We start from the raw sequence: 115,343 nt of genomic DNA on the forward strand, positions 1-115,343 counted from the left end.
TGGGCAGTCCTCCCGACCCCATCACACAGCCGGCTCGAACTCGGGCCTCGCTCCCTCAACCAGGGTGCGCGTCAACAATTTCAGCCCGTCCACTCGGCTCCAGAGAGAACGATACGTGATGGATGCATCAGGCATCCTGTTCAGGAAGGAGCTGAGACTTGATGAACTGAAGGTACTTCTCGTCGTCTCCCTCAAAAACCTCTTCCCCGCCGCCCATGTATGCCCGTGCGAGCTCATCTGCAGCCCGCTTCTTGTCACCCAGTTCGAACTCGCTCTGCCCAAGCCGCAAATGGACGAAAGGATTACCCAATCCATCAGGGCTCCGAACGGCATCCCGCATTGCCTTTCGTGCCTCCGCGAAATCCCCCAAGTGGAAATACATGTCACCGATTGCGGTGAACACCCAGGTCGCGGCGGCGTACTGGTGCACGGGAGCGGGGATGAGCGCCAGTGCCTGGCGGTATTTCTGCAACGCCGCCTCATACTTCTCCGCTTCCGCAAGATCATCCCCTTGAGCACAGAGCTGCGAAATCTTCTCGTGCTGCTCGTCAGAAAGTTCAGACACGTTCATCCTCTCTTCAAATCTCCGGATCCATGTACTCATCATCCAACCGCGCGCCGTTCGACCGGTTCACGTGCGCTGGCTGGAGCTCATAATTGTTCGGATCCAGCATGAAGTCGCGCACTCTCTTCGAGCGTGCCCCATGGAAGCGCCCGATTGCGTTCCACCATTTGACTGCGTCGATCCGGTGCGCCATATCGGTCGTTTCGATCGGGACCCACATTTCCCGATACTTGACGTCGGTTCCCCCAGTCGGGTTCGTCCGGATCTTGCCCTCCTTGGTCATCCTCTCGATGACCACGCGGCCTGTCGGAGAGTCCTTGGTGGGGGTCGCCCCCATGTAGCGGAGGCGCCGTGCCTTGTTCGCCGCCCCGCGCGTAATCACTCCGGGCACCTCCTTGTTCTCCAGTTCCTGGGCCTTCGCGCCGTTCCTGCGCACGAAGTTCTTCCGGCTGCTCTTCAGCGGATCACTGCCACCACCATCACCGCTTCCTGCCATGAAGGAGACGAGCCGGCGCCAGCCGGAGCGTCCATCGGCTCCGGGCATGCCGCCTGGCGGGAACCGCCCTCCTCCCGCGAGCGCCCACGCAGGCCCTGGTCCGACCCCATCCCAGTCTGGCAACTTGAGCTTGTCGAGGGCGGGACGCACTCCGTGCGCGACTCCCGCCATCCCGGAGACGCCGGCCGATATTCCGGCAGCCACCATCCAGTAGTCCCCGCTGGCAATGCCCGCCTGGGTGTACCTGGCGCCCTCGTACATCCCGTAGGTACCCAATGCAGCCCCGGACGCTCGCAGCACCGCCGGGCCATACCTGAGGGCGGTGACCCCCTTTACCGCGACGCCCACGCCGGCATCGAGCCCTCCTCCGAGATACGCGTCGAAGTAGTCGACGTCGGCGAAGCTCTTGGGTCCCTGCTGTGCCGCCATCTGGCCCAACACGTTGCCCGCCATGCCTCCACCCGCGACGAAGAACGCGGGCGTGCAGCCCATGGCGACACAGCCGATAGCAATGCCCGCGGTGCCCCCCACCACCTTCGCTACCTTCGGGCCATGTTCCTCCACCGCCGTGACGACTTCATTGATGTCGTCGATGGGCTGCCGGTTGCGCTCGTAGAAGAGGCTGCCGAGCCGTGCCCATTGGACATACTCGGGCGTGTATCCCTCTTCCCTTTCCACTTCAGAAAGCCAGCCGAGCAGCTCGCCAGCCTCGCCCGTCGGGTCCACGAAGCGCAGCGGGTTTACGTTCCCGTAGGCGAACGCGCCCAGGCTCATCGGGTTGTACAGGTTCCCCATGAGGGGATCCTCGGAGAGGAAGCGCCCCCATCGCGGGAGGTACCAGCGCTGCTGCGCGTATACGAGTCCGGCATCCTTGTCGAAGCTGTGGCCCGTATATCCCAGGCTTGACTCATTCGGGCCCGGGCTATTTCCATCCTGATAACCACCCCAGGCATCGTACCGGTAGGTCACCGGGTCGCCGCTCGTCATCCGGCGCACCACGCTGCCCAGCCCGTCGTGCAGCAGGCGCTCGCCACCGGCCGCCACGGTCAGGCCCGCCACCTGCTCATGCAGCAGTCGCGTCCCGGTACCAGCGGTCTCCTCCACCAGCTGGCCGCCAGCCCACAAGAAGGCCTGGTTCCGGCTCCCCACCGCGGATGAACGCCGCAGCCCGGCGTAGTCATACTGGTGGTTCACTTCGAGGGAACTGCCTCCTCCCGAGGCCCCCACCAGCACCTGCGTCAGCCGGCCCGCCACGTCCCACCCGTAGTTCCTCACCCCCCGCTCCACTGATGACTCCTGGAGCAACCGGCCCGCCGCATCTGTCGTGAAGCTCGCTACTCGCCGCTCGGTTCCAAGCGGCCCATCAGGTAGCGACAGGTCGTCAATCGACAGCAACCCTCCGTTCGCGTCGTAGGCATAACGAAGATCCTTCTCCGGCCCGACGACCGCTCCGAAACCGAAGGCGTCCAGCGGGCCGTTCGCCGGGTAGCTCGCCGCATGTCGCTCTCCCCTCCGCGTGCCATCCGCCTCCAGCTGGTACAGCACCGCCGCTCCGCTCGCATAGCGAACTCCCGTCAGCCGGTTTGCACGGTCATACCCATACGTCGTCACCTGCTCCGTGGGCGTGGTCGCCGCCCGGAAGCGCTCCACGGTCCGGTTGCCACGCTTGTCGTACTCCATCTCGAAGTACGTCAGAGGCGACGCAGGTGACTGGCTGCATGCGACGTCGCTCGAGGTCGCCCGTACCGACACGAGCCACCCGCGCCCGTCATAGCAGTGCCGCTCCACCACGTTGCCATCCGACACCCGGCTCAGGCGCTCCCCACCAGGCTCGAACTCGATGCTCCGGGTCGTCTGCGTGGCGCCCTGAGTCGAGCTCAGCGTGCTCAAACGTCCCAGAGCGTCGTAAGCGTGCGTCAGCTTGTAGATGGAGCCGTTGGCCCCCTGCTTGGACAGCCGTTCATGGAGCAGGTCCGAGCCCGGCAGATACGTATACGAAACCGAGTCGTTTCCTCGCGCCACCTGGGTAATCCGGTCCCGCAGGTCGTACGTGAAGGAGTTGAGCAGGAGCTGTCCGCTCTTGCGTTCCTCCGACACCTGCACCGCCGCGTCGGTTCCGTCGTAGGCGAAGCCCACCCGTGTCAGGTCCGAATACCGGCCCGTCGTCGCCTCGCTACCCGCCGTATACGTCTGCCACACCGAGCGCCCACGGCCATCCACCACGGAGGCCACGGTGTCGCGCGCGGAGCCACTCGTCGTGGCATCGAGATCGGGTCCCACAACCGTGCTCGCCCCGTGGACGTAGCTCGCCGTCCAGTCCGCTCCGGTCCCTCGCGTTCGCTTCTTCAAGCGGCCCAGGTAGTCCTGCTCGAAAGTCTCCCCGGGCATTCCTCCCGCCGGCGGAGTGATGCTCCGCAACTGCCGGAGCGCGTCATAGCCGTAGGAGGTCGTGGCCAGCCCGGGAGGAGTGACCGCGCGCAGCTCACCCAACGGGCCATGGCTGTACTGCCACTTGTCGGACGGAACGCTGGGATCGTCCCAGACCGTGCTCACGTTTCCGCCGCTGTCGTACGCGTACTTCTTCTCCGTCGTCTGCGTGTCCTTGCCGAATTTCTCCCGGACCAGCAGCCCCCGAGGCCCATAGAAGCGCTCATGAACCCGCATGGACGGGTCCGTCACCTTCGTCACGCGCCCGTCCAGCCGGTACTCGATTCCGGTCTGCTCGCTGGCTCCGTACATCACGTTGACGAGCAGGCCCTGGTCATACGTGTAGGTCGTCTCGGGACGTCCCGATGGCGACTCCTTCGTCAGCACGCCAACCGCGTCGTACGTCCAGGAATCCGTCAGGCCCCCCTGCGTCCGGGACGACACCTGGCCCAAGCTGTTGACAGCGAGGTTGAACTGGCGCGTCGGCAGCGTCACCCCGGGCGTGGCCGTCACCGTTCCGGTCTGCGTCACCGACACCGTGCGCCCGTTCCACGGAGACTGGGTGCTGTACTCATACGAGTCCGTTCCCCGCTGCCAGTGCTCGCGCTCCTCCAGCACCCTGCCGCGGTCGTCGAACTTCTTTCGCTCACGCGTCAGCACCCACGGACCACCCGACTGGCCCTCCGTCTTCTCCGTCGTCACCTGCTTCTGCACCCAGGGCCCCGCGTAGGCGTAGGTGCTGACAAGCGAGTTGCCGTCCGTGCGAGTCCCACCACCCGCCAGCTCGAGCTTGTCCTCCCGGACTTCCTTCAAGAGCTGGTAGCGCGCATTGAAGTAGCGGTAGGTCTTGTAACCCAGCGGATCCGTCTCCTCGACGGCGCTGTTCGGCACCGAGCCGTCCGAGCCTGGCTTGTTCGTCTGGTTGTACGCGTAGCTCCAGACAGCGCCCACCGTGTTTCCACCGGTGGCAACCAGCTCCTTCGATTTGAGCTGGCCGAAGGCGTCGTAGGTGAACGTCCATTCCTCTTCAGCATGCGGGCCCTTCTGCCGCGTGACCCGTCCCTCGCCGTCCACGAAGATCTCGGTGATGGCAGCGGGATTCTCCACATCACCGGGCTCGTCCTTCCTGTAGAGGTTCCCCGCCAGGTCGTAATGGAACGTCGTGGTCTCGGTGGCGGTCCCCTCGGTCGGCACGACGAGGGTCTTCAGTTGGCCGCGCGTGTCGTAGGTGTACTTGTACGTGGCCTGCTTGTCCCCGACGAACCGCACCTCCTCCCTCAGCCGTCCCGCGACGTCGTAGTACTCCTCCACCACCTCGGTGCGAGTGCTGCTGCCCCCCGTCCCGATGGTCCGGGAGATCTCCACCAGCCTGCGCCCCGTCTGGCCATGAGTCGCGTCCAGATAACGGCGCTTCTCCTCCAGTTCGATTCGCCCGCCACCGGACTCCATGGAGCGCGTGTACCGGGTCTGGCGGCCGAGCGCGTCGTGGTACTCGTACCGCTCATCCGTTCCCATGATGTGGTCCTGCCTGCGCGCCACGCGGCCGAGCGTGTCGTACTCGACCGTGGTGTTGACGCTGGAGACCACCGCCCCGGACAGGTTGGTCTTCGTGGAGCGGATGCGCCCCATCGCGTCCGGCTCCAGGTCCAGCACGTGACTGGAGGCACTGTTGCCAAACGCCGTGTACATCACGTCGCCGCGGAAGTTGCGCTGTACCTCTGACGTATAGCGCTCCCCGGTCATCGACTCCGCCCCCGTGTAATCCCAGTACACGGGTCTGCCGAAGAGGTCGTAGCCGATCCTCGTCGACAACCCATTGTGATCCACGGTCAGGCGGGCATTTCCGTTGGAGTCGAAGTCCTGGTAGCTGACCTCGTAGACGCCGGTCGGCCCCTGGCTTTCACCTGCGTTGGTGATTTTGATCCCCGTCAGGCGGCCAGACGTGTCGTACTCGTACGTGCGCTCCACGCCTACCGCATCCGTCGTCCTTGCCAGGCGGCCATTCTGTGAGAGGCGCTTCCGGACTGCCGTCTTCGGCTGACCGGGGGGGCCATAGGGCGTGCGCTCCTCGACGTAGAGGCCCTTGATGCTCTCGTCCCCCTCCGTCACCTCCCAGGTCTCCACCGTCCTCAAGGGCTCCGAGCCATTGAGGCGCTCCTCGACGGTCACCCGCCGATTCGCAGGCGTATAGGTGTACGTCCACTCCTGCGAAGGCTCTCCCTTGATGAAGTGGTAGGTCAGGCGGCCCACGCTGTCGTACTTCCACTGCTCCTCGGCCCCCGTCTCATCTTCCTTGACGCTCACCACATGGCCGAACGTGTCGTAGGCCACATGGCGGGTCAGCGTGCCAAGTCCCAGCTCCGCCGCCTTCGTGTTCTGGATGATGATGAGCTGCGGCAGGCCCAGTGCATTGGGATCACCGTAAGTGATTTGCTGACTGAGCCCGTCCACTTCCGAGGTCACGACACCGGACCCGTCCGTCTTGAAGGTACGGTTGCCCGTATCCAGCGCTGTCGTGCCATCACTGTTCGTAATGGTGACGCCCTGGAGCTCACCTTCGGAAGTCAGTCGCGAGGTGATGGACTGGGTTCCATTGTGTGTGGGGATGACCCTCGTGTCGGGAACACCGAACCGTTTGTTCGCATCCTGCGTGAAGGTCTGCTGAACGAGCACCGTATCCTTGGCGACTCCGGACGTCGCCTTGAATCCCTCCGTCGCGGGCGGCAGCGCCTTCAGCGTCAACGTCTTCAGGCGGTGCGACGCATCGAAGTCGTAGCCGAGCTCCGCCTTGTTCGACAGCGTCACCAGGTCCGGAGAGATCTGGCCATCCTCACGCCAATGCGTCTTCTGCTCGGGCAGCTCACCGACCTGGAGCCGCTCGACGCTGCCGTAGTTGGTCAGATCGAAGGCCATCTCCACGCCGTCCGGACGCTTCACCTTGCGCTTGTTTGCATCCAGATAGGTGTACAGGAACGACTTGGGCCCCAGTCCGGAGATCAGCGCCGAGTCGATGACCTCGCGCGGCTGCACGTGCTCGTACGTCTTCGATGCGCCGGTGCTGCCGTAACTGGCGACCCACTGGTCGAAGTAATCGCCATCCCCGAAGATGGGCGGAGCTTCATCCGGCGACAGCTGGAGCCGGGCCGCCCTCAGCTCATTGACGAGCCGCCACCGCGAATACCCCGACACATCCGTGGGGAGCGCCGCGTACTCATACTTCCAGGCCTGGCGCGGACGCCCCGTGCGGCGCACGGCGCGCAGCAGGTTGCCGGTGGAGTCATGCTCGAACTCCACGCGGTGGATCGCATCATCCGTGTCGGGGTTCTTCGTCGAATCCGCCGGCAGGTCGCTGTTCAGATAGAGCCCCACCGCGGACAGCCGCCTCAGGTTCTCCGTGCGGGCCAGCAGCTGCAGCTTCGCGGAGGCCTTCTTCTCGTTGCTGGAGATGTCCTCGTACTCGAAGACCAGGGTGGCAAGGCCTGGAGCCCGGCTGACGCGGGCCACGCGGTCGGAGTCGGCCTCGTAGGAGATGGTCGTCCAGCCCTGCTTCGTCGGACTGTCCTTCCCCTGGCCATCGGAGAACTCGGTCAGCACCCAGCGGCGCGGGCCATAGGTCTTGCCCAGGACCGAGTCCTGCCTGAACCGGTAGACCCAGCCCTGCTCCGTCGTGAACTCGGCGCCCGACGCGTCAACCTTGAGACTGCCGCCATGAGACTTGTCCGTATGGCAGTCGCGCGCCGAATGGAACGTCGGGTCGAGCGTGTCGCACAACGGGAAGTCGTACGACTGTCCACCGAGCACCACGATGTAGCGCCCGAGCTCCTCCTCCAGAACAAAACCCTCGTAGTTGTGCGACCAGCCCGTGCCCAGAGCCGTCACGACGTTGTTCTGGTTGTTGAAGGTGCGCGAGAACTGAATCATCTCGCCGAGGTGCGGAATGGAGAAGTCCTCGTGCGTCAAGCTGAGGTGACCACCCGCGAGGTTGACGCCCTGCACCACCGTCTGCCCGGCAGCCCGCGCATTGACGAAGGTGTAGCGCCCCATGGGCTCTCCGAGCTCGATGACGATCTCGTCGCGAGGGAAGCCAAACAGGCCTGCATCGGGCTTGATCTTGAGGAAGAGCACCTTGCCGCGCTGGGCGGAATCCTGCATCGACCCCAGGTCGCTGAGCAGAGGCAGCGCGAAGCGCCGGGCTCGGTTGGCCCCCGGCTTGTCGAACTGGATGAGCGGATCATCCTTCGTGAGCTTCTTGAACTCCTGGAAACGGGACTGTTCCTTGTCGGTTTCGATGTAGCTCTCGATCTCGTAGCGCTCATCGCCCGCGTATGGCCCGTCCTTGTACGAGAGCTTCGCCGCGAGGAGCAGCGTCTCCTTCGTATTGCAGTCCCGTCCCACGCATACCCGGATTTCGCCTGACGTCATCTGGTCCGGCTCGATGGCGAAGTACGCCATCGCCTTCTCCGAGATGGACCTACCGGGCGCCGGTACCACCGTGGGTGTCAGCGACGCCGGGCCAGCGAGCTTGAGCGTGGATGGCGCAGGCAACGGCTTCGCCAGGGACTTCTCCACCGTGTCCTTGCTGCCCGCCGTCACGAAGTCCGTGCGTGGGGAGATGCCGTGGAAGTTGAAGCGGTACAGGACGTTGTCCGCGTTCCCGCTCAGGTACAGCTCGAAGTACAGGATGTCCGCCGCGGACAGCACCTCGGGCAGGTACTCGCCCGCGCAGGTGCCGCTCACTCGCCGCGTCGCCGCGTCGATGGTCACCGGGCACTCGATGCCGAAGTCATCGGTGCCCAGCCGCAGCCGGTACTCACCACTCAGCGTGCCCGCACGGCCCGCCTCGTCCGGCTCCTGCAGGCTGGCCATGAGGAACTCGAAGGCCACGTCGTCCTCGCTGGCCTCGGGCTGATTTCCAGCGAGCACGCGCCCGGCATCGAGCGTCTCACCCACGCCTCCATCCAGCCCTGCCCCGTGCTCACCTGTCCGAGCGGTGATGGTGACGGCGCCCGGCTCCAGCACGCGGAACTCGTGCTCGCGCGCGCGGTCGTACCGCTCCAGGGCCGTGCCGTCGGCTTCGCGGTGCCGGTAGACGTTCTTCAGCCCCACCGCCCACCGGGGCATCCCGGCCAGGCCTCCGTCGGGCTCGTCGTTCGGCTCCACGCTGCCGTCGTCACCCACGCACTTGCCCGGCTCGCAGAAGTCCGGGGGCGGCGCGTTCTGCTCGCTCGGCTGCAGGAAGCCGTCGTCGTTCCTGTCCCGCTCGTACATCGGGTGGCCGACGACGTGCAGGTAGTAGTTCGCCTTCGGCAGCGAGCTGAGCGTCACCCGCTCGCCCGATGTGTTCTGGTACGTCATCGAGGCCTGCACGGACGCCGTGTGACGGCCCGGCCGCACCGGGAACGTCACCACCGCCGGCTCCTCCACCGCCGACCCCGTCACCCGAACCACGCGGCCCGCCAGCGGCGGCACCCCCGGCGGCACGTCCACCACCCGCGCCGTCCCCGTGTCGCACCGGTTCAGCAGCCGCTGCGGCGAATTCGGCGGCAGCTCGGAGCAGAAGAGTTCCAGCTCCTCGCCCGCCAGCCCGTAGTCGCGAATCATCCCCGGCTCGCAGATGCCGCCGTCCGGCAGCAGCCCCGCGTCCTGGCACCACGCCCGGGTGTCGAAGCCACCGTCGCCCGCATCCGCCGCCCCGCCGTCACCCGCATCCGGCGATCCGGCGTCAAGGCCCGCATCCGGTGCTCCGGCGTCAATGCCTCCGTCCGTGCCCGCATCGGGGTCCGGCTCGGGCAGCTGGCGCACGCGCCAGTGCGTGGCCACCTGGAGGAAGTCATCCTTCGTCGTCGCCGCGCCACCGTGACGGATGAGGCTGGGCTTCGCGGGTACCTGGACTCCCTCGGGGGTGATGCGCCGTGCCACGCGGATGTCCAGCTCCGGCGGGAACAGCTGCAGGTCCGCCGGGATGCCCAGCTCGGCCTGCGTGCACCGCGACAGCGTCATCGTCTGTCCGTACTCCGTCACCTGCAGCGGGCCGCCGGCCTCGTCATCCGCCTCGCACGTCCCCGCATCGGAGCGCCCGACGCGGTTGATGGCCGGCACGGTGACGCTGGCCGTTCCGGCGTAGCCCGTCTCGTGGTTCACCGCGAACACCACGAGCCGCTCGCCCGGGTTCAGCCGCAGGTAGTTCGTGCGGTTGTCCCGGCAGTTCCCGTCGTAATAGCCCTGGTCCGCCGGGCTCAGGCTGCCGCCGTCGGAGCCCGACATCTGCTGCTCCAGCTCGAGGCACCGCTGCCGCGCCATCTGCCGGATGCGCGTGGCCGGCCCCGTGCGCACCCGCGCGTAGTAGCCGTGCGGGTCGCCCGGCTTGTACGTGCCGCTGGTGCACACCGGCTCGTTCGGCTTGCCCGCCGCGAACGTGGCAATCGGGTGCTCCAGGTCGTCCTCGCGGAAGAAGTGCACCTCCGTCGACTTCACGTCCCGCAGCGCGATCTTGCTGTACTCGCCCGGAGTCCCGGCCCGCTCGCTGTGCGCGTCCGGGGTGCAGTCCAGTTCCAGCGGCTTGCCGTAGCGGTCCACGAACGTCAGCGAGCCGTGGAGCATCCGCACGTCCACCAGGATGTCGGCGCGCGTGGTGCGGCCCGGGTACAGCCAGAAGGTCTGCGAGCAGACGGGGAACTGGTTGAGCGTGGGCGTGTAGTGCACCACCCCGTCGTCCCCCAGGCGCTCCACCAGCCGCGGGCCGGTGGGCACCTCGGTGCAGGAGATGCCCATCTCCCCGCCCATCAGTCCCGCCACCGGGATTCCATAGCCGCCCGTGGGCCCCGTGGCGCCCGCGCTGCCTCCGCCCGGCCCCGTCAGCGTCACCCGCAGGTTCTGGAAGCGGATGGGGCTGTGGACGGCCTCGTCGTCGTTCTCGTTGAAGGTGTCCTGCAGCGTGCGCAGCTTCAGCTTCGCGCGTGGCGTGCCCGCGTCCTCCTCGAGCGGCTCCAGCACCGCCTCCAGCCTCACCGCGCGCTGGGTGGACTTCGACAACCCGGACAGCGTCAGCACCGTGGTGCCCGGCGGCAGCGCCACGTTTGGCGTCAGCGTGGCCTCACCCTCGCCCTGCGCCAGCCACGTTCCCTCCTCCCCCGCGGGCGGCGACAGCGGTCCTCCGGCCGCCTCCGCGGACAACTCCACGCGCACCGTCTCCGGGTTCTCCACGTCGTACGGGTCCGCTGACTCGAAGCGCGAACGGAAGTTCAGCGCCAGCGTGTACGGCAGGTTGACCGTCGTCTCCAGAGCGGGCTTGCCCACCGCGGGCACCACCGGCTCGCGCACCTCCAGCACGAGCTGCCGCTCCAGCGGCGCACGCACCGAGCCCGTCACCGCGCCCGGGATGGCCAGGTTCATCACCGTGTCGAATGCGCTGTAGGCCGAGTACTCCATGCCGCCGCCGAACTGCGCGTGCGCTTCGCTCATCACGAAGGCCGACATGAACTTCTTCCACGCCGGCATGGAAGGGTGAGGCGGACGAACCCGCTGCCTGAGCCCTTGCAGCCCCGCCCCGCCATCCAACGGAGAGCCCCCGTCGGGGCTCAGGCCCAGCGCCGCGGCGACGACCTGGTGCTGCTCGTCGTTGAGCGGGACGTAGCCCAGGAACTCCAGCGAGGTGAGCGCCACCGAGTCCAGGGGCCGGAGCGCCTTGCCATCCGGTGCCACCTGGGCGAAGCCGGCGCGCTTGAGCACGTGCCGCCGCGGGTCATGTCCCAGCACCATGGCCAGGCGCCCGGCCGGCAGCCCCGTACGGTTCGGCATGGACAGGGACACCGCCTTCTGCAGCCGCATCCCCGCGGGGCCAATCTGCCACAGCGTTCCAGGCGAGACGCGGCCCTCGATGGGCAGCGGCAACGCATAGGGCGGCACCTCGGTCGCGGTGACCAGCCCGCGTGTCGTCCCGTCCTCGAAGAAGAGTCCGCCCTCGGGCACGTCCACCTGCAGGTCCGGCTGGCGGCCCGCGAAGTCCAGGTGCAGCTCATTCAGCGCGTCCACCACCTGGGCGGAAGCCGTGTCCACCGGGGTGAGCGTCAGCGGTGCATCCAGCGTGTCGCCCTCCTCGTTGAAGAACAGCCGGCGACGCACCGTGGGGAAGGACAGCCCGTCGGACGTGAGGCCGCCCTCGTAGCGCAGCACCTGCTCGCCGCCGCGCGGGGAGAACAGCGTCCAGTTACCGTCCGGCCCGGTGACGGTGGAGACGCCCAGGTCCTCGACCACCACCTTCACGCCCGGCAGCGGCCGGTAGTCCGCATCCGTCACGTACCCGCGGACGCGCGTCAGCGGCCGGCGCACCGTGAAGTCACTGGTGAAGGTCTTGCCTTCCATGTCCGGCAACTTCTCCGGCTGGATGCCGGCAACCTGCACCGTCAGCCGCGCACCCTCCGGCAGCGGGTCCCTCGCGATGAAGGAGACCGTCTGCGCCCCCGGCGCCACGGAGTAGCCCCCCGCCAGCGGGCTGGACTGGCCTTCCACGAAGACCTTGAACCGGTCCTTCAGCCCGACGGGGTTGATGGGCTTGTTGAAGGCCACACTGATGAGCGTGTCCGGCTCGACGTTCACCGCGGCCGGCCGTGGCAACACGCCGGTGACGGCCAGCACCTCCTCGTCCACGTTCCGGTAGCGCACCGTCACGCTGGCGGAGGCCTTCATGCGCTCTGGCGTCTGGTTGTCCTCGGCGGTGACGTTGATGAGGTTGTCCCCCAGCGCCAGCGGCACCATGGCCTCGTAGACGTCGGACTCCGAGCTCACCGGCGCTCCGGCGATGCGCACCTCGTGCAGCGGCACGCCGCTGACGACGCGTGCGCGCACCTTCACCAGGGCAGTCGGTGCCTCGGCCCCATCGAGGGGCTCGAGAATGGTGACCACGGGCGCGAAGCTCCGCAGCGACAGCGTCACCTTCTTCTGCGAGCGGTTGCCCGCCACGTCCAGGGCGCTGACGATGACGTCCCTGGGCGTGCCGAGCGTCAGCGGGATGGAGGCACTGAACGCGCCCGCGACGACGCGTACCGGATAGCTGTCGGCGCCGCTGTCGACCCGCACTTCCACCAGGTTCTGCTCACCCACCGTGCCCTGAAGCAGGAATGGCGTCTCCGACACCAGGGCAGGCTCAGCCGGATCGGCCGGAGGCACGGGCCGCGTGAAGCTGAGCTGAGGCGGCGTGCGGTCCACCACCATCACCCGCGTCGCGGTATCGGTGCGGCCCTTCGCGTCCGTCACCCGGAACAGGAGCGAGTGCTCGCCGTCCAGGAGCGACAGCGCTCCACTGAACTCGTGGCCATTCACGGCCAGGCTCGTTCCCTGCACGGTGACACGCAGCGGCGGCGTGCCGCCCTCGATGCGGCCGCGCACCGCGAACTGGGTGCCACCGTAGACACCGCCCTCCACGGGCGACTCCACCACGAGCACCGGATCCGGCTCGCCGATGTCCGTCCCCGCATCCGTGCTCGTCCCGGAGCCCGCATCCGTGCCACTGGAGGAGCCGGCGTCAGCCGGCGAGGGCCCCGCGTCCGAGCCGCCGCTCCCCGCATCCGGCCCGCCGCTCCCCGCGTCCGGTGTTCCCGAGTCAGGCACCGAGGTCCGGGTAACGGTCCGGGAGACCTCCTCCGTCAGCCCGTAGCCGTCCTTGGCGACCACGGAGACGGACGTCGTCCCCAGGTCCAGCGTCAGCACGTGAGAGAAGTTGCCCGCCGCGTCCACGGAGACGTCCGCGCCACCGACCTGCACCGTGACGGTGTCCTGGTCGTCCGCGGCCTTCGCGTTGCCGCTCACCGTCACCGTGGTATCCGTCGTGCTCAAGCCATCCGCGGGCGCGCTCACCGCCAGCGTGGGCTTCGTCGCGTTGGCCCGCACCGTGCGCGTCACCGTCTCGGTGTTCCCCACCGCGTCCTGCGCGCTCACGACGACGGTGTTGTCCCCCTTCGACAGCGTCACGTCGTGGGAGAAGCTTCCGTCCGGCTGCACCGCCACCGCCTGGCCGCCCACCGTCACCGTCACCGTCGAGGCGTCCGTCACGGTGCCCGTGACGGCCACCGTCAGCGCGGGAACGCGCGCGTTCTGCGCCGGCGCAGCCACGTGCAGCACCGGCTTCTCCGAGTCACGCACCAGCGTCACCGAGTGCGGCGTGACGTTGCCCGCCGCGTCCGTCGCGGTCAGCTCGAAGGTGTTGGTGCCCTCCTGCAACGCCAGCGTCGTGCTGTAGCGCCCGTTCTCGCCCCGGCTCAGCTCCGTCGCGCCCAGGCGCACCGTGACCTGCGACAGAGTGTCCTCCACCAGCAGCACCAGCTCCTGCGTGCTGCTCGCGGTGCGGTGGCCGTCCGGCGGGCTCACCCGCGTCACCACCGGCGCCGTCCGGTCCACCGTGAACGACCGCTCCAGCCGCCGCTCGTTGGTGGCCCGGTCCCGGGCGGTGATGACCAGCGTGTAGTTTCCCTCGTCCGAGACGGTGGTGCCGCTGGTGATTGTCTGGGTCCCCAGCATCGCCACGGGCGAGCCGGCCTCGAGGTGGTCATCGCTGGCGCTGAACGTCAGCGTGAAGGACGTCTTCCGCGCCTCATCCGGGTCGACGCCCGACAGGGCGATATCCGGCGGTGTGCGGTCGATGGCGAAGTGGACCTGCTGGGTGGCCACGTTGTCCGCATCGTCCGTGGCGGTGATGACCAGCGTGTACTCGCCCTCGGCCGTGATCGAGGTTCCACTCGTGAAGCCCGCCTGCCCGTTCAGCGTGGCCACCACCTCGACGCCGTGGGTGTCCGTCGCGTTGAAGACCGGAATCACCTCGGACGCCTTCGTCAATTCGTCATCGGCCACACCCGCCAGGCTGATGACCGGCAGGGTCCGATCGATGGCGAAGCGCACCTCCCGGCTCGTGGTGTTCCCCACCCCATCCGTGGCGGTGATGACCAGCAGGTAGTCACCTTCCGCGGTGATGTCGGTGCCACTGTCATGCGGCTGGCCGTTGAGCGTCGCCGTGACGGTGACGCCCTGCGGGTCGGTCGCTCCGAACACCGGGGTGACGGTGGCGGCCTTCGTCACGTCCCCATCCGCCACGTAGTACAGGTAGATGATGGGCGGGGTCCGGTCGATCATGAAGAGCACCTCGCGGGTCGAGGTGTTGCCCACGTCGTCCGCCGCCGTGATGACGAGCGTGTAGCCCATGCTCGAATCATCGGAACCCGTCACGGAGGTCCCACTGGTGAACGGCTCGCCATTGAGCGTGGCCGTCACCGTGACCGGGCCCGGCCCATCGTCCGTGGCGCTGAAGACTGGGACCACCTGGGCACGGGTAACCCCGCCCTCCGGCACGCCCGACACTGTGATGACCGGCGCTGCCCGGTCGATGGTGAAGGACTGCTCGAAATCGGTCTGATTGCCCGCCCGGTCCTCCGCCACCAGCCGGAAGACATGGGTGCCCGGATCGGAAATCATCGCCCCGGCCAGATACGGCTGGCCGTCCAGGGTCGCCTGCACCGAGGCCGGATCCAGGTGCGGGTCCTGCGCGGAATACTCGATGGTGAAGAAGGTGCGGCGCCGCTCTCCAGGAGCGAAGCCCGTCACCACCAGGTTTGGACCCAGGCGGTCGATGACGAACGAAAGACTCACGGTCTCGCTGTGGCCGAGCTGGTCGGTGGCCTGGATGCTCAGGACGTAGTCGTTCGGAGCCGTCACCGGGGTGCCGCTGGTGAAGGCACTGCCGTTCAGCGTCGCCGTGACGCTGACCTCCGTCACGTCCGAGACGGTGAAGACGGGTACCACCTGGGGCTCGCGCGAGTACTCCCCGTTGGTCACTCCGGACACGAGGATGACGGGCGCCGCCCGGTCCAGCGTGAAGCGCACCTGCCGGGTCGCCACATTGCCCGCGGCATCCGTGGCGGTGACGATGAGCGTGTGCACGCCCTCGGCCGTCACCGGCGTCCCACTGGAGAAGGGCACCGCGTCAAGCGTGGCCACCACCGTCAGCGCCGTGGCATCCGTCACCTCGAAGGCCGGCACCAGCTGCGGCGCGCTGCTCTTCTCCCCGTCCGTGACCCCTGACACGTTGATGACCGGCAGCGTCCGGTCCAGCGTGAACGTGAGCTGCCGCGTCGCCGTGTTGCCCACGTCATCCGTGGCGGTGACGATGAGCGTGTGCACGCCCTCGGCCGTCACCGGCGTGCCGCTGGCAAAGGCCGCTCCGTCCAGCGTCGCCACCACCGTCACCGGCCCCTCGTCCGTGGCACTGAACGTGGGCACCAACTGCGCCGCGTTGCTGTGCTGACCGTCCACCACCCCCGAGAGGGTGAGGACCGGTACGTCCACGTCGATGTTGAAGGTGCGCCGCACCTCGGTCCGGTTCCCCGCCCGGTCGGTGACTTCCGCCACGAAGACATGCTGCCCCGCGGTCGTGATGTACGTGCCGCCCACGTAGGGCTGCCCGTCCAGCGTCCCCACCACCGACTGCAGGTTCGCGTCCTGGCCGTTGTAGTGGATGGCGACGGGGGGGCTCCGCCGGCTGCCGTCCTCCACGCCCGTCACGGTCACCACCGGCGGTGTCCTGTCCAGGGTGAAGGTGAGCTGGCGCTCCGTCACGTTGTTCGCCGCGTCCCGCGCGGTGACCTTGAGCGTGTAGGCGCCTTCCGTCTGCACCGGCGTGCCGCTGGTGAAGGGCGCGCCATTGAGCGTGGCAGTCACGGTCAGCGGCGTCGCATCCGTCGCACTGAACGTCGGCACCACCTCGGCCACGTTCACCACCTGGCCATCGGGTACGCCCTGCACCGTCAACACCGGCGGCGTCCAGTCCAGCGTGAAGCTCACCTGGCGTGTCGCCGTGTGCCCCACGATGTCCCTGGCCGTGACGACCAGGGTGTGCGGACCCTCCGTGTTGATGGGCGTGCCGCTCGTGTAGGGCGCTCCGTCCAGCGTGGCCGAGACGAACAGCTCGCCCGGGTAGTTGTCAGTGGCGCTGAACGTCGCCACGAGCGGCTTCGCGTTCAACACGGAGCCATCAGCGGGGCCGTCCAACTGGATATCTGGCGGCGACAGGTCGATGAAGAAGGTGCGCCGCTCCTCGACCCGGTGGCCCGCGTGGTCGGTCGCCACGAGCACGAAGACGTGGTCCCCCTCGCCCGTGGCGGGCGTACCGCTCGTGTGCGGCGCTCCGTCCAGCGTGCTGGTGACGGAAGCCAGGTTGGCATCGTGCGCGGCGTAATTGATGTACACGGGCCCGCCGTATCGCGCGCCGGTCGTCACGCCCGTCAAGACCAGCTGAGGTGGGGTCCGGTCGATGGTGAAGGAGATCTCCCGCTGCGTCTGGTTGCCCGCTCCATCCGTGGCCGTGATGACCAGGACGTGAAGTCCCTCGTCCGTAACGGCCGTGCCTTTGAGGAAGAAGAACCCATTCAGCGTGGCACTCACCATCACCTGCCCGGGACCGTTGTCCGTGGCGCTGTAGGTCGGAACCACCTGCTCCGTGTCCGACACCTGGCCGTCCGTCACTCCCGCGACGGTCAGCACCGGCGGCGTGACGTCGATGGTGAAGCTGCCGTGGATGGTGCGGGTGTTGCCGGCCTGGTCCGTCGCGGTGAGGGCCAGGGCGTAGGGGCCCTCGGCGTAGACGGTCTGCATCGGAGCAATCGTCTCGCCGTTGAGCGTCGCGACCACCTCCAGCGGAGCGGGAGTCCCATCCGGCAGCGTGGCGTCCGCCCAGTAGTTGATGACGATGGGGACATCGTTCGTCGTGAGCCCGTTCACGAAGCCCGACCAGTTGAGGTCCGGTGCTGTCCGGTCGATGGTGAAGGTGACGTCCAGGGTCGCGGTGTTCCCGGCCTCGTCCGTAGCCGTCACGCTCAGCTGATACCGGTTCTCCGCCACGATCGGCGTGTTCAGCGTGTATGCCGCGCCGTTGAGGGTGGCGGTCAGCGTCACCGGGCCTTCATCCGTCGTGACGGCGTCCGGCACCACCTGCGCGGCATTCGTGTACTGCCCGTCCGTGACGCCGGAGAGCTGGAGCGTCGGTGGCGTCGTGTCGATCCTGAAGGTTCGCGTGGCCGTCGAGGACAGGCCCCGGGTGTCCGTTGCCCGGACCACCAGCGCGTGCCAACCGGGCGCGGAGACCTGCACCTCGCCGGTCACCGGCACGCCGTCCAGCTCCGCCTCCACCGTGGTGGCGCTATGGTCGGTGACGTACCACCCCAGCGTCGCCGACGTATTCAGCGCCGCGCCCTGCGCCACACCGTTGATCTGGATCGCCGGCGGCGTCACATCTCCCGGCATGGCCTGAGCCGCCTGGCCCAGCTCGGGCGAGGCGGCGGCGGACTGCGTCTGCTGCGTCTCCGGGCGGCCACATCCCAACAGCGCGCCGAGGAGCACTCCCACCCACGCAACGTGGCGAATCATGGACGCTGGCCTCCGTCCGTCCCCCCGGGCCCGCTGGAGCCCGCGGGGGCCTCCAGCCGCTCAGGGTAGGTCTTGATGCTGATCTGCTGGCGAAGCTGCTCCACCAGCCGCTCCTGCGCTTCACGGCGCGCATCGGCTTCCAGCTTCCCGCGCGCCTCCTCGAAGGCAGGCACCACCGTCCTCATGCCCTCCACCGCCTCCAGCAGGTGCAACCCGTACGCGGTGGCGAACGGCTTGGAACGCTCGCCCTGCTTGAGCCGCGCGGCCTCGGCGAAGAAGAGCGGATCCACCTGCCCCTCCAGCACCGGCCCCAGATCTCCTCCGCGTGCCGCGCTCACGGTCTCCTCGGAGGCCTCGCGCGCCACCTTCTCGAAGGGCTCTCCGCCCACCAGCCGCGCGAAGATGCCGTTCATTCGCGACTGCGCTCGCGCCCGTGCCTCCTCGTCCACCCCCGGAGCCACACGCACCATGATCTGCCGCACATGCACCTGGCGCTGCGCCAGCGCATCCCGGGAGGACTCGTAGCGCTTGCGCAGCTCCGCGTCCGTGGTGGCCTCCGCCATGCGCTTGTCCAGCAGCGCCTGGGCCAGCAGCTCGCGCTCGGCCGTCCTCAGCCGGGCCTGCAGCAATGGGTCCTCGGCCAGCCCGGAGCGGCGGGCCTCTTCGGCCAGCAGCGAGCGCTCCACCAGGAAGTCCAGGGCCTCGGGAGGTGACGGGCGCTCGCGCGAGCTGCGCGAGGCGATGAAGGCAGACACGTCCGGCTTCGTCACCTCGCGCTTGCCGACTTCCGCCACCACGTTGGCATCGCCGCACGCGGCGAGCGCCAGCCCCGCCAGGGCCAGCACGGACACCCACCGCGCGGACACGCGCTGGCGGAACATGTTCGATGGATGCGCCGCGCGCAAAAGGCACACGACTGCCTTTACGGCACGGAGACCGTTCGAGCTGAAGCGATGCACAGCCCCTCCCGCCTGCGAGCCCCTACGGGCGTGCAGGAATGTCGACTTCCACCGCCCCCGCGCTTCGCAGCCGGGCGATCAGTGCTTCGAAAGCCTTCTTCTTGAATTGCGGCAGCGCGCGCCCTTCCACTTCCGCCTTCACCTCCTCGAAAGGAGGCACCCGCGCCTCGCGCCGCTCCAGCAACTGCACCACCGAGTACCCCCGGCCCTCCGCGACCACCCCACTCACCTGTCCCACCGTCTTCAGGCCGAACGCCGCGTCCTCCAGCTGCCGGTCCGGCAGGTCCGCTCGCGCCACCCACCCCAGCTCCCCGCCCTGGGTCTTCTCGGTCCCATCCCCCTCGGCCGCCACCTTCGCGAGCGCCTCGCCCGCCTTCAGCCGCTGTGCGAAGCGCTCCGCCTTCTGTTTCGCCTGCGCGCGCTGCGCCGCCGTCGCCTCGGCCGGAAACGCCACCAGCACCCGCCCCAGCCTCAGCCGCTCCGGCTGCGCGAACTCGTCCCGGTGCTGTGTGTAGTAGGCGCGCAGCTGCTCCTCGCCCGGCCTGCCCGCGGCCTTCTCCTCGGCCGCCAGCAACGCCTGGATGATCAGCCGCTCCTCCAGCTCCCTCACCTGCTTCTGGATGTCCTGCTCCAGATGGAGGCCGCGCGTCCGGGCCTCCTGGGCCAGCAGCCGCTTGTCGATCATGGAGCGCACGAATTCGCGCTGTCCGGCCGGCCGCTCGAATTGCTCGCGCAGGGGCGAGGGCAGGCGGGAGGACTCGGCGATCAGCTCCGCCTCGGTGATGACGCCACCGTCATAGCGGCCCACCACCCGGCTCGTCTCCCCGGCTCCGGGCGCCGCCTGGGGGGCGGTACCGGGAGAAGGACGCGTGCACGCGAGTGATAGCGCCAGCGCGACCAGCGCAAGGCCTCTGCCACGTATGTTCATTGTGGGGACTGCCCCCCTCTGCATGCCGATCCCGACATGCCGGTTTTCGGGGTTCGCACCATGCGTCATGCTGGATATATGGTTCAAGGACAGTTTCCTGGTCGTTGCTCCGCTTCCTTTTCCCTTCTTTCCTGCCCCAGACCTCCTGGCTCCCCACACGTGCGTCGCGGATCCGCTCGTTCCGTGGATGGCCGGGGGTTGATCCTTCACATGCGAACGTTCTTTGCCTGGCTCCGGCCCGCGGTTCTTGTCACACTTGCACTTACAGGTTGCGGTGGCGGTCCTTCTCGCTCTTCCGATCAATCCGCAAAGGCAGCCGGCCCCGTCGTGGCGGTCGTGAATGACCGCACGCTGTCATCCCAGGATGTGAAGGCCAGGCTGGAGGAGCAGCCGCCCTTCATCCGCAGCCGGTACGCCACCCTGGAGAAGAAGAAGGAGTTCCTGGACAACCTCATCCGTTTCGAGCTGCTGGTGCAGGAGGCGCGGCGGCAGGAATTGGACAAGGATCCGGAGATCCAGGCCACGCTCGAGAAGGTCATGGTGCAGAAGCTGCTCCGGAAGCAGCAGGAAGCTTCCGCCGCTACACCAGGAGACGCCGAGCTGCGCAAATATTACGACGAGCACCTCTCCGAGTTCGTCCGTCCCGAGCGCGTCCGGCTGAGCCACATCTTCCTGGAGGCCCCGCAGGGCGACGCGGGCAAGCGCGCCCAGGCGCGTGCGGCGGCGGTGAAGCTGCTCTCCGAGGTGAAGGCCCAGGAGGTGGGGGCCTCCAAGAGCGCCTTCGAGATGACGGCCACCCAGCAGTCCCAGGACAACGCCACGAAGGCCGCCGGGGGCGACCTGGGCTTCCGCACCCGTGACGAGCTGACGCAGAGCTGGGGCGCGGCGCTGGCGGACGCCGCCTTCGGACTGAAGACGGTGTCGGAGATCGGCCAGGTGGTGGAGACGGAGAAGGGCTTCCACCTGGTGAAGCTGCTGGGGCGGCAGCTCGGCGTGGATCTGCCGTTCGACCAGGCCCGGGCGCGCATCGAGAGCCGGCTGCTCTCCGAGCGCCGCGCCAGGTCCATGGAGGAGTTCGTCGGCGGCCTGAAGGCCAAGGCGAAGATCGAGGTGAAGGAGGACGTCCTCGAGCAGCTCAAGATCGAGGGGGCGGAGACCTCCCCCGCCCTGCCGGCCGGGGCGGCGGCGCAGCCGTAGTGGCAGGCAACCCGGTCAGGGAGGGCCTCCGTTCCTGAAAGGCACGGCGGCCCCGAGGGGGCCCGGGCCGTCTGGCGGCACCGGGCTCCTCGCGTCCCCGTCAGCCCCGCGCCGCCAGCACCCGGCCCAGCCGGGCCACGGCCTCTTCGATGCGCGCCGGCTCGCAGTTGGAGAAGTTCAGCCGCATGCAGTGCGCGGCGGACCGCCCGCCCTGCACGGAGAACGCCTGCCCGGGCAGGTACGCCACCTTCTCCGTCTCCAGCGCGCGCGCCAGCAGGGCCGTGGTGTCGGTGCCCTCGGGCAGCTCCGCCCAGACGAACATGCCGCTCGTGGGCTTCGTCCACGTGGCTCCCTTGGGCATGTGCTTCTCCAGCGCGCCCAGCAGCGCGTCGCGGCGCAGGCGGTACTCGTTCCGCAGCCGCTCCAGGTGCGCCTCCAGCCGCCCCGAGTCCAGGAACGACAGGATGATGCGCTGGGTGAACGTCGCGGTGTCGATGTCGCTCGACTCCTTCACCGTGGCCAGCCGGAACACCATGGGCTCCGGCACCACCACCCAGCCCACGCGCAGGGCCGGCGCGAGAATCTTCGAGAACGAGCCCACGTAGTACACCCACTGGTCGTCCAGCGCGCGCAGCGGCGGCAGCACCTGCGCCTCGTAGTGGAGGAAGCCGTACGCGTCGTCCTCGATGATGGGCATGCGGTAGTCGCGCGCCAGCTTCACCAGCCGCTCGCGCGCCTCCGCCGCCAGGCTCGTGCCCAGCGGGTTGTGCCCGTCGCTCATCGTGTAGAGGAACGCCGGCCGCTCACCCGCGGCCAGCAGCGACTCCACCGCGTCCAGGTCCAGCCCCGTGCGCGCGTCCCGGCGCACCGCCAGCCGCTTCGCCTGGTACGGCTCCAGCACCTGCTGGAAGCCCGAATACACGCGGTCCTCCAGCATCACCGGCTGGCCGGGCTCCAGCATCAGCCGCACCAGGAGGTTCATGCCCTGCTGGGCACCCGTGGTGAGGAACACCTGCTTCGGCGTACAGCGCACGCCGCGCTTCGCCATCATCGCCACGATGTGCTCGCGCAGCGGCTCCAGCGTTGCCGAGTACTGGAGCGCCCCTCCCTGCTCCGCCAGCACGCGCGCCGCGGCTTCCCCGATGCCCTCGGTGGGGAACAGCTCGGCGGCCGGCAGGCCCAGCGCCAGGGAGAAGACGCCGGGCTTCGTGATGTTCTGCAGCATGTCCTGCATGGCGGACGGCGCCAGCCGCCGCGCCCAGGACGCCAAAGGAAGCTCGGGTGTGGTCATCGTGGCCAGGATGTTACTTCAGTGGAAGCCGAGCATTCCAGGGAGGCCGGACGGTCACACCCTTCCCCCCACCCGTGCTTGCGGACAGAATTCCGTGTATCAACCAGACTTCGCCGCTCGCGAGCGCCGCGGAAAGTTCAAGCCTCACCCGGAGACCGCAATGCTGGACCGTCCGATGTACCTCAAGCCGAATGTCGCCATCGAGCCGCTCTACAACCAGTGGTACGTCTGGTGGTACCTGCTGTCCCCGGCGACGGCGCCGATGTTCGTGACGAACCTGCACCTGAAGCTGATGCAGTCCTTCGTGGCGAACCCGGACGTCCACGTGGCGGCGCTGAAGAATCCGCTGCTGATGGGCGGTCCCTTCATCAACCACCCGGCGTCGCGGGTGCCGCAGGTGAAGGAGCTGCTGGAGCGCACCCAGCGCGAGCAGGCGCACATGCTGGCCTACACCAAGGCCATGGCCGAGCTCGAGCAGCTCATGGCGCCCAACAACGGTGCCTCGATAGAGCCGCTCTACCCCAAGGTCCCGGACCTGCTGCGCGGCTACGTGGAGCTGACGTATGACCTGATGAACCGCGCCAGCGCCCGCGTCATCGAGCCGCTGCTCTACAAGAGCCGCTTCTACCAGGAGTCCTCGCAGAGCGTGACGCTGAACATGGTGGACGGCGACTGGCGCCCCTACATCTTCAGCACGCCGCGCCTGGAGGAGGACTCGCCGCTGTGGCTGCGCGTGCCCTACCGCCACGAGGGCATCGACGAGCTGTTCCGCATGCGCCACACCCCCGGCTCGCCGGGCCGCGTGGCGGAGATGCTCGGCGTTCCCGCCTCCGCGGCCTCGCACTTCGCCAACCTCTTCACGGAGACCGCGCCCCGCAAGACGGAGCGCTACACCGGTGAGGGCGTGCGCGTGCGCTACTTCGGCCACGCCTGCGTGCTGATGGAGACGAAGGAGGTCAGCATCCTGACCGACCCCGTCATCAGCTACGAGTTCCCCACGGACCTGCCGCGCTTCACCCACTCGGACCTGCCCGAGCACATCGACTACGTGCTCATCACCCACGGGCACGCCGACCACCTGATGATGGAGACGCTCCTCCAGCTCCGCCACCGCGTGGGCACCATCATCGTCCCGCGCAACAACGGCAACTGCATCGCGGACCCGTCGCTGCGGCTGATGCTCCAGGCCACCGGCTTCAAGAACGTGGTGGAGATTGACGACCTGCAGGAGATTCCCGTCCCCGGCGGCTCCATCACCGGCCTGCCCTTCATTGGCGAGCACAGCGACCTGGCCATCCAGGCCAAGACGGCGCACCTGGTGCGGCTGGGCGGCAAGTCCATGCTGATGGCGGCGGACTCCAACGCCCTCGAGCCGCGGATGTACCAGCACCTGCGCGACATCATCGGCACCATCGACGTGCTCTTCCTCGGCATGGAGTGCGAGGGCGGCCCCATGAGCTGGATGTACGGCCCGCTCCTGAGCAACCCGCTGCCCCGGAAGATGGACCAGGCGCGCCGCCTCAATGGCTCCGACTGCGCCCGCGCCAGTGAGATCTTCAACTACCTGTCGCCGAAGGAGGTCTACGTCTACGCCATGGGCCAGGAGCCGTGGCTGCGCCACGTCATGGTGCTGGTGTACGACGACAAGACCCCGCAGATCGTCGAGTCGAACAAGTTCATGGAGTACTGCAAGTCGAAGGGCGTCCCGGCGGAGCGCCCCTACGTGCGGATGGAGCGCATCCTCAAGTAGCCTCCAGCGGAGAAGTCCTGCTGGCGGGCCCGTCAGGGCTCGCCGGCGCCAGCAGCGGGCGCGGCGTGCAATGCGCCGCCGCCCGCGGGTCGGTCCCCGTCGTGGAGCAACATGTCCGGTCGTCTGTCCTGGAAGCAGCGTGCCGCCTACGCGGCCATCCGTCTCGGCCTGCGGACCCTGAAGTGGATCATCGGCCCGTCCATCGCCGCCGCCCAGGCGTTGCAGTGGATCCGGCTGCGGTACCTGCGGCTCAAGCCCCGGCCCGGCGACATCTACGTGGCCACCGCGGCGAAGGCCGGCACCACGTGGATGCAGCAGATCGTCCACCAGCTCGTCACGGGCGGCCGGGGTGAGTTCGAGCACATCTACCAGGTGTCCCCCTTCCTGGAGGACCTCCTGGCGGCCACCTGGGCGGAGCGCCTGCTGGACGCGCTCCCCTCCCCGCGCATCCTGAAGTCGCACATGAACTGGGAGCACCTGCGGCCTCCCGCGGACAGCCGCATCATCTACGTCACGCGCAACGCGGCGGACGCGCTGGTGTCGCTCCACAACCACCGCGTCCTCTGTGACGGCTACCGGCTCGACTTCGACACGGCCTTCTTCCACGGGGACCCGCTCGTCGCGCAGTGGTTCGCCCACCTGGAGTCCTGGTGGCCGCACCGCGCGGACCCGAACGTCCTCCACGTCCGCTACGAGGACCTGGTGGGCGACCTGGAGGGCAGCATCCGGCGGGTGGCGCGCTTCCTGGACCTCCCCATCGAGGAGGACCGCATGGGCGCCATCCTGGAGAAGTGCAGCTTCGCCTACATGAAGCAGCACGACGCCCGCTTCGACGTGCGGACGGGCTTCTTCGACGCCCGCAACCCCCGGCCGACCTTCATCCGCAAGGGGGCCGTGGGAGACGGCCGCACGGGGCTGACGCCCGAGCTCCAGTCCGCGCTCGACGGCCGGCTGGGCCCGCTGCGCAGGAAGCTCGGCATCAGCCAGGCCGAGCTGTGAGGGGCCCGCTCAGGCCGCGACGGCCCCGGGCAGCAGCCCCCGCGCGCGCAGCGTCTCCAGGGTGCGCTCCAGCCCGGCCTCCACCGGCTCCGCGTCCGAGCGGACGGTGACCTCGGGCGACTCCGGGGCCTCGTACGGGTCCGACACGCCGGTGAAGTGCGGAATCTCCCCGGCCAGGGCCTTCTTGTAGAGGCCCTTCACGTCGCGGGCGATGAGCGCGTCCAGGCTGGCCTGGATGTAGACCTCCAGGAAGGGGATGCCCTTCGCGGCGGCCATGCGGCGCACCTCGTCGCGCGAGCTCCGGTAGGGAGAGATGGCGGCGACGATGACGCCCACGCCGTGCCGGGCCAGCAGCAGCGCCACGTTGCCGATGCGCCGCACGTTCTCCTCGCGGTCCTCCCGCGAGAAGCCCAGCCCGCGCGACAGCCAGGTGCGCACCTCGTCACCGTCCAGCAACTCCACCGGCCGCACCGGGCCCATTCGCTCGATCAGCGCGCGCGACAGCGTGCTCTTGCCCGCGCCGGACATACCCGTCAGCCAGAGAATGAAACCCGCGGTCTGCCGCATCGTCGTCCACCTCAAACCGCGGAGCCGTTGATCATCCCGGCACCCACCGTGGCGTTCGTCGCCTCGTCGATGAGGATGAAGCTGCCGGTGTGGCGGTTGCGCCGGTACTCGTCGAAGAACAGGGGGACCGTGGTGCGCAACGTCACCCGGCCAATCTCGTTGAGCTTGAGCTGCGCGCTCTGCTCGTCCCGGTGGAGCGTGTTCACATCCAGCCGGTAGTGCAGCTGCTTGATCATCGCCCGCGCCGAGCGCGTGGTGTGCTTGATGGCCAGCCGCGCGCCGGGCTGCAGCGCGGTGGACTCCGACAGCCAGCACACCATGGCGTCCAGGTCCTGGCCCACCAGGGGCGGGTTGCCCGGCCGGCAGATCATGTCGCCGCGGCTGATGTCCAGCTCCTCGGCCAGCGACACGTTGACGGACATGGGCGGGAAGGCCTCCGTGAGGCGCTTGCCCGCCAGCTCCAGGTCCCGGATGCGGGTGGTGAAGCCGGAGGGCAGCACCATCACCTCGTCGTCCGGGCGCAGCACGCCGCCCAGCACCTGCCCCGCGTAGGCCCGGTAGTCATGGTACTTCGCGGACATGGGGCGGATGACGCTCTGGACCGGGAAGCGCACGTGGATGAGGTTCCGGTCGGACGCGATGTGCACGTTCTCCAGGTGGTGCAGGAGCGTGGGGCCCTCGTACCAGGGCATCTTGTCCGAGCGCGACACCACGTTGTCCCCGCCCAGCGCGGAGATGGGGATGAACGTGAGGTCCGCCACGTCCAGCTTCATGGAGAACTTGCGGAACTCCTCGCGGATGCCGTCGAACACGGCCTGGTCGAAGTTCACCAGGTCCATCTTGTTGATGCACAGCACCAGGTGCGGCACGCGCAGCAGCGACGCGATGAAGGCATGGCGGCGCGTCTGCTCCAGCACGCCCTTGCGCGCGTCCACCAGGATGAGCGCCAGGTCCGCCGTGGACGCGCCCGTCACCATGTTGCGCGTGTACTGCAGGTGCCCCGGCGTGTCCGCGATGATGAACTTGCGCTTCGCCGTGGCGAAGTAGCGGTACGCCACGTCGATGGTGATGCCCTGCTCGCGCTCGGCCTTCAGGCCGTCCAGCAGCAGCGCCAGGTTGACGTACTCGTCCCCCCGCGCCTTGCTGGTGCGCTCCACCGCCGCGAGCTGGTCCTCGAGGATGGACTTGGTGTCGTACAGCAGCCGGCCAATCAGGGTGCTCTTGCCGTCATCGACGGAGCCCGCGGTCGCGAAACGAAGCAGTTCCACTAGAAGTAACCCTCACGCTTGCGGTCTTCCATCGCCGTCTCGCTGAACTTGTCGTCCGCGCGGCTGGCGCCGCGCTCGGTGACACGCGACGCGCGAATCTCGGTGATGACCTGCTCCACGGTGGTGGCCGTGGACTCGACGCACGCGGTGCAGGTCATGTCGCCCACGGTGCGGAAGCGCACCTCGGCGGTGGTGACTTCCTCGCCGGGCAGCATCTGGAGGAAGGGCGACCAGGCCATCAGCATGCCGTCGCGGCGGAACACCTCGCGCCGGTGGCTGAAGTAGATGGACGGCAGCGCCACGCGCTCCTGGTCGATGTATTGCCAGATGTCCAGCTCGGTCCAGTTGGACAGGGGGAAGACGCGCAGGTGCTCGCCCCGGCGGTGGCGCGCGTTGTAGAGGCTCCACAACTCCGGGCGCTGGTTCTTCGGGTCCCACTGCCCGAACTCGTCGCGGAACGAGAAGACGCGCTCCTTGGCGCGGGCCTTCTCCTCGTCGCGCCGGGCGCCGCCGAAGACGGCGTTGAACTGGTGCTTCTCGATGGCCTCCAGCAGCGGCACCGTCTGCGCGCGGTTGCGCGAGGCGCGCGGGCCCTTCTCCTCCGCCACCCTGCCGGCGTCGATGGCCTCCTGCACCGAGGCGACGATGAGCCGCGCGCCCAGCTCCGCCACGCGCGCGTCCCGGTACTGGATGACCTCCGGGAAGTTGTGCCCGGTGTCCACGTGCATCAGCGGGAAGGGCAGCGGCGCGGGGGCGAAGGCCTTCACCGCCAGGTGCAGCATCACCGCCGAGTCCTTGCCGCCGGAGAACAGGAGCACCGGCCTGTCGAGCTCCGCCACCACTTCGCGGATGATGAAGATCGACTCGGCTTCCAGCGCCTCGAGATGTGACAGCTCGTAGCTCACGGAGCGGTACGCTAACACAGCTTCCCGGCAGCCCCGCCAGCCCTCCTCTCCCGTGACACCCGGCACATCCAGCGGGTGAGACATGTATCGCCACCCGCCAGGTTGCTCGAGCGCGAGCGGTGTGGACGGGGGCTCACGGCCAGTGCGGGTTTCGTTGCAGACTGCGCGCGAGGAGGCCCATGGACGCCAGGTCGTTGCCGCATCCGGAGCCGCGCCTGCTGGCGTGGCGAATCGAGCAGGCGCAGGCGGAGCAGGTGGACCAGACGCCCCTGCCCGGGCGCGCCGGGCACCCCTCGCTGCACGTGGCGGGTGGGCGCGCCATCTACACGGGGCCCCGGGCCCTCTTCTCCGTCGCGCTGGGGGTGGGACTGGGCGGCCCGGTGAGCGCGGAGGACGTGGACCGCATCGAGTCCCTGCTGAGCCAGGACGGAGGCGCCGTCCGCATCGAGCTGAACCCGTTCTGCGACCCCTCACTGTCCCAGGAGCTGGCGCGGCGGAGGTATGGCGTGGAGCACTTCCAGCTCGTCTGGTGGCGGCCCCCCGGGCCGGCGCCGGCGCCGCCGCCCGGCGTGACGGTGCGCCCCCTGCGAGCGGGCGAGGAGCGCACCTGGGCGGGGCTCTTCTTCCATGCCTACACGGGACGGCGCGCGGGGGCGGAGGTGGAGCTGACGGGCGGGCTGAACCTCACGCGGACGCCGTGCAACACCTGCTTCCTGGCGTGCGTGGACGGGGAGCCCCGGGGCGTGGGCGTGGTGTCCGCGACGGGGGGCGTGGCACTGCTGTCGGGTGACGGAGTCGCCCCTCCCTACCGGGGCCAGGGCCTCCAGCTCGCGCTCATCCACGCACGGGTGGCCTGGGCGGCCGAGCGCGGGTGCGATGTGGCCACCGCGGCGACCGAACCCTCCACGGCCTCCCAGCGGAGCTACGAGAAGGCGGGCTTCCGCTGCGCGTACCCGAAGCTCGTCATGGTGCGTCCCCCCCTGGGGACTTGACCCGTTTTCCGTGCCCGTGCGACAGAGCCTTACTGCCATGCGAAGCGCGAACACCCCGAGTCCGAATCCCCCTGATCGCTGGTTCCCCACGCGGAAGCCGCTGCCGGAGCCGCGCATGCGGCTGTTCTGCTTCCCCTTCGCTGGCGGCAGCGCGGCCATCTACAACACCTGGGCGGCCGGCGTGCCCGCCGGTGTCGAGCTGTGCGCCGTGCAGCTCCCCGGGCGCGAGCGGCGCCTGATGGAGAAGCCCATCGACAACCTCCCGGCGCTGGTGGACGCCCTGCTGCCGGTGCTCGCGCCGCTGCTGGACCGGCCCTTCGCCTTCTTCGGCTACAGCATGGGCTCGCGCATCTCCCTGGAGGTGACGCGCCGCCTGCACGTGCGCAACGGGCCCATGCCGCGCGGCCTCATGGTGGCCGCCGCCGGGCCGCCGCGAGGCAACGAGCGCGAGCCCATCCACCACCTGCCCGAGGCGGACTTCATCGCCCACCTCCGCAAGTACGACGGCACCCCGGAGGAGATCCTCCAGCACCGCGAGCTGCTGGAGCTGGTGCTGCCCACGCTGCGCGCGGACTTCGCGCTCGCGTGGTGGGAGAACGGCAACCACGCGGTGAAGCTCGGCATTCCCATCTCCGCCATGGGCGCGGTGGGTGACGCGCACGTCCCCGTGGCGAAGCTGGAGAACTGGCGAGAGGAGACCTCGAGCCCCGACTTCCGCGTCCGCCACTTCGAGGGGGGCCACTTCTTCATCCGCCAGCATCCGGAGCCGCTGCTCGCCGCCGTGCGCGAGGACCTGACGCGCTGGATGTCCGGCTCGCCCTGAAGCGCCCCGCCCCGCTCACGCCGCCTTGTACTGGGGCGGCGTGTCCGAGGACAAGGGCACCGTGAACTGCCAGCGCACCGTGAGCGGCTGGCCGCGCGCGCGCTTCACCGCCACCGCCGCCTGGTGCCGCGTGGAGGGCCGGAGCTGCACGAACTGCCAGGCCTCCGGCTCGTCCCGCATCCGCGGGTCGAAGGTGATGCGCGGCGCCTGCTCCGGCTCCAGGTGGAAGGCGAACTGGTCCAACGGCAGGGACAGCCCCGCCCCGCGCGCCTTGATGTAGGACTCCTTCAACGTCCAGTACTCGAAGAAGCGCCCGCGCTGGCGCTCCGGGGGGAGCGCCCGCAGCGCGGCGATTTCCGGGGCCGCGAAGTAGTGGTCGGCGATCTCCACCGTCTCCCCTGCCCGCTCCGCGTCCTCCACGTCCGCGCCCAGCTCCGCCCCCGTCCCCACCGCCACCAGCGCCATGCCGTCCGTGTGGGACAGGTTGAAGCGCAGCCGCGTGCCCCACTCGCCCTGCACCTCCGGCCGCCCGTACGCGTTGGTCGCGAAGGTCCACGCGGCCGGCGCCACCGGCGCGTAGCGCGACAGCGTCAGCCGCACCAGCGCGTGACTCACCAGGTACTGCCGCTGGTGCCGCTCGAAGCGGAAGCGGCGCTGCTTCTCGCGCTCCCTCGCGTCCAGCAGCCCCCAGTAGGCGTCCAGGAGCTGCCGGTCGTCGATGCGCTCCGGCTCGACGATCCACACGTGGACCTCGTCCGGGCGCAGCTCCAGGCGATTGGAAACAGTCGACATGGCCCACCTCTACCATGTCAGGACTCCCTCCGCGTAGGCTCGGCCACGGGCCCGGCACATGCCGGGCCGGGGGGAGGAACCATGGACCTGACTGCCGCGACGAAGATGCTGGAGACGCTGCGCACCCTCATGGCCGGCCACACGGACGCCGCCGAGGAGCGCCACGTCCTGGAGCTGCTCACCGGGGCCAGTGCCGCGGAGCTCAACTTCCTGCTGGCCAACGTGGACCTGGAAGCGCTGCTGAGCGACGTGGACGACCGCGTCATCGGGCCGGACCACCACACCGCCCTGCTGGACCTGCTGTGCGTGCGCCGCGCCGCCGAGCTGTCCCTCCCCGTGCGGGCCAGCCTCGTGACGGCCCTCCAGACGGGCACCACCCACGCCCAGGCCGAGCGCCGCATCCGCGACCTGTTCCTCGGGCTCAAGGGCCGCGAGCTCACGGCCTTCAAGAACCTGCTCGACGCGGGCAACAACCACCAGGACCTGGAGAAGCTCCTCTTCGACGACGTGGACGACCCGGCCCTCCGGGAGGAAATCCTCGCCCACATCCGCCGCGAGGCCGAGGCCACGCCCAGCGGGGAGAACAAGGTCCTCAGCGACATCGACGACACCTTCTATTGCAACCTCAAGGACAAGCGGTATCCGTCCAGGACGGTGTACCCGGGCGTGCTCGCCTTCTACGCGGAGCTGGACCGGGGGCCCGGCCTCATCCCCGGGCGCGACGGCGACCTCACCTTCGTCACCGCGCGGCCCATGGACCCCATGGGCCTGGTGGAGAACATGACGCTGGAGACGCTGCGCAAGCACGGCGTCCCACCGCCCGCCGTGCTGTCCGGCAGCCTCTTCCACCTCATCGGCAACTCGCGCATCGCGGACAAGAAGTTCGACAACTTCCAGCGCTACCTCCGCGCCTTCCCCGAGTACGGCTTCGTCTTCGTGGGCGACAGCGGCCAGGGTGACGTGGAGTTCGGCGACCGGATGCTCGCGGCGGCCCCCCAGTCCGTCCACGCCGTGTTCATCCACGACGTGGTGGACACGCCGGAGGCCACCCGCCAGACGTGGCGCGCGAAGCGCATCTACTTCTTCGACACCTACGTCGGCGCGGCGGTGGAGGCCTTCCAGGTGGGCGTCATCTCCCGCGACGGCGTGGCGCGGGTGGCCCGCGCCGCCGAGGAGTCCATGGCCGGCATCGCGTTCGACTCCCCCGGCCAGCGCGAGGCCCGCCTGTTCGAGCTGGCGAGGGATTTGAAGCGCGCGGCGGCCCTCACCGCTTCGCCGGTGCCGGCGGGACGCTGAGCCCCAGCTCCAGCGACAGGTCGAAGCTCAGGTCGGGCGACGTTCCCCCGATCTGCTTCACCATCACCGCGACGGTGTTCTCGCCCGGAACGAACAGCCCGGGCGGGAGGTCCACGCTCTCGGTAGCGTTCTCCGCGCCGGCGTTGGCATACCGCGCGTGCGCGAGGTTGGTGGGGTGGACGTTGCGCGCCAGCGCCTGCGTGCCGTTGACGAAGACCACGATGCCGTCGTCGTACCGCACGCCCAGGGTGGCGCTCGTCACCGTGCCGGACACGGTGATCTTCTTGCGGAAGTAGACGCTCGTCTGGGACGGCGTGGTGCGGGGCATCACGGTGGTCTCGTCCCCATCCCCATAACCCAGCTCTCCCGCGCCCGCGGGCCACGCGCTGTCGTCGAACGCCGCCGTGTTCCACTCCGGGCCCGGGTCCAGGCCGCTGGCCTCGTAGCTCCACGTGGAGCGCCATGGAATGGGTTGCACCCGCTGCTCGGCGGTGATGGTGAAGGCGCTGTTGCTCGTGTCCTCCGGCGCGCCGCCGTCCGCGCGGGACACGCGCACCAGCCCCTGCGTCGTGGACACCGCCGGCACCTGCCAGGTGTAGGCCCCCGTGTTCTCCACCCCGCTGGCGATGGGCGTCCAGGTGGCCCCCAGGTCGGTCGTGTAGGCCAGGTCCACCGTGGGCACGCTGCCGGTAGTGCTCCAGCGAAGCACCGCGGAGCTTCCGGACAGCAGCACCTCGCCTCCATTCGGAGACAGCACCGTCAGCGTATCCGGGGGCGGTCCCCCGTCCGTCATCTCGACGTCGAGGCTCAGCGCGAACGTCAGGTCGTCGGACGTGTCGCTCACCTGCTTCACCACGACGGCGATGACGTTCTCCCCCACCACGAAGGGGTTGCCCGACAGCGGCACGTCGGCCCGCTCGTATTCATTGCTCACGGAGGCGGTGGCGTACTTGCCGAACTCCACCCCGTCGTCCACGTTCCGTCCGAAAACACGCACGCCGTTGATCCACACCGCCATGCCGTCGTCGAAGAGCGCCTCGAGCTGCGCGCGGGCGACGGGCCTGTCCAGGGTGACGCGCTTGCGGAAGAACACCGAGGACTGAGCCGGCGTCGTGCGCGTCAGCAGCGTGCCCTCGTCACCGTCGCCATAACCGAGCTGCCCCGGGCCCGAGCGCCACCCGTCGTCGTCGTAGCTGGGAAGGTACCAGTCCGGGCCGAGGTCCACGCCCCGGTCGTCGTACTTCCACGTGTCGGCGAAGGCGATGACGCGCCTCAGCTTCGGTGTCACCGTGGCCACCGTCACCACCTGGCCCACCGACGGCACCCCATTGCCGTCCACCAGGAAGAGCATGTAGGGGCCCGGGGGCGCGTCCACGTTCGTGGCCGGCGCGTTGATGGTCAGCGTGTCCGGCGAGGCCGTGTAGCTCAGGGTGAGGAAGCGCTGCCCCTGGTCCATGGAGTGGGTCACCGCGCTGAGGCCGATCAACGTCACCTTCTGGATGGAGGCCGCCTGCGGCGAGGACACGGTGAAGGGCTTCCCCGGCTCCACCACCCCCGGGACGCCGGAGACGGTGGGGCGCGCGCCCTTGAAGAGGTAGGGCGGCGAGAACACCTCCGCCGTGCGGACGCCCCGGCCTCCAGCGTGCAGCACCCGCCCGTCCGGCAGCAGCACCGAGGTGGCGTGGTAGCCGTGGAAGTCCCTGGCGGAGGCCAGCCGCGTCCACTTCTCCGTGACGGGGTTGAACAGCTCCGCGTACTTCACCGCGCCCGCGGCGGTGTTGAAGCCGCTGGCGCTGGAGCCGCCCGTGACGAGCACCGTGCCGTCCGGCAGCATCGTCGCGTTGTTCTGCCGCCTCGGCAGCGACATGGAGGCGGTGTAGCGCCACGAGGGTTTGGCCAGGTTCAGGTCGATGATCTCCGACGTGGCCGTCGGCGGGTCGCCCCCGCCAATCATCATCACCTTCCCGTCGAAGTACACCGCCCCACCGTAGGTGCGGCCGCCGAAGGCGCTGCGGCCATGCTCGAACCAGGTCCCCGTGCCGTACCAGTCCAGGTACATGGAGGTCCGCCGGGGGCTCGACATGAAGAGCTTGCCGTTGGGCGCCACGAACATGCGCGGGTAGTACGGCAAATCCCTCACCGCGGTGGTCAGGTTCCGCAGGGTGTTCGCGGGGCCGCTGTCGTAGCTGCCTGTCTGGTACACCTGCACCAGCTCGTTGATCACCCCCGAGCCTATCGTCTCCCCCGACAGGATGGCCACGTCGCCATTGGGCAGGGTGGTGTTCGTGGGATACCACCGATTGTCATTCATGTCCGGGGCTCGGCTCCACGCGTTCGTCGCGAAGTCGTAGATGCTGATGTGCGGAAGGCCCACGTGCGAGGCCACGTGCCCCCCCGTCACCAGCAACCGCCCGTCCGCCAGGAATGAGTGGCCCGCGCAGAAGATGTTGTAGTCGGGCACCGGCGCCGTCTCGACGGCGCCGGTGACGGGATCCCACACCAGCGGCGGCTCCGAGCCCTCCTCGAACTCCCCGAAGACGAACACCTTGCCATTCGGAAGGAGGTTGGCGTGCGTGGCGGACAGCGGCCACGTCCCCAGGTGCGTCCACTGCCCGACGTCCGACGGCACCTGTGCGCTTGCCGGGCCCGCCAGCACCACCACGCACGCCGCGAGGAGCACCGCGCCCCACCGCGGTGCCCCGAATCCTGCCCCTGATGACATGTCTCCCCCCCTCTGTCGACGCCGCCCCGAACTCCGGGGGCTGAACCTGAGGGGCCCTTTTCCCCCTGTCACCCGGGCCGCCAGTCGCAAGCAATACCGTCAGGTGAACGTGTCACGGCTGGGTGAAGTGCCCGCTCTTCACCACTCGGCCTGTACAGACGGGCAGTTGGCGGAGTCGAACGAGCCGCCAACCTTCCGAACGCTCATATCGGGGGCGGCGGAAGCGGGAGCGCGTCCGTGGAGAAGGGGCACATCGGCGTGACGGGGAGCGGGAACTGATGGAGCTCTTTCCCATTCATCTGCTGTTCATCGTGGTGCTGATGAACCGCTACATCCTCGGGCCCTTCCTCAGGCGCATGCGAGGCAGGCAGTTCGACCGGGTGGACGACACGTACCTTCCCCGGGTGGCCATCGTCATTCCCCTCTTCAACGAGGGGAAGGGCATCTTCCACGCCGTCCGCAGCCTGCTGGAGCAGGACTACCCCAGCCACCTGCTGCAGATCGTGGTGGTGGACGACTGCTCCAAGGACGACAGCTACTCCTGGGCGCTGAAGGCGGCGGAAGGCCACCCCAACGTCCTGGTGATGCGCAACCCGGAGAACATGGGCAAGCGCAAGGGCATCAACCGCGGGGTGAAGGCCGCCGAGGACGCGGAGATCATCGTGTCGGTGGACTCGGACGTCATCGTGGACACGTCCGCCGTCCGCCAGCTGGTGCGCCGCTTCACCCACCCGCGCATCGCCGCGGTGGGCGGCCGCACCTACGTGACGAACCGTCATCAGAACTGGATGACGCGGATGATCGAGATCAAGTTCCACTTCGCCCAGGAGTGGCTGAAGGACCTGGAGCGCAGCTTCCGGCAGGTGATGTGCCTGTCGGGCTGCCTCACCGCGTACCGCCGCCACGTGCTGCTGGAGCTGGAGCCCATCCTGGAGGCGCGCGCCATCGCCGGCGTGCCCATCAAGTACGGCGAGGACCGGTTCCTCACGCGGCAGATCGTCAAGCACGACTACGAGACGGTCTACACGCTGGACGCCTTCTGCTTCACCGCCGCGCCCGCGACGCTGGCCGGCTACTTCTCCCAGCAGCTCCGGTGGAGGCGCTCCAACCTGGTGGACCTGCTGGGCGGACTGTCTCATGCCTGGCGGCTGCACCCGGTGGTGACTGTTCACTACGTGTCCCAGCTCGCGCTGTTGCTCTCGTATCCCGTGGTCATCGTCCACAACGTGCTCAACGGTGAGTTCTGGGACATCCTTGCCTTCCACTTCCTGGTCATCGGCATGCTGGGAATGATCTACCGGTTCGAGACGCGGCACCTGCCGGAGGACCGGCGGGTCCACGGCGCCAGCTTCCTGCCCATGGCGCTGCTGATGCCGGTGACCTACGCCCTCTTCACGCCGCTCGCACTGCTGACCCTGGACTCGGGGAGCTGGGAGACGCGGGGCAGCCCCAGCGCGGCCACGGCCGAGTCGCCCGCGGGCAACGGCGGCCTACCTCCCACCCACGCTGGTGAGGGCTCTCATCCATGAATCAACGTGTCGCCAATCGGATCAACGCCATCGTCGTATCGGCCTACAAGTTCATGGGCTCGGTGTTGCTGGCGCTGATCCTCCTCGGGCTCATCTCCTTCCTCACCGTGCAGGGCTTCTTCATGGTGAGCCGGAGCTGGGTGACGCCCACGGTGGTCTCGCCCACGGACACGGAGATCCTCACCCTCAACACCCAGGTGGCGGCGCAGACGTCCGCCCGGGACCACGTGCTCGCGGAGCGCCGCACGGTGGAGGACCGCATCGCGGATGCCGAGCGCATCATCACCGCCGAGCGCGCCTTCCAGCATCGCTTCCAGGTGGCGCTGCGCGGCGAGAAGTCCTCGCGGGACAAGGTGGCCCGGCGGCTGACGCAGCTCCGGCGCGAGTACGGCCTGGCCCGGGACGAAATCGTCCAGTCCAACCGCGCCTTCTCCGGCCTGACGCGCGTGCGCACGGACGCGCTGTACGGGGCGCGCCTGCTGGAGCAGGAGGAGAAGCTCACCATCAACCACCACCTGGCGCAGCTCGCGCAGAGCAACCTCTCCCTGGCGCAGACCTCCGTGGACCTGGAGACGCGGCTGGAGTCGCTCCAGCGGGAGATCTCCGGCCTGGTGGCGGTGCAGAACGGGCTGGGCAAGGGCACCACCCCGGACGGCATGACGACGGACGTGCTGCTGCTGGAGCGCGAGCACACGCAGTCCGTGCTGGAGGTGGCCCGCGCGCAGGCCACCCTCAAGAGCCTGAAGCAGGACCTGAAGGCCCTGGACGAGGTGGCGCAGCGGTACGACACGCTGATTGCCTCGCTGCGCGCGTCGCCGTACCTGCGGGCCATCGAGAAGGACCTGACGGTGGCCTTCGTCCCCTACGAGAACCTGAAGCACGCCGAGCACGGCACCCCGCTGTACGCCTGCGCGGCCAAGCTGTTCTGGTGCCGCGAGGTGGGCGTGGTGGGCGAGGCCCTGGAGGGCGAGGTCGTCATCAAGCACCCCATCCGCCAGTACATGCTCCGCGGCGTAATGGTGGAGATCCAACTCACGGATGCGCCCGCGGCGCGAGAGGACCTGCTTCACCTGAGCAGGCCACCGATGCTGCTGTAAGACACACGCTCCTGGAGGTGGAGACAGTCTATGCGGATGATCCTCACTTGCGGCGCGCTGCTGTCCCTGACGGCGCCGGCCGCCCTGGCGCAGCAGGCACCTCCGTCGGGAACGGCCTCTCCGCCCCAGGTGGAGGACCGGTCCGGGGGCTACTGCGACTTCGTGCGCGGCGTGGCCGACGCGGAGGCGGCACTGGAGCTGGCCCCGGAACTGTTCGGCAGCTTCGGCGTGGTGAACACGGGTGAGGCGGAAGGAGGCGCCGGCGCCGTCCCGCTGGGCGAGCCGAAGCTGCGGCTGACGGCCGGCGTCGACTACGACTTCGTGGGCCTGTACCGGGGAATGACGCTCCGCAAGCGCGCGGAGGCCGAGTGCCGCCGCCAGCGCGCCATCGCCACCCTCGAGGCCGCCGTGAATCGGGGGAATGGGCTGGGCGAGGAGGCCGCGCTGGAGGCCCGCGCCCGCGTCCTCCAGGACGCCCTGCCCGGCGCCGAGGAGCGGGTCTCCGCCCTGCGCAATGACCTGCGCGAGGGGAAGACCACCCTGGAGGAGCTCAACGCGGTGCAGGTGCGGCTGGACAACCTGCGCGCCCTGGCCACGAGCACCGCGCTCGCCCGGCAGCGGCTGGTGTCCCGGCCCCGCTTCCCGGAAGGCCAGCGGCTCGACGCCCTGATGGAGGAGCTGCGCGCCGCGGACGACTCGGTGGAGTCGTACACGGGAGGACTGCGGAGCGCGCGGGCCTGGAGCCTGAGCGTGCGCGGCGGGTATGACGAGCTGATAGACGTGGAGCAGGAGACGCCCCTCTTCGGGCAGGTCACGCTCAGCTACAACCTGGGCAACCTGTGGCAGTCCTCCGCCAACACCCGGGCGCGCGAGGGCCGCCGCCGCGCGCTGCTCGAGGACGTGGAGGGCGTCCCCCAGCGCATCAACGAGCTGGTGGCCCAGCTTCGGGCCCTCCACCAGACCGAACAGGGCCGCCTGCGCGAGGTCTCCACCCTGGTGACGGACCTGGAGGGGCAGCTTCGCGAGGTGGAGGCCTTGCAGACGAGGGAGATCCGCCGCTTCCGCGACTACCTGGTGCTGGAGCTGGCCCGCCTGCGCGCGGAGCAGGCCTACCTGCGCGCCCACGTGGAGTCACTCAACACGTTCCTGGGAGCCGGGACGCCGTGAGGCCACGAGGGGCCGCGCGGCACGTGCTCGCCGCCAGTGCCGCCGTGGCCGGCCTGCTCGGACTCGGAGGCCTGGTATTGGGGGACTCATGCGCGGGCGCGCGGCCGGAGCGGTCCGCCCGCCGGGCCTCCGAGCGGACGCGGCCCGAGGAGCCGCGGGGTGCGCCCGAGGCACGGCGCGGAAAGGGCGGCGGGTCCGGGGCCATGTCCATGAAGGAGGTGACGCTGTCCCGGCTGGACGTCACGCAGGGGGAGCTGCGTCCCGGCCCGGACGGGCGGCTCACCGTCGAGGCGCCCCGCATGCGCGCGGTGGTCCCCGGTACGAAGGCTTCCGCGGCGGAGCTGCGCTTCACGTTGCTGGGGCCCACGCGGCGGCAGGTCGCGCTCGCCTCGGGGGCACAGCGCCAGCAGGTGGGCCTCAAGCTGCGCGCGCTCGACGGCTGCAACCTGGTCTACGTGATGTGGAGGCTCGCGCCGAAGCCGGGCATCGTCGTCAGCTACAAGCGCAACCCGGGGCAGCACCTCAGCGGCGAGTGCGGCAACGGGGGCTACACCACGGTGCGCCCCGCCCGCCAGGTGCGCGTGGCCGTGCCGGCACCCGGCACCTCGCACACGCTGCGCGCCGTGCTCGACGGCGGCACGCTGCGCGTCTGGGCGGACGGCGAGCTCGCGTGGGAGGGCGACCTGCCCGAAGAGGCGCTCGCGCTCGACGGGCCCGTGGGCCTGCGCTCGGACAACGTGCGACTGGCGCTCCGGTTCTACGGCCCGCTGCCCTGAGCGGACGACGGACACCGCTGCCCGCTCCAGGAGCCGGCCCTGCTCCACCGGCTCCCGGTCGATTCCGCGCTACGCGCGCGGATGGAGTCCGCCGGGCGTGGGCGTGGCGGTCTTCTCCTGGCGCTCCTGCACCGGCTCCGCGCAGACCGTGGAGTTGTTCATCCGGCAGCGGCCGCCGTCCGCCAGGTCGAACTGCCAGCGGTGGCGCGGACACACCAGGAAGCGGCCCTCCTCCACCCACCCCTCGGACAGGTCCGCGCCCTGATGGGGGCAGAAGCGCTGGATGGAGAACTTCTTCCCCCCCGCCTCCACCACCGTGCGCTCGCGATGCGCCTCCGTGGCGCGGATGCCGTCGCAGAACTCGCGCATGTCGGCAATCTCCACGCCCAGGAAGCCGTGCAGCACCGGCTCGTACACGTCCGGGTTGCGGCTGAGCCGCAGGCGGAAGGACAGCAGGAAGTCCTCCCAGTTCAGCTTCCGGTCCAGCACGCGCACGATGTCCGCCGCGCTCGCCTTCATCGTGTAGCGCACCGCCTCGCGGATCTCCGGCACCACGTCCACCCGCCGGCCCTTGAAGTCCACGCGCAGCAGCCGGTCCGGCAGCTCCGTCAGCTGCACGTACAGCGGCATGCCCACCCGGTCGTGCAGGTCCAGCAGGTCCAGCTTGCGCTGGAGCTCCACCCGCAGCCGCTCGTGGATTTCATCCACCTCCGCGCGCAGCAGGTTGCGCCGCCGCTCGCGGAAGACGTGCTCCTGCATGGCCGCGTACGTGTGCAGGTACTGCTCCAGGTTCTCAGGCGTCACGCGCTCCGGCGCCATCGCGGCGTACTCCAGCGAGCGCACGTCCAGCACGTCCCCGGGCATGGGCTCCAGGTAGCGCGTTGCCGCCTCCGGCAGCCGCTGCTTCAGGAACGTGAAGAGCTGCGTCGCGTTGGGGAAGATGTTCACCTTCTCGAAGTTGAGGTGGAACAGCGCCGGGTCCAGGAAGCACGCCGGGCCCGCCGCGGCGATGTAGGCCCGCGGCTGCACCACCTCGAGCGCGCGCGCCACCACCTCGAACTTGCTGTCCCGCTTCTTCATCGAGATGGAGGCGTACGTCTCCGCCGCGTACTCGTAGCAGGTGGGGTGCCAGATGGCCCCGGAGAACTGCGCGGAGAACACGTCGATGGGCCCCTCCTCCGCGACGATGCGCGCCAGGCGGTCATGGAGCTTGCAGTCGTTGAGGTTGAGGAAGCACTGGTTGTCCCCGCGCACCAGCACCGCGGAGTCCCGGTTGGTGCCCTGCTCGGACACGAACAGCTTGATGTAGCCGCCCTGGATGGGGACCTCGCGCCCGTCCTCGCAGGCGATGACCCGCGTGCAGCCGTACTTCGCGAAGACGTCCTGCAGCTCGGAGCGGTGGAAGCGCGGCACCAGCACCGTGAAGTCACGCTGCTGGACGGTGGCGAGGAACTCCGGGTCGAAGTGGTCCTTGTGCTCGTGGCTGATGTAGAGGAACCGCTCCTTGCCCGGAGTCGCCAGCTTCTCGCGCACCAGCGGAGCCAGGTGGTGGTTGCGAGGAAGCTGCATCCACGCCGAATCGAACGCGCCCCGCGGGGAGAGCCACGGGTCCATCACCACGATGGCCCCCGAGGTCTCCACCACGAAGCCGGCGTGGCCCAGGAAAGTAATCTGCATGGAAGTCTTCCCTTCGGACATGAGGACAGACGGATGCCGGCGGCTTGGCGCGTCGGCGCTCGAAGGCTGGGAACCGCCAGTCCCCCCGGCCACCTGCCCTCCGGTACGATGCGAGCGTCCATCCGGCGACGCCCCCTCCGTCCGCCTGGAAACACGAAGGGCGCGAAGGGCCTCTGCCCTCCGCGCCCTCGTTGACTTCCGCACGGTGGGTTCCCCATGTGACGGGGGCACCACCGACTCAGTCACGCGCTACGGCTGGATTTCGCGAACGGACAGCCACTTGAAGTCCACGTCGCTGGCGTTGTCCCAGCGGAACGTGGCGATGGGGCCACCCCAGGTAATGGGCATGGCACCCACGGCGCCGCCGCAGTGCTGGGCGTCGCCGCCCCAGGCACCCGCGTCCACCATGTCGTCGACCTTCTTCCAGGTGACCTTGTCGGCGTTCTCGTTGACGTACAGCTCCAGCCGCACGGCCTCCTTGCCGGCGTTGGTGGTGTTGCGCATCACCGCCTTGAAGCCCACCCAGCGGCCCTTGAGCGCGGTGGTGGCGGGCTTGTAGGGCCCCTGCTCGTAGGAGACGTGCCACGTCTCCTTCTGCCAGCGGGCGCGGCCGTCGTAGTGGAGGGCGCCCTTGTAGCTGCTGCCCTCGCAGCCCGAGTTGTCGTCGTTGTGCTTGCCGCCGCGCGCGTACCAGTCGAAGTTGTCCGACGTGTCGGTGGCACCGTTGAGCTTCACGAAGCCCGTGATCTCCACGTTCTTCCAGTCGTTCGGCGCCTGCATGTAGCCGCGGCTGGCCAGCACGTCCCGGTCGTACGTCGGAATCTGCGAGGCGCTGTAGCCCGTGGACGTGAAGACGGACATGCGGACCTTGGTGCTCTTGATCTTCCAGGAGCCGTCCGCGTTGCGGGTGATGGTGTTCTGCGGGTCGAACCGCCGGTCCGACGTCGCGTTGTCCGCGAGGAACCACTCCTCACCGCCCGCCACGCTCGGGTACAGCATCGTCACGCCGAACTTGTCCGTGCCCTGCTGGGTCGGAGTCGTGGGCGGAGGCGTGGGCTCGGGCTCGGGAGTCGGCGCGGGGCTGGGGTCCGGCGTGGGCTGCGGCTCCGGAACCGGCTCGGGCGTGGGCGTGGGCTCCGGTGCCGGAGCGGGGGTGGGCGCCGGCTGCGCCACGGGAGGCTCGGACGGAGCTGGAGCGGGCGCGGGAGCCTGCGGCTGCTCTGCGGGCGGCTCGACGGCCCCTGGCGTATCGGTCCCTTCGTTACCAGCGTTGCTGCAACCCGCGCTCAGGAAGAGCATGGCGCCAACGGTCGAGGCGAGAAGTCGGTTCCGCATCAATGTCGCTGTCCTTCTTCGGAGGGCCCGAGAGTGTCCGGAGCCGCGACGCCAATCGCCGGCGGCCTCCTGGACGCGCCCCCCGCTCCACGGGCCGGAATGCCTCGCGGGAGGGGACGCCTGGCTGGTCTCGTGGCCCCGTGACTGTTCAGTCCAACCGGGCCGGAAACCAACTCACCATTTTGTTAATTAGTTCCCAAGCCGTGGCTGGGCATCAGGGCCCCTGTTCGCCCGCTCCCACCGTGGACGGAGGGGCATCCCCTGGGACGGCCGGACACATCGGTTTTCTCGATGAAGCGCGCCTGGAATCTCTATTTGTCGAAGAGACGGGCGCTTCTTAACTCTCAGTCCCCATGGAGACCTTCGAGAGTGTAGGCAGTCCGGCCCTCTGGGGCGGGTTCATTGCCTTTGTCATCGCGATGCTGGCGCTGGACCTGGGCGTCTTCCACCGGAAGGCCCACGTCGTGAAGTTCAAGGAGGCGCTCGGCTGGAGCGCGGTGTGGATCAGCCTGGCGCTCCTCTTCAACGTGGGCGTGTGGTGGAAGTTCGGGCCCGAGCCGGGGATGCAGTTCCTCACCGGCTACCTCATCGAGAAGTCGCTCTCCGTCGACAACATCTTCGTCTTCGTCGTCATCTTCTCCGCGCTGCGCATCCCCGCGCTCTACCAGCACCGGGTCCTCTTCTGGGGCATCCTCAGCGCGCTGGTGCTGCGCGCGGTGATGATCTTCGCGGGCGTGGCGATGCTGGAGCGCTTCCACTGGCTCATCTACGTCTTCGGCGGCTTCCTCATCCTCACCGGCGTGAAGCTCTTCCTGCAGCGCAACAAGGAGGAGCACCCGGAGGACGGCTGGATGATGCGGTTCGCCCGGCGCACCATCCCCTCCACCAACACCTTCGACGGGCATCACTTCTTCACGAAGGAGGCGGGCCGCTGGCTGGCCACGCCGCTGTTCATGGCGCTGCTGCTGGTGGAGGCGTCGGACGTCATCTTCGCGCTCGACTCCATCCCCGCCATCTTCGCCGTCACGAGAGACCCGTTCATCGTCTTCACGTCGAACATCTTCGCCATCCTCGGCCTGCGCTCGATGTTCTTCCTGCTGGCCGGCGCGGTGGAGAAGTTCAGCTACCTCAAGGTGGGCCTGGCCGGGGTGCTCGTCTTCGTCGGCGCGAAGATGGCCGTCGTGGACTTCGTGAAGATTCCTCCCGCGCTGTCGCTGGCCGTCATCGCCACGATGCTCGGGGCCAGCATCGTGGCCTCGCTCATCAAGAACCGGAACGCCCCGGCCACGACGCCGGCCCAGCGGGAGCTGGCCGAGGCGCCCAAGGCCTGAGCCCCGGCCCTCAGGAGGAGGCGGAGGCGTGCGACAGCCGGACGAAGTCCAGCCAGGCGCGCACCGCCTCCTCGAAGTCCTCCAGGGGCAGGTGCTGCGTGCGCCCCGGAATCGCGTCCTCGGTGCGGAGCGTGGCCCGCGCCGGGGTCAGCTCCAGGCTCCAGCACTCCCCCGGTACCTCCCAGACGCCCGTCCGGCCGGCGCGGAGCTCGCGGACGAGCTCCAGCAACCGCTCCGCCGCGCCCGAGCCTGGCCGGAGCTCCTCGGAGAGGTAGTCCGCCAGCACGTCGTTCGGCCGCGGGGCCCGCACCACCACGCGACCGCGCGGCTCCCAGATGAATCGGAGGTTCCTCGTCGACACGCACCGAGGGTGGCACGCCCGCGCCCCCCGTAGTACCGGCGGCGGGGGCAGGTCCGGGGGTAGTGAACACTCGGGGGCCGGAAAAAGAAGAGGCCGTGAGTCTTGGAGTTTCCTCCCGGACTCACGGCCTCTTCGAAGTGGGCGCAGCAGGGTTTGAACCTGCGACCCCTGCCGTGTGAAGGCAGTGCTCTACCGCTGAGCTATACGCCCTTGCTGTCTGTCTCGCCGCTGCGTGCTGCGCGTCAGCGGCGAACGCGGGTGTAGATGCCATTCGCCCGCGCAGGTGTCAACGCAATTTCGACTACAGCGCGTCGAGCTTCTCTTCCAACTCGCGCAGGCGGCGCTTGAGTCCCGAGAGCTGCTTGCCCAGGGCCTTGAACTCGCCGCGGGGGGCGAAGTTGAGCGCCTTCATCAGCTCCTCCTGCCCCCGGTCGAGCGCCTGCTTGCCGCGCTGCACCTTCCCAATGGCGCTGGCGATGGCCATGGCGCGCTTCTCGTCGGCCATGAGCTTCTCCATGGCCTTGCCGGACACGTCCAGCGCCTGCTTCTTCAAGTCGTCCCGGATGCCCATGTGTCCCCTCCCGGCGCTCACGGCTCGTCGATGTACTGCGTCTGCAGCTTCGCGAAGACGCGGTCGGCGATGCCCTTGTATTTCATCCGCTCGATGAGCGGCTGCAGGTCACCCTTCATGGAGATGCGGCGCTTGAGCACCGCCTCCACCGGGTCCAGCGTCCCCTTCAGGAGCTGCTTCCACACGCTGTAGGGCGCGCGCGCCAGGTAGACGGGCTCCAGCTCGTCCAGGTCGTCCGGATCCGGCAGCACGCGGGCCTTCTCGATGCGGCAGTCCCCGGGGACGACGTGCACCACGAAGGACTTCGCCAGCTTGCCCGGCTCGGCCTCCACCACCGCTCCGAAGTCGCCCTTCCAGCCCTTGCCGGCCACGGCGCACTCGGGGTCCTCATTGGTGAGCCGGACGGCCTCGTCCAGCCACTCCTTCGACGGAAATCTAGGCATCTCGCCTCCTCCCTAACCCCTCCGGAAGATGCTCCCGATACGGGACAGCAGCCCTCCGTTGTCGCTCCCGCTGCCGGCGCTGGGGCCCTGCGGCGAGTTGCGCGCGGCGGCCTCCTGGAGGGCCCGCTTGAGCTGCTCCGGTGTGTCGCGCGTGGCGAGGTCCACCTTGCGCATGCCGCTGGCCTCCTCCACCGTCACCTGGAGCAGGCACTCCTCGGTGAGGCGGAAGTCGATCTTCCGGCCCGCGACGGCCGAGGGCACGCGCACGGTGCCCAGGTACTCGTTGTCCACCAGCAGGTCGCTGTCGCCCTGGTAGATGTCCAGCTCGATGAAGGGCGAGCCCGGCTCCTTCGGCGGAGGCAGGCGGAAGCTCTTCACCAGGGGGATGAGCGAGTTCTTCTCGATGATGCGCTTCACGCGCCCGTTGGGCAGCGCGTAGCCGATGGGCATGGACAGCGCGTCCAGCAGCGTCACCGCGTCGATGCTGCCCAGCGAATCGCCCAGCAGCGCCGCGCCCAGGGCCACGCACTCGTCCGGGTGGACGCCCTTGCGCGGCGGCTTGCCGAAGTGCGCTTGGATCTTCTGCTGCACCAGCGGCATGCGGCTCTGGCCGCCCACCAGGATGATCTCGTCGATCTCCGAGCGGGCGATGCCCTTCTCCTCCAGCACCCGGTCGCAGATGTCGAAGGTGCGGTCCACCAGGTCGCCGGTGAGGCTGTTGAGGAACTCGCGCGTCAGGGGGATGCGCAGGTCCAGCGGCTTGCCCTTGCGCTCGTCGATGAAGGGCAGGTCGATGACGACGTTGGGGATGAGCGTCAGGTCGATCTTCGCCGCCTCGGCCGCGTTCTTGATGCGCTGGAGGGCGATGGGGTTCTCCGTGAGGTCGACCTTGTTCTCCTCGCGGAAGCGCTCCAGCACGTACTCCATGATGCGGTTGTCGAAGTCCGTGCCGCCCAGGAAGGTGTCGCCGCCGGTGGCCAGCACCTCGAAGACGTTGCCGGCCAGGTGCAGCACGGACACGTCGAAGGTGCCACCGCCCAGGTCGTAGACGAGGACCTTCTGGTCCAGGCCCCGGTTGAAGCCGTAGGCGAGCGCCGCCGCGGTGGGCTCGTTGACGATGCGCTTGACGTCGAAGCCGGCCAGTTTCCCGGCTTCCTTCACCGCGTTGCGCTGGTTGTCGTTGTAGTAGGCCGGGACGGAGATGACCGCCGCGTCGATGGGGCCGCCGAGGAACTGCTCGGCGATGGTCTTCACCTGCGCCAGCACGAAGCTGGACACCTGGGGCAGCGTGTACAGCTTGCCGCCCAGCATCACCGCCGCGTCCCCGTTGGGGCCCTCGACGATGTCGTAGGGGAAGTAGCTCTTGAGGTCCTCGACGGCCTTGGAGTTGTACTTCCGTCCGATCAACCGTTTCGTCCCCCAGAGGGTGTTCCGGGGGTTGGTGACCATCTGATCCTTGGCCACCCCGCCCACCATCAGATCTCCACGGGATGACAGGGCGACCACGGACGGCAGGGTGAGGTTGCCGCGGTCCGTGGGAACGATCTTCGGGATGCGGTTGCGCACGGAGGCCACCAGCGTGTTGGTGGTGCCCAGGTCAATCCCGACGATGCGAGGTCTGTCCGCCATGAAGTTGAGGGGGCGAAGCCAGTTGGAGGCGCGCCTGCACCTACTGTCTATCACGTCGCGCCCTCGCGTGCGCGTTTCTGGGCGTCCGCCTCAGTCCTCTGCGTCCGTCCCCGACACCAGGGGCCCGCTCGCCCCCTGGGGTGGGGCGTCCCGGGCCGACGGTCCTCCGGCCTCCCCTGGCGCCGCCTCCACGGTGGCCAGGACGAGCCGATCATAGGGGGCGCCCTCCCCCGCCGGCAGCTCCTCGATGAAACGGGACACCCTCAGGAGGATGCGGTCCCCCTCCCGGGGCTGCACGGTCAGGGGGTACACCAGCGCCAGCTCGTCCCGGGCCCGCGTCAGGGCCACATAGAACAGCCGGCGCTCCTCCTCTTCCTCTTCCGCCGACCGGGCGGCCAGCGACAGGGGGAAGCGGCCATCCGCCAGCCAGAGGACGAAGACGGCCCGCCATTCCAGCCCCTTGGCCTGATGCACGGTGGACAGCGTCAGGTACTCGTCCGGCGCGTCGGCGCCCAGGGCCTCCTCCGCGGCGAACTCCGACACCAGGGCGATTTCCGTCAGGAAGCGCGGCAGGTCCTCGAAGCGGCTGGCGAAGAGTGCCAGCTGCCGGATGTCATCCTCCCGCTGCTCCTCCTCCGTGAACTCCGCCTTCAGGTACTCCGCGTAGCCGCCGGCCAGCACGTCCTCTATCAACACTCCCGGTGTGAGTACCGCCCCCGGCCGGGTCAGCCGCGCCATCAGGTCCGCGAAGCGCTGGAAGCCCTTCTGCGCCTTGCGGGGCAGGTGCCCGCGGACGTCGTCATGGGCCAGCGCCTCCGCCCAGGCAGTCCCCTCCGGTAGCGTGCGCAGCGACGTCCACAGGTGCTCCGTCGTCGCCGGGCCGACTCCCGGCACCCGCCGCACCACCCTCTTGAAGGCCAGCTCGTCCCCGGCGTTGTTCACCAGCTTGAGGTAGGCGAGCACGTCCTTGATGTGGGACTGCTCGAAGAAGCGCACCCCGGAGCGCACCCGGAAGGGAATGCCGCGGCGGGCCAGCTCCAGTTGCAGCTCCAAGGAGTGGCTGTGGGCGCGGTAGAGGACGGCCATGGCCTCCAGGGACAGCCCCTCGTCGCGCAGCTCCAGGATGCGCTGCGCCACGAAGGTGGCCTGCTCGTCCGCGTCCCGGGTGGGGACCACCACGGGCATGACTCCGGAGGGACGCGCGGCGGTGAGCTCCTTGGGGAACTGCCGCTCGTTGCGGGAAATGGAGGCGTTGGCCAGCCGGAGGATCTCCGGCGTGGAGCGGTAGTTGCGCGTGAGGGTGTAGACGGCGCAGCCGGGATAGCGCTCGGGGAAGCCGATGATGTTGGTGAAGTCCGCGCCGCGGAAGCTGTAGATGGACTGGCAGTCGTCGCCCACCACCGTCAGGTCCTTGCGCGCTCCTGCGAGCAGGTCCACCAGGTCTCCCTGGAGCCGGTTGGTGTCCTGGTACTCGTCCACCAGGACGCAGTGGAAGCGCTCGGTGAGCTGCGCGCGGATGTCGTCGTGCTGGGTCAGCAGCCGCTTGAGGTGGAGCAGCAGGTCGTCGAAGTCCATCAGGTGCATCTGCGCCTTGCGCTGCTGGTAGCGCGCGGCGGTGGCGAGCACCTCGGGGGCCAGGGGGAGGAACTGGGGGCGGCGGTCCACCAGCACCTGGGACACGGGCTGCTGGAGGTTGGTGGCCATGGACACCAGGTCCAGCACCAGCTCCGGGCGGGGGAAGCGCTTGTCGCTCTTGAGCTTGCGCTCGGCGATGCACGTCACCATCAAGTCCCGTGCGTCCTCGCGGTCCAGCACGGTGAAGCTCGTGGAGAAGCCCAGCGCGCCCGCGTGCTGGCGCAGCAGCACGTGCGCGGCATGGTGGAAGGTGCCGCCGAGGATGCGCCGCACGTCCGCGAAGGAGCCGGCCAGCTCCTCCACCCGCCGCGTCATCTCCCGCGCGGCCTTGTTGGTGAAGGTGAGCAGGAGGATGCCCTCGGGAGGCACGCCCCGCTCCAGCAGGCGCGCCACGCGGAAGGTGAGCGTGCGCGTCTTGCCGGAGCCCGCGCCGGCGATGACGAGCACCGGCCCCTCCCCCGCCTCCACCGCCTGGAGCTGCTCCTCGTTGAGGAGGGCGGCGTAGTCGATGCGCGGCGAGGGCTTCGCCGGAGCGACCTTGAGCGTGTAGGTGCGCGTGGCCATGGGGCGGGGAACTCTAACCGCACCGCCCTTCACGGACACGTGGATCAGGGCGCCGGCTTCAGGGCCGTCAGCCGGGCCGCCGCGGCCTCCCGGACCTGGGGGGATGGATCCCGCTCCCTCGCCAGCTCGAGCAGCATCCGCCCCACCTGCTGGGGCAGCTTCGGGCCCACCGACTCCAGCGCCGCCGTGCGCTCCTTCACCGCGCTGTCCAGGCGCTCTCGCACGGACTGATCCGCGCAGGTGCGCACGCCGGGCGACTGCTGGCGCAGGAGCAATTCCGCGTCCGCCAGCCGGGCCTCGGCCAGTCGCTTCGCCTCCGCCGCCCTGCGCTCGAACTCGGCCAGGTCCTCGGGGAACTCGGTGGTGGCCGCGCGGGCGCGGGCAATGGCCTCCGAGGCGAAGCGCGCGTTGACGGCCGCCGCGCAGAGCAGCCGCGCCGACGCCAGAGGCACCTGTCCCTCGGGTGTCACGGCCTCCTCGCGCGCCACGTCCAGGGCCCACAGCGCGAGTTGCCGCGCCGCCACCGCCGCGGAGAAGTGCTGGCGCCGCTCCTCGCGGATCCGCACCCAGCGGCGCAGCACCACGGGGTCCGTCGCGCCGCCCTCGACGGAGCGCTGGTACTCGGTGGACGCGAGGGCGAGCTGGCCGGACAGGTCCAGCAGCACCGCCACCGTGAGGTACATCTCCGCGCTGCTCGCGCGCTCGCGCAGCGCGTCCAGGCGCGAGGCCACCTCGTACTCCGCCACCGGGCGAGGCAACGCGGACAACACCGTGCGCAGGGACTCCAACGCGTTCTGGCGGATCAGCGGGTTGCGCGCGGTGCGCAGCGCGTCCAGCAGGGGATCAATGGTGCGCACGGAGACGTGCTGTCCCAGCTCCTCCGCCGCCTGCCAGCGGTCCAGCGGATCCGCCGTCACCAGCGCGCGCTTCAGGTCCTCCAGGTCGCGCAGGTAGTGCCCCACGTGCGCGGCGCGGGCCAGCGGCTCCGGGCGGGCCAACGCGGCGCGCTCGGCGCGGGCCCGGGCCAGCCGCTCGGGGAAGCGGGTCAGCTTCGGGCCCAGCGGATGCGCCTTCACCCGCGCCTCGGCCTCGTCCACGAGTCCGGAGACGAGCAGCCCCTCCACCTCCAGTTCCAGCAGCAGGACGCGCGCCTCCTCCCGGTGCGCGCCGGCGGGGAAGTCCTTGAGGTAGGCGAAGAGCCTGGACGCGCCCGCCGCCTTCGCCTGCGCGAAGGCCTGGCCGTCCAGGCGCGACTCCACCTCCAGGCGGCGCGGGTCGTCCGGCGACTCCCGCAGGTACTCCGCCAGCCGCCGCGGGTCCTCCGTGGTGGCCAGCTCGTGGGCCTCCGCCTGGGCCAGCAGGCGCTTCGCCTCGTCGCGCTGCGCGCCGTCCGGGTGCTCCTGGAGGAACTGGCGCCAGGCGGCCACCGTGCCCGCCTCCTTCGCCGTGTTGAAGCGCAGTCCCTCGAGCAGCGTCTTCGCGGTGCGCGCCTGCGCCGCCTCCGGGTACGCCTCCAGGAAGCGCTTGTAGGCAATCACCGTGTGCAGCCGCTTCGCCTCCTCGAACTCCAGCTCCTCCAGTCGCGCCTGGGCGGCGTCCGCGTCCGCGTGCTGGGGGTTCTCTCGCAGGAAGTCGCGGTACGCCTCCACGGTGTCCGCCCGCGCGGCGCGCTCATAGGGCGACGGGATGCAGCCGGTGGCCAGCAACAGGACGGCGAGGGCTCGACGGAGGGAGGCCATTCCCCCCAGCAATACCGCACCCGTGCCCCCCCGGAAACCCGAGCCGGAACGGCCGGTTGCCTGGGTGGTTTTTTTGACCACACACGGACTCCGGCCGAGCATGGCTGCCTCAGGACGCTACAGGGAGGTCGCTCCATGAGGTCGGGTGTGCTGATCGGAATCCTCGCGATGCTGGCGACGGGCTGCGCCACCACGGGCGCGCCCCTGGAGCCCTGGCTGGACTCCTACACCCTCCGCTACCGGTCCGCCTCGCCGCCCGCCTTCCCCCGAGAGTCGCTCGCCAGCCCGGTGGCGCCGGAGAAGAAGCCGGAGCCCACGGCCCGCGCGGCGGTGGCGAAGAAGGCAGCGCCCCGCCCCGCGAAGAGCGGCGCCGTGAAGCCCACCGTGACTCCCGCGCGCGCCACCGTGGCCTCGCGCCCCACCGCCGGAGCCCGCGAGACGGTGCTCACCACGGCGCGCTCGCTCGTCGGCAAGCCGCAGGTGGTCCTCGACGGGCGGAAGTACCCCGCCGACTGCACCGGGCTCATCGAGGGCGTCTATGCCCAGGCCGGCGTCACCTTCCGGGGCACGCTCAAGCCCGGCGACAACGGAGTCACGGCGATGTACCGCCACGCCCGGGCGCGCGGCCGCGTGTACACGGAGGGCCGGCCCATCCCCGGGGACCTCGTGTTCTTCCGCGAGACGTACGACCAGAATCGGGACGGCCGCCGCAATGACGGGCTCACCCACGTGGGCATCGTGGACGCGGTCGGCGCGGATGGCACCGTCACCGTCATCCACCGCGTGCGCCGTGGCGTCGTCCGCTACCGGATGAACCTCGCCCGCCCCCACCTGCCGAGAGACCCGAAGACGGGCCAGGTGCTCAACGACCTGCTGCGCAACCCCGGCCCCAATCGTGAGCCGGTGCTCACCGGACAGCTCTTCGCCGCCTTCGGCAGCGTACTGCCCGTGGAGCCGGCAAGGACGAAGCCGGTGCCGGTGGCCCTGCGGTAGGCCACCCCACCCGCTCCGCAATCCCCGCTGGAGGAACGCCATCAGGCGCGCGCGGTGCGGTCCCACGCGGCGCGCTGCGTGTTGCGCAGGAAGCGCCAGAAGCCCACGACGATGGCCAGGTTCATGGTGACGAAGTAGTAGGCCACCGAGGCCACCCGCTTCGCCGAGCCCCGCTTCAGGGCCTCCACCTTCCCCAGGTACGCCAGCGCATAGAAGAGCGCCTGCCCGAAGAGGGTGAGGCGGTAGAACACGCTGTCGAGCAGGAACACGTTGGCCACCAGCGCCAGCCCCATCAGCGCGGGCGCGCACCAGCGCAGAAGCTTGTGCGACCAGAAGGCGAACGCGGGGAACCCCGCCGTCGGCAGCAGCAGCCCCGGCACCATGCGCAGGCTCTGGAAGTTGCCCGCGGCGATGCGCGCCCGGCGGCCGAACTCCTTGTCGTAGTCCTCCGTCGTCTCCTCGTGCGCGACGGCCGCCTCCTCGTAGACGACCTTGTAGCCCTTCTCCAGGATGCGCAGCGGAATCACGAAGTCGTCCACGATGGTGGACGGCGGCAGCGCCGTGAACAGGGTGCGCCGGATGGCATACAGGCCGCCGTTGGCCCCCACCACCGCGCCCCGCCGCCCCTCGTACATCTTGATGAGGGACTCGTAGTTCCAGTAGTCGCGCTCCTCGTAGTCCTGCTTCGTCGGGTTGTAGAGCCGGAGCTTCCCGCAGACGGCGCCCACCTCCGGGTCCTCGAAGTGGCGGACCAGCCGCTCGATGGCCTCCGGTTCAATCATCGTGTTGGCGTCCGAGAGGACCACGATGTCGCCCCTGGCCATGGGGATGCAGCGGTTGAGGACCGTCGTCTTGCCCGCGCGCGGCGCCGGGGACAGCCTCACCCGCGTGTCCGGGCACTCGCGGACGAGGTCATCCGTGCCGTCCGTGGAGCCGTCCGAGCCGATCAACACCTCGAACTTCTCCGCCGGGTACCGCAGGGCCAGGCTGTTCTCCAGCTTCTGCCGGATGCAGGACGCTTCGTTGTAGGCGGCCACCACCAGGCTCACCGAGGGCGTGGGCCCGCCCCCGCGAGCCGTCTGCCTGCCCCCTCCTCCACCCCGCATCGCCCGGACGTTCTGGGCCACCTGCGCCGCGCCATCCAGCACGAACAGGCTCAACGGGTAGAGAAAGTACGTGTGCGCGAGCAGCAGTGCGGCACACCAGAACAAGACCTCCGCCATCGACCGTGCCTCCCGTCCCCATTCCTCGATGCCACACACGGATCGAGCAAAAGGTATGCCCTGCTTTCGGGAAGGCAATCCGCCCGGAATTCCTCCAACGGGCGGTGGAGTCGCGCGTGAGGGACTGGACTTTCTCCAGCCCGCGGGCACCAGGAAACGGTCGTCGTTTCAGGGCCGCCGGGCGGCCGTGCCGAGCTGGGACAGCAGCTTGCTCGCGAGCTGGTGGTTGGGGTTCAGGGCGAGCGCGTCGTCCAGCAGCGAACGGGCCGTGGACGGATCATTGAGGCGCAGGGCCACCCGGGCGCCCAGGACGTACGCGCGCAGCAGCGTGCGGTCCTCCTGCCGGAGGGTGTCCAGCTCCTTGGATACCTCCGCCAGCGAGTCGGGCGGCGAGCCGGAGTTGAGGGCGTACTCGGCCCGGGACAGCGTGCTCCACGCCCTGGACGTGCCCTCCACGTTGCGCAGCCGCTCGGCGAGCGCCAGCGCATCCGGCGCCACCGTCACACCGGCATGGATGGCGCGCGCCTTCAGCCGTGCCACCAGGGCCGGGGCGGGCTCCACTTCCGGAGCATTGGCGAGGCCGGGGACCTGCGAGTCCAGCTCCTTGCGGAGCGTGTCCGCCTCGCCCCGGAGCGGAGCCGCCTCCCTGGCGATGTCCGCCAGATCCTTGTCCAGCGAGGCGATGCGGAGGTCCCGCTCCACCGGGTCTCGCAGCTCCCGGGCATCGAGCTTCTCCCGGTTCAGCCGGTCCACCCGCGTCCGGAGCCGCTCGGCGTCGGCCTGGAGGTCGGACAGCCGCAACGACAGGGCCACCACCAGCTCGGCCTGGGCCTCGGTGTACTTGGGATGCGCGGCGTTCAGCGCGCGCAGGCGCTGGATGGCCTGCTCTCGCGACGCGGGATCATCCCTCCGGAGCAGCGCCGCCGCGCGGTCCTTGTCCTCCACCGCCGCCACGGGCATGTCCGAGTTCCGGTCTCGCCACGCCGGGTAGGCCAGCACGGCCGTCAACACGAGCCCCGCCGCCACCGCGAGCGTGAGCAGCAGGCGCTGCCGCTTCGGCTGTCCCGAGTCGAAGCCTCCGCCCATCGACGACTCGCGGCCCGCCGCGAGCAGCTCGGGAGGCAGCTCCACCGGCGGCCGGCGCGAGGGGGTGACGATGGCTGGGACCGGCTCGACGCCACCCTGGGCCCCCGGCCCCAACGGCACCAGCGTCTCGGAACCGACGGGCGGGGGCGACTCGGGAGGGAGCTGGATGCCGGTGTCCTCTCCGGAGGAGGAGCCCGTCGCGCCAAAGAGGGCCGTGCGGCCGATTCCGGGCCCCTGCCCCGCCGGGCCTTGCGACGGCTCGGAAGGCACCGCGCCAAACGACTGCGTCCTGCCGATGGACGTGGACGGGGCCCGTGAAGTGAAGACGCCGGGCAGAAGCGGAGTGTCACCATTCGTGGGCGGAGACACCGGCGCCACGCCGAAGACACGAGTCGAACCAACGGGGGCCGCGTCACCCTGCGCGAGCACGGCGCCGAATGTCTGAGCCCTGCCAATCGGCGCGGGAGAGTCAGGGGCCGGCACGGCGCCAAATGTCTGAGCCCTGCCAATCGGCGCGGGTGCATCCTGAGCGGGCACGGCGCCGAACGTCTGCGTCGTGTTGCCCGGCGACGTCGGGCCGTGCGCCGGCACCGCCCCGAACGTCTGCGTCGTGTTGCCCGGCGACGTCGAGCCGTGCGCCGGCACCGCCCCGAACGTCTGTGTCGCGTTGCCCGGAGCCGCCGAGCCCTGAGGCGGCACCGCCCCGAACGACTGTGTCGCGTTGCCCGGAGCCGCCGAACCCGGCGGCGGCACGGCGCCAAACGTCTGCGTCATGCTCACGGGCGGAATCGACGGAGGCGGCGGCACGGCGCCAAACGTCTGCGTCGTATTCGGCACCGGAGCGGACGCCCCCGCCGCGGGGTTGGGATGCGGCCCCGAGCCGAAAATCTGCGTGGACATCGTCCCCGGGCGTCCACCGCCGAAGATCTGCGTGGAGCTGGTGCTCGCGGTCGCCCCGCCCGTCGCGCCCGGAGTGGGACGCGCGGCGGGGGCCGGTGCCTGTCCGTAGGGAGAGGCCATGAACACATGGCCACAGCGCGTACACTGGACCGACACGCCTCCCGGAGGGAGCAGGCGACGGTCGAGGACGTACTGCATCGAGCACTGGGGGCAGGCGATCTGCACGCTCCGTGCTTACCACACGGGCCCGGCGTCCGGAGATGCTCCCAGTAGTGTGGCTGCCCGGAGGGTCTGCAACTTGGCAGCACCCACTCCGGGGACAGCGTCCACGTCGTCCCAGCTCTTGAAGCCGCCCGAGTCCTCCCGGGCCTCGACGATGCGCCGGGCCAGGGCGGGCCCCACGCCCGGCAGGAGGGCGAGTTCCTCCGGGGTGGCGGTATTCAGGTCCAGCCGGCGGCCCAGGGCCAGGGCCTGCGCGCCCGAGGGTGGCAGTCCCTCGCCACAGGTGGCCACCCCGTCCGGGCGGATGCGCACCGCCTCGGGCGCGCAGTCCAGCGCCGGGGCGGAGTCGGGCCAACGAAGGCGGGCAACCGCGCCCACCCCCATCAACCCCAGCACGGCGGCTGCGAGCGCGGCGGTGCGGCCCGCCACGGACTCAGACCTTCTCGCCCTTGAGGGCGGCCGTTTCCGAGACGGCGGAGACTCCCTCGGGAGGCATCGGCTGATCCAGCCCGAACGCGGTGTGCAGCGCGCGCACGGCCAGCTCGGTGTACTTGGCGTGGATCACGCACGACACCTTGATCTCCGACGTGGAGATCATCTGGATGTTGATGCCCTCCGCGGACAGCGCCTGGAACATGCGCGCCGCCACGCCGGAGTGGTTGCGCATGCCCACGCCGACGATGGACACCTTGGCGATGTTGTCGTCCGTCTCGAGGCCGGTGGCGCCGATGTCCTTCACGGCCGCCTTCACCACGTCCTGGGCCTTCAGGAAGTCCGCCTTGCCCACCGTGAAGGTGAGGTCCGTGCGGCCGTCCCTGGACGGGTTCTGGACGATGAGGTCCACCACGATGGCCTTCTCATCGAGTGGACCGAAGATCTTCGCCGCGACGCCCGGCACGTCCGGCACGCCGCATACGGTGATCTTCGCCTCGTTGCGGTCGTAGGCGACTCCGCGGACCAGCACGTCCTCCATGGACTTGTCCTCCTCACACACGAGAGTGCCGGGGTCATCGGTGAAGGACGACTTCACCCAGAGCGGCACCTTGTACTTCATGGCGAACTCGACGGAGCGGATCTGCAGCACCTTGGCCCCCACGCTGGCCAGCTCCAGCATCTCCTCGTAGGTGATGCGGTCCAGCTTGCGCGCGGCGGGGACCATGTTGGGGTCGGTGGTGTAGACGCCGTCCACGTCCGTGTAGATCTCACAGGCATCCGCCTGGAGCGCCGCGGCCACCGCCACCGCGGTGGTATCCGAGCCGCCGCGTCCGAGCGTGGTGACGTTGCCCTCCTCGTCCACGCCCTGGAAGCCGGCCACCACGACGATGTGGCCCTTGGCCAGGGCGGCGCGGATGGGAGCCGCGTCGATGCTCTTGATGCGGGCCTTCGAGAAGGTGCTGTCCGTGACGATGCGGACCTGGTGGCCGAGGAAGCTGGTGGCTTTGCCCTGCTGGGCCTGGATGGCCAGGGCGACGAGGCCGATGGACACCTGCTCACCGGTGGCGACCACCACGTCCTGCTCGCGCTCGTCGGGCCGGTCGGTGATCTGCGCCACGAGTTTCAACAGGCGGTTCGTCTCACCGGACATGGCGGAGACGACGACCACCACGTCATGGCCCGCCTCCTGGGCCGCCAGGCAGCGGAGGGCCACGTTCTTGATGCGGTTGATGTCGCCTACGGAGGTACCGCCATACTTCTGGACGATCAGTGCCACGGCGCCTTCGACCTCCTGCGTCAGTCGGTCGGAGCTATACGAGTAGCGCTCCCGGGTGTAAAGCGCCCGCTGCCCGAACTGTGGCGTTTACGCACCCCTTTGGAGTTCCAATGTCTCGCGCTCGCATCCTCATCGACGGTGACACGCTGAAGCTGGAGGAGATCCTCCAGGTGGCCCGCAACGAGGCCATCGTGGAGCTGGCCCCCGAGGCGGCCGCCCGCGTCCAGGCCTCGCGCGCCCTGGTGGACCGTGTCGCCGCCGGGGACACCCCCTCCTACGGAATCAACACGGGCTTCGGCACCCTGGCCGAGGTCCGCATCGACAAGAAGGACCTGCGCGACCTCCAGCGCAACCTCATCCTCTCGCACGCGTGCGGCGTGGGCACTCCCCTGCCCCTGCCGGAGGCCCGGGCGCTGCTGCTCCTGCGGTGCAACGTGCTGGCCAAGGGCTTCTCCGGCATCCGGCCGGAGACGCTGGGGCTGGCGCTGGACATGCTGAACCGGGACGTGGTGCCGGTGGTGCCCGAGCGGGGCAGCGTGGGTGCCTCGGGAGACCTCGCGCCGCTGGCTCACCTGGCGCTCGTCTTCATCGGCGAGGGCGAGGCGTACTACCAGGGCCAGCGGCTGCCGGCGCGTCAGGCGCTGGAGCGGGCGGGCCTGCAGCCGGTGGTGCTGGAGGCCAAGGAGGGCCTGGCGCTGGTGAACGGCACGCAGGCCATGTGCGCGGTGGGCACGCTGCTCCAGCTCCGGGCGGAGACGCTGGCGGACCTGGCGGACGTGGCCGGTGCCATGACGCTGGAGGGCCTGCTGGGCAGCCACAAGCCCTTCATCCCCGAGATTCACGACGTGCGGGCGCATCCGGGCCAGAAGGCCACCGCGGCGCACCTGCGGAAGATCCTGGCGGGCAGCGAGCTGGTGGAGACGCACGTCAACTGCAGCAAGGTGCAGGACCCCTACTCGCTGCGCTGCATGCCGCAGGTGCACGGCGCGGCGCGCGAGGGCCTGTCCTTCGCGCGGCGCATCCTGGAGGTGGAGGTGAACAGCGCCACCGACAACCCGCTGGTGTTCACGGAGACGGAGCGGATCGTGTCGGGCGGCAACTTCCACGGGCAGCCCATCTCGCTGGCGATGGACGTGGTGGCGATGGCGCTGACGCAGCTGTCGTCCATCAGCGAGCGGCGGGTGGAGCAGCTGGTGAACCCGGCGCTGTCGGGGCTGCCGGCGTTCCTGGCGAAGAACTCGGGGTTGAACTCGGGGTTCATGATTGCGCAGGTGACGAGCGCGGCGCTGGTGGCCGAGTCTCGCGTGCTGAGCCACCCGGCGTCGGTGGACTCGATTCCGTCGTCCGCGGGCCGTGAGGACCACGTGTCCATGGGCATGACGGCGGCGCTCAAGGGCCGTCAGGTGAGTGACTTCACGCGTTCGTGTCTGGCCATTGAAGTGCTGTGCGCGGCGCAGGCGCTGGACTTCCGCCTGCCGGTGAAGCCTGGCAAGGGCGCGCTGGCGGCGTATGAGCTGGTGCGCAGCAAGGTGCCGCACATGGACAAGGATCGCGAGCTGCACAAGGACATCGAGGCGGTGAGCCAGCTCATCGACTCGGGCGAGCTGCTCGCGGCGGTGCGCTCCGCCACGGCGTGAGGACACGGGTTCAAGTCCCGTACTCCTTGCTGACAAGAGGGGCCTGGAATCCAGAGGGAAACCTCGCGGGTTCCGGGCCCTTCGCCTTTCCCCCGTGGATGCGCGAAGCAGCAGCGGCGCACAGTGTCAACGAAGCGGGGAGGGCCGTGCTATCGGAACTCGTTCACGATGTAGACCCCCGCCCGGGGAGAATCGAGGATGGCCGTCCCGGGCTTGGACTCGGGCCGCTTCCGGAGCTGCCCAAGGCCCAGCCGAGCCACCGCGCAGATGGGCACCTGATCGCCACCCTTCAACGGATGGGCGGCATAGTACCGAATGACGACTTGAGGCCCGCCCGTCCAGACCTGACCATAGAGGCGAGCTGGCGCTTCAAGTAGCCCGAGATTCTCGTCCAGCACGCTCTCAATCGGTCCGTCGTAGAGGGTGATAGGACGCGCACGGGTCTGGTTCGCGTCGAGCTGAACCCACGCGGATTCCCCAACGAACAGCCGGAGGTAGTTCATGGCCTCCCGTGCCTTCTCGGGACACTTCTCTGGTCCCGGAGTGCCATCAGGACGCAAGGCCACTCCTCCCGTTGCGGTTCCAGGGCAACCAGAGGACATCACGAGTAGGACGGCGCAGCCCAAGAGCGCGAATTTGTTGAAGGCCATGCCTCCCGCTCTTACCGCGCAATGAGGGTCGGATCTAGCTGAACGAACGCTTGCCGCAGCCCATCGTGTCGGTAGACCTCCAGCCGCAGGCTCGTCAGCGCGCCGTCGTCAATGAAGGCGCTCCCGTCCGCGACGATGGCCAGCACTCCGGACCCGCCGGGCGTGATCTCGCGGACTGTGGCGCGCACCGCGACCGTGCGCTCACGACCGCCGTCCGTGGTCACAAGTCGAATCCGCTGCACACTCCAAGGTTGCTCCTGGTCAAGGTTCTTGACCTTGAAGACGACTGCCGCCTTACCCTTCCCCTTGAGCACGGTCGCATCAATTTCGGCATCGGTGTCCTTGCCGGAAAAACGATCCGCGACCATGAACGGCGTCTGCGCGACCGCGCCCGACGCGAGCAGTGCGGCAAGGGCGTGATCCTCCGAAGTCTCTTCCTTGCGGTAACGCTGGTTCTCTTCGACAAGTGCCTCTTTCTCTTTGAGCGCGTTCATCAAGGCCGCGTGCATGGCCGCGTAGCTCTCCCGGTCCTTGAACACGTCGACCTGTTGGTCGGTAGTCGGCGGCCACCCTCCGTCTTTCTTCCGCCAAGAGGGCCTTACAAGGAACGGAACTTCAGTCCCATCCGCCAGCGTCACGACCAGGGGAATCCCTTCGTCCCTGTTGAGGTCACGGATGGGCTCAAGGAGCACCTTGTTGCGGACCACCGCCAGCGGTTCGAGCCGCCCCTCCCAACCGATCATCTTCGTCTTGCTCGCGTCTACAAGCTGCTCGAATCGCAGCGTCGTGACGACCTGCCCCTTCACGTAGATGGAGTGGGTGCAGTCTGTCGGATGCTCGGAGAGCATGATGGGGCGCACAGAGGGCTTGTCACGCTCGTCGCGGGCCTGTGCGGCTGACGAGGCCACAAGGAAAGCAATCAGACCATACCCGAAAAGTGGGAGAGTACGCATATCCTGTCCAACCTACCAAGGTGGGCCCGAGCGCAGCAACCCTCGCGCACCTCGCATGCAGGGCGCCGCTCATCGCCCTGTTCGGGCGGCCCAAGAATGTCACCACCGACCAGAACGGGGACCACTGCCCGTTCTCACCCGGTCCCGAAGATGCTCGGCCAACGCGAACAGCTCATCGCCAGCCGCGAGCAGAAGGTGTGCCGGAGGTAACACGAAGGCCCCGGTCGCTCGCGCGGCCGGGGCCTCGGGGTGCTTCAGGGCCGCGGCCCCTGCGCTACTTGCAGAGGTGGCCGTTGTTGTACTCGTCCAGGCTCTCCGCGAGCATGTCCGCGGCGTCCGCGTTGATGACGGACTTGTACGAGCCCGTGCCCGTGAAGCCGATGCCGTCCAGCAGCGACTGGCCGCTGTTGGCCGCGGCCACGGCCTCGTCGCAGCGCACCGCGCCGGCCTGGAAGTTCAGGCGCGCGCCGAGCAATTGCGCGGCGAGGCGGTAGGCGGCGTCCGTGGCGCGCTTCATGCCGTTGAGGTCGGACTTGCTGAGGATGTCCACCGCGTCCTGGCAGTTGTTGACGAGCAGGTCACCGATGGGGATGCCGCCGGCGGCCGCGAGGGCCTGGTCGAGCAGCGCGTCCTGCTTGCCGCCGGTGCACGAGGACCAGTTCTTCCAGTAGCCGATGGTGTGCGCGGGGGCGGTGGGGGGCGGCGGGGGCGGGGGCGGCGGCTCGGTGTACTCGGTGTTGTTGACCTCGACCAGGTGCACCCAGGGGTATTGCACCACCACGTCCTTGCAGACGGTGCGCGTGCTGGGGTTGGGGTTGCCGACGCTGTTGGGGATGAAGCCGCCCTCGAGGCTGAGCGAGGAACGCCAGCCCGCGGGGATGTTCACCTCGCAGACCTGGTAGGTGTCGAAGGGCAGGGCCGGAATGTGGATGAGGCCCATGTTGTTCGAGTCGGCGATGAGGCCGCCGACGATGACGGTGCCCTCGCCACCCGGGTAGTCCGCCGTGGCGCCCTTGCGGATCTCGAACGTGAAGGCGAGGTCGCCGAGGAACTTGAAGTCCTGGCCGTTGACCTTCTTGAAGATCTTGATGTCGCCCGTCTGGATGGGCGTGGTGTCGTCGGTGGCGTTCGCGTCCAGCGCAACCAGCCCCAGCGCCGCGGCCATCGCGGCGATCAGCTTCCCGTTGCCTTGCATGTTCGTCGTCCCCTCATGTGTGCGCCCACGTCCGAGTGGGCGGCAGGCGGGTCTGGAGCGCTGCTGAAGTCGGCGCCCCGACATCTGCCCACGGCCGTTTCTTTGCCACACAGGTACGCGCAGTTGCAATAACAGCGTCAAATTTCACTGAACATGCACTTTGTGCGACGGAGGGGGCGGAGTTCCGCGGAGTTGGCAGGCATAAGGCAATGCGTGGAACATACCCACCCGCCTGTGGGGAGGGGCGCCACTCGGGGACGCGGCCCCGTGGACTCTGCCACCACAGTTCCGGCCCCCGCGATGAGGACGTACCTCGGTGCTGCGCCAGAGGTGGGCTCGGAGGGGACGGACATGATGCCTCCTGGGATGACCCGCGGCTCGCGAGGGCACCTGCCTCCGTGAGCCGCGGGTCCGAGCCCTCATTCCTGGCTCACCAGCCGTTGCGCCGCGCGCACGAAGTTGAGGAGCGGATTGACGCGATAGACGAAGTAGTAGTGGAACCGGCTCCACGGGAGCGTGCTGTTCAGCATGTACGCCTGCGCCTCCCGATACACGGGGCCGTGGGTGGCGAAGGGCATCACCTCGTCCGTGTCGAAGATGAAGACGTTCTTGTCGTCGTCCGCGAAGCTCAGCGCGCCGTCGCCCACGATGGCCTCGAACACCGGGAAGCCGAACACCGCGTTCCCCCTTCGATGCCGCGCTTCACCGCGCCCAGCACGTCGTACTGCTGGAAGCGCGGGTCCTGCCGCACCTTCAGGGTCCGCACTGGGACAAGTTCACCCACTTCGAGTTCTCCAACAGCCACCGTACCTCGAGCATACGCCCGACAACCGGGCCGTCATCGATGGCGGCGGCATCCGCTACTACTCCTTCGAGCAGCTGTACCAGGTCGGTGCGGGCATGCGCCCGTGGTACGGCGTGGCCCCTGTGCTCGACTCCGTCCCCCTGCCCGAGAGCACCCTGCTGGGGGGCCAGGCCAGCGTCTCCTACAACTACTCCGAGGAGCCGCACCGGGTGTTCCAGCAGATGGCCAACAACATCGGCATCTCCAACACCCAGCGCTTCGTGGAAGGGCGACGGCTGTTCCACACCTCGTTCGTCGACGGGAAGCACTCCGAGAGCCCGGACATCAACCCCGTGTTCACGGCGCACGCCAATCAACTAGGGCCGCGCTTCAACAACGTGAGCTGCATCGGATGTCACGCGCTCAACGGGCGCAGCGTCGCTCCCGTGCCAGGCCAGCGACTCGACACCATGGCCGTCGAAGTTGCCGCGTCCAGTTCCCCCTCCGGGGTGACGCCCGATGCCACCTATGGCTTGAACGTGCAGCAGCGGGCCCAGGAGGCGGGCGCGCCGGACTACTCCGTCTCCGTGCAGGCGTATGAAACGACCGTGCGCGCGCTGCCCGACGGCGAGACGGTCGAGCTGCAGAAGCCGGTCTACGCCTTCAAGGGTCCGGTGCCAGCGCAGTACTCCATCCGCCAGGCGCCGCAGGTCATCGGCCTGGGGCTGCTCGAGGCCATCGACGAAACGACGATTCTGAACCTGGCCGACCCGGAAGACTCGAACGGTGATGGCATCCGAGGTGTGCCGAACTGGGTCGTCAATCCGGAGACCGGCAGCCGGCACCTCGGCCGCTTCGGATGGAAGGCGAGCAAGGCCACCCTGCGCCAGCAGGCAGCGGACGCGCTCCTCAAGGACATCGGTGTCACCTCGCCAGTCTACAAGTCGCTGGCCTGCCAGCGGGGCTCACCCGACTGCAATGCCACGGCTGGCGCGACAGCCATCTCCGAGACGGAGCTCCAGCGGCTCGACGCCTACCTCGCGCTGCTCGGAGTGCCGGCCCAGCGCAGCCTGCGCAGCGGCTACATGGACGGTATCCGCGTCTCTCCGGAGCATGACGTGGACCCGGCCCTCATCCAGCGCGGCGGTGCGCTGTTCGCCCAGGTCCGTTGCGTGAGCTGCCACACGGCCCAGTTGACGACGGGAGCGAACCATCCGTTCGCGGAGCTGCGCAATCAGACCCTCCGGCCCTACACCGACCTGCTGCTCCACGACATGGGGCCGGGGCTCGCCGACACGCTGCCCCAGGGACAGGCGGGAGCGAGCATGTGGCGGACCGCGCCGCTCTGGGGTGTGGGCTCGCTCCGGTTCGTCCAGGGAGGGGTGCAGAACGTGCGCTACCTGCATGACGGGCGGGCCCGCACGCTCATGGAGGCCATCGCCTGGCACGGCGGCGAGGCCAGCACCAGCCGCGGCCTGTTCGAGGCGCTGAGCAAGGCGGACCGCGACGCGGTGCTGGCATTCCTCGAATCGCTCTGAGCCGAGCCCCCGGCGCCCGGGCTATCCGGTCCGTGCACGGGGGGAGCGGGCATCCGGCAGGATGAGGCCTCGAAGCCTGTCAGTGGGTCCGCCCCCGCGGGCCGGCGCTGGAGGGGCGGCTGCCGTAGCGCGGGCCCCTGTCAGAAGGTCTGGCTGCGCGAGTTGTTGGCGGTGTTGGCCTCGGGCGAGCCGTCCTCGTTGGTCCCGGACGCCGTGCAGGTGACCGAGCCGCTCGGCGCCACGGCGTTGAGGATGCTCTTCGTCTCGCCGGGGAGGATGGGCTCGTTGACAGTGAAGACCGAGCTGGAGCCGAAGCGCGAGCACGTCACCGAGACGAGCTTGCCGGGGCGGCCGTTGTTCCTCACCCGCACCTCCGTGCGCCCGGTCGACGTCCACAGCAGGCTGGTGATGACGAGGTCGACCCCCGCCGGGAAGTCCCGCGTGTAGATGAAGGCATGGGGGCTGCGCGGGCTGCTGCAGTACGAGATGAAGTTGGCGGTCTCGGGGTATTGCTCATAGCAGGACGACCAGTCCGGCCTGAACGTGTACATGAAGAAGTCGCTGCCATTGGTGCCCGCGCCCGGCACGCGCATGCGGACCTTCGCGAAGAAGCCGGTGGTCCCCGCCGTCCATGCCGCCGCGGGAAGCACCCTCGGCAGGCTCCAGCCATACAGCTCGACACCGTCGGCCGTGGTGTGCTGAACGGTGGCGGACGTGGTGGTCCTGCCCACTTCGAGCCACGAGGTTCCCCTCGCGTGCTCGAGGACCACGGTCTGCGACCCCGTGTTGCTGTACCCGAGGAAGTCGATGACTCCCGTGGTCGACGAGACGGTCTGTCCGTCGACGGGGTTGAGCATACAGGCCGAAGTGGAGACGGCGAGTGCCGCCAGCAGGAAGATGCGCATGGATGGCTCCGAATGTGCCGGGACGGGAGTGCTCCGGACCTCTCTCTGGCCCGGGGGGCGAGAAGCGCGCGGGAGCCTCGGCCAGCGCCGTGGGTGCATCAATTCCCTAGGATTAGGTAGCTGGTCGGCGGCGGCCCGGGCCGCGGACCCTGGGCGGTCCCATGACTGGCCTCCACATGCGAACCCATCAGGTGCGCGCGCGGGTGCGGTTGCTCGACGAGGCGCACGAGCTCCCCGCCGCAGGCACAGGTCCTCCCGCCACAGGTCCGCGTAGACTTGGATGCTGGTCGGCAGGCCCCCGGAGAGGCCCAGCGCGTTGCCGGGGAGCACGAACCCCGTGGCCTGCGTCAGGAACTCGATGCCGTGCGTGGTGGCCGAGCCCAGGCAGTCCAGGTTCTCCTTGACCGTGAAGGGCACGCCGTGAAGCGCCCCCATCGGCCCTCCTGCCCGGCGCACGCGGTCGGCCCGGTCGGCGGCCGCGAGCGCTTCTTCCGCGAGCACGACGCAGACCGCCATGCGTCGTTCCTACCGTGGTGGAGCCCGGGAGCAACAGCCTGAATCCAAGGACCAGCGCGGCGTGGGGTGCCTCCCCTACCCGGCCTTCTCCCGGACCCAGTCATCGAGCACCTCGATGGCATCAGCGACGCAGGCGCGGGCGGCGTAAAGACTTCCGGCCCGCCCCAGCAGCCACTTCAGGCCGACGCGATAGACAATGACGCCTTGCGCCTCGGCGAGCGACGAGAGGGTGAACGACGTCTCGCCCCCGTTCACCTCCAGGGGGCCTGCCGGCACGTTGGTGGGGCCCTTGGTGGATATCCCTGGTGACGCGAACGGCTGCCCGTTCACCAGGAAGCGCGAGTAAGGCCTCCCCCAGTAGTCCGAGTCGTCATAGACGTTGAGCACCAGCTCATAGCGGCCGTCCTTCGCGATGTTGCGCAGGCGGATCAGCAGGTCGGAGCGCGTCCCGCCTGGGTGGTGAAGCCAGCCCTCCTGGGCGCTGAACGACCACCCCGGCTGCGCGTCGAAGAGGAGATCCCGAATGGCGAATCTCTCGGAGCCGGCACAGAGCGAGTCGGCGGCGGCGCGCGCATCGGCCAGGGCCTTCCGCCCCTTCGTGGCGACCGACAGCTGCCGAGCCTCCGCCTCGGCAGTACGCCGCTCCAGAATGCGCAGCATGTCATAGTCCTCGGCGCCCTCGCGCATCAACTCCCAGCGGATGGTCGTCACCACCCGGTCGAGGACCGGCTTCTCCGGGTTGTACTTCCGCTCTGGGGGGTAGAAGAAGTAGCCGTCTCCATGGCGGTACTGGTAGTTCACCCCCGGGAGCAGGAAGTTCGGGCGCTCCCAGGGCGTGGCATCGCCGCCCCAGTTGGTGGAGAGGTAGTAGACGTATCCGTTGGCATTCCGACGCCACACGTCCCAGAACATGGCGCGGTTCTGCTCGCCGCTGTGTGAGATGAGGGCGGTGTCCTTGATGTCGTAAAGCCAGTAGTCGGCCCCCTTCTTCCGCTCGGCTGCGGCCACGTCCTCGCGGTACTGGTTGGCGTTGGGTATCCACAAGGTGATCAGCGACTTGCCGTTTTCCTGCACCTCGGCGAGCCGCGGGCGGCTCGCCGGGTCGTAGGTCACCGCCGTGCGGATGCGCGCGTCACCCTGCCGGACCAGGAGGCACACCTGCTTGATCAGCTCCGCGTCCGACTCCGGCGGCTCGTCAGCGACATAGTACACCGCACGGTCGAGCCATCCCTTCCCAGCCAGGTGCGCGCCCACCTGCCGGAAGAAGCTGACGACGATCGGCTCGAAGACCGGGTTCACCGAGCCGTTGGGAAGGATGCGCTGAACGGAAGCGCCACCGCTGTCCGAAAAGGACAGGAACGACTGCAGTTGGCCGTTTTTCTCCTGCCTGTGCAGGATATACGGGGCGAAGTTGAACGCGCTGAAGGCTTGGCGCTCGTCGAGGTAGTACTTCGCTTCGCGGTCGAAGCCGGTGAAATCGAGGGCCACTTCGCCGGTGAGCTTCCCGCTGGTGTCTTTCGCGAACTCCCAGCGGATGGTCGCGTCCGGAAGCGGGTTGAATGCCATTGTCCCCGGGGCATAGAGGAAAGGCCCCAGCCGCGCGCGGATGTACTCCTCCAGATAGGCGCGGATCACCTTCTCCTTCTCCTCGCGCGTCTTCGCCCCGTGCGCCCGGTAGATGTTGCTCTCGGACATCCCGATCATGCTCTGCAGGATCGGCCGCTTCGGTAGTGCGAAGGAACGCACCCGCGCCGTTACATGGAGGACTGCCCTCGGGTCACTCCCCGAGAGAATGCTCACCCGCCCCGAGTAGAGGCCCGGCCGGGCGTCCATTGGAACGGCCAGCGTGAGCCAGAACACCAGGTTCTTCCCCGGCTCCACCGAGAAGCGGTCCGCCGCCGCGTCGACCAGCGGCAGTGGGTCGGGGCGTAGAATGGGCTTCGTCGAGGGCTCCTTCGGGTCGTAGGGCACATTGACATCCACCCACTCCACCTTCCGGAGCGTGAGGAGCTTCGCGGGGAGCGAGGCTCCTTGGTGGGCGGTCAGCTCGGTCACCTGCACCGCGAGGCCCGAGATAGGTTGGTCCGACTGCACCACGACCTGAAACGACTCCCCCTCGTTGCGGGCGCAGTCCACCGAGGCCCGCCCCGGCGTCCAATCGGCGCCGGCCTCTTCCTCAGGCAGCACCTTGTGCAGGGGCGACACGCTGTAGACTCGGAGGCCCTGCGGCCCCACGCCGACAACCACCTTGGATTCGACTGCGCCCATAGACAACCTCTGACCGTGACACCCTCGTCGATGCCGCCGACAGCTGCCCCGAGCATCCGAACGCCGACCAGGCCGACCCGCTCCAGCAATGGCAGATGTTCCCCACCGTCAGCCGCCCACGAGCCTCCGTGGAGCCTCTGCCTTCTTGTGGGGTTCGGGGCCTACGAGAGCCTCGTCCATGATGACACCAGCGGCCCCCCAATTGAAGGAGTTGGGCCATTTCGTGTACTTGTTCGCGTGGGCTCCCTTGAGCCTGGCTGTCGTGAGATTCTTGGCTCCTTCGAGGTTTGCCCCTTCGAGGTTGGCTCCTTCGAGGTTTGCCCCTTCGAGGTTGGCTCCTTCGAGGTTTGCCCCTTCGAGGTTGACTCCTTCGAGATGGGCATTCACGAGCCGGGCATCTTCGAGGTGAGCGCGTGCAAGGGATGCACCTTCCAGATTAGCGTCATCAAGATCAGCCCTTCTTAAGTCAACCTCATCCAAGATGAAATGAATGTCGTTGCCATTCCGCAATGCCTCCCCAGTCAGGGCATCCATCGCCGCCTGTAAGTCTGGATCACGAAGCTCGAGAGCCCTCAGAGAATCCAATGGCTTCGGGGGCGAGTCAGGGTCATTGTAATTAGAGTTTTTCCGGACAAATGCAGAGAGCATATCGACGATTGCTTCGCGATCTGACTCGGAGTCCCTGGCAATGCGAGTCAGTGCGTGGATTCCGCCAAGGCGGACATCGACTTCGTAACGACCAAACTGCTCGACAGCCATCGTGAACCGAGAAGTGAGTTGCTCTTCCTTGGCCTGCCGGAATTGCTGCCATGTGAAAAAAGCGGTCGCCGCGAAGAAGATCATCCCCAGCGCCTGGACCAAGACTGTTCGGACATCATTCTGCGCCTTCAGGTGTTCCGGAGCAGCGATAGGCGTCTGGGCTCCCTGCTTCCTGAGGGAGCGGTCGACGATGATCGCTGGCGCGACGAAGATGACCAAGATGAAGAAGAGCAGCGCACAAGAGACTAGAAGCGCCGCAAGGAACCACCAGAGCACTTGTCCCTTGAGCAGTCCAGTCGCGAGGATATAAGCCATCTCTCTCTCCACATGCCAATGCACGAACTGCACGTTCGTCAATTTTCTGATGCAGAGTTAAGGACGGCATGGACCCTCCTCAAGCTGCAAAGGCATCAAGCGCTGCGCTCCTCGTCAACTTTGGACGCAAGCCCGGCAGCACTCCCCTTCTCTCTTGGCGTAGAGAGAAGGAGTCAAAGTCTCTCGAGAGACGGGAGCCCTGTTGAGGGTGAGGAAGCATGGCCGAGCTGGGGCCGGAGTTGCTCAGCGGATAGCCCCCCCTCCCTCCTATATTTGTCTACTCGTGCGACGGGCGCTTCCTGCTCGTCCTGAGGGTGACGGCCGCCCGGTGCTCTACCAGGGCGGCACGGCCATCTGGGCCTCCGGCCCCTCCGGGCAGCCGTCCTACGGCATGTACATGCAGGGCGACGGCAACCGCGCCATCTACACCGGCCTGCCTCGCGCCATCTATGTGTCCAACACCGGCGGCCACAACGGCGCGACGCTCCACGTGCAGAACGCGGCAACGTGGTCATCTACAACACCGCAGGTGCGCCCGTCTGGGCGACCAACACGGGCGGTCGCTGACGCCGTGAGCCCCGCCGCCCCGGGCCTTCCGGGGCGGCGGGGTCCTCAGGCGGCGCGGAGCGCCGGAGCCTGCTCCTTCAGCAGCGCCGCCAGCTCCTCACCACCGAGCATCTCGCGCTCCAGCAAGCGCCGCGCGGCGCGGCGGAGCACGGCCTCGCGCTCGCCCAGCAGCCCCCGCACGCGCTCCGCCTATCCGTGCCCGCAAGGCAGCCGGGACACGCTAGGGACTGGTCGCGAACACGAGATCGTCGTGATCGGTGTAGCTGCCCACGCCGCAGGGGGCCGCGCTCCCGCCATAGCGGAAGCGCCCCCGGATCACCTGCGCCCCCGTGGGCAGCGTGAAGGTGTGAGACAACGTCTGACTCCCGGCCCGCGTTGGCGTGAGCGTGGTCAGGAAAGTCCACGCGGGGTTGCTCAGGCTGGTCGCGTAGTACAGGTCAAGCATGTCGGAGGAGTACGCGGAGAAAGCCCAGACCGTGGCGTCGATTCGGACCTGCTTCCCGGCGGCGAGGGGGGTGTTGTCGGTGGTGACGATCATCAAGCGGTCGAGTGATTCATCGTTGTGGAAGCCCCCCGCCGTGCCATCCGAGCAGGACGCATTGAGGGTATTGGGCGCCTGGGGCTCTGGGCCCACTGAGCCGCGGCCCACCAGGAGAGTGCCGGAGTCGCAACCCGCCCCGGGTGTGCTGCACCGGGGGGCTCGCAGTGTCCCGTCATAGCTGGCCATCACCACCACCGGGTTCGACACCCGTACTGTCACCCCCGCGCTGGTCGCGCTGTTACCGGCGGCGTCGAAGGCGCGGGCGGTGAGCACCCAGGACCCGTTGGCGACGCTGGCCGAGTTCCAGGAGACCGAAAACGTCGGTCCGGCGGATGAGCCAATGAAGGAGTTCCCCACATAGAAGTCGGTCCGCACCACGCCAACATTGTCAGAGGCGCTCGCCTGGATGACCACAGTGCCCGTCACGTCCACGCCGCTCAAGGGCGAGCTGATGGAAACGGTGGGGGGCGTGGCTTCGACGCAGACGCCTCCGGAGTTGCAGGTGCTGCCCTCCGCGCAGATTCCGCAGGAGAGCGTACCGCCGCATCCATCCGAGAGCGTGCCGCAGCTCCTGCCCTCCGCTGCACACGTGGTGGGCGTGCAGCTCACGCAGATGTTCGAACTGCAAACATCAGTTCCGCTGCACGCTCCACAATCGAGCGTGCCGCCGCAACCGTCAGCGATGCTGCCGCAGTTCTTGCCTTCCTCGGCACAGGTCGTCGGCGTGCAGCTCACGCAGACGTTGGCCTCACAGATCTCTCCGATGCCACAGGTTCCGCAATTCAGGGTGCCGCCACAGCCATCTGGAATCGAGCCGCAGTTCTTCTCCTGTGAGGCGCAGGTCACCGAGACAGTACAGGCCGAGAACAGCTCGGCGTGCGTGGTGCGCACTCCGCTCGCGGAGTAGCCACTGGCGACCAACACGCGGCCATCGTTCAATCGAACCGCCTGCGCCATGTATCTGGCGATGAGCAAGGGGTCACCGGCGCTCCAAGCCCCGGTCGAGGGGTCATAGAGCGCCGACGAGGCCAGAAACCCGGCGTTATACCCACCGGCGACCAGGACGCGGCCGTCGGCGAGCACAGCCCCTACTGCGGAGGAACGCCCACTGGTCGTCGACGTCGCAGACCATGTGCTCGTGACCGGATCGTACTGCTCTGCCACGTTGAAGGTCCCCGTGCCCTCCTGCCTCCCGCCGACCAACAACACCGAACCACTTCCCAAAAGGAACGCCTGGTGCCGAGTCCGGCCGACGAACGGGCTCGCCCGCGTGGTCCAGGTGTTGGCCAGGGGATCGAACTCCACCGCGGGCACGAAGGTCGGGCTGCCCTGGATGTCGTATTCAACCCCTCCGGCGACCAGCACCTTGCCGCTGGGAAGGAGCGTCGCGGTGTGATCGAGGCGCTTTTGCGGCAATGATGCAACGTACGACCAGGTATTCGTCGTGGGATTGTAGATTTCGCAGACCGTCGAGCCACCAGCGGTCGTCGTCAGCTCTCTCTCACCGGCGACGACGAGCACTCGACCATCCTGCAATAGCGTCGCCGTGTGCCTTGCGTGGGCCACCGCTGTAGGGGCTCCGTTCGACCAGGTGCCCGTGGCCGGATTGTAGATCTCCACTGTGTTCGTCACTCCGGTAGAAGGGCTGCCGACGTGACCACCGACCACGAGCACCCGACCATCCTGCAGCAACGTGGCCGTGTGCGAACTCCGGCCGTTCGCCAGGCTGGAGACGATGCTGAACAGCCCGGTCGCGGGGTTGTAGCGCTCGACGGTGGAGGTATTGCCGCTCCCATCGTACCCACCGGTCACGAGCGCTGTTCCGTCCTGGAGCAGGGTGAGGGCGAATGAAGTCCGCGCCACATTCAGTGAGCCGGTCTGGACGCTCAGCGGCTGGCTTTGGCGCGAGGACTCGCTCTCGAGGGGCAGTTCCGTGGGAGAACATCCAGTCGCGCTTGAGACAGCCAGGGCCACCAGCGCAAAACGGGTAAGTAATCTGAACATTCGCGGACCGTATGGCAACTCCGTCCGGGTCAGCAAGGGCGGCTGTTCTTGCTGAACATGTAAATCGACAGGCGCACGACTTGGACCTGTACTGCGTAGGCGACTCGAACCCATATGACGCATTCCTCGCACCTCCTCGGCCTGTCGAAGTGCTCGTCGAAGACGTGTACGCTCATGCCCGCGCAGTCCTCGCCAGGCGGGGCCTCGTTCCTTCCCCTTCCGCCCGGAGAGGACGCGCCCCCTCACCGCAGCCCCGCGCCTGACACGCTTGCCCTTGGGAGCCTCCTTGCCGAACGACGCCGTTGAGACGCCCACTCCGCTGCCCCGCGCCGTGGGGTTCACCACGGAGCTGGCCCTTGTCCAGTTCGATGGTGTGGTGCAGTCACGGGCTGACTACTGGGTCGTTCGCACGCCCAGCAGTCCCCACTTCTACTGGGGAAACCTGCTGCTCTTCCGGAGAGCGCCTCGGGGGGAGGCGGATGCGCGGGAATGGCTCGCGGCCTTCGAGCGGGAGCTGGCTCACACGGAGGTCGGACACTGCCTGCTCGCATGGGACAGCCCGGGCGAACGCGGCGATACCGCGCCCTTCCTGGCACGCGGCTTCGAGCTGGATGAGGGCGTCATCCTCACGGCCCACCAGGTCCACCCGCCGCTCCACCCGAACGAGGCGCTGGAGGTGCGTCCGCTCAGCGGGGACGCCGAGTGGGCGGAGGCCGTCATCCTGCAGACCCGGGCGTTCAGCGAGCACTCGAAGGATGCCGCGGCGACGGCCCGCTTCGCGCAAGCGCAGATGGCGCGGTACCGCAAGATGGTCGAGGCGGGGTGGGGTGTCTGGTGGGGCGGATTTCTCGACGGCCGGCTTGCCGGGACGCTCGGGCTGTTCTCCGCGCATGGGCTCAGCCGGTTCCAGCTCGTGGGCACGCACCCGGAGTTTCGCAAGCGGGGGGTGGCGGGCACACTCGTGTACGAGGTCTCGCGGCGGGCCCTGGCATCGGGAGGCATCCAGAGACTCGTGATGGCGGCGGATGCCACATACCACGCGGCGCGCGTCTACACCTCCGTGGGTTTCGAGCCCACGGAGAAGCTCTACGCCGTCCTGAAGGTGCCTGGGCGGCGTGAGACGGCGCCCTCCTGAGCTGAACTCCGCGAGCCCATCCCCGAGCCCCAGGAGTTGAACCAGCCCCGCCTCCTTCACGGACGCCAGCACCCTCAAGCCTGCCTCCACTCTACCAGGTGCACCGCCGTCACCTGCGCCCGCTTCGCGTTTCAAGTGCAACGAGGTGCACCGGAGCCTCGGGGGGCTGGAGCTACGTGCGCTCCTGCGCTGACACGCGTCGCGTGAAACCTGTCCGGGAGGCTCCCGGCCGTCCGGGCTACTCCCCCCCCGCGGGCAGCAGCCGGCGTTGGCGCAGCCGCATCAGCGCGCCGGACACCGCCACCTCCGTGCTGCCCAGCTGCTTCGCCAGGGACTCGCGCAGCACGGGGCTGCCGCGCGCGGTGAGGGCAAGCGCCTCGATGGCGCCGTGCACGCGCCGGTCGAAGGCAAACTCGACGGAGGTGCGGTGGACGAGCGTCTCCACGATGGCCAGGGCGGCATCGGGGCCTCGCGCGGACTGGTAGGTGCCTCCGGTGGAGATGGACAGGCGGCGGAAGGCCCGCTCCAGCGCGGCGTCGTAGTGCGGGTGGATGGAGGGCACCATGGCCAGTGCGTGCAGGAAGATGCCCTGCGCCTCCAGGTGGTTGGTGAGGCCGTCCAGGTCCCAGCCGCTCGGGTCCTTCTCCTTGAAGCGGTCCGGCGCGTGGCCGCCGTCACCTCCGCACGCATGCGGCGGGGCGTCCCCCACGAGCACCACCACCTTGAAGGCGCCCTCGCGCCACGGGAGCCTCGCCGCCGCGTCCAGGCCCGCGAAGACGGCCTCGGCCGCGTCGGTGTTGGACGCGTGGCTGAAGACCTTCGCGGTATCGAGCGCCCTGGAGAAGGCGGAGACGTCCCGGGTGAAGGGGTGGACCTCCAGCTCCTCCGGGAAGCCGTGGTCGCGGTAGCCCGCGAGCGCCACGCACAGGTCCAGGTCGGGAACCGACGTCAGCGCCTCCAGGATGCGGCGAACATGCGCACGCGCCTGCGCGATGAAGGACGTCATGCTGCTGGTCAGGTCCACACAGAAGACCAGGTCCAGCCGCGACAGCATGTGGCTCATGGGCACCCCCTGCACTCGGGCCACCAGGCCCGATTCGGCCCAGGTTCGACGCCGCGGGTCTCCGGGGTCTGACGAGCCCGGGCGACCCGGAGCAGTCCCGCTCGAGGGAGCGCGGCGGTGGAACCCTCACGGCTCTGAGATGTGGAATCACCTTCCAATCCACCTCCACCACGTCCTCTCCGGCGGGTAACAGGCCGCAACTTCTAAAAGGCCCACACGACAATACATTTCGCACAGCCCCCTACTCCGCCCCCTCTTGGAGGTCCCCCATGTCTGGCCCGTCCGTTACCTGTTTCCCCCGAACCTCGCCGCGGGTTGCTGCCCCCAGCCCGGGCAACACCGCCGTCCCCTTGGACATGTTGCAGCGGGGCATGAAAGGCGCCGCCGTCCGGCAGCTCCAGACAGACCTGGTGAAGCTGGGCTTCATGACCCAGAGCCAGATGGACACCGGCCCCGGCACGTTCGGCCCGCGAACCCTCAAGGCGCTCAAGGACTTCCAGTCCGCGAAGGGCCTGAGCGCCGACGGCATCTACGGACCGCGCACGCGCGAGGCCCTGCAGCGCGCCATGAGCGGAGGGGGCACGCAGGGCACGCAGGGCAAGGACGGTTTCGACGACAAGGGTGGCCCGTCCACGCGCCCGTCGACGCCTCCTCCGGCCGACCGGCCCAAGCCGGGTGGCCTGCTGGGCCGCGCCTACGCCGACAACAGCCAGAAGGCGGCCAACGCGAAGCTCAGCACCGGTGGCCGCTACGCGGCGGAGCTGCGCTCCATCGCGAACCTCAGCCCCCAGAAGCGGCGCCAGATTGACGAGATTGCGCGCAAGGCGGACCTCCCGCCCGCGCTGGTGGCCGGCATCTGGTACCGGGAGGCGTCGTTCCGCGACGGCGTCTACCTGCACAACGGCGACCCGCTCGGCACCCCCACCACGCACGTGCCGAAGGGCATCTTCTTCCGGAAGGATCAGTTCGTGGAGGCGGCGGTGCATGCGCTGCGCGAGAAGCGCTCCACGCAGAAGGAACTCAACCTCCACTACAACTCCACCGACCTGGGCGCCATGGCCACCTACGCGGAGGCGTACAACGGCTACGGCTACCGGAACAAAGGGGTGACGAGCCCCTACTCGTTCGCCGGCACCGACCAGTACCGCGGCGGCATGTACGTGGCGGATGGCAAGTACAGCGCCTCCACCTATGACCGCCGGCTGGGCATCGTGGCCATCGCGAAGGAGTACATGCGCCACGGCTGAACGACGTTGGCGCGGCACCGGGACGTTCCCGGTGCCGCGGCTACACCGTCCCGGTGAGGGGCGACGCTACGCCTGAAGGCAGACGCACTTCCGGGTCGACGTGCTGCAACGCCCGTTCAGCCTGCCACCGCACGGGCTGTCCGACGTGCACGCCCGCCCGTGACGCACGCGCTGCTGCCGCGGTCCAGGGCCAGTCCCCGTCGAACTCCGTGCCGGAACACTCCGCGACGGTGAGGACGAGGAGCGAGCGCCACGGTCTGGAAGTCATGTGTTGAGCCTGTCTTGTCTACGCGTCCGCATAGGTCTCGATGAACTCATCGATGACCGTGACGATGTGCGTCGAGAAATCCCGGAAGTGCTCGGCGTGCTTCGTCCCCAGAAGCTGGGGGAGACCGAAGGCCTCATCGTGGCTGTAGGCCACGACGCCCAGCTCACCTTCCTGGGTGCGGTCACGCGGATTGAAGCACCAGAAGTTCTCCACCGCGTCGTCATCCCGTCGCTGGAAGAACAGCGCCTCGTTGATGGCGTCCGCCACCTCGGAGTCGTCGCCGTCCACAGCGTCCGACGGGTCTGGCGCGGCGGCGCGCAGCAGCCCCGGCTCCTCCATGCCAATGAGCTCCTGTCCGCCGTACAGCACCTTGAAGGTGCCGTGGGTGCGGATGAAGTGCACGTAGCTGGGGGGCAGCTTCAGCTTGAACTTCGTCTCCAGCTTCTCCACCTGCTCGGCGGTGAGAGGCGTGGAGAACTCCACGGACATGTCCTCCTTCTCCTCCGCGAAGGATTTGAGCCGCGCCACCGCTTCGGCCACCGCGCTCTCACTCGACTTCGTCGCCATGCGCACTCCAACTACGGACCAGGAAGAGCCCTGGTGCGCGCACGCTAGCGAGAACGACCCTCCGGACAAGCGGAATCGAATCATCCAGTTCCTGGAAGGAACTCCCTGGACGTGTGGCTTGTGGCGTCGCGGGACGTCCGTGCCCTCGTTCCAGAGAGGGGCGGCAGGTACTCCGTCAGAAGCGCCAGGCGCGCGCCCGAGGCCCCCAGCGGGTGGCCCACGGCGATGGCGCCCCCGTTCGGGTTCACCCCGCTGTCGTCCTCGCTCAACTCCAGCAGCTTGAGGCAGCCCAGCACCTGGACGGCGAAGGCCTCGTTGATTTCGATGATGTCCATGTCCGCGAGCGACAGGCCGGCCCGCTCCAGCGCCTTGTGCGAGGCGGGGACGGGCCCCATGGTGCGCGGCGGCACCCCGGCGACGGCGGCGGAGACGAGCTTGAGCTTGTCCAACATGGCACTTACCTGACTGTACAGGTAAGCAGTGCACATCCATTGCCGGATGTTGGGCGCGGAAGTTTCCGGGTAAACGCGGAGTCGGGTTGTTCCGCGGCAGCGGCAGGGAAAAGCCGAGGAGAATCAACAGGCTGTGACGGCAGGGTGTGTGGCTGAAGGGACTATAGGCGGAATGGGGCGTGCCGGACCGCGGCGAGCTCCAGGCGCTCTGCGATGAGCATGGCAGCACCCAGGCCATCCTGGAGGCTTTGCTGCGCTGACCTCCATCCGGCGTCCCCCGCCCCGTGGGGGCGAAGGCAGGCGTCGGCTGTCTTTAGTCAGGGTGGAAATTGCCGTGGCAAACGCTATCAGCCGGGCGCGACGCCTTCCTACATGTATGGTGCGCGACGCCGGACCGAACGAGGTGTTTGATATGGCATTCATTCAGACCGATGCTGCGGCCCATGCTAGATCTCTCACGAGTACTGACCCGCGTCCGGCGCGGCCTCCACGCGGCGCTGGCTGACCTCCCCACGTCGATTCAGGGCGATACCAACAGTGTCGCTCCCGCCGTCCCACAACAGGCCGCGGAACCGTCGCACGCGAAGGTCGCCTGGACCGAGGGACTGCCCAGCGAGATTGCCTTCTGGGACAACTGGTTCAAGACCCAGGGAGGCGTCTGGTCCGAGGACTACAAGACCCGGCTCAACCCGGACACCCCGCTCCAGCAAACCGTGGAGGACTACCTCCCTGATCCAGCGGGGGATGCCATCCAGGAGATTCTCGACGTGGGCTCCGGGCCCCTGACGATGCTGGGCAAGCGCTCGGACCGGCGGAAGTTTCGCATCACGGCGGTGGATCCGCTCGCGGATGCGTATGACCGCATCATGGCGAAGCATGGCGTCGTCCCGCCGGTCCGCACCTCCTGGTGCCATGGCGAATTGCTGACAACGCGGTTCGCTCCGGACACGTTCGACCTGGTGTGGGCCCAGAACTCGCTCGACCACAGCTACGAGCCCGTGCGCATCATCGAACAGGCGCTGGTGGTGACGAAGCCGGGCGGCTACGTGGCGCTCTCCCACGCGCGGAACGAGGCCCTCAACGGGAACTGGGATGGATTGCACCAGTGGAACTTCGACCATGAGGGCGGTGACTTCATCATCTGGAACCGCCAGGGCCGGGTGAACGTCTCGAAGCTGCTCCAGTCCCGGGCGGAGATCCGGACCCAGGGAGATGACACGTTCGTGCACGTCAGCTTCCGGAAGCCGGTCCGTGGTAGCCTCCGCACGGAGCGGCGCTTCTCCGGCGATGGGCCGCATGGCGGCTCGCGGGCCCATCCTGGTGACCGCAAGTAGCACCGACAGCAACAGACTCGACAGCCCCAGCACGACCGTGTCTGGCCGCATCGACAACTCCCCCCGGCGAGAGCCTCCTCGCCCGAGGCAGGCTCAGCCTGCGCCTTTCCCGGGTGGGAGGAAAGACACGGTGTGTCGGCCTCGGGGTCATGAGGAAGGCGCCGGTATGAGCGAGGCGAGGAATGTCACCAAGCGCTACGGCGACACGCTCGTCGACGACGACGTCACGCTGCAACTGCCCATTGGGGGAATCACCTCCATCATCGGGCCGAACGGCGCGGTGAGCGCGATACGCCACGGGGCCTGCATGGCCCCGTGGCTCACGCCGCGTGATTCATGCCTCGTTGACGAGGGCAATCTCGAACTGGTTCGTGGCTTCGAGCCCATCCTGGATGGCGCGCAGGATCCGCTCCGGAGTGTCATCGAGCCTGACGTAGCCTTCGAGTTCGTAGCGCTTCGTCTCCGGATTCACGACCAGGGCCCCGTTCTCGCCGCGGCGAAGCAGGGGGAACCCCCGCCCCTGGACGAACAGCTGGTTGGCCAGCAAGCCACTGATGAACTCGTGGGTCTCCGCTTTCTTGCACTCGACCTGGATCCGCCCGTGCTCGAAGGTGATCTTCGCGGTCTCGCCCCTGGGGTAGTACGGACTTTCCTTGGGAGTCGCTTTGATGACGAGGCTCATGTTCATTCTCTTTGCGGAACGAGACTACTTCTTGGGCAACTGCTCCAGCCACAGATCGTACCACTTTTCGACGCGCTCCTCGTTCTCCTGCAGAATCTTCCAGGTCTGGGCTCGGCCGTTTTGGGGGAGGCTTTTCTCAGGAATGACCTTCTCCAGAGACTCGAGTGGCACGACCTGGACATCGTGATTGCTCCCCAGAGTGCGCTCCAACCGCGCCTGGATTTCCGCGACCTTTTCAGCCGGGACAAAGACTCTCTTCAGGTGCTCGAGGCCCATCTTTTGACCAACCGTCGCTTCGCCCGGCAGGTTGCCCTCGCGCTTGGAGGGAATCCTGGTTCCATCGAGCTCGAACATCACCGGGTATGGAGGCTCACGCACCATCCTTCGAAGATTTTGCTCCGATTCGAGCAGGCGAAGCCGTTCCTGTGTCCGCTTCTCCGTCCCCAGGATGTATGGAGAGTTCTCTGGGACGCTGGACCAATCGCGTGAGAGCAGTTCCTTGTACCGGTCGATCTCGCGCGAAAGGTCCGCGTCACTCAGCACGGAGGTGTTGAACCGGCTGGAGTTTTGATACGCATCCGCGTACGCATGAGCCGTGCCCAGCCCTTCCGGGCCTTCTCCGACCGAGATGACTTTCTTTTCGTCAGGAGAGCCTGAGTACTGATTTCCCTCGCCCGACCTCCGCGGGATGTCGCTCTGCTTCAACTGAGTCGCAGGCAGGAGTCCGCCAGCCTCCTCAATCCCATCCAACGCAGCGGAGGACGACGTGTGATAGAGTTGCCTGGGCGCATTCATGTCGAAGTCCCCCTCATCGAGCACCCTGACACCCTCATTGATGATTTCTTGTCTCATCTTCGGCCGGGTGATTCCATCCGGGCGAGTAGCTCCCTCCGGAAGCTTGATTCCATCCGGACGGGTGGCCCCCGGCGGAAGGGGGATTCCATCCGGGCGGGTGGCTCCCGGATCGCTGATTCCCTCCGGCCGGTTCACAGGAGGCTTCCCCGCCCCGCCCTCACCGGCGGCGGTCTTGGGAGGGCGAGGCGCGTCCTTCGCCCCGTCATCCACCTTGGAGCCGACCTTCGTCCCCGTCGGCGCATTGTCGGCGTGCTTCGCCACGGTGGTCAGCGACCTGGTTGCGCGTGCTGTCTTGGATAGCAGATTGAGTCCCGAGGCGCCTGGAGCGGGAACCCCGACCGTCTCGCCGATGAAGGTGCCCAGGGCATGCTCGGGGTCTTCCTTCACCTTCTTCCACGTCTCGCTGTTCTTCACCGCATCCACGGAGTTGGAGAAGGCCTTGCCGGGGTCATCGACATACGCCAGCGTCCCCGACTTCAGCTTCGACCCGAACTGCGTCACGTGGTCCTTGAACTGATTCTGGGTGTCCGTGTTGAAGGTGACCTGCTGCACACCGCCCAGCAGGTCCAGCGTCCCCGTCACGGACTTCAGCACGCCCGTCTCGAGGCCCACCTGGAAGTGCGCCCCGCGCCGAGCGGCCTCGGTCGCGCCGCTCGCGCCCTTGGTGAGGAGCTTCCCGGCTGACGACTGCCCGATGGAGGTCTCGGAGAACTCGTCGATACCCCGCTGGGCCACGCTCGCCGCGGAGTCGACGGCCTTGAGCTTGAGCTTGTCCAGCTTGTCCACGCCCTGCCCCAGGTGCTGGGCCCCCGCGCTCAAGAACCGCCCCGGGTCGCTCAGGTACTCACCGGGGAGCTTCGCCAGCTTCTTCGGATCTCGCTCCTGGATGGCCTGGGCCGTCTTCTGGACGTCCTCCTTCAGGATGCGGGTGTAGCGGTTGTTCAGAACCGGGGACTTCGTGACCTTGGACCAGAGGGACATGGCGCTCACCTGCCCGCATAAGTGGGGGATGTGCCCACATTGTCGGAGACTTCGCGCAAGAGTTTCCGGGATGACGCGGAAAGGCCCCCGTCCCTCGGACGCCACCGAGGGAAAGCCTGAGCAGAATCAACGCTTTACGTCATCCGACAAAAACGCACCCCAGGGAGATTCCTGACTCACCCGGGGCCGGAAAATACCCGGAGGAGAGCCTCGCGGAGCTGGAGAAGCAGGCCCAGCCCCCGCGGAAGGCGCAGCCAGGAAACGGGGATTCCACGGCCACCGACGCGATGCTGGTGCCCCAGGCCAGCCGCATCGAGCGGGGTGCGCCGCCCGAGCCCGTGCGAGAATCCCGCGCCTTCGTTTAGCGCTTCAGCACGTCGAGCCGCGCCTCTCCGCCCTCCTTCACGTCCTCGACGACGCGGACACTTCGCGAGGACGCCCGCGCCCGGCCGGGCTGAGCGGCGCGAGCATCTCGTCCTACAGGCAGCCGAGCTCCATGGCCCGGAGGACGGCGCGGGTGCGGTCCCTCACGCCCAGCTTGGAGAGGATGCTGGAGGTCTGGTTCTTCACCGTCCCCTCCGCCGTGCCGAGCGCCTGGGCAATCTCCCGGTTGCTCAGTCCCCTGGCGATGAGGCGCAGCACCTCCACCTCGCGGCGGGTGAGGCCCTCGGGCAGGTCCGCGTGGGGGAAGTCCCGGGGCAGCTCGGCCACGCCGCGGGCCACGCGCTCGGCGACTCCGGGCGGGAGCAGCGTCTCACCGGCGGCCACACGCCGGATGGCATCGGCGAGCTCCTCCAGGGACACGTCCTTGAGGAGGAAGCCCTGCACGCCCGCGCGGAGCGCCTCGATGATGGCGGCGTCCTCGTCGAAGGTGGTGAGCAGCACCACGCGCCGGCCCGGGTCGGTGCGGCGCAGCGCGTGGAGGGCCTCCAGCCCCGTCATCCGCGGCATGCGCACGTCCATCAGCACCACGTCCGGGTCCAGCTCCGCCACCCGGCGCAGCGCCTCCTCGCCATCGGCCGCCTCACCCACCACCCGCAGGTCCGGGGTGAGGTCCAGCAGGCTCCGCAGGCCCTGGCGCACCAGGGCGTGGTCATCCGCCAGGACGAGGCGAATCGGTCCCCGGTTCCCCGCGTCACCGGTGCTCATGTTCCTGCCTCCACGGCGCGGGCAGCCCCGCGTCCAGCGTCTTCCCTACCCCGCCGCGCATGGCCCCGCCCCCACGGTCGCCGGCAGCCACGCCTCCAGCTCCATCCCCTGCCCGGCCGCCGCGCGCCACTCCACGCGCCCTCCCAGGCGGGAAAACCGCTCGCGCATGCCGGTGAGGCCCGCGCCAGGTGTGAGCAGCCCCGCCCCGCGCCCATCATCCCGCGTGTGGACGCGCACCCCGCCATCACCGGTGGGCTCGATGCGGATCCACAGGTTCCGCGCCTGCGCATGGCGCAGCGTATTGGTGAGGACCTCCTGCACGCAGCGGAACAGCGAGTGCGCCGCCTCGGAGGACTCCAGGGCGAACGACTCGGGCACCTCCAGGTGGACGGCGAGCCCCGGGGCCCCCTCCGCCAGCTTGCGCAGCGAGGGCAGCAGCGGTGGCGGCGTATCTCTCAGGGCGGAGACCGTACTCCGCACCTCGGCCAGCAGCGTACGGGCGGCCTCACGCGCGCGGCGCAGGTGCTCGGCGGAGGCCGTGTCCCGGGCCGTGTGCGCGGCGGCCTCCAGGTTCAGTGAGAGCGCGGTGAGGTGGTGGCCCACCGAGTCATGCAGCTCGCGAGCGATGCGCAGCCGCTCACCCTCGCGCTCCCGAGTGGCGAGCAGCACCTGGGTGGCCTGGAGCTCCGCGTGCAGCCGGGCCAGCTCGCGGCGGGCCTCGGCCTCGCGCACCATCACCATCGCCGTGCCGAGCGTGAAGCCCTGGAAGCCGGCGTAGATGAGCGTCTGCACCCAGGCCCGGCCGAACGGATGGATGACCGAGAACACCACCATCGTCCCCACCACCTGTGCGCCCACCCACGCCAGGGCCCGCCGCTGGGACATCCCCTCGGGCGCCTGCCCGGCGGTGATGGCCAACAACGCGCCGTCCAGGCCGCTATCGCCGGTGGCGACGCAGACGAGCGCCGCCGCCGATTGCAGCGCCAGCAACAACACCTCGCAGTGGCCTTCCCCTTGTGCGTTGCGCCAGAAGGCCACGCCGAAGGTGAGGAACGCGGACATCCACACGACTGTGCCCGGAGCCGTCCAGCGCGCGGGCTCGTCCATGAGGTCCACGACGTGCGGGATGCCGACCACGGCCCAGGTCAGCATCCCGGCCGTGACCAGCAGGCGATGGGTGGTGGTGGACTTCGCCGAGACGGACACCGGGCTCATGAGAAGACAGCTTATGAGCCCCGCCCGAGGTGGACCATGTGCCGGAAGTCACATGCCGCCGCCCGCCAGCCCGGTCCGGGCCGGGCCATGTGCCGGAAGTCACATGCGGCCGGTATGACTTCCCGCAGATGTGGGCCCTCGCGCCGCTCCGTACCGTACGCCTCGACTCGCAGCACGTCGGAGGCGCGTATGTCTTTCCATCTGTTGGCCCGCTGGCTCCACATCGTCTCGGGAATCGTCGCGTTCATCACCCTCTGGTTGCCCCTGGTGGCGCGCAAGGGCGGCACGCTGCACCGGCGCATCGGCTGGGTCTACGTGGGCGCCATGATTGCCGCGGCGCTCTCCGCGCTGGTCATCTCCGGCTGGCGCTTCATCCGGGCTCCGGCGGAGCAGCCCCTGGCCCTCTTCTTCACCTACCTGGGAGTGATGAGCGCGGCCTCCGCGTCCATGGGCGTGCGCGTGCTGCGCGCGAAGACACGCACGGGAGCTCACCGGAACCCGGTGGACCTGGGGCTGTCCGCGCTGGTGTTGCTGATGGGGCTCTTCACCGGAGCCTGGGGCCTGGCCATGCACGCGCCGTTGCTGTGGGGCTTCGCGCCGGTGGGCATCCTCACCGGAGCCAGTGGGCTCATGTACTGGCTGCGCGCGCCGCGCGAGCGCATGCACTGGTGGTTCGAGCACATGGGCGCGATGGTGGGCTCGGGCATCGCCACCCTCACCGCGTTCCTGGTGGTGAACGCGAGGCACTTCGGCATCAACGGTATGCAGCTCGCCCTCTTCCTGGGGCCCACGGTGGTGGGCGTCATGGGGCTGAAGCTGTGGGCGCGCTACTACCGCCGGCGCTTCGACGCGAAGCCGCGGCCCGAGGGTGCGCGGAGTGCCGCGCCCTCCGCGCTCACACCTTGAGGCGGATGGCGGCCGGGACGATGACTTGCCAGCACGGGAGCCGTGAATACGCGCTCGGCATTCGGTCCTTGGCTGGGAGGAGACAGGAAGCAGGAACTGGAAACAGCCTCCGAGTCTCCTCCGCGGTAGATACGCACGTCAGCGCAATCCCGACCGCTCCCGCCATTGTCGAACCAGAAGCCAAAGCCCAGTTGCTCAATGACCGCCCCCCCCCGAAGGGCGACTGCCGGAACCTCCCGAGCAGCGCCACGCCCGGTGCGGGAACCACTTGACTCCAAATCTCGATTTATGAGAATTGCTCATATTGCATGATTTGCTAATGTAGCTGTTTTCAATAACGCGACGAGGAGCTGTAATGCGTTTCACCTCCAGGAAGATGGCTTCCGGTGTTCTGCTGGCCGTACTGACGGGTCTGACCGCCTGCGGAGATGAGGCCTACACCGAGGACCCGGCTGCCGAGATGGCCGCGTCCCCGGAGACACTGCGGGCCGAGAAAGAGGCCATTCAGCGCGAGGCCAGCCAGACGCTGACCCGGGCGCTGGCGCTCTCGCTGCGAGACCCCTCCAGCCGGGGCCTGGTGCGCGCGGCCATGGCCCAGTCCCTGGTGAAGGAGGACAAGGTCCACTTCAACTCCTATGTCCGTGGCCCTGGCCGCGCCCTGCTGCAGGCCATGTCCCGGCAGAGCGGACTGAGCGTGGACCAGCTCGAGGGCCTGCTGGGCCAGGCCGGCTCGCTGGAGCTCTATCTCCCCGTCCAGGAGCACCGTGCCGCCTGGCTGGGCGATGAGAAGCTTCTCGTGGCCACCCAGCTGATCGACCATGAGCAGCCCGTCGGCTTCGACCTGAACGGCGACTCCGTGCCGCTCTCCGCGGATGCGCCCCCCGCGGTTCCGACCCTCGCCCTGGTGCCCTCCGAGGACTTCGATGCCGAGGGCACGCCAAGCAAGCGCGGTCTCGCGCTCGGGCGCGGCGGCCAACTGCTCCAGGCCATGGGCGGCGTCACCGCCACCGCCACCACCGCCTGGACGGGGGCGTACGTGAACTCCGTCTCCATCCCCGGTACCAGTGACTACGAGGCGTGGATTCGCGGCGCCCCCGAGTTCGAGATGTACCTGGAGCGCGTCGGGAGCACCCGTCAGAAGCTCCGCTGCGCCGCGGCCGGCTCCATCGCGCCCTTCTCCTGGAACATGGATGGCACGAGCTGGACCACTCCGTTCCTCATCGCCTGGGTCAGTGAGACGCCTTCGCTCGAGGGCCTGGGCATGTACTTCTACGAGGACGATGAGACCGAGTGCGTGGTCAAGGACGACAAGGACTACCTCAAGCTCACCATGGACTTGCTGAAGAACTCGCTCAGCGTCTACATGGCGTACCAGCAGAAGCAGTGGGACCAGGCGGTCATCAGCTTCATCCACGCCACCGTCGCGCTCTGGTCCATCGTTGCCGGTAATGACGAGTACGTCGGAACCGTGACGAGCTACAACGGCATGCAGATCGACAGCACGGAGCGTGTCTTCACCATCAAGAACGAGGCCCAGCAGGATAAGGGCACCGTCAAGATTCAGTGGCGGACGCTCTACTACTGAACCGCCTCGACGAATCCCCCTGAACACCGGAGCGGTTGTTCCAATGAAGGGGGGTTGGGGCAGCAGTCATTCAGATTGCTGCCCCTCCCTACGGAGTGTCCTGGGCGGAGCCGCCGGAGGGAGCCCCGCTGCTGGCGCTCTCGTGGACGAAGGCATCGAAGTTGGAGTCGTAGGCCTTCGCGATGCGAAGCCTGTGCTTCTTGACGAGCTCCTCGTTGGCCTGGCGCGTGGCCCTCGCGGCCTCGGACAGGGGCTCACCGGACGAGGGCTTCTCGAACGTTCCGAGCCAGGCCTTGTACTGGGACTCCTTCATCTCGAGCGCGGAGCGCTGCTCGGCGGAGAGCGAGCCGTCCTTCATCCTGGCCTGGAGCTCCGTGAGCGCCTTCTCCACGGCCTGCTGCTCGGCGGCGCGAAACCGCTCCTTCTCCGCCCTCAAGCCCTTCTCGTGCAGTTCGTAGATGTGGGCGGTGAGGCTGAGGAACTCGCGGGGGGACATGCGGTGCCGCCGCAGGTGCTCGATATAGGCCGCACGGGCCCTCGCGGCGAGGTCGAGCAAGGATTCGTCCGCCTCCCGCGTGGCGGTAAGGCTCGGCGCGCCCTTCCCCTTCGCGCGCTCCTCCTGGAGCTCCAAGGTTCTCATGGCGAGCGCCTCGACCAGGGGCCGGGACGACTCCCGGATGGTGAGGTAGTCATCCAGACGGGCCTCCGAGAGCGCAAGGACCTCCCCGTCCCTGGGGAGAGTGAAGGGGTGGCGCGCATCGAGCTGTGTCAGGGCCTGCTGCTGGAGCGCCTCTCGCCGCGAGGCCTCCCGGGCGACTCCGCGCGCATCGGGCCCCCAGAGACCGGCGAGGCCTCCCACCACCAGTGACAGAACGCCGAGGCCCATGAGTACGCGGGTGAGACGCTTCTTCATGTGCTGCCCCTCCACCTGCCGGCCATCGAGCCCCTGCGCGAGGTACTCTGACAGGAAACTCGCGCCATGGCGGCGCGATCCTCGAGCTGCTCCGTCCGGCTCTCCCGCTTCAGCTCCCCGCGCGGAGGAACCGGAGGGACACGCGCGTGCCCCCGCCGGGGGCATCTTCAATGGACAGGCGCGCGCCCTCCGCTTGCGCCAGGGCCTGCACCACGGAGAGCCCCAGCCCGCTTCCGGCCTGCGCCGTCTTCTGGGCGGCGCTTCCGCGGAAGAAGCGCTCGGTCACCTTGTCGCGCTCGTCCGGCGCGATGCCCAGCCCCGTGTCGCTGACCTCCAGCACCGCCTCCTCGCCCTCCGCGCGTGCGTCGAAGCGGACGCGGCCCCCGCGCGGCGTGTAGCGCAGGGCGTTGTCCATCAGCGCGTCCAGCATCTCGCGCAGGCGGCCCCGGTCGGCGTGCAGCTCGAGCCCCTCCTCCGCCTCGCTCCGCAGCAGCAGGCCCGCCTCCTCCGCGCGGGCCCGGAACAGATGCAGCACTTCGTTCGCCAGCTCCGCCGCCACAATCCGCTCGCGGCGCGCTTCGCCCTTCGCCGCGTCCGCCCGGTTCAGCGCGAGCAGCCCCTGCGCCAGGCTCGCCGACTCGCGCGCCGCGTGGGCGATTTCGGTGAGCGCCGCGCGGTACTCCTCGGGAGAACGCTCGCGCCGCAGCGTCACCTCCGCCTGCGAGAGGATGCTGGCCAGCGGCGTGCGCAGGGCGTGGCTGGCGCGGCCGACGAACGCGCGCTGTCCCTCGAAGGCCTGCTCCAGGCGGCCCAGCACTCCGTTGAACGCGGCCGCCAGCCGGCGCAGCTCGGGGTCCAGCCCCTGCGTCTGGAGCCGCGTGCTCAGCGAGCGCTCCTCGATTCCGGAGACCTCGCGCGAGAGTCTTCGCAGCGGCGACAGGAACATCTGCGCCAACGCCGCGGCGCCCAGCCCGCCCAGCACCGCGGCCAACGCGAGCGCGACGAGGAGCCCCACCCGGAAGCGCTCGGCCACCCGCGCGAAGGTGGAGAGCGGGGCGGCCACCCGGAGGACGAGCCGCTCTCCCCGGCCGTGATGCGGCTCGAAGGTCCGCGACAGCACGCGCAGCATCGCGCCGCCCGGAGCCTCAATCGTCTGGAACGGGGCGCCGGTGCCGCCGAGGCCCGCCAGCCCGGGCATCGTGAATCGCGAGGACGCGAGCACCCGCCCATCGAGGGTCTCGATGCGCCAGGGCCAGCCCTGCGCGAGCGCCTCGACTTCGTCCTCGACCGAGATTTCTCCGTGGTGCCACTCCACCTCGGAGGAGAGGACGTCCGCGCGGTGCGCCAGCTCCGCATCCAGCACCTCCTGCGACCAGGTAGTGAGCGCCCGTGAGAGGTACAGCCCGAGCCCTCCCAGCAGCAGGGCCGTCAGGCCCAGCACCAGCACGATGAGTCGCGCGCGCAGGCTCATGCGCTGCCCTCGTCCTCCGCCGGAGGGTCGAAGCGGTAGCCCGCGCCGCGGAGCGTGCGAATCATCTCCGAGCCCGGCAGGCCCGCCGCCTCCAGCTTCTTGCGCAGGCGCGCCACGAAGACGTCAATCACGTTGCTGTCGCGCTCGGCGTCCTCGTTGTACAGCCGCTCGGCGAGCTGGGTGCGGGACCAGGTGGCGCCCGGCTTCAACGCGAAGAGCTCCAGCACCGCGAACTCGCGCGCGGTCAGCTCCAGCGGCTTGCCCGCGACGCTGGCGGAGCGCGCGGCGAGGTCCAGCTCCAGCTTGCCGACTCGAAGCACGTTGGAGGGCTGGCCATAGCCGCGCCGCAGCAGGGCGCGCACCCGCGCCAGCAGCTCGGCGAAGGCGAACGGCTTGACGAGGTAGTCGTCCGCGCCGGCGTCCAGCCCATCGACGCGGTCGTGCACCTCGCCCAGCGCGGTGAGCAACAGCACCGGGGTCCGCTTCCCTCGCCGCCGGAGCGTTCTCAGCACGGTGAGTCCGTCCATGGAGGGCAGCATCCGGTCCAGGATGAGTCCGTCGAATGTTATCTCCGACGCGAGGTGGAGCGCCTCCTCGCCGTCGTGGACCACGTCGACGGTGAAGCCCTCTTCGGTGAGGCCCTGCGCGATGCTACGCGCCAGGGCCACGGTGTCTTCAGCGAGCAGGAGTCGCATCTCTTGGGATTTGTACCCGGTCCTCGTTGAAGTCACCTTGATTTGCATTCAGATGGCAGGCGGTGCAATTCGCCTTGCTGCCCACCGCCTCGCGCTTCCAGACTCGTGGGTTCACCTCGTCGTGCTTGTGCCGCCACCAGGTGAGCTCGGTGATTCGCAGGGGCGGAGGCGCCTCGGTGCGGCGCGGCGTGGCCGCCCACGCCGACAGGAAGGTGCTCAGCTCCCGGGCCGTGGGCGCGTCCAGCTCCGCGTTCTGGCCGAAGTGGTCATCCAGGTTCGACAGCAGCGCCTGCCAGGACGCCGCCGGCAAGAGGCTCGGCGGATAGGCCAGGTGGCAGCTCCCGCACTCCGCCTCATAGGTCTTCCACTCCGGCGCGGCGCGAGCGGCCGCCGTCGACGAGGCCAGGCCGCGTGGTTTCCCCTCCCGTCCGCCGTGGCCGTGCTCTCCACGCTCGTGCTCGTCGTCATCGTCCGCGTGCGAGGCGAACGAGGCCAGGGCCACGGTGGCCGCGAGAGCCACCCCTCCATACGTCTTGAGTTTCATGGTGTGCGTCTCCATCAGAGGGTGAGCAGCCAGGCGGCGAGGTCCGCCTTCTCGCCAGGGGTGCACAGGCGGCCCATCACCTGCTTGCAGTTGCGGTCGAACCAGCGGTCCGCCTTCTTGCGGTCGGTGAGGCGCTCGGGGTTGGCGCTGGGCGCCAGCGGGTCGATTCGCTTGCCGGCCGGAGAGCGGCCCTGGGCGCGGGGGTCTTCGGTGTGGCAGGTGGTGCAGGACGTCTTCTCCCCGCCCTTGTCGTGCTGCGCGAAGTACAGCGCCTTGCCGCGCGCGGGGTCGGCCGCATGGCCCGGGTCCTGCGCGCGCGCCTCCTGCTGATATAGGTCGATGAGCTGCGTCTGCGCCGTGGCTGCCTCGGCCTCCCCCATGGGGAACAGCCGCAGGACGAGCAGGACGACCGCCGCTCCCAGCCCCGCCGCGGCGATGAAGCCCCCCACCCGTGCTCCGAGCGAGGGCTCCTTCGGCGGCTCGCCATCCGGGGGCACGTGCTTCCTGCCAGTCACCATCCCCGCGACGAGGTTCTGCTTCTCCAGGAACGACGAGAGCAGCACGCCCGCCACATGGAAGCCGATGAGTCCGAGCAGCAGCCCGGCCGCGCCCTCATGCACCTCCTTCACGGCGTGCGCGCCGCTCTTGCCGAGCACGCCGGACAGGGGGCCGTCCCACTCGGGGCCCAGGAAGGTGATGATGCCGGTGAGGGTGATGACGAGCAGCGTCCCGAGCAGGGCCACCACCATGACGCCGCCCAGTGGGTTGTGCCCGAGGTGGGCGCCGGGCCGGCCGCGGACATACTCCTTCGCGTAGGCCAGCACCTCGCGTGGGGAGCGCACGAAGCTCTTGAAGCGGGCCTGGGACGAGCCGACGAAGCCCCACACCAGCCGGAACACGACGATGCCCAGCAGCGCCAGCCCCAGGCGCGTGTGCAGTGGGACCGTGTCGTCGTCTTCAGCGGTGAGGAACGCGCCCAGCACCAGCGCGCCCATCGTCCAGTGCCCCAGCCGCACGGCCAGGTCCCAGACCTTCACCTTCCTGTTCATGACGAGCCTCCCTCGTTTTTCGCCCGGCGCATCCGGGATGGGAGGAACCCTACGAGGGGGAACATGAACCCAGGATGAACGGCGCGCCTCCTGGATGATCGACATGCATAAAGCAATGCATTCGATGCATATTCCTGGCTCGCGTTGGTGAATCAAGGCGCTTGTGATCCGCGTCTCCATGCATAATATGCGCGCCGCTGTCGCCCCCATGCGCCTGTGCGCGCTCGTGCCCCGCTCCTCCCATGTCCATCCAACCTGGTCTGCCGGCCCTCCTGCCCACCTATGCGCCCTATCCGTTCCCCATTGTCCGGGGAGAGGGGGATCGCCTCCATGACGACCAGGGACGCGTCTTCCTGGATTGGTATGGGGGGCACTGCGTCTGCGCCACGGGCCACTCGCACCCGCGGGTGGCCGAGGCGGTGGCCGCGCAGGCGCGCTCGCTGCTCTTCTACTCGATGGCGGCCTCGCTGCCCGTGCGCGACGCAGCCGCCGCGAAGCTGGTGGAGTTCGCGCCGGAGGCCATGGCGTCCGTCTTCTTCTGCAACTCGGGGGCGGAGGCCAATGAGAGCGCGTTGAAGATCGCGCTCGTGCGGACGGGTCGGAAGCGGCTGGTGTCCTTCCAGGGCGGCTGGCACGGACGCACGCTGCTGACCCTGTCCGTCACGGATGATCCGCCGCTGACGAAGCCCCTGGCGGACCTGCTCGTGCCCGCGCACCTGCTGCCGTTCAATGACGTGGCGGCGCTGGAAGCCACGGACCTGTCGGATGTGGCCGCCGTGATTGTCGAGCCCATCCAGTCCATCGCGGGAGCGCGGGTGGCGGACGCCGCATGGCTCGAGGCGCTACGCCGGGCCTGTGACGCGAGCGGGGCCCTGCTCATCTTCGACGAAATCCAGACGGGGATGGGGCGCACCGGCGCGCCGTTCGCCGCCCAGCGTTTCGGCGTGACGCCGGACCTCATCACCTGCGCCAAGGCCATGGCCTCCGGGGTTCCCATGGGGGCGGTGCTGATGTCCGCGCCGGTGGCACGTGGCCTCAAGCCCGGCGATCTGGGCTCCACCTTTGGTGGGGGGCCGCTCGCCTGCGCCGCGCTGAGCGTCACGCTGGACATCATCCGCGACGAGCGGCTGATGGAGCGGGCGCTCCATGTCGAAGCCGTGCTGCGCCGCGAGCTGGAGGGGTCGGTGGTCCGCCAGATTCACGGCGCGGGGCTCCTGTTGGGCCTGCGTGTGGGCCCGCGCGCTTCGGCGCTGCGCCAGCACCTGCTCGCGTCGGGAATCCTGGTGGGCGGCTCCCATGACCCCGACGTGCTGCGCCTGATGCCGCCGCTCGCCGTGCGTGAGGCTTCCGTCACCGCGCTCATCGAGGCGATCCGCGCCTTCAGCTGAGTCGCTCGGGGCGGGCTCCGCCCCGCTGGCACAGCCGGTGGCACAGGGCCGTGCCATGGAAGCTGTGCCATCGGCGTGAGCCAAAGCACCATCGCGTGGAGCCTACGTCATCGCACAGACGCGTTCCCGGTAGCGTGGGCTCGGGAACGAACAATTTCGTGAGACGGCGATGGGGATGGGCCCTCTTCATGCCGAGGTCCTTCCCGGCATGGTGCCGGCCGACGGACCTCGCCTGACAAGGGGAGCCAGAATGTCATCCAAGAAGACCCTTCGCATCGTCGCCCTTCTCTCCGCTGTCGCCGGCCTGGGCCTGGCGGGACTCACCCTGGTGCCGGCCAACGCGCAGGCCGCGGAGCTGCCCCCCGGCTGCTACTACCACCCCATCACCGGCGCGCTCATCTGCCCGTACCCGCCGCCGTACTGACGCGCGTCCGCTTCGATTCAGGGCGTGTTACCATGTCGGCGTGCATTCGCAGGGGGGCATCCCGATGAGACAGCGGACCCTGGTCGCTTGTGTGTTGGCGTGCGCCATCCTGGCCCACGCCAGCCCGGTGCTCGCGAAGGCCCCGCCCAAGCCGCCGATGATCGAGGTGGTGCTGGAGGAGCAGAAGCCTCCCCTCGACTCGGGAAAGGCCGCGATCTACGAGGGACGCGCGGACGCGGCGGGGGTGGCCTTCTACATCAAGAACACGAACATCCAGACGCCGGCGGCCGTGGTGCTCGAGGCAGGCGAGCCCGGTCCGCCGATGACGATGCAGCTCAAGAACGACTTCTCCACCGAGTGGGACCGGACGGTGAGGACGGGTGAGGACGGCCTCGCCATCGCCCGGTTCCGGACCGAGGGGCCCACGGTGGTGCTCGTCAAGAGCGCCGGGGACATGCAGTCCTTCCGCCTGGGCGTGTGGGTTGGCCAGGAGCTGAAGTTCCACACGGTCGCCACGGCGACGCCGTTCGTGACGCCCGCGAAGTACCAGGCGGGGCATGGCGGTGGCTGGCTCCGCCACTGGCCGTGGCTGCTCGCCCTGCTCGGAGTCGCGGCGGGCGGTGTCGCGGTGCAGCGCCTGAGGAGGAGACGCACGCCATGAAGACGCTCCCGCTTGCCGTCCTCGTCACCACCCTCGTCCTGCTGACGCCGTCCGCGGCCATCGCCGATGGCTCGGCGACTCGCATCGTCCAACCCAGCGACCTCCTCGACGTGGTCAGGTGGGGACGCATGAGAAACCCGCCGAGTCCCCCGGGGACGCTGCCCGGGACGGCCAGGGATCGCCCGAGCCCCTTCGTCCGGACAATGGAGGACCTGATCCTGGGCGAGCGGACGACGCGGCCCATCGTCGGCGCCGTGGGCGCCTTCGAGGCCTGGCGCAGACTCCACGAAGCGCTCTCCGCGCTCGACGCGGAGCTGGACCGGCGGATGGCGGATGGCGAAGGCGGGCCGGAGGTTCCGTCCAGCTGCGCCGAGAAGGCCGACTGCAACGCCTGCTTCGAGGCGGCGTACCGCGAGGTGAACTTCACGCGCATCACGCTCGAACGCCTGCGCTCCATCCACTCCCGCACCATCAGCATGATCAAGTGGGCCGAGGGCTTTGGAGACTCGGTTTCGAGCATGCACGGCGTCATGGGGTTGTCCTGGCAGTCTTCCAAGGCGGGCATCGAGCGGCAGCGCGCCCAGTTCAACCAGACGACCCATGCCAAGTACCAGGACCTGCTCGGCAACATGCGCCGCGGCCTGGACATGGTCGCCGAATGCGAGGCGAACCACTTCGACAACCCGGACTGGTACGGCCGCTACGGCTTCATGTACATGGACTTCGTCCGGATGGCCTACCGCCCTTCCGACGGATAGGTCACTCCGGTCGCCAGCCGCTTTCGCGACGTAGGCCTCCGGCGAGTGGGCGTTCAGTCAGGCGGCCCCTTCCGGCTGCGCTCGCGGATGGACGTCAGGAAATGGTGAAGACGAAGACGCTGCGGTCGAGGTACAGCCCGACGTCGTGGTAGTCGAACTGCATGAGGCAACTGTTCCCCAGGTAGTTCGACGTATCAATCTTCGCGGGCACCTTCACGGTGTAGTTCAGGGTTGCCGAGCCGTTGGGGGGCAGCGAGAGGCCGAAGAACGCCGGCTCCGTGAGACGGGGAAACCGGGGGTCTACGTTCAGCAGGAAGCTGCCGACCACCGGATCCACGTTTCCGGAGCCGACCCATACGTGGGCATACAGCGAGGAGGCCTGCGTGGGGTCGGGGTTATAGATGCCGAGCGAGTAGCTGAAGGAGCCGCCGGGAACGGTGGAGCTCCACCCTTGCGACACGATGAACGGCGAGTGCACTCGCATGAGCTTCTTCTTGATCTCCTCGGGAGAAATCCCCGTGAAGTGCTCGCTCTTGGCCTCTCGCTTGTTCTTCTCCACGATCTCCTGAATCAACCGAATGTGCTTCTTCACTTCGCTGGGGGAGAACTTTCTGACTGAGGCGGCTCGTCTGGCCATGATGCACCTTGGCGGAAGGGGTGAACGTTGAAGAGACATCCGCGTCGGAGTGACCGGACGCGCCTCCCTGCAAACGGGAGGAGTCAGGCCGTGCCCGATGTGATTCGTGACTCCTCCATCCGCCTGGCCTGACACGCAGGCGAGCGCATGGAGCGGATAGCCTGTCCCCGGCGAGCCGTGCTCCACCTGTCCCGCCCGAACCGCGGCACCCCTGCCTGCGCCGGACCTTCAGGCCGCTATCTCGCACCATGGGGTGAGGCAAGCGTCTCTGGGCCGGAGTCGGTCCGCTTGTTGTCACTGGGCCTGTGCGCAGCTTGGAGACGAGTTCCAAGCCCTCTTCGCCGAGCCTGACACGATGCTGACTTCAATCGATCCACATGCCCGCTGGGGCGATCTGGCGAACCTGCCCTTCCTCGAGGGCTACCCGACGAAGGAATCAGCGGATGCGCTCCGCGCAGAACTGCAATTCGAGCGAGCTGTTCAGGTCTACCTGTGGGCTCTGCCCGCCATGAACCTCTTCGCCATGCGCAAAGCCCAGGAACGGCAATTCGGCGCTGGCGCGAGCGTGATGGCCATCTGGCATGACCGGCTCGACGCGAAGCCCCTCGTCACGACGCCCAATCCGGACGTCATCCACGCGATGGCCTGGCTCGACTTGAAGCGGGACGGCCCGGTCGTCATCGAGGCTCCCCCCGGGTTGCAGGGACTCCTTGATGATGCCTGGCATCGGCCACTCACGGATGTGGGCCTTGCGGGACCTGACCAGGGCAAGGGAGGCAAGTACCTCCTGGTGCCGGCTGACCACGAGGGTGAGATTCCGGATGGCTATTTCACCTTGAGGTCGCCGACCCATGGCGTGTTCGTGTTCTGGCGCGCCTTCCTGGAGGCGGGCAGGAGTGAGCCGGGCGTGGCCCTCTTGCAGAGGACACGCATCTACCCTCTCGCACGGAAGGACGCACCACCCGCAATGCGCTTTGTGAGTGCTTCGGGCGTGCCACTGAACCTGGACTCTCCGCGCGACATCACCTACTTCGAGAACCTCGCCAGCTTCATCAACAACGAGCCGGCCGCGCCGGAGGACTTCGCGATGCGTGGCATGGCGGCTACGCTCGGCATCGTCAAGGGCCGGCCGTTCCAGCCCGACGCACACATGAAGTCGTTGCTGGAGACGGCCGCTCAGGTCGGCTTCAAGATGTCGACGGCTGTGGCGTACGCCGATGACCCAAGCGTCCAGGCCTACGAGGACCGGATGTGGCGGCCCGGTTTTCACGGAGGCAGCCCGGTCTTCAAGACCGATACGTATCTCGACGTCGACGCGATGCTCGCCTCCTTCCACTCGGCGGACTCGACCCGCCCCGCGATGACCGTCGCGATGCCCGGCAGGGGCGCCCAGTACCTGGGGGGCCTCACGGATGCCGACGGCGACAACCTCCTCGGGGAGAGGTCCTACCGTCTGCATGTTCCCGCCGACGTGCCAGTCCTCAATTACTGGTCGGTCGTGCTCCATGATGCAGACACGAGGGCCCTGCTCGACAATGGCGAGCGCATTCCCTCGATTGCGTCCAACAGCAACCTGCGCCTGAACCCGGACGGCTCGGCGGACATCTTCTTCGGCCCTGAAGCGCCGAAGGACGGGAGCGCCAACTGGCTCAAGACGGTGCCCGGGCGCGGGTGGTTCGCGGCCATCCGCCTCTACAGCCCGACCCAGGCCTTCTTCGACAAGACGTGGAGGCCCGGCAACATCGAGAAGGTGCGCGAGCGTCAGACCCCGGCGAAGCGCGCCTCCCTGGAGCAACTTGCCACCGAGGCGTTCCTCTACGGCTTTCCACTGGTCGAAGGCGTGAGCGGGCAGGTGCGGCTCTCGACGGTCCCCGTCGCCTCGGTGGCAGCGCCGGTCAACACGTTTGGGCATGAAACCACGCTGGCGACCCCGGAGCGGAGCCGCAAGGCCGGGGTCGTCTCACCCAACAGCGATACGCTCTACACCGTGGCCCAGGTGGACGTCGGGCCAGAGCCGCTCGTCTTCCGTGTGCCGGACATCCAGGGCCGGTACTACGTGTTCCAGTTCATCGATGCCTGGACGAACAATTTCGCCTACGTCGGCCTCCGTTCCGCTGGCGAGCACGCGGGGGAGTTCCTGCTCGTGCCTCCAGGCTGGAGCGGCGAGGCTCCCCAGGGGATGCGTGTCATCCGGGCCCCGACCCGGCTGTTCATGATCACGGGCCGGCTCCTGGTGAATGGCGAGGAGGACATCCCGAACGCCACGAAGCTGGCCGCGGCGTTGGCGCTCATCCCGCTGTCCCAGTACCCGCGACTCTCCGATACCCGTTCACGCAAGCTGGGCGACTGGCCGCTTCCGCAGCCGGAGCCGAACGTGCCGCAAGAGCTGATGTTCTGGGAGCGGCTCCGGACGTGGGCCATGGCGTACCCTCCGCACCCGGACGACGCCGCATACCAGCAGCGCTTCGAGCCGCTGGGGCTGCTGGCGCAGCGGAGTCCCTATGTGGGGGCAGACCCGGCGCTGGCCGCCGCGCTGCGGGCCGGAGAGGAGGCGGCTCGGGCCACCATCGACCAGGAAGGGCAGCGACTCTTCCCGCTGCGCAACAACTGGCAGGCCGCGTGGGAGATGTTCAACTACAACACTCACTTCTTTGAGTTCGGCACGCTCGACGCGCCCCGGTGGAAGATTGCCCAACCGGAGCGAAGCCGCCTCGTCCGCGCTGTCGCCGCTCGCCTCGCCATCTGGGGCAACCAGGCCTACGAGGCGTTCTACCCGTTCACCTTTCTGGACGCGGACGGCGCGCCGCTTTCCGGCGAGCACCGCTACGTCGTGCACTTCGACCAGCCCCCACCGGTGGACGGCTTCTGGTCGCTCACCATGTACGACGCACCGGACTTCATGTTGGTGGACAACCCCCTCCGGCGGTACGCCATTGGCGATCGGACGCAGGGCCTCCAGTACAACCCGGATGGCTCGCTGGACCTCTACCTCCAGAAGGAGTCACCCGGACCGGGGCGAGAATCCAACTGGCTGCCGGCGCCCGCCGGGCGGTTCCGCCCCATGCTCCGGATGTACGTGCCCAGGTCCGAGGCGTTTGACGATGGGAAGTGGCGCCTGCCGCCGATAAGGCGGGGGGCGTAACGCGCGGCCAGTGCGCCGTGGCGTCCGGAACCCGCATCAAGGAGCAGCAGCTGGACCTGTTCGCCGACCGGACCAGCGCCCATACTGCTGGACTCCGCGCAGTGGTTCCACACGGAGTTGGTCCGCATCCAGGGGCAGTGCCGGCACGGCCCCCGAGCCGGGCGAGGCTCAGGGCGCGGGTTGCGCGGCGAGCCGCGCGCGCACCGCGTCCGCGTGCTTCTGATAGTCGGGGACGTGGGCGTCCTGGTGCTCGCGGCCGAGCGCGACGGCGCGCTCGCAGTGCGTGAGCGCCTCCTGGAGTCGGCCTGCCGCCTCCAGTGCATCGCCCAGGCTGTCGTGGGCGTTGGCGGAGTCGGGGTAGAGGGCCACGGTGCGCTCGAAGACCGCGAGCGCCTGGGGAAGCTGCTTCTCCCGCAGGTGCCAGTAGCCCACATTGGTCAGCATGTCCTCCGGGGGCGGCATGGGGTAGCCCAGGCGCCGGCTCAGCGCCGCGTAGTGCGCCTCCAGGGGCGCGAGGTCGTTGCTGAAGCGGACCTTCTCCGCCGGCTTCCAGCCGCTGAAGACGAACTTCAGCCCCGCGTACGCACCGATGTGCGGAAGGGTGCCGTGGTCCTCGTCGGCCACCTCGTCGTAGTGCCACGTGAGGGAGGGGAGCTTCCGCTTCTTCATCGCCTGGGTGAGCGTGCGCAGGCGGTTGATGTTGGGCGTCTCGGTGGCGTCCTCGTCGAGGTACAGGATGCGGCCCGGCGCGGTGAGGCGCGAGAAGGCCTCTGGGGCCTTGCGCACGAGCTCGGCGCTGTTCCAATGAATGGACGGGGAGATGGCCACGTAGGCGTTGAAGCTCTCCGGCCTGTTCACGAGCGTGTGCATCGCGAAGAGGCCGCCGAAGGAGTGGCCCATGAGGACGCGGAAGGGCCGCGTGCGGTAGCGCGCATCCACGGTGGGGATGAGCTCCTCGTTGAAGAAGCGCAGGAAGGTGTCCGCGCCGCCCGCGGTGGGCGCGACGTCGATGAGGAGCTGGCCATTGTCGGCGCGCTCCGTCTTGCTGAAAGGCGGCGTGAGGTCGCGGTCGCGGTCCTTCGTGTTGGGCACCGCGACGACAATCATCTCCGGCAGGCGGCCGCGCCGGGAGAGGAACTCCACCATGCTGCTGACGTGGAGGAAGTGGGACTCACCGTCCAGCACGTAGAGCACGGGGTAGCGCGTGGTGGGGGACGACGCGTAGCTCCCCGGCAGCGAGACGAGCAGCGGCCGCTCCTCGCCCAGCACCTGGGACTGCACGCTCGTGCGGAGGCCCACGGTGATGGCCAGTTCCTCGGCGGCGGCGGGCATGGCCTGGAAGAGGACGGCCAGCAGGGCGAGGCTCAGTGCGGCACGGCGGAGCGGCAGAGGCGGGCGCAAGGGCACTCCTGTGGGAAGGGAGGCCGGAGTCGCGGGCGGGGCCGGCCGCGCGAGCTTCCGAGCTCCGATGGAGCGCGGAACGATAGAGCCACGCGCGGCGGGTTCAAGCGTTGGTTGCGGAATGAAGCGAATCCGCTTGCACCCCGTGTCTCGCAGGCGCGTGCTCCGGGGCTGGCATCTGCGCGGGGTCTCTCGACTGACGCGCACAACCTCCCATACGTGCCGGGCCCGCGGGCTCTACGTCAGGTCGGTGTTGATGATCTCTTCGATGTTGCGCTCGGCCAGCGCGGTGATCGTGACGAACGGGTTCACCCCGATGCTGCCCGGGATCAGCGCTCCGTCGATGACATACAGCCCGGGATATCCAGGAAGCCGTCCGTGGTTGTCGGTGGCCTGGTTCAGCACGCAGCCGCCAAGTGGGTGGTACGTGAGGTCGTCACCCCAGGTCTTGTAGACGCCAAAGAGGTCGGTCCGGTACACCGTGCCGGCCTTCTTGTTGATCGCGTCGAACACCCGTTTGGCCGCGTCGATTGACGGCTGGGCCATGCTGGACTTCCAGGAGAGGTCGACCCTGCCAGTGGACGCGTTGAAGGTGAACCGGGCGCGGTTCGGGTTCCGGGTGATCGCCAGATAGAGGTTGATCCAGAGCTCGGAGCCGGCCGGAAACGGGGCGATCTCCGCGAACACCGGCCCGGCGGGGTCCGCCCAGTTGTCGATGCCCATGGCGGGCATGCCCGACTGGAGGGCCCCCGTAAGGTCCAGCCCGGCACGGGCGACCATCACGTTGCCGTTGTTGCCCCAGCCCTCCCCGACCGCCGGGGGCAGGCCGGGCAGCTTGCCCTGGGCACGCATCGAGACCAGCAGCTTGCTCGTGCCGACGCTGCCGGCCGCGAAGAACACCCGGTCCGCGGTGACGGTCTTGCTCGCGACGGTGTTACCGGAGGTGTCGAGCTGCCTCATCTCGACGGTGTAGCCCCCGCTGGAGGCCGGGGCGACGGAGGTCACCATGTGCAGGGCCGAGATCCTGAGCCGGCCCGTGGCCGCGGCGGCGGCGAGGTACGTCTTGTCCAGCGACCTCTTGCCGTGGTTGTTGCCGTAGATGACCTCGGAGGCCAGCGACGAGCGTGGCACCTCCTTGGCCGCCTCGCGCTTCATGTAGTCGAAGTCGTAGACGTTGGGCACGAACGTCGTCGTGAAGCCCGCGTTCCGCGCCCGCATCCGGCTGACCCGGGCGTACTGGTAGCAGTCGGTGGTCTCGAACCAGGCCGGGTCGATGTGGTTGACCCCGAGGGCGGCGTTCGCACGGGGGAAGTACTTCGAGTACATCTCGTCGGAGTCGACCGACGGCAGGACCTCTTCGAAGTAGCTCCGCTTCGGAGTGACCGCCATGCCGCCGTTGACCAGGGACCCGCCGCCGACGCCTCGGCCCTGGTAGACGCGGATGTCGCCGAGGCGCTCCGTGTCGAGCACGCCGGTATACTTCGGGATGCGCTTGTTGACCGGAATGCCGAGGAAGTAGCCGACGGGCTGATCGGTCTGGGTCTTCAGCCAGTAGGACCGTCCGTCGGGGTTGAGCATGTCGCAGAAGATCTTCCCGTCGGAGCCCGGAGTGGTCCAGCTCTGCCCCATCTCGACGACGTGAGTGTGGATGCCCGCCTGCGTCAGACGGAGCGCGGCCACCGCCCCGCCGTAGCCGCTGCCAATGACGAGCGCTGACACGTGCTCCCCGCTGGCCATGGCCGCTCCGGCGCCGACGGCCGCGCTGTTCGCCAGCGAGGGAATCGAGAGAGCGCCAAGCGCGGAACCGGCTCCAATGAGGAATCCACGTCGCGAGATACGGGCGGAATCACTTACGGGATGCATCGTCGACACCCTCCGTGACTCGACTCCCCTCGTTCGGGGGGCAAAGTGAAAATGCTATATCTCGTCTACAAACAAGACAGTCAGCCTCATCTGTGCGCTCTGTGGGGTGGAGGACAAACCGGAAGGACCGTGGAGTTTGAATCCTTCACGATGGAAAGGCAGACATGGCTGGTTCCACGACCGTAGCGGCCATCGGCAGCGTGAGGATTCAAGACATGGATGGACTGCCTCACCGGCCCCCGTGGGTCGGAAGCGACATGCCCGCCGCCCCGCTGAATCAGGAATCGAGCCCCCTTGAAAGAATCCAGCCAGCGTGGTCTGAAGCATTCTCGCTGATACCTTTGGAATCTTTTGGGGGCCCGCCTCGACCGCGGTGGGAAGGTGCCATGACGACCCGGCTCAACGCGTACTACCAGCGGACCATCCAGGAGTACGACAAGGCGCACCTCGCACCGGATGACGAACACTACGTGGCCATGAGCCGCACGCTGCCGGCGGCGAAGAGCCTGGGGGTTCGCTCGCTGCTGGACGTGGGCTGCGGCACGGGGCGCGCGCTGGCCTGGTACGCCCGCGAGCTGCCCGGTGTGACGCTCAACGGCCTGGACCCTTCGCCCGAGATGGCCGACCAGGCGCGCCAGCGCGTACCGGAGGCAGACATCCGGGTGGGTCAGGGCGAGGCGCTGCCCTATGTGGATGGCCAGTTCGACATGGTGTGCGCCACCGGGGTGCTCCACCATGCGGACCACCCCGAGCCCTGCATCCGCGAGATGTTCCGCGTGGCCTCCAAGGCGGTGCTCATCAGCGACCACAACAACTTCGCTTTCGGCGGTGATTGGTCGCGCCGCCTGCGCCTGGCGCTCTATGCGACGGGCACGCTCGGGCTCTTCACCTTCATCAAGCAGGGATTCCGCCGGCAGGGCTACTCCGAGGAAGACGGGTACTGGTACCCGTACTCGCTGCTCAACAACTACGGGCTCATTTCCCAGCTGGCGCGTGAAGTGTGGGTGGTACCGACGCGCCCCTCCAACGCGAACCACCTCGGCAACTTCATGATGAGCCAGTCCCACCTGGCCATCTGGGCCGTGAAGTAGCGGATGTCGAAGTGCCCCTGCCCGTCCGTCACCTGACAAACAGTTCCCTCCCAGGAACGGCTGGCATGGAGGGTCCTCGCCCCCAGCTTACTCCCCACTCCGTGCTTCGAACGGCTTCGGCCCAAGGGGAGGTGCTTCATGTCCGCCAACCGGGTTCCGCAAAGGATCCTCCTTCCAGTCCTGGCCCTCGCCATGGCCTGCGGGCCCATGTCCGCACCTCCAGACGAGCCCGAGCAGGCGGGCGCGCGGAGCCCAGCCACGGAGCTCGAGGCGTTCTCCACCTCACATGATGGCGTGAGCAACCCTTCCCGCGTGGAGGACATCGCTCCGGGGCAGCCCGGCTCGGCGCCCTCCTCGCTGACGGATGTGGCCGGGAGGCTCTTCTTCATCGCCACCGACGCGGAGCACGGCACCGAGCTGTGGAAGAGCGACGGCTCCAGCCGTGGCACCCGCCTTGTCGAGGACATCACCCCCGGGCCCGAGAGCTCGGAGTTTCACGCGCTCACCGCGGTGGGCCGGACGCTCTTCTTCGTCAGGGCCACTCCCGACTACCGCGCCGAGCTGTGGAAGAGCGATGGCACCGCCGGTGGCACTTCCCATGTCATGGACATCGACCCCAGCACCAGCGTGTGGGGGCCCCCGGAGCTGACCGCCTTCAGGGGCTCGCTCTTCTTCGTCGCCACCGACGAGGAGCACGGCACCGAGCTGTGGAAGAGCGATGGCACTCCCGGAGGGACCTCCCGGGTGGTGGACCTCGTCCCAGGGCCCGAGAGCGCATATCCCCGGGAGCTGACGGTGGTGGGGGGCTCCCTCTACTTCTTCGCCGCGCACGCGCTGTGGCGGACCGATGGGACGGAGGCGGGCACGGTGCTCGTCCGCCGGTTCGAGTCAACGGAACCGAACGAGTTCCCCCACTTCCTCTCCGCGACGGACGCGGCCGGGACGCTCTACTTCTTCATGTTCTTCGACTACGAGGACCGTGAGGACCCACCCGGCTTCGTGACGCTTTGGAAGAGCGATGGCACGCCGGAGGGCACGGTCCCCCTCGCGGAGGTGCGGCCTCCCGGTGAGGACCTCGACGCCTTCTCGATGACGGCCGCCGGGCGCCGCGTCTTCTTCCTCTCGAGTGACCCGGCCGCTGGCGTCGAGCCGTGGACGAGTGACGGCACCCCCGGCGGCACCCGGCGCATCGCGGACCTGCGGCCCGGTCCGGACAGCTCGCATCCCCGGGAGCTGACCGCGCTGGGCGGGGTGCTCTACTTCTGCGCGTACGTGCCGGGGCTCGGCGACGAGCTGTGGCGGAGCGATGGCACCCCCGGTGGCACCCGGCTCGTGAAGGACATCCTCTCCGGAGAGCCCAGCCCCAGCCTCGCCTTCCTGAAAGCCGAGGGTGGGCGGCTCTTCTTCACCGCTCGAGAGCCGCGCACGGGCCATGAGCTGTGGACGAGTGATGGGACGCGCAAGGGCACCCACCGCGTGGATGACCTCGCCCCGGGTGCCTTCTCCTCGTCGCCCCGCGATTTCACCCGCTCCGGCTCGCGGCTCTTCTTCGTGGCCCAGGACCGCTACCGGGGCGCCGAGCTGTGGTCCGCGAAGCTCGACTCGCGAGGCCGCCTCTCCGGGGCCGAGTTCCTCTCGGCGGAGAGCAGCTCGATGCGCTCGGGCTCGGGTCCCGCGTACCTGCTGCAGGACCTCGTCCCCGGCCTGGGGGACCCGTCCCTGTACTCAGCGGTCGACGCGGACGGGAGGCTGTTCTTCTTCGCTCGCGACCTGAGCACGGGCCTCGAGCCGTGGACGAGCGACGGCACGCCCGAGGGCACCCGGCTCGTCAAGGACCTCCGCCCCGGCCCCGAAGGCTCGGTCTCGCGCTTCACCTATGAGCAGGCGATGGTGTCGCGCGGGAGGCGGGTCTTCTTCACCGCGGATGACGGCATCCACGGACGCGAGTTGTGGACGAGCGACGGCACGGAGAGGGGCACCCGGCTCGTCAAGGACATCCTGCCCGGCCCCGGCTCGAGTGGGGCCACCCCGTTCGTGGCGGGCGGCGTGCTCTTCATCGTCGCCGATGACGGCGTCCACGGAAGCGAGCTGTGGAAGAGCGATGGCACGGCGGCGGGCACCGTGCTCGTCAGGGACATCTTTCCCGGCGAGCCCGGCTCGGGTCCGTTCCACCTGAACGAGCTCCGGGGCTCGCTCATCTTCCTCGCCACCGACCCCGTGCATGGGCCCGAGCTGTGGCGGAGCAATGGCACGCCCGAGGGCACCTTCCGCGTGTCGGAGACCGACATCGGCTTCAAATACGAGCCGATGCGGGTGGTGGGAGACCTGCTCTTCTTCAACGCCGAGGACTGGGTGCACGGCTACGGAGAGGAGCTGTGGCGGAGCGATGGCACGCCCGAAGGCACCTTCATGCTGGGCGACCTCGCCCCGGGTACCCAGGGTTCCTACCCCGCGACCCTCACCGGCGTGGGGGGGAAGGCCTTCTTCTTCGCCTACAACCAGGTCTACGGCCGCGAGCCCTGGGTGAGCGATGGCACGCCGGAGGGCACCCGCCTGTTGAAGGACGTGAACCCTGGCGACTTCTGGTCCGTCTCCTATCCGGGGACAGGCGCCGCCAGTGATGGGACGTTCTTCTTCGCCGCGGCGTCCCCCGGCTACGGTGAGGAGCTGTGGAAGAGCGACGGCACGGAGGCGGGCACGGTGCTCGTCAAGGACATCAACCCCGGTCCGGCTTCCTCGACCCTCTGGGCGGAGCTGTACGGTGTGGACGGCCGCCTCCTCTTCGGCGCCGATGACGGCGTCCACGGCGCGGAGTTGTGGAAGAGCGATGCCTCGCGGCGGGGGACTCGTCTGGTGCAGGAGCTCGTCCCTGGCCTGAAGGGCTCCATGCCCTTCCCCCGGTACTTCATCCGCTCCGGCCGGAACGTCTTCTTCCTCGCCGATGACCTGGCTACGGGCAAGGAGTGGTGGGTCGTCCCCGTGCGCGCGCTGGACTGACAGCAGGGCTCGTTTGAGTGGGTCAGTGCGACGCCAGCCGTATGCCCATCGTGAAGGACCCGTGCCGGCGTCCCGCCACCGCGGCGGCCGCGGCGAGCTCCACCGAGAGCCAGCCGAACGTCACCGTGCGCCATGCGCCGCCGAGCGTGACCTGCTCCAACCGGCTCAAGTCGAAGCGGGCACCGGCTTCGCCAGTCAGGACGTGCCAGTCCTCCGTACGCCAGGTCACGCTGGCCGTGGGGGCCAGGCGGAGCCCACCTCGGGTGCCATCGAGCGTCTCCTCATTCAGCCACGGAAGCGTGGCCCCACCGTGGACGGTGAGACGGCCAGAGCCGGCGGACAAGCGCCAGGCCACGCCCGGTTCCACGCCAAGGCGGAGCGAACTCGAGGCCACGAATGTCGGTGGCAGGTGCACGCGAACGGACAGGTGGAGCTTCTGCTCGTCGCGATGCTCATCACCCAGGAAGAAGCCATATCCGACCCCGATGGATGCCGGCCCGAGTCGCGGGCTGCTTCCTTCGGAGCGATAGGCCAGCCAGGTCAGGGAGGCAAAGAGGTCCGGACTGGCGCTTCTCCAGGAGTCGTATATCGACAGTCGCAGCGTGCTGGCGAGGAACGACCGGGAGCGCTCATCCTCCCGCAGGGAGAGGCCCTGGGCGGTGACGGACACGGACTTGTCCTTGCATGGGTTCCGCAGGAGCCCGAGGTCTCCCAGCATGAGCCCCAGCGGGAGTGGATCCCTCGGCGCCAATGACACACGCGAGTAGAGCCGCAGGGCGTCCGCGTGTGACAGCGTCTCCGGGCGGGTTGACGACGGACGGTCATGGGGCTCCAGCAGCTCGGAGTACGCTCCACGCTCGGCACAGCGTGGAAAGACCACATAGCCGGCCGATGCCACGGCGGGCCATGCACCGACCACGAGCATGAGCGCAGCGGCGATACCTTCCACACGTCTGGAGCGCGGCACCGCCGGATGCCGTTTTTCATTCCTCATCGGGTGGAGGTTCCTCGCACGGCCTGCCGTTGGCCGGGTGCGACGCATGAGAGCAGACCGCGCCCCCGGCCTTCATCATGGCTTCATCACGGATTCCACACGCGCCACGCACACGCAGTCCGTGAACCGGGATGGCGCTTGCGCAAGCGCCGCCGGTGGTGTTCATGCGGGATACCGTGGCCCGGGAGGCTCCTTCTTCCGCCACGGCTCCGCGTCGCCATGAACCCCTCCCCTCCTGCTTCCGCTGTCCCGGCCGCCTCGCGCGCCCGGCACGTGCTCGCGTACGTCGTGCTCTTCGCCTGCTACGAGGCGCCGGAGGGACTGGGCGGGCGGTGGCTGGGGAGCGCGCTGGTGGCGGCGGTGATGATGACCCTGTTCCACCCGGTGGCCTGGGGCGTGGGGAGGTGGCTGGGGTACCGCAACGGCTTCCACGCGTACGCGCTGGAGTGGCGTGGCCGGGCACTGGGGCCGGCGCTGGCGCTGATGCTCGTGCTCAAGCCCCTGTCCGTGTTCGCGGGCGGAGCGCTGGGCATCCTGCGCGTGCAACCGCTGGCGCAGCTTCCCGGTGCTGGCGCGCTGGTGCTGGCGGCACTGGGCGTGGCGGTGTCCACCCTCGTGCCGTCCGTGGCCGAGGACATCGTGGCGCGTGGCTTCTGGCTCCGGGCGTGGCCGGTGGCGGGACAGGGAGCGGGCTACGCGCTCCTCGCGGCGGGTGTCTTCGTGCTCACCCACGTGTACCGCCTGGGCAATGGCCCGCTGGAGTGGCTGATGCTCTTCTGCACCGGCCTGGCCTTCGCGGCCGCCGCGGCGCGCACCGGCTCGCTGTGGGGCGCGGTGGGCCTGCACTGGGGCTGGAACCTCGCCAACGGGCTGCTGGACCTCGCGCTGGACGTCACACCCGTGAACCCCTGGTCGCCGGTGTTGTCGGCCGCCACGGGACTGGTGGCGCTGGCACTGGTGTCGCTGCTGCCCCGCCGCGCCTGACGGGACCACGCCGCTTCCCCCTGGCACCCGCGAACGCGCGCCAGCGTGTGTCGGGACGGTGACAACGGGGGTGGTAGCGTTTCGGGAGGCCGGTGGAGCCTTTGGTGGTGCACGCGAGGGCTGGCCCGGGAGCGCGTCGCATGTGGCTGGAGAAGAGCTCGGAACGGTGGACGGCGCGGCTGAGGCCGTCAGGCTGGGGACGGTACGTCGCGGCGGTCCCCCTGGCGGTGTGGCTCTGCGGCTGGGCCGTGGGAGAGCTGTTCGCCCTGGGGGCGCTGGTCTTCACCTTCCGGGAACTGCTGCTGCCCGAACAGCTGGAGGGCGCCCCGCCCACCGGGGCCACGAACTCCGCCGAGGGCGTAGTGGGGGCGATTCTCTTCCTGGGCGTGTGGCTGACGATGTGGACGGTGGGAGGTGCCGCCTCCCTGCGTGCACTGCTGGCACTGCTGCTGAGCGAGGAGCGTCTGTCCTTCAACCCCTCCGGGGTGACGCGGTGGTGGCGGGTGGGCCCGTGGCGCTCGGAGCGGCACCTGAAGCGCGGTGAGCTGGTGGATGTGAACCCGGAGGACCCCGGAGGCGTGCTCGTCGCCAGTCTGGCCAGCGGGGAGACGGTGACGCTGCTCCAGAGCGGAACGGTGGAGCAGCGCCGGGAGCTGGCGGAGCTGCTCCGGGAGCTGTTCGCGCTGGCCCGGGACGAGCCATCGCTGGCGGACCACACTCCGCCGGGCTGGGAGTGTGAACGGCTCCCGAACGGCGCCTGGGTCCTCGGGGCCGCGCGCCACGTCCGACGACAGGAGGTGCTGGGCTGGAGCTTCGCTGCGCTCGTCCTCGCGGCGTGCGCGGGAGGGCTGGCGCGGCGGATGTTCATCGCGGGGGGCGACTGGACGGGCTCCCTCTTCGCCTGGGTCCTCACCGTGCTCGCGGCGCTGGCGGGGCTGCGGGCATGGCGCGGCCACCAGGGGCGGGAGTCGTGGGAGGTTCAGCGGGGCTCGCTCGTCCACGTCTTCCACGGCCTCTTCCACACCCGGCACACGGGGTACGCGTCCCCCAAGCTGGTCCTCGAACGCACTGTCGACAGCGACGGGGACGCGAGCTTCGAGCTGTGCGTCCACTCGCCAGCAAAGAACAAGCGCCTGGGGAGCCGGGCCACCACGCCACGCGGGCTGCTGCACCTGGGGTACTGGTTCGCCCGAAGGCTGGACGTTCCGCTCATCCTGGAGCCTCCGGACCTCGACCGCCCGGAGGCTCCGGCCGCCCGCCGGAGCCGGGGCTGATCTCCTCGGCTCCCGGCCCTCCGTCACTCCTCCGGCGGCGTGGCGACGAGCAGCCCGTAGGAGCGGTTGAACCAGTTGGTGCCGTCCTCGTTCGTGCCCCCGGTCTTGTTCCACGAGGCCTCGAAGTCCTCCCAGGAGTAGACCTCCTCGCGGTTCTGGAAGGGGTTGTAGACGCGCACCATCCACTCTCCGCTGGCGTCCTGCTCCACCGCGCGCACGTTCACCCAGTGCGCCACCTGCTTCGTGCTGTCGTCGAAGTCACGCAGCATGCCGTCCACGCTGCCGGACGTGTCGATGTTCACCAGCGCGACGAGCTGCTGCCCCTCGGCCAGCAGCCGCGCCATGTCCTCCGGCCGGGTCATCTGCCCCGCCGTGTACTCCGCCGTCCAGCCAGCGGCCTCGTACATCTTCTCCAGGTCCGCGTTGTTCGTCGTTCCCCGGCCCTTGAGGCGGGACTCGCTCACGTCTCCGTTGGAGTCCTTGAAGAGGGTGAGCGCCTGCTGCGGCGTCAGGCCCAGCGAGGCTCCCACCGCCAGGGGGCCGCACAGGTTGTAGTGCGTCGCGGGCCAGCCCTCGCCGAAGACCGTTTGCAGGTTGAAGTACTGCGCGGCGGCGCCCTCCTGCACCGCATACCGGCTCCACTGGCCCACCTGTCCGCGGCCCAGGTCGCTGTCCGCGCCAAGGAACGGACTCTCCGCGGCCACGCCGCCTTCGGGCACGCCGTTGAAGAGCAGGGCCGTCTGCTCGCGCACGGCGGCCTGCCACTGCTCGTGGAAGATGGCCTGCCGGTCCTCGGGAGGCAGGTGGTGCCACGTCCGCGCGTCGATGGACGGCGGCGGAGGGCCATTGGGGTCGAAGTCCGGCGGCGGCCAGGCCTCCGCCACGGCCTTCTCCCGCTCGGCCTGGATGAGCCGCTGCTGGCCCTCCGGCCCCAGAGCATTCCAGATGGGGATGTCCAGGTCGGGGGGCCGGGTGCCGTTGACCAGCCAGTCCTCGAAGCGCGGCGGCGGGGGCGGCGGCGGGGCCTCGGTGTCCGTAACCAGCTCCGCGAAGACCCAGCCCTGTGTCCCATCCTCCAGCTCCACATTCAGCCAGGTGCCGTCCTCGTTCTGGCCAATCACCTGCATCCTGTCGCCCACATTCTGGCCGTCGATGACCCGGGTGCCCTCGGTGCCCGGGGCGTTGCGGATGTTGACGCCCTCCCTCGGGGTGACCCAGCGCGCGTCATCGTCCGCCACCTGGCGGCCCGCCACGCCGGACAGTCCCAGTTGCCGGATGAGCGCCTCCCGCTGCTCGCCCGGAGGCAGCGAGAGCACCTGCCGGACCTGGGTGGCCGGCACCGACACGGGCTGGGAGTACTGGGGGTGCAGGGCCTGCCACTGCCCCAGCGTCTCGTACCGCACCTCCGGGTGGTTGGGGTCCACCACGGAGCCGTCCGGCCTGCACACCAGCGCGTGGCCAACCCCGTCCCTCGAATCATTCATGAGGATGATGGAGTCTCCCGGCCGGGCCAGCCCCATCGCCTGCTCGAGGCAGTTGGTGCGGCCATCACCGAGCCGCTCCGTGTGCAGGTTGCTCGCGAGGGTGAGGTTCGGCTGTCCCCGCGCCTGGGACGTGGGCTCGAATTGGGAGGTGGCCGGGGACGGCGCCGCCGGCCTGGACTGGACAGGCGCGGGCGCCTGACGGGGAGGCGGAGGAGGAGGCGGCGGGGAGCGGGTGAAGCGAATCATGGCGGGCGCCCTCGTGGATGAAACGTCTCATCCATGTGTCGGGCCGAGCCCGGTTCCGGTTGAATTAAACGGAGTTAAATCCGCCGCGCGGCGTCATCTCAGCCCTGGAAATCCCGATGCCAGGCCCCGAGGGGGGACAGCGCGCACGACCGGGTTCACTCGCTGTTTCGGCGAGCAATGTGGGTGCCGTCCTGCGTCACGTCGCCATGACAGAACCATGACAAAGACGCGGAGATCTCATGACCACTCGGCCTCCCCTGCCTCTGTAGCGTGACGCTGGTCGTTGCCCTGCCCGGTGCGACCTCATCCTTGGAGCACGCAATGCGTGTCATCACTGCGTCCCTGCTCGTGGCTGCTGTCACGGAACTCTCGAAGAGCTCGCCGCTGGTGCGGGACAGGGATGTGGCCGCATGGTGTGACCGGAACCTCGTGGACTACCACGGAGACGGGCTCCACAAGCAAGGGATCTGGGATGCGGACCTCGAGGAGGCGCGCGGAGAGCAGCGCCTCCTGAAGTTCAAGAGCGGGGACAGCAAGCAGTCCCGGGTGGGCTGGGCGCTCATCGCCCGCGGGACCAAGGCACGTGAGGCCGCCGCGCGCAGGGGCTGGCACGAGATGGTCTGGAACGGAGCGCAGTGGGACTGGCTCCGGGTGCCCACCCCGAGCGCCGCGGCCGCAATGGGCGCGGAGCCGGTGCGTGCCGAGCCGGCCTGGAGTTGACTCGGCCAGGGCCGTATGCCTGGGAGGAGTGTTAGAAGCGGCTCATGCCGACGTCCGTCGTCTACCCGGTCGCCTACCTCACCGACGTGGAGGGGCTCTGGCGGAAGCTGACTACCTTCTGCCAGGACAATCCGCTCGTGTCCCTGGAAGACGGGGAGCGCCTCGTGGTGTCACCGGGCGCGACCTTCGTCTTCGGGGGAGACGCCATCGACCGCGGCCCGGACGGACGGCGCGTGGTGCGCACGCTCCTGGAGGCCCGGCGGCGGCAACCCTCCCAGGTGGTGCTGCTCGCGGGCAACCGTGACATCAACAAGCTGAGGCTGGTGCGCGAGCTGCGCGGCCACCCGCTGGCGCGGACGCCTCCCGAAGTGCGCGGCGCCCCACGTCCCGTGCTGCTCCGGTGGATCTTCGAGAACACCATGGGCGCGCGCGGCGCCTTCGAGTTCCGGAGGGCCGAGCTCGCCCGCGCCGGCGCCCCCGTGAGCGACGAGGACGTGGTGGACAGCTACCTCGAAGACCTCGGGCCCGGGGGCGCGCTGCGCGAGTACCTCTCCGTGTGCCAGCTCACCCACCGCATCGGCAACACGCTCTTCCTTCACGGGGGGCTGCACGAAGACAGCCTCGGCACGGTGCCCTCCCTCGGACGCGTGGAGGGCGTGGACGCCTGGGGCGAGGCCCTCAATCAGTGGTACCGCGAACAGCTCGAAGCCTTCGCGGAGGAGCGCTTCGACGCGGATGGCAGGCCGGCCTGGGAACCGGTCATCGCCTATCAGGCGCCCACCCCGGGCCAGCGCGTCAACACGGGCAGCGTCGTGTACGGGCGCATGGCCAACGAGCGCAACCATCCCAGCCTTCCCTCACCGCACCTCATCGAGACGCTCAAGCGAGCGGGCGTCCACCGGCTCGTGGTGGGACACACGCCCAGCGGCGACTGTCCCTCGCTGCTCCTGGACGACGCCTTCGAGCTCATCCTGGCGGACAACTCCTACGGCCGGGTGGAGGGCGCCTCGCGCGTCTTCATCGGCGAGGGCTCGGTCCGCATGGAGGGTGAGGTGAAGCTGGACGACGGGCGGATGGAGTGGTTCCGCCATGAGCACGTGCTCGGCGACACCTCGGGCCCCTTCGGCCGGCAGTTGGTCGACACCGGGCAACTGGTGAAGGGCCCCCTCCAGAGCGGGGAGTGGCTGCTGTTCCGCGCACTGCCGGAGTTCCGCATCGAGCAGCTCGCGGTGAACCCGAGCACCCTCGAAGGACGGCCGCTGGGCCCGGCGCGAGCCCCGCCCTGAGCGGGCCGCCTCCCGCCTGCTCGGCCTCCACGCCGTGGCGCTGGCCACAGCCCCGGGGACCTGGACAGGGACGGCGCTCCGCTGATGCCTTGGCGTTCAGCAGAAGTCCGTCCCCGCCCCCATCGGGGAGTCCTGCGTCAGCTCAGGGTGAAGGTCACCCGGATGCCGCCGAGCAGGTACTCGTCGCCGTCCGACACGTGACGGCGGGTGATGCGCGCTTCCTGGAACCATGTGCCGTTCGAGGACTTGAGATCCTCGATGAAGTACTCCGCGCCTTCCCGCACCACCGCCACGTGCTCGCGTGAGACTCGCGCCGATCTCACCACCAGGTCGCAGTTCGGACCACGACCGATGATGAAGCGCTCGCGCGAGACCAGCACCGGCTCCCGCTCGTCGAGCTTGACCCGGAGCGACAGGCCCGGCTTGGCCGGGACGATGATGGTGTTCTCCGCGCGAGCGCCCGACCTCGGCGCACGAGGCTGCTCCCCGCCGCTCCTGGCTGGCGCGGCATCCCCGCGGTGCCCTGCACGTGCGGACAAAGCCTCACCGTCGTCGTGGGCCGCGCGGTCCCCCGCTTCGTCCGAGTCCTCGCCTCCCGGCTCCTCCTCGGACTCGTTCTCCGAGTCATCCTCGTCGTCGTCCGCGCCCTCTTCGGCCGCGGCCCTGGCGCCGTCTTCGTCCTCCGCGGAGTCGACGTCCTCCTCGTCCTCGTCGCCCCCCTCCTCCGCGGAGTCGGCGTCCTCCTCGTCCTCAGACTCGGCCTCGTCCTCCTCCTCATCCGCGGAGTCGGCGTCCTCCTCGTCTTCGGATTCGTCCTCGTCGCCCTCCTCATCCTCCGAGGAGTCGGCGTCCTCCTCGTCTTCAGACTCGTCCTCGTCCTCCTCGGAGTCCTCCTCACCGTCGAGGGGGCGATCCTCTACCGGCAAGACCAGGCGATCGACGTCCTCGACGATGTCCCGGATACGAGCCGCCACGGCCAGGCGCAGGGCCTCCGTATCCGGCGCGGCTTCCTGAGCGAGCGCCTCGGGCTGCACGGGGGCCGGTGCGCTCTCGGAGGCAGCGGACTCCGCCCCCTCCCGTGCCGCGTCCTCCGCGGTCTCCGGCCTCGCTTCCACGGCCGCCGCCGCACGGTCGAGGTCGCGCCCCTGCTCCGCCATCTCGAGGCGCGGGCTCGCCTTCCCGCCGCCCTCCTCCCGAGAGGCCTGGGAATCCACGAGCGGTACGGGAGCCGTCGCTCGCGCCGGCGCCGCGTCCAGCAGGCTGACCTGCGTGGGAGTGATGAAGCCGAACTGCCGCGCGAGCGAGAAGATGGCCTGGTTGAGCAGGACGTCGCGGTCCACGCCCATCTCCCGGCTCATCGTCTCCAGCGCGGTCCAGAGCGGGTCCGAAATGCTGACTGTCCGAGGAGTACGGTTCATGGCTCAGCTCCCCCTCAGGTTGTCCTGCCAGGGAGACACGTTGGAGGCATCAATCAACCAGAGGAACATCGCCTGCATCTCGGCGTACTGCAGCTCGGCGATTCCCACCAGGTTCGAGTGGAGCTCATCGATCTCCACGCCCTCGAACTGGAAGCCCGGTGAATTCGACATCCGCGCCCCCCGACCGCCCGTCACGCGACGATCCCTGCAGCGCCAGAGCCGCTGGCTGGCCATGCCCGCGGCATGGCCGAAGTTCTCGGGAGGAGACACCTTCCCGGGCATGGCCAGGCGGCTCTCCCCACAGGCCCACAGCAGCCAGGTGAGCGCGTTCCAGTCGGCGCGGGCCGCGCGCGCGAGGTCCGGCAGTCCCATCTTCCCGATGGGGAACTCCTCGTCGATGGAGACCGTCTCGTCCTCCCCTTCGAGCTCCTCCACGGCCAGGTCGACGGGGCCGGAGGGAATCAGGGCGGACACGTCCGGCGGCATCCAGGGCGGGGACGCCCCGGGCTTGAAGCGCTTCAGCAGCGCCGTGCGCAGCATCTGCAACCGCGTGGCGTACTTCTGGATGATGCGCTGGATGGCCGCCAGGTCCTGGGCGGGCGCCTTGGGAAGGTCGTTGTAGGTGGAGTGAGGCGTCTGCTTCGCCGGCCAGAAATCGAACCGGGGGAAGAGGCTCCGCGCGTACGTGCGGAGGAACCCGGCGGTATCGGGCTCCACCGTGGCCAGCGCCTCGGCGTCCGCCAGGGCGTGCTCGTCCATCCCGAGGTTCAGCAGGATGAGGCCGCGGGTGAACAGGTAGGCCGTGCGCTCCGGCGCGAGCAGCAGCGCGGCGTTGATGAAGTCGAGCGCCGCCCGGGGGCGGTCGGACTGGTCGAGCAGCACCGCGTACCCGCGAAGGAGCATGGCCGCGTCACCCCCACGCAGGATGACATCCGCCATGGGCGCCCAGCTCTGCCCCGCTCCCTCCAGGACCTCCCCCGCGACGCCCCGCGCGCTCTCCGGCGCCCTCGGGAGCGTCACCCGGGCCAGCAATTCCACCAGCGGCTCCACCCGCTGCTCACTCGCCGCCGCGCGCGCCATGGCCAGGATGGCTTCACGGTGCCGCTTCGCGGCGACACACGCGTCGGCATGCTCGCGCCACGCGAGCGCCGGCCTGGGCGCGTTCGAGAAGACGGGCGAGCGCATCATCTCGGCTTCACCCTGCGCGACGCCCAGGTCTCGCGTCAGCACCACCTTGCCGTCCCGGTCGAGCAGCGACCAGACGCCACAGACCAGGTCCTCCTCGCACCGGCCCTCGTCGAACACGACGCGAGGGTCCGTGTACTCGTCCTCCGCGCGCGAGTGATAGCGGCCGGAGCGCGAGCCATGGACGTACTCGGCCTCCCAGATGAGCTCGCCCTCCGGTGTCCAGAAGCGGCACAGCCCGTGCCGCTCCCTCTCCGCATCCAGGCCAACGAGGGCCCACTGGCTCAGGTCCTCGCGGAACTCGGCCTCCAGCGGAACACCCTGGGGGCGATCCGGGTACGGCTCGCCAGTGCTCGGCACCACGCGGCGGTCCTGGCCGTCGAAGTGCTGTATCCCCGTCACCCGTCCGTGGTCATAGACCATGACCGTCTTGCGAACCCGGTCCGAGATGCCGTTCTCGTGCATCCGCTCGGTCGTGAAGCCGTCGGTGGCGTACCAGGTCCGAGGGCCGTGCAGCTCGCCCTCCACGAACTGGCCGTCCTGGGACACCGCGCCGCCCTCGTGGAATCGCCTGAAGGGGCCGTGCGGCTTGCCATGCCGGAAGATGCACTCGTTGCAGAGGGTGCCGTCGGCGCGCCAGTACTTCCACGGGCCGTGCTTCTCTCCGTCCTCGTCCAGGCCGCCGTGGCCCCACTCCCGGTCGCCCTCGTCCCACTCGGCCTCGGGGTGCACGCCCGGCGGGCGGATGCCCTGCTCCGTCAGCTTCTTGTTCTCCTCGGCCCGGCTCACCGCGGCGGTGTCGAGCGTCTTCAGTGAGTGGACCAGCGCCTCGAGCCGCCCGCGTGGCAGCGCGCCACTCGAGCGGTGCACGACGATGCCGTCCTTGAAGGCAATGAGGGTGGGAATCGACTGGATGTCGAACCGGCCCGCGACGTCCTGCTCCGCCTCGGTATCCAGCTTGCCGAAGACGACGTCCGGGTTCGCGGCCGCGACAGCGTCGTAGACGGGGGCGAAGGCGCGGCAGGGGCCGCACCACGCTGCCCAGAAATCCACCAGGACCACACCGGGCTTTCCGGTCGCCTGTTCGAAGGTCTCCGCCGTCAGCTCGACGGTGTGCTCGCTCAAGATGGCTCCTCTGACGATGTCGCGGTCGCTTCTAGCGAAAGCGCATTCCGCAGGCCACAGTTACAACGTTCCGTGGGCCGCCCCTCGCACTCTCGAAGTTCGAGAGCCGGGACTCCGGCGCCGAGCCGCCGCTACGAGAAAACCGAGGGGGCCTGTCGCAGCCCTGACGGGCGAAAAAGGTGGCGGGCGGCCGATGGCCAGCCTTACGTACGTGCGGGCCCTGGTTGCGAGGCGGACTGAGCCGCTTCGTCATGCACCGCCGTGGCCGTCCGCGCATCCCTCCCCCATGCTTCGGTTCCACTCCCGCTTCCTCGAATCCACTCCCGGAGACCCGCTCAGCGACCGCCGCCCGCGCCAGGTCCATGGCGCGCTCTGGTCGAAGGTGCAGCCGACGCCCGTGTCCGCGCCGCGCCTGGTCGCCTGGTCTCCCGAGGTCGCGCGGATGCTGGGGCTGGACGAGGCCACGCTGCGCACCCCCGAGGCGACGCAGGTGCTGTCCGGCAACGCGCTCTGGCCGGGGATGGAGCCCTACGCCGCCAACTACGGCGGGCACCAATTCGGCAACTGGGCCGGGCAGCTCGGGGACGGGCGCGCCATCGTCCTCGGCGAGCTGCTGGCTCCCGATGGGACGCGCCACGAGCTGCAACTCAAGGGAGCGGGGCCCACGCCCTACTCCCGCCGCGCAGACGGGCGCGCGGTGCTCCGCTCGTCCATCCGCGAGTTCCTGTGCAGCGAGGCGATGCACCACCTCGGCGTGCCCACCACGCGCGCGCTGTCGCTCGTCGCGACGGGTGACTCAGTCATCCGGGACATGTTCTATGACGGCAATCCCGAGGCCGAGCCCGGTGCCATCGTCTGCCGCGTCGCGCCCACCTTCCTGCGCTTCGGCAACTTCGAGCTCTGCACGAGCCGTGGGGACGTGGCGCTGCTGAAGCAGCTCGCGGACTACACGGTGACGCACTTCTTCGCGGAGCTCGGCACGCCGTCCAAGGAGACGTACGCGGCCTTCTACCGCGAGGTCGCGCGGCGCACGGCGAGGCTCATCGCGCACTGGCAGGCCGTCGGCTTCGTCCACGGCGTGATGAACACCGACAACATGTCGATTCTGGGCCTCACCATCGACTACGGCCCCTACGGCTGGGTGGACGAC

Annotated in this window: 82 protein-coding genes, 1 tRNA gene and 2 pseudogenes (1 of these 85 running past the window's edge); 31 read left to right on the forward strand and 54 right to left on the reverse strand. The window is 68.9% G+C overall.

Going from position 1 to position 115,343, the window contains the following annotated elements; translation table 11 throughout:
• Positions 1-127: 127 nt before the first annotated feature.
• The 4 genes from K8638_RS32885 to K8638_RS32900 form a co-directional block, all read right to left on the reverse strand.
• The gene (locus K8638_RS32885) at positions 128-571 is read right to left on the reverse strand and encodes a tol-pal system YbgF family protein (protein ID WP_223758638.1); all 444 of its coding nucleotides are present in this window, start codon (positions 569-571) and stop codon (positions 128-130) included.
• A gap of 7 nt (positions 572-578) precedes the next feature.
• Positions 579-17,894 carry an RHS repeat-associated core domain-containing protein gene (locus tag K8638_RS32890; protein ID WP_223758639.1) on the reverse strand — a complete coding sequence of 5,772 codons (17,316 nt, stop codon included), beginning with the start codon at positions 17,892-17,894 and terminating at the stop codon, positions 579-581.
• On the reverse strand, positions 17,891-18,775 hold the full coding sequence (locus K8638_RS32895; protein ID WP_223758640.1) for a peptidylprolyl isomerase: 885 nt from the start codon (positions 18,773-18,775) through the stop codon (positions 17,891-17,893). Before K8638_RS32895 ends, K8638_RS32890 begins: the two co-directional genes overlap by 4 nt.
• Before the next feature lie 100 nt (positions 18,776-18,875).
• Positions 18,876-19,664 (reverse strand): peptidylprolyl isomerase, encoded by a 789-nt coding sequence (locus tag K8638_RS32900; protein WP_370644178.1) that lies wholly within the window; start codon positions 19,662-19,664, stop codon positions 18,876-18,878.
• Positions 19,665-20,108: 444 nt separating this feature from the next.
• Here K8638_RS32900 and K8638_RS32905 point away from each other — a divergent pair, with 444 nt between their 5' ends.
• Complete coding sequence (locus K8638_RS32905) at positions 20,109-20,978, forward strand: peptidylprolyl isomerase (RefSeq protein ID WP_370644179.1); 870 nt, start codon at positions 20,109-20,111, stop codon at positions 20,976-20,978.
• Between the two features lie 100 nt (positions 20,979-21,078).
• On the opposite strand, the gene K8638_RS32910 is transcribed toward K8638_RS32905, so the two are convergent.
• Complete coding sequence (locus K8638_RS32910) at positions 21,079-22,203, reverse strand: PLP-dependent aminotransferase family protein (RefSeq protein WP_223758642.1); 1,125 nt, start codon at positions 22,201-22,203, stop codon at positions 21,079-21,081.
• Positions 22,204-22,429: 226 nt separating this feature from the next.
• Between K8638_RS32910 and K8638_RS32915 the strand changes: the two genes are divergently transcribed.
• Entirely contained in the window at positions 22,430-24,019 is a 1,590-nt protein-coding gene (locus K8638_RS32915) for an MBL fold metallo-hydrolase (protein WP_223758643.1), read from the forward strand.
• A gap of 111 nt (positions 24,020-24,130) precedes the next feature.
• The gene (locus tag K8638_RS32920) at positions 24,131-25,018 is read left to right on the forward strand and encodes a sulfotransferase domain-containing protein (RefSeq protein WP_223758644.1); all 888 of its coding nucleotides are present in this window, start codon (positions 24,131-24,133) and stop codon (positions 25,016-25,018) included.
• Positions 25,019-25,027: 9 nt separating this feature from the next.
• Here the strand turns inward: K8638_RS32920 and cysC are convergent, their stop codons facing one another.
• The 3 genes from cysC to cysD are packed head-to-tail and all read right to left on the reverse strand — an operon-like array spanning position 25,028 to position 27,758.
• On the reverse strand, positions 25,028-25,585 hold the full coding sequence (cysC, locus tag K8638_RS32925) for an adenylyl-sulfate kinase (RefSeq protein WP_223758645.1): 558 nt from the start codon (positions 25,583-25,585) through the stop codon (positions 25,028-25,030).
• A gap of 11 nt (positions 25,586-25,596) precedes the next feature.
• Complete coding sequence (locus K8638_RS32930) at positions 25,597-26,853, reverse strand: GTP-binding protein (protein WP_223758646.1); 1,257 nt, start codon at positions 26,851-26,853, stop codon at positions 25,597-25,599.
• Positions 26,853-27,758, reverse strand: a complete 906-nt coding sequence (gene cysD / locus K8638_RS32935; protein WP_223758647.1) for a sulfate adenylyltransferase subunit CysD — start codon at positions 27,756-27,758, stop codon at positions 26,853-26,855. Before cysD ends, K8638_RS32930 begins: the two co-directional genes overlap by 1 nt.
• A gap of 179 nt (positions 27,759-27,937) precedes the next feature.
• On the opposite strand from cysD, the gene K8638_RS32940 reads away from it, so the two are divergent.
• Both K8638_RS32940 and K8638_RS32945 read left to right on the forward strand, forming a co-directional pair.
• The gene (locus K8638_RS32940) at positions 27,938-28,750 is read left to right on the forward strand and encodes a GNAT family N-acetyltransferase (RefSeq protein ID WP_223758648.1); all 813 of its coding nucleotides are present in this window, start codon (positions 27,938-27,940) and stop codon (positions 28,748-28,750) included.
• A 115-nt stretch (positions 28,751-28,865) separates the two neighbouring features.
• Positions 28,866-29,573 carry a thioesterase II family protein gene (locus K8638_RS32945; protein ID WP_223758649.1) on the forward strand — a complete coding sequence of 236 codons (708 nt, stop codon included), beginning with the start codon at positions 28,866-28,868 and terminating at the stop codon, positions 29,571-29,573.
• Positions 29,574-29,588: 15 nt separating this feature from the next.
• On the opposite strand, the gene K8638_RS32950 is transcribed toward K8638_RS32945, so the two are convergent.
• Entirely contained in the window at positions 29,589-30,365 is a 777-nt protein-coding gene (locus K8638_RS32950; protein WP_223758650.1) for a 4'-phosphopantetheinyl transferase superfamily protein, read from the reverse strand.
• 81 nt (positions 30,366-30,446) lie between these two features.
• Here K8638_RS32950 and K8638_RS32955 point away from each other — a divergent pair, with 81 nt between their 5' ends.
• Positions 30,447-31,661 carry a phosphatase domain-containing protein gene (locus K8638_RS32955; protein WP_223758651.1) on the forward strand — a complete coding sequence of 405 codons (1,215 nt, stop codon included), beginning with the start codon at positions 30,447-30,449 and terminating at the stop codon, positions 31,659-31,661.
• On the opposite strand, the gene K8638_RS32960 is transcribed toward K8638_RS32955, so the two are convergent.
• Positions 31,630-34,383, reverse strand: coding sequence for a galactose oxidase-like domain-containing protein (locus K8638_RS32960; RefSeq protein ID WP_223758652.1), 2,754 nt, complete (start codon positions 34,381-34,383; stop codon positions 31,630-31,632). The genes K8638_RS32955 and K8638_RS32960 overlap by 32 nt on opposite strands.
• Positions 34,384-34,661: 278 nt before the next feature.
• Between K8638_RS32960 and K8638_RS32965 the strand changes: the two genes are divergently transcribed.
• The 4 genes from K8638_RS32965 to K8638_RS32980 all read left to right on the forward strand — a co-directional run bounded on the left by K8638_RS32965 (position 34,662) and on the right by K8638_RS32980 (position 38,952).
• Positions 34,662-35,912: a glycosyltransferase gene (locus K8638_RS32965; RefSeq protein ID WP_223758653.1), complete on the forward strand. Its 1,251-nt coding sequence runs from the start codon at positions 34,662-34,664 to the stop codon at positions 35,910-35,912.
• Complete coding sequence (locus tag K8638_RS32970) at positions 35,909-37,009, forward strand: hypothetical protein (protein ID WP_223758654.1); 1,101 nt, start codon at positions 35,909-35,911, stop codon at positions 37,007-37,009. The genes K8638_RS32965 and K8638_RS32970 overlap by 4 nt, the downstream gene beginning before the upstream one ends.
• 36 nt (positions 37,010-37,045) lie before the next feature.
• A complete protein-coding gene (locus K8638_RS32975) occupies positions 37,046-38,176 on the forward strand; it encodes a hypothetical protein (protein ID WP_223758655.1) in 1,131 nt (376 codons plus the stop codon).
• Between the two features lie 203 nt (positions 38,177-38,379).
• Entirely contained in the window at positions 38,380-38,952 is a 573-nt protein-coding gene (locus tag K8638_RS32980) for a hypothetical protein (protein WP_223758656.1), read from the forward strand.
• A gap of 69 nt (positions 38,953-39,021) precedes the next feature.
• On the opposite strand, the gene K8638_RS32985 is transcribed toward K8638_RS32980, so the two are convergent.
• Together K8638_RS32985 and K8638_RS32990 are read right to left on the reverse strand one after the other, a co-directional pair.
• Positions 39,022-40,629, reverse strand: coding sequence for a Rieske 2Fe-2S domain-containing protein (locus tag K8638_RS32985; protein WP_223758657.1), 1,608 nt, complete (start codon positions 40,627-40,629; stop codon positions 39,022-39,024).
• A 249-nt stretch (positions 40,630-40,878) separates the two neighbouring features.
• Positions 40,879-41,967: a carbohydrate-binding protein gene (locus K8638_RS32990; RefSeq protein ID WP_223758658.1), complete on the reverse strand. Its 1,089-nt coding sequence runs from the start codon at positions 41,965-41,967 to the stop codon at positions 40,879-40,881.
• A gap of 350 nt (positions 41,968-42,317) precedes the next feature.
• Here K8638_RS32990 and K8638_RS32995 point away from each other — a divergent pair, with 350 nt between their 5' ends.
• Positions 42,318-43,295, forward strand: a complete 978-nt coding sequence (locus tag K8638_RS32995; RefSeq protein WP_223758659.1) for a TerC family protein — start codon at positions 42,318-42,320, stop codon at positions 43,293-43,295.
• Positions 43,296-43,305: 10 nt separating this feature from the next.
• On the opposite strand, the gene K8638_RS33000 is transcribed toward K8638_RS32995, so the two are convergent.
• The 7 genes from K8638_RS33000 to K8638_RS33030 form a co-directional block, all read right to left on the reverse strand.
• On the reverse strand, positions 43,306-43,656 hold the full coding sequence (locus tag K8638_RS33000) for a hypothetical protein (RefSeq protein WP_223758660.1): 351 nt from the start codon (positions 43,654-43,656) through the stop codon (positions 43,306-43,308).
• A gap of 138 nt (positions 43,657-43,794) precedes the next feature.
• A tRNA-Val gene (locus K8638_RS33005) sits at positions 43,795-43,866 on the reverse strand.
• A gap of 91 nt (positions 43,867-43,957) precedes the next feature.
• Positions 43,958-44,227, reverse strand: a complete 270-nt coding sequence (locus K8638_RS33010) for a hypothetical protein (protein ID WP_223758661.1) — start codon at positions 44,225-44,227, stop codon at positions 43,958-43,960.
• A gap of 17 nt (positions 44,228-44,244) precedes the next feature.
• Positions 44,245-44,670, reverse strand: coding sequence for a hypothetical protein (locus tag K8638_RS33015; protein WP_223758662.1), 426 nt, complete (start codon positions 44,668-44,670; stop codon positions 44,245-44,247).
• Between the two features lie 12 nt (positions 44,671-44,682).
• On the reverse strand, positions 44,683-46,299 hold the full coding sequence (locus K8638_RS33020; RefSeq protein WP_223758730.1) for an Hsp70 family protein: 1,617 nt from the start codon (positions 46,297-46,299) through the stop codon (positions 44,683-44,685).
• A gap of 90 nt (positions 46,300-46,389) precedes the next feature.
• Positions 46,390-48,498, reverse strand: coding sequence for an ATP-dependent helicase (locus tag K8638_RS33025; protein WP_223758663.1), 2,109 nt, complete (start codon positions 48,496-48,498; stop codon positions 46,390-46,392).
• Positions 48,499-48,542: 44 nt separating this feature from the next.
• Complete coding sequence (locus tag K8638_RS33030) at positions 48,543-50,237, reverse strand: HEAT repeat domain-containing protein (protein WP_223758664.1); 1,695 nt, start codon at positions 50,235-50,237, stop codon at positions 48,543-48,545.
• 135 nt (positions 50,238-50,372) lie between these two features.
• On the opposite strand from K8638_RS33030, the gene K8638_RS33035 reads away from it, so the two are divergent.
• Complete coding sequence (locus K8638_RS33035) at positions 50,373-51,230, forward strand: CHAP domain-containing protein (RefSeq protein WP_223758665.1); 858 nt, start codon at positions 50,373-50,375, stop codon at positions 51,228-51,230.
• A 41-nt stretch (positions 51,231-51,271) separates the two neighbouring features.
• Here K8638_RS33035 and K8638_RS33040 read toward each other — a convergent pair whose 3' ends face one another.
• The 5 genes and pseudogenes from K8638_RS33040 to K8638_RS33055 all read right to left on the reverse strand — a co-directional run bounded on the left by K8638_RS33040 (position 51,272) and on the right by K8638_RS33055 (position 56,372).
• On the reverse strand, positions 51,272-52,453 hold the full coding sequence (locus K8638_RS33040; RefSeq protein WP_223758666.1) for a glycosyltransferase family 2 protein: 1,182 nt from the start codon (positions 52,451-52,453) through the stop codon (positions 51,272-51,274).
• A 168-nt stretch (positions 52,454-52,621) separates the two neighbouring features.
• Complete coding sequence (locus K8638_RS33045) at positions 52,622-54,559, reverse strand: hypothetical protein (protein ID WP_255663051.1); 1,938 nt, start codon at positions 54,557-54,559, stop codon at positions 52,622-52,624.
• Positions 54,560-54,565: 6 nt separating this feature from the next.
• Positions 54,566-54,664, reverse strand: a pseudogene (locus K8638_RS45380) (zinc-ribbon domain-containing protein); the annotation flags it as partial.
• A gap of 9 nt (positions 54,665-54,673) precedes the next feature.
• Entirely contained in the window at positions 54,674-55,090 is a 417-nt protein-coding gene (locus K8638_RS33050) for a ComEA family DNA-binding protein (RefSeq protein ID WP_223758668.1), read from the reverse strand.
• Between the two features lie 4 nt (positions 55,091-55,094).
• Entirely contained in the window at positions 55,095-56,372 is a 1,278-nt protein-coding gene (locus K8638_RS33055; protein WP_223758669.1) for an aspartate kinase, read from the reverse strand.
• A 110-nt stretch (positions 56,373-56,482) separates the two neighbouring features.
• On the opposite strand from K8638_RS33055, the gene hutH reads away from it, so the two are divergent.
• Positions 56,483-58,009, forward strand: a complete 1,527-nt coding sequence (gene hutH, locus K8638_RS33060) for a histidine ammonia-lyase (protein ID WP_223758670.1) — start codon at positions 56,483-56,485, stop codon at positions 58,007-58,009.
• 149 nt (positions 58,010-58,158) lie between these two features.
• Here hutH and K8638_RS33065 read toward each other — a convergent pair whose 3' ends face one another.
• The 4 genes from K8638_RS33065 to K8638_RS33080 all read right to left on the reverse strand — a co-directional run bounded on the left by K8638_RS33065 (position 58,159) and on the right by K8638_RS33080 (position 61,484).
• A complete protein-coding gene (locus tag K8638_RS33065; RefSeq protein WP_223758671.1) occupies positions 58,159-58,659 on the reverse strand; it encodes a hypothetical protein in 501 nt (166 codons plus the stop codon).
• 11 nt (positions 58,660-58,670) lie between these two features.
• Complete coding sequence (locus K8638_RS33070; protein WP_223758672.1) at positions 58,671-59,612, reverse strand: DUF2381 family protein; 942 nt, start codon at positions 59,610-59,612, stop codon at positions 58,671-58,673.
• Positions 59,613-59,886: 274 nt separating this feature from the next.
• Positions 59,887-60,807, reverse strand: a complete 921-nt coding sequence (locus K8638_RS33075) for a hypothetical protein (protein WP_223758673.1) — start codon at positions 60,805-60,807, stop codon at positions 59,887-59,889.
• 419 nt (positions 60,808-61,226) lie between these two features.
• Positions 61,227-61,484 (reverse strand): hypothetical protein, encoded by a 258-nt coding sequence (locus K8638_RS33080; RefSeq protein ID WP_223758674.1) that lies wholly within the window; start codon positions 61,482-61,484, stop codon positions 61,227-61,229.
• Between the two features lie 223 nt (positions 61,485-61,707).
• Between K8638_RS33080 and K8638_RS33085 the strand changes: the two genes are divergently transcribed.
• On the forward strand, positions 61,708-63,129 hold the full coding sequence (locus K8638_RS33085) for a di-heme oxidoredictase family protein (protein ID WP_223758675.1): 1,422 nt from the start codon (positions 61,708-61,710) through the stop codon (positions 63,127-63,129).
• 140 nt (positions 63,130-63,269) lie between these two features.
• Here K8638_RS33085 and K8638_RS45000 read toward each other — a convergent pair whose 3' ends face one another.
• From K8638_RS45000 to K8638_RS33110, 6 genes and pseudogenes are all read right to left on the reverse strand, one after another.
• Positions 63,270-64,034, reverse strand: a complete 765-nt coding sequence (locus tag K8638_RS45000; protein WP_223758732.1) for a hypothetical protein — start codon at positions 64,032-64,034, stop codon at positions 63,270-63,272.
• Positions 64,035-64,388: 354 nt separating this feature from the next.
• Positions 64,389-64,550: pseudogene (locus K8638_RS45385) on the reverse strand (amidase family protein); the annotation flags it as partial.
• A 75-nt stretch (positions 64,551-64,625) separates the two neighbouring features.
• Positions 64,626-66,818: a glycoside hydrolase domain-containing protein gene (locus tag K8638_RS33100; protein ID WP_223758676.1), complete on the reverse strand. Its 2,193-nt coding sequence runs from the start codon at positions 66,816-66,818 to the stop codon at positions 64,626-64,628.
• Positions 66,819-66,926: 108 nt separating this feature from the next.
• Positions 66,927-67,892, reverse strand: coding sequence for a pentapeptide repeat-containing protein (locus K8638_RS33105; RefSeq protein ID WP_223758677.1), 966 nt, complete (start codon positions 67,890-67,892; stop codon positions 66,927-66,929).
• 612 nt (positions 67,893-68,504) lie between these two features.
• Positions 68,505-68,639 (reverse strand): hypothetical protein, encoded by a 135-nt coding sequence (locus K8638_RS44700; RefSeq protein WP_255663054.1) that lies wholly within the window; start codon positions 68,637-68,639, stop codon positions 68,505-68,507.
• 40 nt (positions 68,640-68,679) lie between these two features.
• The gene (locus K8638_RS33110; RefSeq protein ID WP_223758678.1) at positions 68,680-71,040 is read right to left on the reverse strand and encodes a kelch repeat-containing protein; all 2,361 of its coding nucleotides are present in this window, start codon (positions 71,038-71,040) and stop codon (positions 68,680-68,682) included.
• Positions 71,041-71,290: 250 nt separating this feature from the next.
• Here K8638_RS33110 and K8638_RS33115 point away from each other — a divergent pair, with 250 nt between their 5' ends.
• Positions 71,291-72,139: a GNAT family N-acetyltransferase gene (locus K8638_RS33115; protein WP_223758679.1), complete on the forward strand. Its 849-nt coding sequence runs from the start codon at positions 71,291-71,293 to the stop codon at positions 72,137-72,139.
• 238 nt (positions 72,140-72,377) lie between these two features.
• Here K8638_RS33115 and K8638_RS33120 read toward each other — a convergent pair whose 3' ends face one another.
• Positions 72,378-73,202: a vWA domain-containing protein gene (locus tag K8638_RS33120; protein WP_223758680.1), complete on the reverse strand. Its 825-nt coding sequence runs from the start codon at positions 73,200-73,202 to the stop codon at positions 72,378-72,380.
• Between the two features lie 371 nt (positions 73,203-73,573).
• On the opposite strand from K8638_RS33120, the gene K8638_RS33125 reads away from it, so the two are divergent.
• Complete coding sequence (locus K8638_RS33125) at positions 73,574-74,449, forward strand: peptidoglycan-binding protein (RefSeq protein ID WP_223758681.1); 876 nt, start codon at positions 73,574-73,576, stop codon at positions 74,447-74,449.
• A 286-nt stretch (positions 74,450-74,735) separates the two neighbouring features.
• On the opposite strand, the gene K8638_RS33130 is transcribed toward K8638_RS33125, so the two are convergent.
• Together K8638_RS33130 and K8638_RS33135 are read right to left on the reverse strand one after the other, a co-directional pair.
• Positions 74,736-75,284 (reverse strand): SMI1/KNR4 family protein, encoded by a 549-nt coding sequence (locus K8638_RS33130; protein ID WP_223758682.1) that lies wholly within the window; start codon positions 75,282-75,284, stop codon positions 74,736-74,738.
• 80 nt (positions 75,285-75,364) lie between these two features.
• Entirely contained in the window at positions 75,365-75,736 is a 372-nt protein-coding gene (locus K8638_RS33135; protein WP_370644185.1) for a hypothetical protein, read from the reverse strand.
• Positions 75,737-76,179: 443 nt separating this feature from the next.
• Between K8638_RS33135 and K8638_RS33140 the strand changes: the two genes are divergently transcribed.
• A complete protein-coding gene (locus K8638_RS33140) occupies positions 76,180-77,070 on the forward strand; it encodes a bifunctional 2-polyprenyl-6-hydroxyphenol methylase/3-demethylubiquinol 3-O-methyltransferase UbiG (protein ID WP_223758683.1) in 891 nt (296 codons plus the stop codon).
• 334 nt (positions 77,071-77,404) lie between these two features.
• On the opposite strand, the gene K8638_RS33145 is transcribed toward K8638_RS33140, so the two are convergent.
• From K8638_RS33145 to K8638_RS33160, 4 genes are all read right to left on the reverse strand, one after another.
• Positions 77,405-77,752 carry a hypothetical protein gene (locus K8638_RS33145; RefSeq protein ID WP_223758684.1) on the reverse strand — a complete coding sequence of 116 codons (348 nt, stop codon included), beginning with the start codon at positions 77,750-77,752 and terminating at the stop codon, positions 77,405-77,407.
• 24 nt (positions 77,753-77,776) lie between these two features.
• Positions 77,777-79,588 (reverse strand): hypothetical protein, encoded by a 1,812-nt coding sequence (locus K8638_RS33150; RefSeq protein ID WP_223758685.1) that lies wholly within the window; start codon positions 79,586-79,588, stop codon positions 77,777-77,779.
• Between the two features lie 477 nt (positions 79,589-80,065).
• Positions 80,066-80,737 carry a response regulator transcription factor gene (locus tag K8638_RS33155; RefSeq protein WP_223758686.1) on the reverse strand — a complete coding sequence of 224 codons (672 nt, stop codon included), beginning with the start codon at positions 80,735-80,737 and terminating at the stop codon, positions 80,066-80,068.
• 45 nt (positions 80,738-80,782) lie between these two features.
• Positions 80,783-81,952 (reverse strand): sensor histidine kinase, encoded by a 1,170-nt coding sequence (locus tag K8638_RS33160; protein ID WP_223758687.1) that lies wholly within the window; start codon positions 81,950-81,952, stop codon positions 80,783-80,785.
• A 189-nt stretch (positions 81,953-82,141) separates the two neighbouring features.
• Here K8638_RS33160 and K8638_RS33165 point away from each other — a divergent pair, with 189 nt between their 5' ends.
• Positions 82,142-82,858, forward strand: coding sequence for a DUF2306 domain-containing protein (locus K8638_RS33165; protein WP_223758688.1), 717 nt, complete (start codon positions 82,142-82,144; stop codon positions 82,856-82,858).
• On the opposite strand, the gene K8638_RS45390 is transcribed toward K8638_RS33165, so the two are convergent.
• Positions 82,783-83,136 (reverse strand): Imm52 family immunity protein, encoded by a 354-nt coding sequence (locus K8638_RS45390; RefSeq protein WP_370644187.1) that lies wholly within the window; start codon positions 83,134-83,136, stop codon positions 82,783-82,785. The genes K8638_RS33165 and K8638_RS45390 overlap by 76 nt on opposite strands.
• A 77-nt stretch (positions 83,137-83,213) precedes the next feature.
• Here K8638_RS45390 and K8638_RS33170 point away from each other — a divergent pair, with 77 nt between their 5' ends.
• A complete protein-coding gene (locus K8638_RS33170) occupies positions 83,214-84,443 on the forward strand; it encodes a hypothetical protein (protein ID WP_223758689.1) in 1,230 nt (409 codons plus the stop codon).
• 88 nt (positions 84,444-84,531) lie between these two features.
• Here the strand turns inward: K8638_RS33170 and K8638_RS33175 are convergent, their stop codons facing one another.
• The 5 genes from K8638_RS33175 to K8638_RS33195 form a co-directional block, all read right to left on the reverse strand.
• A complete protein-coding gene (locus tag K8638_RS33175; protein WP_223758690.1) occupies positions 84,532-85,356 on the reverse strand; it encodes a hypothetical protein in 825 nt (274 codons plus the stop codon).
• Between the two features lie 109 nt (positions 85,357-85,465).
• On the reverse strand, positions 85,466-86,827 hold the full coding sequence (locus K8638_RS33180) for a HAMP domain-containing sensor histidine kinase (RefSeq protein ID WP_223758691.1): 1,362 nt from the start codon (positions 86,825-86,827) through the stop codon (positions 85,466-85,468).
• The gene (locus K8638_RS33185; protein ID WP_223758692.1) at positions 86,824-87,522 is read right to left on the reverse strand and encodes a response regulator transcription factor; all 699 of its coding nucleotides are present in this window, start codon (positions 87,520-87,522) and stop codon (positions 86,824-86,826) included. The genes K8638_RS33180 and K8638_RS33185 overlap by 4 nt, the downstream gene beginning before the upstream one ends.
• Positions 87,503-88,066: a diheme cytochrome c gene (locus K8638_RS33190; RefSeq protein ID WP_223758693.1), complete on the reverse strand. Its 564-nt coding sequence runs from the start codon at positions 88,064-88,066 to the stop codon at positions 87,503-87,505. The genes K8638_RS33185 and K8638_RS33190 overlap by 20 nt, the downstream gene beginning before the upstream one ends.
• A 14-nt stretch (positions 88,067-88,080) precedes the next feature.
• Positions 88,081-89,115 (reverse strand): DUF1924 domain-containing protein, encoded by a 1,035-nt coding sequence (locus K8638_RS33195; RefSeq protein WP_223758694.1) that lies wholly within the window; start codon positions 89,113-89,115, stop codon positions 88,081-88,083.
• A 242-nt stretch (positions 89,116-89,357) separates the two neighbouring features.
• Here K8638_RS33195 and K8638_RS33200 point away from each other — a divergent pair, with 242 nt between their 5' ends.
• The 4 genes from K8638_RS33200 to K8638_RS33215 all read left to right on the forward strand — a co-directional run bounded on the left by K8638_RS33200 (position 89,358) and on the right by K8638_RS33215 (position 92,346).
• Positions 89,358-90,503: an aspartate aminotransferase family protein gene (locus K8638_RS33200; protein WP_223758695.1), complete on the forward strand. Its 1,146-nt coding sequence runs from the start codon at positions 89,358-89,360 to the stop codon at positions 90,501-90,503.
• 250 nt (positions 90,504-90,753) lie between these two features.
• Positions 90,754-90,927: a hypothetical protein gene (locus K8638_RS33205; protein ID WP_223758696.1), complete on the forward strand. Its 174-nt coding sequence runs from the start codon at positions 90,754-90,756 to the stop codon at positions 90,925-90,927.
• Between the two features lie 64 nt (positions 90,928-90,991).
• Positions 90,992-91,588, forward strand: coding sequence for a hypothetical protein (locus K8638_RS33210; protein WP_223758697.1), 597 nt, complete (start codon positions 90,992-90,994; stop codon positions 91,586-91,588).
• Complete coding sequence (locus K8638_RS33215; RefSeq protein ID WP_223758698.1) at positions 91,585-92,346, forward strand: hypothetical protein; 762 nt, start codon at positions 91,585-91,587, stop codon at positions 92,344-92,346. The genes K8638_RS33210 and K8638_RS33215 overlap by 4 nt, the downstream gene beginning before the upstream one ends.
• 94 nt (positions 92,347-92,440) lie before the next feature.
• On the opposite strand, the gene K8638_RS33220 is transcribed toward K8638_RS33215, so the two are convergent.
• The gene (locus K8638_RS33220; RefSeq protein WP_223758699.1) at positions 92,441-92,920 is read right to left on the reverse strand and encodes a hypothetical protein; all 480 of its coding nucleotides are present in this window, start codon (positions 92,918-92,920) and stop codon (positions 92,441-92,443) included.
• Positions 92,921-93,338: 418 nt separating this feature from the next.
• Here K8638_RS33220 and K8638_RS33225 point away from each other — a divergent pair, with 418 nt between their 5' ends.
• Entirely contained in the window at positions 93,339-96,125 is a 2,787-nt protein-coding gene (locus K8638_RS33225; RefSeq protein WP_223758700.1) for a DUF1254 domain-containing protein, read from the forward strand.
• Positions 96,126-96,293: 168 nt separating this feature from the next.
• Here the strand turns inward: K8638_RS33225 and K8638_RS33230 are convergent, their stop codons facing one another.
• The gene (locus tag K8638_RS33230; RefSeq protein WP_223758701.1) at positions 96,294-97,526 is read right to left on the reverse strand and encodes an alpha/beta hydrolase-fold protein; all 1,233 of its coding nucleotides are present in this window, start codon (positions 97,524-97,526) and stop codon (positions 96,294-96,296) included.
• 237 nt (positions 97,527-97,763) lie between these two features.
• Positions 97,764-99,263 (reverse strand): GMC oxidoreductase, encoded by a 1,500-nt coding sequence (locus K8638_RS33235; RefSeq protein WP_223758702.1) that lies wholly within the window; start codon positions 99,261-99,263, stop codon positions 97,764-97,766.
• A 512-nt stretch (positions 99,264-99,775) separates the two neighbouring features.
• Between K8638_RS33235 and K8638_RS33240 the strand changes: the two genes are divergently transcribed.
• Complete coding sequence (locus K8638_RS33240; protein ID WP_223758703.1) at positions 99,776-100,480, forward strand: class I SAM-dependent methyltransferase; 705 nt, start codon at positions 99,776-99,778, stop codon at positions 100,478-100,480.
• Between the two features lie 294 nt (positions 100,481-100,774).
• Positions 100,775-103,477: an ELWxxDGT repeat protein gene (locus tag K8638_RS33245; RefSeq protein WP_223758704.1), complete on the forward strand. Its 2,703-nt coding sequence runs from the start codon at positions 100,775-100,777 to the stop codon at positions 103,475-103,477.
• 22 nt (positions 103,478-103,499) lie between these two features.
• Here K8638_RS33245 and K8638_RS33250 read toward each other — a convergent pair whose 3' ends face one another.
• The gene (locus K8638_RS33250) at positions 103,500-104,147 is read right to left on the reverse strand and encodes a hypothetical protein (protein ID WP_223758705.1); all 648 of its coding nucleotides are present in this window, start codon (positions 104,145-104,147) and stop codon (positions 103,500-103,502) included.
• 543 nt (positions 104,148-104,690) lie between these two features.
• Between K8638_RS33250 and K8638_RS33255 the strand changes: the two genes are divergently transcribed.
• Both K8638_RS33255 and K8638_RS33260 read left to right on the forward strand, forming a co-directional pair.
• A complete protein-coding gene (locus K8638_RS33255; RefSeq protein ID WP_223758706.1) occupies positions 104,691-105,455 on the forward strand; it encodes a CPBP family intramembrane glutamic endopeptidase in 765 nt (254 codons plus the stop codon).
• Between the two features lie 140 nt (positions 105,456-105,595).
• Positions 105,596-106,729, forward strand: a complete 1,134-nt coding sequence (locus tag K8638_RS33260) for a hypothetical protein (RefSeq protein WP_223758707.1) — start codon at positions 105,596-105,598, stop codon at positions 106,727-106,729.
• Positions 106,730-106,752: 23 nt separating this feature from the next.
• Here K8638_RS33260 and K8638_RS33265 read toward each other — a convergent pair whose 3' ends face one another.
• Entirely contained in the window at positions 106,753-108,459 is a 1,707-nt protein-coding gene (locus tag K8638_RS33265) for an SH3 domain-containing protein (protein WP_223758708.1), read from the reverse strand.
• Positions 108,460-108,780: 321 nt separating this feature from the next.
• Between K8638_RS33265 and K8638_RS33270 the strand changes: the two genes are divergently transcribed.
• Positions 108,781-109,179 (forward strand): hypothetical protein, encoded by a 399-nt coding sequence (locus tag K8638_RS33270; protein WP_223758709.1) that lies wholly within the window; start codon positions 108,781-108,783, stop codon positions 109,177-109,179.
• Positions 109,180-109,223: 44 nt separating this feature from the next.
• Complete coding sequence (locus tag K8638_RS33275) at positions 109,224-110,465, forward strand: metallophosphoesterase (protein WP_223758710.1); 1,242 nt, start codon at positions 109,224-109,226, stop codon at positions 110,463-110,465.
• A gap of 137 nt (positions 110,466-110,602) precedes the next feature.
• On the opposite strand, the gene K8638_RS33280 is transcribed toward K8638_RS33275, so the two are convergent.
• Positions 110,603-111,883 carry an FHA domain-containing protein gene (locus K8638_RS33280; protein WP_305071207.1) on the reverse strand — a complete coding sequence of 427 codons (1,281 nt, stop codon included), beginning with the start codon at positions 111,881-111,883 and terminating at the stop codon, positions 110,603-110,605.
• Positions 111,884-111,886: 3 nt separating this feature from the next.
• Positions 111,887-114,193 carry a thioredoxin gene (trxA, locus tag K8638_RS33285; protein ID WP_223758712.1) on the reverse strand — a complete coding sequence of 769 codons (2,307 nt, stop codon included), beginning with the start codon at positions 114,191-114,193 and terminating at the stop codon, positions 111,887-111,889.
• A 286-nt stretch (positions 114,194-114,479) separates the two neighbouring features.
• Between trxA and K8638_RS33290 the strand changes: the two genes are divergently transcribed.
• Positions 114,480-115,343, forward strand: partial view of a YdiU family protein gene (locus tag K8638_RS33290; protein ID WP_223758713.1) — the 5' portion only. The gene runs 705 nt beyond the window's last position; 864 of the gene's 1,569 nt are visible here — the first part of the coding sequence; it begins with the start codon at positions 114,480-114,482; its stop codon lies off the right edge, out of view.

Origin of the sequence: Myxococcus sp. RHSTA-1-4 (assembly GCF_020037125.1) — a bacterium.
GTDB lineage: Bacteria > Myxococcota > Myxococcia > Myxococcales > Myxococcaceae > Myxococcus.

Coding starts and splice junctions, on each gene's coding strand:
- K8638_RS32885 (WP_223758638.1), bottom strand. CDS start 571: ATGAACGTGTCTGAACTTTCTGACGAGCAGCACGAGAAGATTTCGCAG.
- K8638_RS32890 (WP_223758639.1), bottom strand. CDS start 17,894: ATGATTCGCCACGTTGCGTGGGTGGGAGTGCTCCTCGGCGCGCTGTTG.
- K8638_RS32895 (WP_223758640.1), bottom strand. CDS start 18,775: ATGTTCCGCCAGCGCGTGTCCGCGCGGTGGGTGTCCGTGCTGGCCCTG.
- K8638_RS32910 (WP_223758642.1), bottom strand. CDS start 22,203: ATGCTGCAGAACATCACGAAGCCCGGCGTCTTCTCCCTGGCGCTGGGC.
- K8638_RS32915 (WP_223758643.1), top strand. CDS start 22,430: ATGCTGGACCGTCCGATGTACCTCAAGCCGAATGTCGCCATCGAGCCG.
- K8638_RS32920 (WP_223758644.1), top strand. CDS start 24,131: ATGTCCGGTCGTCTGTCCTGGAAGCAGCGTGCCGCCTACGCGGCCATC.
- cysC (WP_223758645.1), bottom strand. CDS start 25,585: ATGCGGCAGACCGCGGGTTTCATTCTCTGGCTGACGGGTATGTCCGGC.
- K8638_RS32940 (WP_223758648.1), top strand. CDS start 27,938: ATGGACGCCAGGTCGTTGCCGCATCCGGAGCCGCGCCTGCTGGCGTGG.
- K8638_RS32945 (WP_223758649.1), top strand. CDS start 28,866: ATGCGGCTGTTCTGCTTCCCCTTCGCTGGCGGCAGCGCGGCCATCTAC.
- K8638_RS32950 (WP_223758650.1), bottom strand. CDS start 30,365: ATGTCGACTGTTTCCAATCGCCTGGAGCTGCGCCCGGACGAGGTCCAC.
- K8638_RS32955 (WP_223758651.1), top strand. CDS start 30,447: ATGGACCTGACTGCCGCGACGAAGATGCTGGAGACGCTGCGCACCCTC.
- K8638_RS32960 (WP_223758652.1), bottom strand. CDS start 34,383: ATGTCATCAGGGGCAGGATTCGGGGCACCGCGGTGGGGCGCGGTGCTC.
- K8638_RS32965 (WP_223758653.1), top strand. CDS start 34,662: ATGGAGCTCTTTCCCATTCATCTGCTGTTCATCGTGGTGCTGATGAAC.
- K8638_RS32970 (WP_223758654.1), top strand. CDS start 35,909: ATGAATCAACGTGTCGCCAATCGGATCAACGCCATCGTCGTATCGGCC.
- K8638_RS32975 (WP_223758655.1), top strand. CDS start 37,046: ATGATCCTCACTTGCGGCGCGCTGCTGTCCCTGACGGCGCCGGCCGCC.
- K8638_RS32980 (WP_223758656.1), top strand. CDS start 38,380: ATGTCCATGAAGGAGGTGACGCTGTCCCGGCTGGACGTCACGCAGGGG.
- K8638_RS32985 (WP_223758657.1), bottom strand. CDS start 40,629: ATGCAGATTACTTTCCTGGGCCACGCCGGCTTCGTGGTGGAGACCTCG.
- K8638_RS32995 (WP_223758659.1), top strand. CDS start 42,318: ATGGAGACCTTCGAGAGTGTAGGCAGTCCGGCCCTCTGGGGCGGGTTC.
- K8638_RS33010 (WP_223758661.1), bottom strand. CDS start 44,227: ATGGGCATCCGGGACGACTTGAAGAAGCAGGCGCTGGACGTGTCCGGC.
- K8638_RS33015 (WP_223758662.1), bottom strand. CDS start 44,670: ATGCCTAGATTTCCGTCGAAGGAGTGGCTGGACGAGGCCGTCCGGCTC.
- K8638_RS33020 (WP_223758730.1), bottom strand. CDS start 46,299: ATGGCGGACAGACCTCGCATCGTCGGGATTGACCTGGGCACCACCAAC.
- K8638_RS33025 (WP_223758663.1), bottom strand. CDS start 48,498: ATGGCCACGCGCACCTACACGCTCAAGGTCGCTCCGGCGAAGCCCTCG.
- K8638_RS33030 (WP_223758664.1), bottom strand. CDS start 50,237: ATGGCCTCCCTCCGTCGAGCCCTCGCCGTCCTGTTGCTGGCCACCGGC.
- K8638_RS33035 (WP_223758665.1), top strand. CDS start 50,373: ATGAGGTCGGGTGTGCTGATCGGAATCCTCGCGATGCTGGCGACGGGC.
- K8638_RS33040 (WP_223758666.1), bottom strand. CDS start 52,453: ATGGCGGAGGTCTTGTTCTGGTGTGCCGCACTGCTGCTCGCGCACACG.
- K8638_RS33045 (WP_255663051.1), bottom strand. CDS start 54,559: ATGGCCTCTCCCTACGGACAGGCACCGGCCCCCGCCGCGCGTCCCACT.
- hutH (WP_223758670.1), top strand. CDS start 56,483: ATGTCTCGCGCTCGCATCCTCATCGACGGTGACACGCTGAAGCTGGAG.
- K8638_RS33065 (WP_223758671.1), bottom strand. CDS start 58,659: ATGGCCTTCAACAAATTCGCGCTCTTGGGCTGCGCCGTCCTACTCGTG.
- K8638_RS33070 (WP_223758672.1), bottom strand. CDS start 59,612: ATGCGTACTCTCCCACTTTTCGGGTATGGTCTGATTGCTTTCCTTGTG.
- K8638_RS33075 (WP_223758673.1), bottom strand. CDS start 60,807: ATGCAAGGCAACGGGAAGCTGATCGCCGCGATGGCCGCGGCGCTGGGG.
- K8638_RS33085 (WP_223758675.1), top strand. CDS start 61,708: ATGCGCCCGTGGTACGGCGTGGCCCCTGTGCTCGACTCCGTCCCCCTG.
- K8638_RS45000 (WP_223758732.1), bottom strand. CDS start 64,034: ATGCGCATCTTCCTGCTGGCGGCACTCGCCGTCTCCACTTCGGCCTGT.
- K8638_RS33100 (WP_223758676.1), bottom strand. CDS start 66,818: ATGGGCGCAGTCGAATCCAAGGTGGTTGTCGGCGTGGGGCCGCAGGGC.
- K8638_RS33105 (WP_223758677.1), bottom strand. CDS start 67,892: ATGGCTTATATCCTCGCGACTGGACTGCTCAAGGGACAAGTGCTCTGG.
- K8638_RS33120 (WP_223758680.1), bottom strand. CDS start 73,202: ATGAGCCACATGCTGTCGCGGCTGGACCTGGTCTTCTGTGTGGACCTG.
- K8638_RS33125 (WP_223758681.1), top strand. CDS start 73,574: ATGAAAGGCGCCGCCGTCCGGCAGCTCCAGACAGACCTGGTGAAGCTG.
- K8638_RS33130 (WP_223758682.1), bottom strand. CDS start 75,284: ATGGCGACGAAGTCGAGTGAGAGCGCGGTGGCCGAAGCGGTGGCGCGG.
- K8638_RS33135 (WP_370644185.1), bottom strand. CDS start 75,736: ATGTTGGACAAGCTCAAGCTCGTCTCCGCCGCCGTCGCCGGGGTGCCG.
- K8638_RS33140 (WP_223758683.1), top strand. CDS start 76,180: ATGCTAGATCTCTCACGAGTACTGACCCGCGTCCGGCGCGGCCTCCAC.
- K8638_RS33145 (WP_223758684.1), bottom strand. CDS start 77,752: ATGAGCCTCGTCATCAAAGCGACTCCCAAGGAAAGTCCGTACTACCCC.
- K8638_RS33150 (WP_223758685.1), bottom strand. CDS start 79,588: ATGTCCCTCTGGTCCAAGGTCACGAAGTCCCCGGTTCTGAACAACCGC.
- K8638_RS33155 (WP_223758686.1), bottom strand. CDS start 80,737: ATGAGCACCGGTGACGCGGGGAACCGGGGACCGATTCGCCTCGTCCTG.
- K8638_RS33160 (WP_223758687.1), bottom strand. CDS start 81,952: ATGAGCCCGGTGTCCGTCTCGGCGAAGTCCACCACCACCCATCGCCTG.
- K8638_RS33165 (WP_223758688.1), top strand. CDS start 82,142: ATGTCTTTCCATCTGTTGGCCCGCTGGCTCCACATCGTCTCGGGAATC.
- K8638_RS33170 (WP_223758689.1), top strand. CDS start 83,214: ATGCGTTTCACCTCCAGGAAGATGGCTTCCGGTGTTCTGCTGGCCGTA.
- K8638_RS33175 (WP_223758690.1), bottom strand. CDS start 85,356: ATGAAGAAGCGTCTCACCCGCGTACTCATGGGCCTCGGCGTTCTGTCA.
- K8638_RS33180 (WP_223758691.1), bottom strand. CDS start 86,827: ATGAGCCTGCGCGCGCGACTCATCGTGCTGGTGCTGGGCCTGACGGCC.
- K8638_RS33185 (WP_223758692.1), bottom strand. CDS start 87,522: ATGCGACTCCTGCTCGCTGAAGACACCGTGGCCCTGGCGCGTAGCATC.
- K8638_RS33190 (WP_223758693.1), bottom strand. CDS start 88,066: ATGAAACTCAAGACGTATGGAGGGGTGGCTCTCGCGGCCACCGTGGCC.
- K8638_RS33195 (WP_223758694.1), bottom strand. CDS start 89,115: ATGAACAGGAAGGTGAAGGTCTGGGACCTGGCCGTGCGGCTGGGGCAC.
- K8638_RS33200 (WP_223758695.1), top strand. CDS start 89,358: ATGTCCATCCAACCTGGTCTGCCGGCCCTCCTGCCCACCTATGCGCCC.
- K8638_RS33205 (WP_223758696.1), top strand. CDS start 90,754: ATGTCATCCAAGAAGACCCTTCGCATCGTCGCCCTTCTCTCCGCTGTC.
- K8638_RS33210 (WP_223758697.1), top strand. CDS start 90,992: ATGAGACAGCGGACCCTGGTCGCTTGTGTGTTGGCGTGCGCCATCCTG.
- K8638_RS33215 (WP_223758698.1), top strand. CDS start 91,585: ATGAAGACGCTCCCGCTTGCCGTCCTCGTCACCACCCTCGTCCTGCTG.
- K8638_RS33225 (WP_223758700.1), top strand. CDS start 93,339: ATGCTGACTTCAATCGATCCACATGCCCGCTGGGGCGATCTGGCGAAC.
- K8638_RS33235 (WP_223758702.1), bottom strand. CDS start 99,263: ATGGCCAGCGGGGAGCACGTGTCAGCGCTCGTCATTGGCAGCGGCTAC.
- K8638_RS33240 (WP_223758703.1), top strand. CDS start 99,776: ATGACGACCCGGCTCAACGCGTACTACCAGCGGACCATCCAGGAGTAC.
- K8638_RS33255 (WP_223758706.1), top strand. CDS start 104,691: ATGAACCCCTCCCCTCCTGCTTCCGCTGTCCCGGCCGCCTCGCGCGCC.
- K8638_RS33260 (WP_223758707.1), top strand. CDS start 105,596: ATGTGGCTGGAGAAGAGCTCGGAACGGTGGACGGCGCGGCTGAGGCCG.
- K8638_RS33265 (WP_223758708.1), bottom strand. CDS start 108,459: ATGATTCGCTTCACCCGCTCCCCGCCGCCTCCTCCTCCGCCTCCCCGT.
- K8638_RS33270 (WP_223758709.1), top strand. CDS start 108,781: ATGCGTGTCATCACTGCGTCCCTGCTCGTGGCTGCTGTCACGGAACTC.
- K8638_RS33275 (WP_223758710.1), top strand. CDS start 109,224: ATGCCGACGTCCGTCGTCTACCCGGTCGCCTACCTCACCGACGTGGAG.
- K8638_RS33280 (WP_305071207.1), bottom strand. CDS start 111,883: ATGAACCGTACTCCTCGGACAGTCAGCATTTCGGACCCGCTCTGGACC.